Genomic DNA, 112,532 nt, shown 5'->3' with positions numbered 1-112,532 from the left:
CGAGCCGCTGTCGACGGTGACCCTGAACCGAGCCGTCGTTCTGGTGCTGCAGGCCAAGGCCGTCGTGGAGCAGGCCCACCCCGAACTGCGGATGCGGGGAGCCGCGGTGGACATACCCGCGCCGAGGGTCATCAGGCTGTGCAGATACGTACGGGTGCCATTCCGAAGACAAGCCCCGTGGTCGAGGCGGGGCGTTCTGGTGCGCGACCGGCACCGGTGCGCGTACTGCGGGCGGCGGGCGACGACCGTGGACCACGTGGTGCCGAGGTCGCGGGGCGGGCAGGACACCTGGCTGAACACGGTGGCCTCGTGCGCGGAGGACAATCGCCGCAAGGCGGACCGGACTCCGGAGCAGGCGGGCATGCCCCTGCTGCACGAGCCGTTCGAGCCGACGCCGGCGGACGCGATGCTGCTGGCTCTGGGGCACGAGGACTTCGAGGCGCTTCCGGACTGGCTGGCGCAGTCGGCCGCGTAGTGCGTACGACGGTGAGTGCGTACGAGGTGAGCGCGTACGACGGTGAGTGGTGCGTACGGCGCTGAGCCGACGGGGAGGGGCCCGTCTCCGCTGTGGAGACGGGCCCCTCCCCGCGTACGGTCGTCCGCCGGGGCCGTCAGTCGATGGACGGCTTCTCGCGGCGCTCCTGGCTGGGCACGCTGGGCGCCGTCGAGTTGCCGTTGCCGCCCGAACCGCCGCCCAGGGGGCCGAAGTTGCCCATGGCGCCGGACAGGCCCTTGAGGGCGTCGCCGATCTCGCTGGGGACGATCCAGAGCTTGTTGGCGTCGCCCTCGGCGATCTTCGGGAGCATCTGGAGGTACTGGTAGGACAGGAGCTTCTGGTCGGGGTCGCCGGCGTGGATGGCCTCGAAGACCGTACGGACGGCCTGGGCCTCGCCCTCGGCGCGCAGTGCGGCGGCCTTCGCCTCACCTTCGGCGCGCAGGATCTGGGACTGCTTCTCGCCCTCGGCGCGCAGGATCTCGGACTGCCGCACACCTTCGGCCTGGAGGATGGCGGCGCGCTTGTCGCGGTCGGCGCGCATCTGCTTCTCCATCGAGTCCTGGATGGAGGTCGGGGGCTCGATGGCCTTGAGCTCGACGCGGTTGACGCGGATGCCCCACTTGCCGGTGGCCTCGTCGAGGACGCCGCGCAGGGCCGCGTTGATCTCCTCGCGTGAGGTGAGGGTGCGCTCGAGGTCCATGCCGCCGATGATGTTGCGCAGGGTGGTGACGGTGAGCTGTTCGATGGCCTGGATGTAGCTGGCGACCTCGTAGGTGGCGGCGCGGGCGTCGGTCACCTGGTAGTAGATGACGGTGTCGATGTTGACGACCAGGTTGTCCTGGGTGATCACCGGCTGGGGCGGGAAGGGGACGACCTGCTCGCGCAGGTCGATGCGGTTGCGGATGGTGTCGATGAACGGGACGACGATGTTGAGGCCCGCGTTCAGCGTCCGTGTGTAGCGGCCGAAGCGCTCGACGATGGCGGCGCTGGCCTGCGGAATGACTTGGATCGTCTTGATCAGGGCGATGAAGACCAACACCACCAGGATGATCAGGACGATGATGACCGGTTCCATCGTCGGCTCCCCGTACCCCTTCTCCGCCTCGGCGCTTTCGGAAGATCTTATGGGCTCTTACCGCTGTTGAAGATCTTGCTGTCGAGTCTGACAGACCGTCGCTCACCCCGGAGGGTGTTCGGTTCCATTCGCGTCGGGCGTGTCAAGTCCCTGTCGTACGAGGTCACATGACGATGGCGGTGGCTCCCTCGATCTCGACGACGTCCACTTCCTGGCCCACTTCGTAGCTGAGGTCGCCGTTGAGCGCGCGGGCGGACCAGATCTCCCCGGCCAGCTTGATGCGGCCGCCGGAGCCGTCGACGCGTTCCAGGACGACGGCCTGTTTGCCCTTCAACGCGTCGATGCCGGTGGCCAGTTGGGGGTTCTGCCGACTGTGCCGGTAGGCGATGGGGCGGACGACGGCGATCAGGGCGACCGAGACCACGACGAAGGTGAGCACCTGTACGACGACGCCGAAGCCGAAGCCGGCCACGACGGCGGCCGCGACGGCGCCCACGGCGAACATGCCGAACTCCGGCATCGCGGTCACCACGAGCGGGATTCCGAGCGCGGCCGCGCCGACGAGCCACCACACCCATGCGTCGATGTCGTTCACATGGTCATGGTAGGACCGCGGGTCGTGCCACCGACAGGGCGCGAAGGGGTCGGTCAGGTGAGCGGCAGACCCTGGGCGGTCCAGCGGTCGCCGACCTGCTCGACGACGAGCGGGAGGCCGAAGCAGCGGGAGAGGTTGCGGGAGGTGAGTTCGAGCTCCAGGGGGCCGGCGGCGAGCACCTTGCCCTGACGGATCATCAGGACGTGGGTGAAGCCGGGGGCGATCTCCTCGACGTGGTGGGTGACCATGATCATGGAGGGCGCGATCGGGTCGCGGGCGAGCCGGCCGAGGCGGCGGACCAGGTCCTCGCGGCCGCCGAGGTCGAGGCCGGCGGCGGGCTCGTCGAGCAGGAGCAGCTCGGGGTCGGTCATCAGGGCGCGGGCGATCAGGGTCCGCTTGCGCTCGCCCTCGGAGAGGGTGCCGAACCTGCGGTCGAGGTAGTCGCTCATGCCGAGGCGGTCGAGGAAGGCGCGGGCGCGCTGCTCGTCGACGTCCTCGTACTCCTCCTGCCAGCCGGCGGTCATGCCGTAGGCGGCGGTGAGCACGGTCTGGAGGACGGTCTGGCGCTTGGGGAGCTTCTCGGCCAGGGCGATGCCGGCGACGCCGATCCGGGGGCGGAGCTCGAAGACGTCGGTGCCGGGGCGGCCGAGGGTCTCGCCGAGGATGGTGGCGGTGCCGTTGCTGGGGAAGAGGTAGCTGGAAGCGACGTTCAGGAGGGTGGTCTTGCCGGCGCCGTTCGGGCCGAGGATGACCCAGCGCTCGCCCTCCTTGACCGACCAGGAGACCTGGTCCACCAGAGCCCGGCCCTCGCGGACCACGGATACGTCCTGAAGCTCCAGAACATCGCTCATGAGCGCGTTGTCTCCCCTTGCAGTGTGCCGCCGGTCTCGGCTGTCGCGTACGCCTGTGGCTCGGTCCGCCACGCCGGTGGGCGCAGCCCTCAACGAATCTACGCCAAGAGATGGGCGGGCCGTTCCATCGGTCCGGTCCTTAGGGTGGGGGGCATGTTCTCGGAACCGCGCTCTGGACGCCTCGCCGCTTGGGGAAACGCCCTTTTGTCCGGACTCGTCTCACCGGACGACGCCGTGCTCGCCATCGTGGGTGACGACGCCGTCCATCGGGTGCAGGGCCTGCCCGGCGAGTCCGGCCCGGTCGGGCTGACGCTCGCGCTCGGGCGGCTGCGGGCGCTCGGGGTGGGCGCGCTGCGGGTGGCGCTGCCCGCGCCGGGCCATCCGCTGGGGCTGAGCGGCCCGCCGGAGTTCAACGCGCGTGCGCTGCAGGCCGAGGAGGCGGTGGTGTGCCACGGGGCGGCCCTCGGGCTGGTGCCCGAGGTGTACGAGGCCGGGCCGGAGGGCGATGTGCACGCCGAGGTGGTGTGGCACGTGCTGCCGGTACGGGAGGCGCCGCCCGCCGACGTGCCGTCGCTCGGTGAGGCCGAGCGGGAGCTGGCGGAGGCGCTGCGGGAGGCCACGCAGGTGCTGTCCCGGCTCGATGTGGCGGGGTCGGGGCCGGTGGCGGAGGCGGCGATCGACGCCTACCGGGCGCGGGCGGAGCGCGGGCGCGCGCAGGACGTCCTGGCGCCGGGGTATCCGCCGCGGGCGGCCCGGGTGCTCGAGATGGCGCAGCGGGTGGGACTGCTGGTGTCGCTGGCGTACGAGGGCGGGCACGGGGGTGCGGTGAGCGCGTCCGAGATGGCGGCGCGGGGGGCCGCGCTGCGGCCGGTGGAGCGGACGGCTCGGCGGGCGCAGGTCGCGGCGTACAACTCCGTTGTGGAGGAGCGGGAGAAAGGGGTGCGGTGATCTCCCGGGTGCCCCGGGTTCGCCGGGTACCCGCCCCGGGTCTCCGGGCCGCCCCGGCCTCCGGGCCTTCCCGTCCCCCCACGTCTCCGGGCCTTCCCGGTTCCCTCCGGCCTCTCGGGTCTCCCGGCCTCGCCGGTCTCCCGGATCTCCGGGTCTCCCGGATCTCCGGGTCTCCCGGATCTCCGGGTCTCCCTGGTCTCCGGGCCTTCCTGGCCTCCCCGGTCTCCCGGGCCTCCTGGCCTTCCCGGTTCTCTCCGGCCTCTCGGGTCTCCGGGTCTCCCCGGCCTCCCGGGCCTCCGGGCCTTCCCGGGCCTCCCCGGTCTCCCGGGCCTCCGGGTCTCCCCGGCCTCCCGGGCCTCCGGGCCTTCCCGGGCCTCCCCGGTCTCCCGGGCCTTCCCGGTTCTCTCCGGCCTCTCGGGTCTCCGGGTCTCCCCGGCCGCCTCCCGGGCCTCCGGGCCTTCCCGACCTCCCGCGTCGCCCCCTGAAATGGTGTGGGCGTTCCGGGGGCTGCTGCCCCCAGACCCCCGCTTCGGCCTTGACGGCCTCGTCCTCAAGCGCCGGACGGGCTGCGTCTGCCTCCCCGGGGGTCCGGGGCGGGGGCGTCAGTTGTTGAGGCCCAGGTTGCCGAAGGCGGGGTTCAGGACGCCGATGACGTTGACGCTGTTGCCGACGGCGTTGACCGGGATGTCGACGGGGGCCTGGACGACGTTGCCCGAGGCGACGCCCGGGGAGCCCTGGGCGGCGCCGCCGGCCCAGGCGCCGTCGGTGGCGGAGGCCATCGAGGCGGCGGCGGCCACGAGCCCGCCGGCCACCATCGTCACGGCCGCTGCCTTCTTGAGGTTCTTCACTTCTCAGCCTTCCTGGTGGATCACCGCGGCAGTCGCCGCGGCACGCACTGGAGAACGGCCGGCTGCGGCGGAGGATGCGCCATCCGGGTGACATTCCCACGACGGTATGAATCTCGGTCCGGAGCGGGACGTTCCGTGTTGCCGTGGGTCCTCACGAGTGGCGCCGCGTGGTGGATCAGCCGGTCACGCCGTGGCGTACGGCCCACAGGGCGGCCTGGGTGCGGTCCGCGAGGTCGAGCTTCATGAGGATGTTCGACACGTGCGTCTTGACGGTCTTCTCGGAGAGCACCAGGGCGCGGGCGATCTCGCGGTTGGAGCGGCCGTCCGCTATCAGGCCGAGCACCTCGCGCTCCCGCTCGGTGAGCGAAGTGCCCCGGCCCTGCCCGGAGTTGGTCTCCTCCTGGGACAGCAGGGCGCCCGCTACCTCCGCCTGGAGCAGGATGTGTCCGGCGTGGACGGAACGGATGGCGCCGGCGAGGGCGTCGGGGTCGACGTCCTTGTAGACGTACCCGGCGGCGCCCGCGCGCAGGGCCGGGACCACCGTGCGCTGCTCGGTGAAGCTGGTGACGATCAGCACGCGCGCGGGGTTGTCGAGTTCGCGGAGCCTGCGCAGCGCCTCGACGCCGTCCATGACGGGCATCTTGACGTCCATGAGGACGACGTCGGGCCGCAGCTCCTCGGCCCGCTCGACGCCCTCGGCGCCGTCCGCGGCCTCGCCGACGACCTCGATGTCGTCCTGTACCTCCAGGAAGGTGCGCAGACCCCGGCGGACGACCTGGTGGTCGTCGACGAGCAGCACCCTGATCGCGTCAGCCACCGGGGACCTCCATCTCGATCGCGGTGCCCTTGCCGGGCGCCGATTCCACCGTGAGCCGGCCGCCGACCCCGCTCGCCCGGTCGCGCATGGAGACCAGGCCGAGGTGGCGTCCCGCGCGTCGTACCGTCCTCGGGTCGAAGCCGGTGCCGTCGTCGGTGACGCGCAGGACGGCGCCGCAGCCGCGACGGTCCAGTGCGACGTCGACGTGCCGCGCGTCCGCGTGCCGCAGGGCGTTGTGCAGGGCCTCCTGGGCGACGCGGAGCAGGGCCTCCTCCTGGGCGGCCGGCAGGGCCCGGAAGCCGTGGGCGGCGAAGGTGACGCGCGCGGTGTGGGCGCGGTCGAGGACCTGGATCTGGGTGCGCAGGGTGGCGACGAGGCCGTCCTCGTCGAGTGCGGCGGGGCGGAGCTCGACGACGGCGGCGCGCAGTTCGTCGGCGGCCTCGGCGGCGAGGGCGGCGACCTGCTGGAGCTCGACCTTGGCGCGCGCGGGGTCGCGGTCGACGAGGGCCGCGGCGGCCTGGGCGGTCAGGCGCAGGGAGAACAGCTTCTGGCTCACCGCGTCGTGCAGTTCGTGGGCGAGGCGGGAGCGCTCCTCGGCGATGGTGAGCTCGCGGCTGCGCTCGTAGAGGCGGGCGTTGGTGAGGGCGATCGCGGCGTGCTGCGCGAGGATCGCGAGCAGTTCCTCGTCCTCCTCGGTGAAGCCGCAGGTGCCCTCCGGTTTGGCGCAGGCCTTGTTCGCGAGGAAGAGGGCGCCGATGACCTCGTCGCCGTCGCGGATGGGCAGGCCCAGGAAGTCGGAGAGCTCGGGGTGGGCGGAGGGCCAGCCCTCGAAGCGGGGGTCGGTGCGCACGTCGGCGAGGCGCTCGGCCCGGGCCTCGCGCAGCATCGCGGCGAGGATGCCGTGCTGGCGCGGGAGGGGGCCGATGGCCCGCCACTGCTCGTCGCTGACCCCGTCGACCACGAACTGGGCGAAGCCGCCGTGGTCGTCCGGGACGCCGAGGGCGGCGTACTGCGCGCCGAGCAGCTCACGGGCCGAGGCGACGATCGTCTTGAGGACGTCGCGCACCTCGAGGTGTCTGCTCATGGCCAGCAGCGCGGAGCTCACCGCGGCGAGGCCGGACCGGGGGCCGTGACTCATGCCCTCACGGTACCGGCGGGGTGTGACAGTGCGGATCGGACCTGTGGGGGGGCCGGCCAGGGCTGTGGTCCTAGGCCGGTGGTCCCGGCCGGGTGGCCTACGGCCCGCGGCCCCGGCCGGTCGTCCTAGGGCGAAGGACCGCGCGGTTCCGGGGCCGGCGACCGAGGTGGCGCGGGGCGCCGCGTTCCTACGGTGGCGGCACGCCGATCACGAGGCGGAACGCGACGGCCCGGCCCAAGGGGGGCGGGCGTCATGACGAGGGAAACGGGTGTCATGCCGGTAGCGATCATCACGGGGGCTTCGAAGGGGCTGGGGCGGGCGCTGGCCGAGGCCCTGGCCGGGCGGGGTTGGGATCTGGTGCTCGACGCGAGGGGCGGGCGGGCGCTGGCGGAGGCGGCGCGTGCGGTGGCCGGGTACGGGGCGCGGGTGGAGGCGCTGCCCGGGGACGTGACGGACGCCGGGCACCGGGCCGCCCTGGTGCGGGCGGCGCGCGGGTTCGGGGGTGTGGACCTGGTGGTGCACAACGCGAGCGCGCTGGGCGCGGAGCCGCTGCGGCGGCTGGCGGAGCTGCCGCTGGAGGGGCTGCGCCGGGCGCTGGAGGTGAACACGGTGGCCGCGCTGGGTCTGGTGCGGGAGGCGCTGCCGTGGCTGCGCGGGTCGGCCGAGGGCACGGTGATCACGCTGAGTTCGGACGCGGCCGAGGAGGCGTACGAGACGTGGGGCGGCTACGGGGCGTCCAAGGCGGCCCTGGACCAGCTGGCGGCGGTGCTGGCCGTGGAGGAGCCGTGGCTGCGGGTGTGGGCGGTGGACCCCGGGGACATGGCCACCGACCTGTACGCGGCGGCCGTACCGGAGGACGACTCGCCGCGTCCCGCGCCCGCGGACGTGGTGCCGGCGTTCGTGCGGCTGCTGGACGAGCGGCCGGCGAGCGGCCGCTACAGCGCGCCGTCCCTGCTGGAGGCGCGATGAAGCCGGCGGTGCGGGTGCCGCAGGAGCTGTCGGCGCGGGTGCCGGTGGAGCAGCGCGGGCCGGGTCTGGACCGGGGTGACGTACGGCTGCTGGTGTCGCGCGGGACGGAGGTGTCGCACCACGCCTTCGCACAGCTGCCGGGGCTGCTGCGGGCCGGGGACGTGCTGGTGGTCAACACCTCCCCCACGCTGGCCGCGGCGGTGGACGGGCGGATCGGGCACGCGCGCGTGGTGGTGCACTTCTCCTCGCCGGGGGACGACGGGCGGTGGGCGGTCGAGCTGCGCGATCCGGACGGGCGGGGGACCACGCGCGCGCGTGATCCGGGCAGGGCGCGAAGCGCTCCTCGGAAGGACGGTGGCGGGCGAGGAGCGGGCGGGCCCGCGGGTACTGAGGTGCGGCTGCCGGGGGGTGTGCGGCTGGTGCTCGAGGAGCCGCTGAGCGAGGGTGGCGCGCGGTTGTGGTGGGCCCGGGTCTCGGGGCCGGGGGGCGGGGTCCTGGGGATGCTGCGCGAGCACGGCAGGCCGATCCGCTACTCCTATACGGAGCGGGACCAGCCGCTGTCCGTGTACCAGACGGTGTTCGCGGTGCCGCCGGCCGACGGGTCGGGCAGCGCGGAGATGCCGAGTGCGGCGCGGCCCTTCACCGCGCGGCTGGTGGTGGAGCTGGTGAGCCGGGGGGTGCAGTTCGCTCCCATCACCCTGCACACGGGGGTCGCCTCGGCGGAGGCGCACGAGCCGCCGTATCCGGAGCGGTTCTCGGTGCCGGAGGCGTCCGCGCGGCTGATCGGGGCGGCCCGGGCGGGCGGCGGACGGGTGGTGGCCGTGGGCACGACGGCGGTGCGGGCGGTGGAGTCCGCGGCCGGGCCGGACGGGGTGGTGCGGGCGGCCGCGGGGTGGACGGACCTGGTGGTGACGCCCGAGCGCGGGGTGCGTGTGGTCGACGGGCTGCTGACGGGGCTGCACGAGCCGGAGGCCTCGCATCTGCTGATGCTGGAGGCGGTGGCGGGGCGGGCGGCGGTCGACCGCGGTTACGAGGAGGCCCGGGCCGGGCGGTACCTGTGGCACGAGTTCGGGGACGTGCACCTCCTCCTTCCGGAAACCACTCACACAGAGCGTTGCGACGGCAACTGGCCGTGAGGAAACCTCTCAGTCGATGTGAGGACGCACATAGGGCGCACATCACTTACGAAGGGGCATAGGAGACACACCATCCCTTGATGAACGGGGCAGACATCCCTGTCTGTCCCGTTTTGTCAGTTACCGATCCACTATCCGGCTTCGTACGTCACACCTTTGCCCTCGGATTTTGCGGCCGCTAAGAATTGCTCTCGTCGCTCAGCGCCGCGGGTTTCCGCCCCCGGCACTTGTGTGGGAAGGACCCCCTCCCGCAGTCCGGAGAGCGACCTCCGCGCTACTCGAAGAGGTCCATTTCGCCATGCCCGCAAACTTCCGCTTCCCCCGCTCCAGTCGTGACCTGACCAAGACCCACAAGATCGCCGTCGCCGGTGTCGCCGCCCTCGGCGCCGCCTCCCTCGCCTTCACCGCCGTCCCCGGCCAGGCGCAGACGACGACCACGGCCGACGCCGTCTCCGCCGCCCCGGCGCAGATAGCCTCCGCGCCCGTCAAGGAGGTCAAGGCCAGCGTCACCGACCAGCTCGCCGGCGCCAGCGTCAAGATCCAGCAGATCGATGTCAGGAAGCAGGCCGTAGCCAAGGAGAAGGCCCAGGCCGCGGCGAAGGAGAAGGCCGCCGCCCAGCACAAGGCCGAGGCCGCCCGCCACGCCAAGCAGGCCGCGAGCCGCTCCGCGCAGCGTCCGCAGATGCAGACCGTCGCCGTCTCCACCAGCTACGGCAACAACCTGGACGGCTGGATCCGCCAGGCGCTGGGCATCATGAAGCAGCACAACATCCCCGGCTCCTACAGCGGCCTGCACCGCAACATCATGCGGGAGTCCTCGGGCAACCCGATGGCCATCAACAACTGGGACATCAACGCGGTCAACGGCATCCCGTCCAAGGGCCTGCTGCAGGTCATCGACCCGACCTTCAACACGTACCACGTCCCCGGCACGTCGAAGAACATCTACGACCCGGTCGCCAACATCACGGCCGCGGCGAACTACGCCGCGCACCGCTACGGCTCGATCGACAACGTCAACAGCGCGTACTGAGGCCGGCGCGGGCCTTCGAGACACGCGGAAGGGCGGCACCCCGGTGGGGTGCCGCCCTTCGCGTGCGCGGGTCCGTGACCGGCGACGCCGCCCGCTACTTGCGCATGACCTCCGGCTCGTGGCGGCGCAGGAAGCGGGCCACGAGGAAGCCGCAGATCACGCCGAGCGCTATCAGCGCGAGCATGTCGACGGTCCAGGCCGTGGCCGTGTGGTTCCACAGCGGGTCGGTCTTGCCCGGGTCGTCGGTGTTCGGGGCGATGTTGTTGAAGTCCAGCGTGGCGCCCGCCACACCCACCGCCCAGCGCGAGGGCATCAGGTACGAGAACTGGTTGACGCCCACCGTGCCGTTCAGCGTGAACAGGCAGCCGGTGAAGACGACCTGGATGATCGCGAACATCACCAGCAGGGGCATGGTCTTCTCGGCGGTCTTCACCAGCGAGGAGATGACCAGGCCGACCATCATCGAGGTGAAGCCCAGCGCCATGATCGGCAGGCACAGCTCGACCAGCGTCGCGTTGCCCAGGACCACTCCCTTGTCGGGGATCTCGCGGCTGGAGAAGCCGATCAGGCCGACCATCAGGCCCTGGAGCACCGTGACCGCGCCGAGCACGACCACCTTGGACATCAGGTACGCCGAGCGGGACAGGCCGGTCGCACGCTCGCGCTCGTAGATGACCCGTTCCTTGATCAGCTCACGGACGGAGTTGGCCGCGCCCGCGAAGCACGCGCCGACCGCGAGGATCAGCAGCACCGTGGTCGCCGTGCCGTTGGGCACGTGGATGCCGGTGCGCGGGTTGACCGGGTTGACCAGCAGGCCCCTGTTGTGGTCGATCAGCAGGCTGACCGCGCCGAGCACCGCCGGCAGGATCACCGTCAGCGCCAGGAAGCCCTTGTCGGAGGCGATCACCGAGACGTACCGCCGGATCAGGGTCAGCAGCTGCGACCCCCAGCCCTGCGGCTTGGGCGGCTTCATCGCCTGCGGCGGAGGCATGTGTACGGACTGCGGGGCGACGGCGTCGATGTCCGCGGCGTACATCTGGTAGTGCTGCGAGCCCTTCCAGCGGCCCGCCCAGTCGTAGTCGCGGTAGTTCTCGAAGGCGGAGAAGACGTCGGCCCAGCTGTCGTAGCCGAAGAAGTTCAGCGCCTCCTCCGGCGGCCCGAAGTAGGCGACGGCGCCGCCGGGCGCCATCACCAGCAGCTTGTCGCAGATCGCCAGTTCGGCCACGGAGTGGGTGACGACCAGGACCGTGCGGCCGTCGTCGGCCAGGCCGCGCAGCAGCTGCATCACGTCGCGGTCCATGCCCGGGTCCAGGCCCGAGGTGGGCTCGTCCAGGAAGATCAGCGACGGCTTGGTGAGCAGCTCCAGGGCCACCGAGACGCGCTTGCGCTGGCCGCCGGAGAGGGAGGTGACCTTCTTCTCCTTGTGGATGTCCAGCTTCAGTTCGCGCAGCACCTCGTCGATGCGGGCCTCGCGCTCGGCAGCCGTGGTGTCGGCCGGGAAGCGCAGCTTGGCCGCGTACTTGAGGGCCTTCTTGACGGTCAGCTCCTTGTGCAGGATGTCGTCCTGCGGGACCAGACCGATGCGCTGGCGCAGCTCGGCGAACTGCTTGTAGAGGTTGCGGTTGTCGTAGAGGACCTCGCCCTGGTCGGCCGGGCGGTAGCCGGTGAGCGCCTTGAGCAGGGTCGACTTGCCTGAGCCGGACGGGCCGATGACCGCGATCAGCGACTTCTCCGGGACGCCGAAGGACACGTCCTTGAGGATCTGCTTGCCGCCGTCGACCGTGACGGTCAGGTGGCGGGCGGAGAAGGACACCTCACCGGTGTCGACGAACTCCTCGAGCCGGTCGCCGACGATGCGGAACGTCGAGTGGCCGACGCCGACGATGTCGGTCGGGCCGAGCGTCGCCGAGCCGCCCTTGGGGATCGGCTGGCCGTTGACGTACGTGCCGTTGTGCGAGCCGAGGTCGCGGATCTCGAAGCGGCCGTCGGGGGTCGCGTGGAACTCCGCGTGGTTGCGGGAGACCTGGAGGTCGGAGACGACCAGGTCGTTCTCCAGGGCGCGGCCGATGCGCATGACGCGGCCGAGCGAGAACTGGTGGAACGTGGTCGGGCTGCGGTCGCCGTAGACCGGCGGCGCCCCCGCCGCGCCACCGGGGCCCTGCTGCTGGGGGATCGACGGCGCCTGCCGCGGCTCCTGCTGCCAGCCGGCCTGCTGGGCCTGCCGCTGAGCCTGCTGGGCCCAGCCGGGGCCGGCGCCCTGGGCTGCGTACGGCTGCTGCTGAGGCTGTGCCTGCGGTGCGGCGACCGCGGCGGAGAGGTTCAGGCGCGGCCCGTCGGTGGCGTTGCCCAGGTGGACGGCCGAGCCGGGGCCGATCTCCACCTGCTGGATCCTCTGGCCCCCCACGAACGTGCCGTTGGTGCTGCCGTGGTCCTCGATGACCCAACCGCGGCCGTTGAAGCTGACCGTGGCGTGCCGCCAGGAGACCCTGGCGTCGTCGAACACGATGTCCCCCTGCGGATCGCGTCCGAGGGTGTATGGCCGGGACGCATCGAGCGTCCAGGTCCGTCCGTTTGTTTCCAGTACGAGTTCCGGCACTCCATGCCCCACTGAGTTGTCCCCCGAGTTACCCCCATCACAGGGAGTCTAGGGATGTCGAACATCGTGGGGAACTATTTCAGGCTCCGCCCTCTGACCGAAAGCCGGGCCTTGTCATGAGTACGTAACGCACGCTTCGACAGTTTGCGTTGACGGGGTTGAAACCGGGCCGGAGAGTGGTATTCCACGCGAGGGGGACATGTGCGGCCGCGTCGCCGCACCGCGGATCGGGGGGTCTGCCATGAGTGCTGCCGAGCGAGTCGGGACCACCGCCGGTCACGGCGTCCGTCCGCCGTGGCCGGACGTGCTGTTGTCCGCGATCGCCTGCGTGAGCTGGGCGTTGGTGGGGATGGCCGGCACGGCCGCGCTGGGTCTGCATCTGCTGGGCGCCGACTCGGCGGCCTCGCTCGGGCCGATGACCGCGGCGGTGGTGGCACTTGGGGCGGGTGGTGCGGTCAAGCCGTCCGGGGACGTGTCGGCGTTCGGCCTCAAGGGGGCCGAGGCGCACACCGCCATCCAGATCACGCCACTGGGGGTAGGGCTGGCCGGTGCGCTGCTGCTGTCGTACTTCTTCCTGCGGTCCCTCCGCTCGGCGGGAGTTGTGATCGCGCCGGCCGAACTGCTGGCGCGGGCGGGGGCGGTGGTGGCGCTGTTCGTGGCGATGATGGGCGGCCTGGCCTGGGCCGGTCACGACGTCGTCACGATCGACGGCGGCTCGCTCGGGCTCGACCGGCTGCCGGGCGGCGGGAGTTCGGGGGGCGTGAGCATTCCCGGGCTCGGCGACCTCGGGGACATCGGGGGGCTGCTGCCGGACAACGTCGGCAAGCTGATCGACGCCAAGGCGGCCGTGGGGTTCACCGTTGACACCGCGCCGACCCTGTTCGGCGGGCTCTGCTGGTCGGCGGGGATCCTGTTCGTCGCCCTGCTCGCCTCGCGCCGCGCCCCGCTGCCGCGCGGCTGGCAGGCCGTGCACCGCATCGTGCGGCCGGCCGTATCGGCGCTGGTGAGCGTGTTACTGGTGGCGGTCGTCGCGGGTCTGGCGGCGGCCGGGTACGCGGCGATCGGGGACGCCCATCCCCGGCGCATCGCGGGCGCCGCGCTGCTCGGAGCGCCGAACGGGGTGTGGCTCGGCATCCCGCTCGGCCTGTTCGTGCCGTGGGACGGCAAGGCCACGGGCGAACTGGCCAAGTTGCTGCCCCATCCGCTGGACCAGTTGCTGAGCGTGCACTCGGACCAGCCGGTCACGCTGGGGCGGCTGGCCCAACTGGACGGCCGGGTATGGCTGCTGGGGGTCGCGGCGGCGCTGATGATGCTGCTGGCGGGAGTGCTGACGGCGGTACGGACTCCCGTGCCCGCCGGTGAGGGCGGCCGGGGCGCCCTCGGGTTCGCGGGACGGTGCGCGCTGCGGCTGGGCGTCGTGACCGCGCTCGCCCTCCCGCTGCTCGCCTGGCTGACGGAGGTGTCCGTGGACGCCTCGCTGTCGGTACTGGGCTTCGACGCGTTCGGCGCGGGGATCGAGCTGCACGGGCACATGGGTACGGCGCTGCTGCTGGGCGCCGCGTGGGGCGCCGGCGCGGGTGCCGCGGGCGCCCTCCTGGCGACCGCGACGGGAGCAGCGGGCCGCCGGGCGGCGCCCATGGCACTGGCCGCCGCGGTACCGGGCCCGGCGGCGGGTACCGCGGTACCCGGCCCGGGCATCCCCGCGGGGAGCCCGGCGGGCGGTGCCGGACGGTGGGGGGAAGCGGGGCCGGGTGGTCGGGACGCCACCCGGCGGTGGGAGGAAACGGGACCGGGGGGTTGGGACGCCACCCGGCGGTGGGGCGGGCAGGCGGAGTCGTATGGGCCCGGTCAAGGACCAGAGGGAGCCGCTGCTCCCGGAGCCCCGGACGGGCAAGCCGCATCCCCGGCCACCGGGGCCCGGGACGGGCGGGCGGAACCGTACGGTCCCGGGTACGGACGAGGGGAAGCCGCTGCTCCCGGTGGCCGGGGTGGGCGAGTTGGGAACCCTGCTTCCGGGGCCCGCGACGCGTGGACCGGGGCTGCTGCTCCGCCGACCGGGGACGGGCGGAGGGGAAGCGGCGAGGACGGGCGGAGGGGAAGCGGCGAGGCGTGGCGGACCGGCAGCGGCGGGGACGGGCAGACCGGAAGCCGCGAGGGCGGCCGGAGCGGACGTGGCGGGGACGGCCGGAGCGGACGTGGCGGGGACGGGGGCGGAGCAGGCGGCCTTGGGGGCCGGGACGGGCAGGCCGGGCCCTACGTGCCGCAGGTGCCGTATCGGCCGCCGAACCCCGACACCAATCCCTACCTGCGGTTGCCCGACCCCGACCACGGCTCCAAGCCGGACGGGGACGGCGATGTCGCCGGGGCTCCGACGATGATCGGGCCGGTGCCGCCCCCGCCCCCGCGTCCGCCGGAGCGGCGGACGCGGCCCCGCGCGGGCGAGTGGCCGCCGCCCCCGCCCGACGACGTTCCCCCGCCGCCGAGGCCTCCCCGGCCGCCGAAGAAGTGACGACCCGAATACCTGTCCGCCAGGCGGACCTGAGGGGCGTGAGGCACTGGGTGCCGGATACGGTGGAAACACCATGAGCGCATCGCAGACTGCCGACGAACCCACCCTTCTCGTCAAGATCTTCGGGAAGGACAGGCCGGGCATCACGGCCGGACTCTTCGACACCCTCGCGGCCTACTCCGTCGACGTGGTCGACATCGAGCAGGTCGTCACCCGTGGCCGGATGGTGCTGTGCGCGCTCGTCACCCAGCCGCCCGCCGGGCTGGAGGGCGACCTGCGGGCCACCGTGCACAGCTGGGCCGAGTCGATGAAGATGCAGGCGGAGATCATCTCCGGCCGGGGCGACAACCGGCCGCGCGGCTCGGGGCGCTCCCTGGTCACCGTCCTCGGCCACCCGCTCACCGCCGAGGCGACCGCCCAGATCGCGGCGCGCATCACCAAGGCCGGCGGCAACATCGACCGTATCTTCCGGCTCGCCAAGTACCCGGTCACGGCAGTGGAGTTCGCGGTGTCCGGCGTAGAGACCGAGCCGCTGCGCACCGCGCTGGCCACGGACGCGGCGGCACTGGGTGTCGATGTCGCGGTGGTCGCGGCGGGCCTGCACCGGCGGGCGCAGCGCCTGGTGGTGATGGACGTGGACTCCACGCTCATCCAGGACGAGGTGATCGAGCTCTTCGCCGCCCACGCCGGCTGCGAGGACAAGGTCGCCGAGGTGACGGCGGCCGCGATGCGCGGCGAGCTGGACTTCGAGCAGTCGCTGCACGCGCGCGTGGCGCTGCTCGAGGGGCTGGACGCCTCGGTGGTGGACAAGGTCCGCAGCGAGGTCCGGCTCACGCCGGGCGCGCGCACCCTGATCCGTACGCTCAAGCGGCTCGGCTACCAGGTGGGTGTCGTCTCGGGCGGGTTCACCCAGGTCACCGACGACCTCAAGGAGCGGCTGGGCCTGGACTTCGCGCAGGCCAACACCCTGGAGATCGTCGACGGCAGGCTCACGGGGCGGGTCACCGGCGAGATCGTCGACCGGGCGGGCAAGGCGCGGCTGCTGCGCCGGTTCGCCGCGCAGGCGGGCGTGCCGCTGTCGCAGACGGTGGCGATCGGGGACGGCGCCAACGATCTGGACATGCTCAACGCGGCCGGTCTCGGCGTCGCCTTCAACGCCAAGCCGGTGGTCCGCGAGGCGGCGCACACCGCGGTGAACGTGCCGTTCCTGGACACCGTCCTGTACCTCCTCGGGGTCACCCGCGAGGAGGTCGAGGCGGCCGACGCGCACGAGGAGCACTGAGCCCCCAGTACGCCATGAGGCCCGGCGCCCCCAGGGCTGCCGGGCCTCCCGCGCGGGGCACTCGTCCCGCGCGGGCCGCCGGGGCGGGCCCCCCGCGGACCGGCACGGGGGTGCGGTCAGTCCGAGGGCGCCCAGTAGTCGAGCAGCGTGGCCACGCCCGGCTCCAGGCTCTTCCAGGAGCCGTCGAAGGAGACGACGGCGAAGGCGGCGGCGGGGAATCCGCGGCGGCTCATCCGCTCGCGGGCCTCTGGGTCGGCGGAACCGGACAGCACCTCGGCCAGGCCCTGGACGCCGGGGTTGTGGCCGATCAGGACGAGGTTCTGCACGTCGTCCGGCGTCTCGTTGAGGACGGTGATCAGCTCGCCGGGCGAAGCCTCGTAGACCCGCTCCTCATAGACGGTTTTCGGCCGGTGCGGCAGTTCGTGGACCGCGAGCTTCCAGGTCTCGCGGGTGCGGGCCGCGGTCGAGCACAGGGCCAGGTCGATGGGGATGCCGGTGTCGGCCAGCTTGCGTCCGGCGACTGCGGCGTCCGTGCGGCCACGCTCGGCGAGCGGTCGCTCGTGGTCGGTCACCTGGGGCCAGTCGGCTTTCGCATGCCGGAAGAGGACGATCCTGCGGGGTTCTGCGACGCTCATGGCTCCCAGCTTCGCATGAAACAGGCCACGCGGCGCAGGGAGTTGACATGCGGCTTTCCTCAGCGGGCCAGCAGTTCCTGCGCGCGCTGGAGCAGCTGGGTGACCGCCGGGTCGCCGCTTGCCGCATGCGCGTTCGACGGGTCCAGTATCAGGGCGAGCAGCGTGACGAAGGCGAGGGCCGGGAGGGCCAGGGCCCACCACGGCAGCCGGTTGGCGGCGCCGCCCCGGGACGCCGGGTGGGGCCGGGTGTGCGTAGGGGCCGACATGATCGCCTCCGCTGGTCTTCGAGTGGTCCTGGGACCGCCGCCCGCGGTCACATCTCGAAGTTACGCAGCGGGCGCCCCGCGGCCCATCCGGTGATCCACCCACTTGACCCTGACCCTGGCCCCCTAGGGGATGGTGGTGCCAGCCCTACCACGGGCCGGTGCGGCGCGATGAGGATCAGGGCGAGGCGATCGTCGCGACGATGGCGATGATCACGAAGATGGCGAAGAACGAGCCGAAGACGAGCAGCATCTTCTTCTGGCCGTTCGGCGGGTTGGGATCGAGCACAGGCTGCATGCGCCCAGTGTCGCACCCTTTGCCCGCGCCCCCGCTCCCGGGGCCCTCAGCGCGTCGCCTCCTCCTCCACCGTGCGGTCGCGCCCCGCGAAGCAGCCCACCACCATCTGCGGGACCATCAGCCCGGCCATGAGCGCGATCGGCAGCCCCCAGCCGCCGCTGCTCTGGTACAGCACGCCGACCAGCAGGGGCCCCGGAATGGAGATCAGGTAGCCGGTGCTCTGCGCGAACGCCGAGAGCTGGGCCACGCCCGCGCCGGTGCGGGCCCGCATGCCGACCATGGTGAGCGCGAGCGGGAAGGCGCAGTTGGACACGCCGAGGAGCAGGGCCCACGCCCAGGCGCCGGCGGCCGGCGCGAGGTACAGGCCGGCGTAGCCGGCGAGGCCGCAGACGCCGAGCACCAGCACGATCGGGCCCTGGCGGGGCAGCCGGGTGGCCACGCGCGGGATGACGAAGGCGAGCGGCACGCCCATGACCATGGTGACGGCGAGCAGCAGTCCGGCCGTCCCGGCGGGCACGCCGGCGTCGCGGAAGATCTGGGCCATCCAGCCCATGGTGATGTAGGCGGCGGTGGACTGGAGGCCGAAGAACACGGCCAGCGCCCAGGCGGTACGGCTCCGGGTGATCCGCAGCACCGGCGGCTGCGCCTCCCGCGCGGGAGCCCGGTGCTCGCCGGCGCCGGACGCGTCGTCCCGCGCGGGCTCACGGTCCGGCCGGGCCTGCGCCCGACCGGAGGAGGCCGTCCCCCGGCTCCCGTCCGCCGGGCCCCGCCCCCGTAGGAGCGCGAGCCACGGCAGTACGGCGACCGCGGCGAGTGCCGCCCACGCGGCGAGCCCCGCCTGCCAGCCGCCGCCGAGCGCGCCGGTCAGCGGCACGGTCGCCGCGGCGGCGGCCGAGGTGCCGAGCGCGAGGGCCATCGAGTACAGGCCGGTCATGGACCCGACCCGGTCGGGGAACCAGCGCTTGACTATGACCGGCATGAGGACGTTGCTGACGGCGATGCCCATGAGGGCGAGCGCGCTGGCGGCCAGGAACGCGGCCGTGCCGCCGGCGTACGGCCGGATCAGCAGGCCGGCGGTGATGGCGGCCATGCCCGCGCACACCACGGCCGCCAGGCCGAAGCGGCGGGCGAGGCGGGGCGCCATGACGCCGAAGACGGCGAAGCAGAGTGGGGGCACCGAGGTGAGCACGCCGGCCACGCTGCCGCTCATGCCGAGCCCGCCGCGGACCTCCTCCAGGAGGGCGCCCAGGCTGGTGATGGCGGGGCGCAGGTTCAGCGCCGCCAGCACTATGCCGACGATGATCAGACGCGTCGTCCACGCGCGCGTGGAACCCGCCGTGCCGGGCTCGGGGGGCATGGACGCCTCCCGGTGCTCGCCCGGCTCGCCGGACTTCCCGGTGGCGGCGGTCGCGGCCGGTGCGGGGTCGGTCGTTGACGTCGTCCGGGTTGTTTCCTCGCATGCCATGCGGCCCATCATAGAATGATGGGATGATTGGCCGTCCCTGCTCCGGGACCCGCTCCCGGTGCCCCGCGTGCGAAGGTGTGCCATGCCCCTGAGCCATCCGCGCCGCTCGGCGCTGTCCGAGCAGGTCATCGCGGCGTTGCGGAACCAGATCACCTCGGGCGAGTGGCCGGTGGGCTCCCGCATCCCCACCGAGCCCGAGCTGGTGGAGCAGCTGGGGGTGGCCCGCAACACCGTCCGCGAGGCGGTCCGCGCGCTCGCGCACAACGGCCTGCTCGACATCCGCCAGGGCTCGGGCACGTACGTCGTGGCCACCAGCGAACTGGCGGGCGTGATGCACCGCCGCTTCGCCGGCGCCGACCCGCGGCACATCGCCGAACTGCGCTCCGCCCTGGAGTCGGCCGCGGCGAGACTGGCCGCCGAGCGGCGCACCGAGAAGGACCTCAAGCAGCTGCACGCGCAGTTGCTGCGCCGCGAGGAGGCCTGGGAGTCCGGCGACGCGGAAGCGTTCGTGACCGCGGACTCCACCTTCCACCTGGCGGTCGTGGCCGCCTCCCACAACGACGTGATCACCGCGATGTACGCGGACCTCGGCGAGGTGCTGCGGGACTGGCTGCGCGCGGACGTCGGCGCCGAGCTGACGCCGGACACGTACATGGACCACACGCGGCTGCTCGACGCGCTCCGCGCGGGCGACGCCGAGGCCGCCGGGGCGGAGGCGGCGAGCTATCCGTTCCTGTGCCGTCCGGGCCGCCTCCGGGAGATGCCCTAGGCGCGCTCGTGGCTGACCCAGGCCGAGCGGACCTCCATCCAGCAGCGGCCGGTCAGCCGCACGGTCTGCGCGGGTCCCACGTCCACCGGTGAGCCGTCGCTGTCCAGGTCCCACCAGCGGGCGCACTCGATGTGCAGGCCGACCCGGTCGGTACCGGGGTACGGGTTGTGGCAGTAGGCGGTCACCCGGGACCCCGAGACGCTGGTGCGGCAGGTGGCGCCGAAGGGTTCGGCCGCCGTGGGCGGGCCGGTCCGCACGCGCGCGTGCGGCATCGCCTCGTACGGCAGGGACAGTACGAGCGCGACGGCCACGGTCACCGAGGCCACGCTGCGGGACAGGCGCACAGGGACCTCCTCGGCCGGGCTGGGGAGGAAACGCCAGGTGAGGGGCGTACTCCAAGCGTCGGCCCGAAGGCCGCGCCCCGCCCGGCCGGATACTCCGACCGGGTGAACGGAGCGGCTGCCGCCGCCGGACGCCCCGGAACACGCATGGGCCCGCACCCCCGAAGGGGCGCGGGCCCATGCGCCGTGTGCCGCCTGAGGCGGCGGGCGTCACGCGCCGATGGCGTGCAGACCGCCGTCCACGTGGACGATCTCGCCGGTGGTCTTCGGGAACCAGTCGCTCAGCAGCGCCACGACACCCCGGCCGGCCGGCTCGGGGTTCTTGAGGTCCCACTCCAGCGGCGAACGGGTGTCCCAGACCGAGGCCAGCTCGTCGAAGCCCGGGATGGACTTGGCGGCCATCGAGCCGAGCGGACCGGCCGAGATCAGGTTGCAGCGGATGTTCTGCTTGCCCAGGTCCCGGGCGAGGTAACGGCTGGTGGCCTCCAGCGCCGCCTTGGCGGGGCCCATCCAGTCGTACTGCGGCCAGGCGAAGGAGGCGTCGAAGGTGAGGCCGACGACCGAGCCGCCGTTCTGCATCAGCGGCAGGCAGGCCATGGTCAGCGACTTCAGGGAGAACGCCGAGACGTGCATGGCGGTGGACACCGACTCGAAGGGCGTGTTGAGGAAGTTGCCGCCGAGCGCGTCCTGCGGCGCGAAGCCGATGGAGTGCACCACGCCGTCGAGCCCGCCGAGCTCCTCGGCGACCAGGTCGGCCAGGCGCCCGAGGTGCTCGTCGTTGGTGACGTCGAGCTCGATGACCTTGGTGGGCCTGGGGAGCTTCTTGGCGATGCGCTCGGTCAGGGTGGGCCGCGGGAAGGCGGTGAGGATGATCTCCGCGCCCTGTTCCTGGGCCAGCTTGGCGGTGTGGAAGGCGATGGAGGACTCCATCAGCACACCGGTGATCAGGACGCGCTTGCCCTCGAGGATTCCGCTCATGGTGATCAGTGACCCATTCCCAGTCCGCCGTCAACCGGGATGACGGCTCCAGTGATGTACGAGGCCTCGTCCGAGGCGAGGAACCGCACGGCCGCGGCGACTTCCTCCGGCTGCGCGTAACGGCCGAGCGGCACCTGCGACATGATCGCCTCGCGCTGCTCGTCGTTGAGCGTGCGGGTCATGTCGGTGTCGACGAACCCGGGGGCGACGACGTTGAAGGTGATGTTGCGCGAGCCCAGCTCACGGGCGAGGGAGCGCGCGAAGCCGACGAGACCGGCCTTGGAGGCCGCGTAGTTGGCCTGGCCGGCCGAGCCGAGCAGACCGACCACGGAGGAGACCAGGACGACGCGGCCCTTCTTGGCGCGCAGCATGCCCCGGTTGGCGCGCTTGACGACGCGGAAGGTGCCGGTGAGGTTGGTGTCGATGACCGAGACGAAGTCCTCCTCGCTCATCCGCATCAGCAACTGGTCCTTGGTGACGCCGGCGTTGGCGATCAGCACCTCGACCGGACCCTGCTCGGCCTCGATCTCCTTGTAGGCCTGCTCCACCTGCTCGGGGTCGGTGATGTCGCACTTGACGGCGAGGAAGCCGGCCGGCGGCTCCCCCGAGCGGTACGTGATCGCGACCTGGTCGCCGGCGTCGGCGAACGCGCGGGCGATGGCGAGGCCGATGCCCCGGTTGCCTCCGGTGACGAGAACCGAGCGGCTCAACGGATCACCCTTTCGTAGCGGTCTCTCTCAGCGTTCCGCCTGCTCACCCGGAACACGTGGACGGCAGGCGGCTTCACCGAAAACCTATCGGTACCACCGCGACGGCGGACAAGCGGGCACCGACAGTGACGTGCGGGACTCACTGTCGAGTCCCTACAGAAAACGGCGGACTCGGCGCGCGGACATGTGGTCCCGGCCGCCGCCCGCGCGACATGATCGGAGCGACAGGCGACGACAGCAGGGAGACCCCCGGTGCCACATACGATCGACGAGGCCTTCACGGCCCTTCCCCTACGCGCCCTCGCCGACGCGGCGCTCGCGCGGGCGCGGGCGCTGGGCGCCCAGCACGCGGACTTCCGGTTCGAGCGGGTGCGCGGCGCGTCCTGGCGGCTGAGGGACGCGCGGCTGTCGGGGTCGTCGGACACCACCGACCTCGGGTACGCGGTGCGGGTCGTGCACGGCGGTACGTGGGGCTTCGCCTCGGGTGTGGACCTGACCATGGACGCGGCGGCGCGGGTGGCCGCGCAGGCCGTGGCGATGGCGAAGCTGTCCGCGCAGGTCATCCGGGCGGCCGGGTCGAAGGAGCGAGTCGAGCTGGCCGAGGAGCCGGTGCACGCGGAGAAGACCTGGGTGTCGTCGTACGAGATCGACCCCTTCTCCGTGCCGGACGAGGAGAAGGCGGCGCTGCTCGCCGAGTGGAGTTCGCGGCTGCTGGCGGCCGACGGCGTCGACCATGTCGACGCCTCGCTGCTGACCGTGCACGAGAACAAGTTCTACGCCGACACCGCCGGGACCGTGACCACCCAGCAGCGGGTGCGGCTGCATCCGCAGCTGACCGCCGTGTCGGTGGACGAGTCCAGCGGGGAGTTCGACTCCATGCGCACGCTGGCGCCGCCCGCCGGGCGCGGCTGGGAGTACCTGACCGGGACCGGCTGGGACTGGGAGGGCGAGCTGGAGCGGATCCCCGGACTGCTCGCGGAGAAGATGCGCGCGCCGAGCGTCGAGGCGGGTGTCTACGACCTCGTGGTCGACCCCTCCAACCTGTGGCTGACCATCCACGAGTCGGTCGGGCACGCCACCGAGCTGGACCGCGCGCTCGGCTACGAGGCCGCCTACGCCGGCACCTCCTTCGCCACCTTCGACCAGCTCGGCAAGCTCAGGTACGGCTCCGAGCTGATGAACGTCACCGGTGACCGCACCGCCGAGCACGGCCTGGCCACGGTCGGCTACGACGACGAGGGCGTCGAGGCGCAGTCCTGGGACCTGGTGAAGGACGGGACACTGGTCGGCTACCAGCTGGACCGCAGGATCGCGCGGCTGACCGGGTTCGAGCGGTCCAACGGCTGCGCCTTCGCCGACTCCCCCGGACATGTGCCCGTACAGCGCATGGCGAACGTGTCGCTGCGGCCGGACCCGGCCGGGATGTCCACCGAGGACCTGATCGGCGGGGTCGACCGGGGCATCTACGTGGTCGGCGACCGGTCGTGGTCCATCGACATGCAGCGCTACAACTTCCAGTTCACCGGGCAGCGGTTCTTCCGCATCGAGAACGGGCGGCTGACCGGGCAGCTGCGGGACGTCGCCTACCAGGCGACCACCACCGACTTCTGGGGCTCCATGGCGGCGGTCGGCGGCCCGCAGACGTACGTCCTGGGCGGCGCCTTCAACTGCGGCAAGGCCCAGCCGGGCCAGATCGCGGCCGTCTCGCACGGCTGCCCCTCGGCCCTGTTCCGGGGCGTCAACATTCTGAACACCACCCAGGAGGCCGGTCGATGAGCCCGCGCACCAGCAAGCCGCACGAGGTCGTCGAGCGGGCCCTTTCCCTGTCCCGCGCCGACGGCTGTGTCGTGATCGCCGACGAGCACTCCACCGCCAACCTGCGCTGGGCGGGCAACGCGCTGACCACGAACGGCGTCACGCGCGGGCGCACGCTCACCGTCATCGCGACCGTCGACGGCAAGGAGGGCACCGCCTCCGGCGTCGTGTCCCGGTCGGCGGTGACCGACGACGAGCTGGAGCCGCTGGTGCGGGCCGCCGAGGCCGCCGCGCACGGCGCGGGGCCCGCCGAGGACGCCCAGCCGCTGGTCACGGACGTACCGCAGTCCCCCGACTTCACCGACGCGCCCGCCGAGACCTCCTCGGCGGTGTTCGCCGACTTCGCGCCGGCGCTCGGCGAGTCCTTCGCCCGCGCGCGTGCCGGCGGGCGCGAGCTGTACGGCTTCGCCAACCACGAGCTGGTGTCGACCTACCTCGGCACGTCGACGGGGCTGCGCCTCAGGCACGACCAGCCCAACGGCACGCTGGAGCTGAACGCCAAGTCCCCGGACCGTACGCGCTCGGCGTGGGCGGGCCGGGCCACGCGGGACTTCAGGGACGTCGACCCGGCGGCGCTGGACGCGGAACTCGCCGTACGGCTCGGCTGGGCCGAGCGGCGGATCGAACTGCCCGCGGGCCGCTACGAGACGCTGCTGCCGCCCACCGCGGTCGCGGACCTGCTCATCTACCAGATGTGGTCGGCCTCGGGCCGGGACGCGGCCGAGGGACGCACCGTGTTCTCCCGCCCCGGCGGCGGCACCCGTGTCGGCGACCGGCTCAGCGAGCTGCCGCTGAGCCTGCGCAGCGACCCGCACGAGCCGGGCCTGGAGTGCGCGCCGTTCGTGGTCGCGCACTCCTCCGGGGACGACCGGTCGGTGTTCGACAACGGGCTGCCGGTGCGGGCCACCGAGTGGATCGGCGGCGGGAAGCTGCGGCACCTGCTGACCACCCGGCACAGCGCGGGCCTGACGGGGCTGCCCCTCGCGCCCTCGGCCGGGAACCTCATCCTCGACGGCGGCGACGACCGCTCGGCCGAGGAGATGGTGGCCGGCACCGGGCGAGGGCTGCTGCTGACCTGCCTGTGGTACATCCGCGAGGTGGACCCGGCGACCCTGTTGCTCACGGGCCTGACCCGGGACGGCGTGTACCTGGTGGAGAACGGCGAGGTGACCGGCCAGGTCAACAACTTCCGGTTCAACGAGTCGCCGGTGGACCTGCTGGGCCGGGCGGCCGAGGCGGGGCGCACCGAGCGGACGCTGCCCAGGGAGTGGAGCGACTACTTCACCAGGGCGGCGATGCCCATGCTGCGCGTCCCCGATTTCAACATGAGCTCTGTCAGTCAGGGCGTATAACCTCGTAGTCGGCTGTCACCCGACTGCCCCGTGATCACCGAGGAGACAAGAGAACCGTGACGGACATCGTCGACGAGCTGAAGTGGCGGGGGCTGTTCGCCCTGTCCACTGACGAGGACGCTTTGCGCAAGGCGCTCGCGGACGGTCCCGTCACGTTCTATTGCGGCTTCGACCCGACGGCGCCGTCCCTGCACGTCGGGCACCTGGTCCAGGTGCTCACCGTGCGCCGGCTCCAGCAGGCCGGGCACCGGCCGCTGGCGCTGGTCGGCGGTGCCACGGGCCTGATCGGCGACCCCCGCCCCACCGCGGAGCGCACGCTCAACGATCCGGAGACGGTGGCCGGCTGGGTGGGCAGGCTGCGGGGCCAGATCGAGCCGTTCCTGTCCTTCGAGGGCGAGAACGCCGCGGTCATGGTGAACAACCTCGACTGGACGCAGGGCCTGTCCGCGATCGAGTTCCTGCGGGACATCGGCAAGCACTTCCGCGTCAACAAGATGCTGACGAAGGACTCCGTGGCCCGGCGTCTGGAGTCCGACCAGGGCATCAGCTACACCGAGTTCAGCTACCAGATCCTCCAGGGCATGGACTTCCTCCAGCTCTACCGGCGGTACGGCTGCACGCTCCAGCAGGGCGGCAGCGACCAGTGGGGCAACCTGACGGCGGGGCTCGACCTGATCCACCGGCTGGAGCCCGAGGCCGAGGTGCACGCGCTGGCGACGCCGCTGATGACCAAGGCGGACGGCACCAAGTTCGGCAAGACCGAGAGCGGCGCCGTCTGGCTCGACCCGGAGATGACGACGCCGTACGCGTTCTACCAGTTCTGGCTGAACGTGGACGACCGGGACATCTCCCGCTACATGCGCATCCTGTCCTTCAAGTCCCGCGAGGAGCTGGAGGAGCTGGAGCGGCAGACCGAGGAGCGCCCGCAGGCCCGGGCCGCGCAGCGCGCGCTGGCCGAGGAGCTGACCACGCTGGTGCACGGCGCGGACCAGACGGCCGCCGTGATCGCCGCGTCCAGGGCGCTGTTCGGTCAGGGCGAGCTGGCGGAGCTGGACGCGCGGACGCTGGCCGCGGCGCTGTCCGAGGTGCCGCACGTGCGGGTGGCCGAGCCCGGCCCGGTCGTCGACCTGTTCGCCGAGGTCGGCCTGGTGGCCAGCAAGTCGGCCGCCCGCCGCACGGTGAAGGAGGGCGGCGCCTATGTGAACAACGTCAAGGTCACCGCCGAGGACGCGGTCCCCGCCAAGGAGGACCTGCTGCACGGGCGCTGGCTGGTGCTGCGCCGGGGCAAGAAGAACCTGGCGGCGGTCGAGGTCACCGGCGGCTGAGACGCCGTACGCCCGCCGCCCGGTGGCCGGTGTCCGTGCGGACGCCGGCTACCGGGCGGACCTCTGGAGCTTCTTGTTGCCCCACAGCGACATGTAGGCGGCGTCGCCCAGGGCGACGATGATGATCGCGGCCACCAGCTGGAAGATGTGGCGGATCCAGTCGATGCCGGACGTCTCGCCGACGCCCGCCGCGGCGGCGACCGCGTTGCCGACGATCGCGCCGAGCATGCCGAAGATGGTGGTCAGCCAGAGCGGGCTGTGCTGTTTGCCGGGGATGACCGCCTTGGCGATCAGGCCCAGCACAAAGCCCACGATGATCGCCCATACCCAGCCCATGGCCGCCTCCTCGTCCGTTTCGGCGTGAACGTCACACCCAGTGTCGGCGCCCGGCCACACCCCGCCCACCCGGCGCGGCCGTACGGAGGACCGTGCGGGGCCGCCGGGTGGGGCGGCGGCCGTTCGCGCTGGCAGGAGGGTGCCCCGCTCTCGATGGAGCCATTCGCGCGGCGTACCGTGGAGATGTGCGTGCCGGTGTCCCGACCGGTCACGGACCGGGCACGGGACGGGGAACTGTCCGATACGGACGATCCGATGCGGACGGATGGTGGAAAGTGATGCGGAAACAGCACGGCGACGGCAACGCCCAGGTTTTCCGGATCACGGGAGCCCGGACGGGCCTCCAGGACGACGTACGCGGCCGGCAGCGGCGCTACGTCATCTCGATGACGGTCCGCACCCTGTCGGTGATCCTCGCCGTGGCGCTGTGGAACGTCGAGCGGTACGTGGCGATCGCGGCCCTGGTACTCGGCCTGATCCTGCCCTACATCGCCGTGGTGATCGCCAACGCGGGCCGGGAGAACGCGCCGGATCTGCCGACGACGTTCGTGGCCATGCCGACGCGGCCGATGATCACACCGCCGCGCGCGGACGACGCGTTCGCCAAGTCCGCCCCCGAGGACGGCACCGCGGCCGGCGCGAAGGGCGAGGCGCCCCGGCATCAGCGTGCCGACGCGGACGGGCTGTGACCAGGACGCCCTGGCGTGGCCCGAGGACCGGACGTGCCGCACGGGCGCGTGAAGCTCAGGAAAACCTCAGATCAATCATGTTGTTCCGGTGCCGGGCGGCGGGTGACCCGTGACATACTGCGTACGCGCTCCGCATCCCCCGTCGGAGCGACAGACCGACGCCGGGCAGCTCCCCCCGTGGCTGCTCGGCGTCGCCTTGTTGTGCGTGGCTGCGAGAGACCTGTGACTGACGACACCCCGATCTGCTCCGCCAAGGGCTGCCGTGCCGCCGCCGTGTGGGTGCTGGCGTGGAACAACCCGAAGATCCACACGCCGGAGCGCCGCAAGACGTGGCTGGCGTGCGAGGAGCACCGCGAGCACCTGTCGCAGTTCCTCGGGGTGCGCGGCTTCCTGAAGGACGTGGTCCCCTTCGCCGAGTGGTCCACGGCCGCGGACGACTGACCCGCGACCGCCGGACGGCCGGTCCCGTGACGCCGGGCAGGCCCTGGCCCTAGCCGCCGATCGCGGACATCGGCCGGTCCGGCTGGACGAAGGACGGGTCGTCCAGGCCCGCGCCGGCCTTCTTGCCCCACATGGCCAGCCGCCACAGGCGGGCGATCTCCTCGTCCGGCGCGCCGGAGCGCAGGGCGCCGCGCAGGTCGGTCTCCTCGGTGGCGAACAGGCAGGTGCGTATCTGGCCGTCGGCCGTCAGGCGTGTGCGGTCGCAGGCCGCGCAGAACGGGCGGGTGACGGAGGCGATGACGCCGACGCGGTGCGGTCCGCCGTCGACGATCCAGCGCTCGGCGGGGGCCGAGCCGCGCTCCTCGGCGCCCTCGGGGGTGAGTTCGAAGCGGGTGCGCAGGGAGGCGAGGATGTCGCCCGCGGTGACCATGCCCTCGCGCTTCCAGCCGTGCTGGGCGTCCAGGGGCATCTGCTCGATGAACCGCAGCTCGTAGTCGTGCTCGACGGCCCAGGCGAGCAGGTCGGGGGCCTCGTCCTCGTTGAGCCCCGGCATCAGGACGGTGTTGACCTTGACCGGGGTCAGGCCGGCGGCGCCGGCGGCGCGCAGTCCCTCGACGACGTCCTTGTGGCGGTCGCGGCGGGTGAGGGTCTTGAAGACGTCCGGGCGGAGGGTGTCCAGGGAGACGTTGACCCGGTCCAGGCCGGCCGCCTTCAGGGCGGCGGCGGTGCGTCCGAGGCCGATGCCGTTGGTGGTGAGGGAGGTCTGGGGGCGGGGCTGGAGGGCCGCGACGCGCTCGACGATGCCGACCAGGCCAGGGCGCAGCAGGGGCTCGCCGCCGGTGAAGCGGACCTCCTTGACACCCAGGGAGGTGACCGCGATGCCGATCAGCCGGACGATCTCGTCGTCCGTGAGGAGGTCGGGCTTGGCCAGCCACTGCAGGCCCTCCTCGGGCATGCAGTACGTGCACCGCAGGTTGCACCGGTCGGTCAGGGAGACCCTCAGATCGGTGGCCACCCGGCCGTAGGTGTCGATGAGCACGTGGCCCCCTCCCTCGTCGAGGATCGCTGTGCCTGCCGGATCACTGTCACGGATCACTCAATTGTGCGTCATCTGCGAGCCTACGTGACAGCACCGACAACGTCGGCGTCCCGATCCCACGAGGTACGGCGCGGCCGCGTCGTAGGACCGTACGACTGGGCCGTACGGTCCTCGCCGGCGCGGCCGCGTGGGCCTCGCGCTCAGTGTGCTCCGGTGCCGGTCAGGGACCGCACCTCCAGTTCCGCGTACTTGCCGGCGTCCGGTGTCTCCTTGGACAGCAGGGTGCCCACCACGCCGAGCAGGAAGCCGACCGGGATGGAGATGAGGCCGGGGTTCTCCAGCGGGAACCAGTGGAAGTCGACGTCCGGGAACATCGAGGTGGGCTTGCCGGAGACCACCGGCGAGAACAGCACCAGGCCGACCGCGGTGACCAGGCCGCCGTAGATCGACCACAGGGCGCCGGAGGTGGTGAACCGCTTCCAGAACAGGCTGTAGAGGATGGTCGGCAGGTTCGCGGAGGCGGCGACCGCGAAGGCGAGCGCGACCAGACCGGCCACGTTGAGATCGCGGGCCAGGGCGCCGAGCACGATGGAGACCGCGCCGATGCCGACGGTCGCCCAGCGGGCCGCGCCGAGCTCCTGCTTCTCGGTGGCGGTGCCCTTCTTGATGACGTTGGCGTAGATGTCGTGGGCGAAGGACGACGACGAGGCCAGCGTCAGGCCCGCGACGACGGCGAGGATGGTGGCGAAGGCGACCGCCGAGATGGTGGCGAGCAGGATGGCGCCCCAGTTGGAGTCGACGCCGCCGAGGTGCAGGGCGAGCAGCGGGGCGGCGGTGTTGCCGGCCTTGTTGGAGGCGATGATCTCGCCGGGTTTGATGAGCGCGGCGGCGCCGAAGCCGAGCGCGAGGGTCATCAGGTAGAAGGCGCCGATCAGGCCGATCGCCCAGATCACGGACTTGCGGGCGGCCTTGGCGGTCGGCACGGTGTAGAAGCGGATCAGGATGTGCGGCAGGCCCGCGGTGCCGAGCACCAGCGCGACGCCGAGCGAGATGAAGTCCAGCTTGGTGGTGCCGGTCGCGCCGTACTTCAGGCCCGGTTCCAGGAAGGCCGTGCCCTTGCCGCTGTTGTCGGCGGCACGGCCGAGCAGGTCGGAGATGTTGAAGTCGAACTTCATCAGCACCAGGAAGGTCAGCAGGACGGCGCCGGCGATCAGCAGTACCGCCTTGACCATCTGCACCCAGGTGGTGCCCTTCATGCCGCCGATGGTGACGTAGACGATCATCAGTACGCCGACGAGGGCGACGATGCCGATCTTGCCGCCGTCGCTGGTGATGCCGAGCAGCAGCGAGACCAGGACGCCGGCGCCGGCCATCTGGGCGAGCAGGTAGAAGATCGACACGACGATGGTGGAGGCGCCGGCGGCGGTGCGGACCGGGCGCTGGCGCATGCGGTAGGCCAGGACGTCGCCCATGGTGTAGCGGCCGGAGTTGCGCAGCGGCTCGGCGACCAGGAGCAGGGCGACCAGCCAGGCCACCAGGAAGCCGATGGAGTACAGGAAGCCGTCGTAGCCGAAGAGGGCGATGGCGCCGGCGATGCCGAGGAAGGACGCGGCGGACATGTAGTCGCCGGAGACGGCGAGTCCGTTCTGGAAGCCGGTGAACTGCCGTCCGCCGGCGTAGAAGTCGGCGGCGTCCTTGGTCTGCCGGCCCGCCCAGACGGTGATGACGAGGGTCGCGGCGACGAACACCGCGAACAGGGTGATGATCAGCGGCCGGTGCTGGCTCGCCTCGCCGGCAGCCAGGGTGATCGCGGGGCTCATGCGCCGCCCTCCATCCGGGACTTGATGGCCTGCGCCTTGGGGTCGAGCTTCGCGGCGGCGTGCCGCGCGTACCACCAGGCGATGAGGAACGTGGTGAGGAACTGGGCGAGGCCCAGGACGAGGGCGACGTTGACGTTGCCGAACAGCTCGGTGCCCATGAAGTCGCCCGCGTAGATGGAGAGCAGGACGTACAGCAGGTACCAGGCGGCGAAGGCGACGGTCAGCGGGAAGGCGAAGGAGCGGTGGGAGCGGCGCAGTTCGGCGAACTCCGCGCTCTGCTGCACCTCGCTGAACTCCTCGGTGGTGGGGAGGGTGACCTGCGTCTTCGAGGGTGGCGGTGTCTCGGTTGCCACGTCTGTCTCCTCGCGTTGCGGACGGGGGTTTGCGGCGGGGCTCGATGGTGCTCGGGCTCCCTGCCCAAGGTCCACGGCGCCACGCGAGGAGCGGTTCAAGTCCTATGAGTTCTTTCGCAAGTGACCTGGGCAAGTCATTGCCGACTCATTGCTGTTCAGTGGGAACGGGAGATAGCTTCGCCCTGCACCACCCGTCATGTCCCTGCCCGGGCCGTACCTGCCGCTCGGGCGGTTCTGTATCCGGATGATGTGGAGACCCCATGGCTCATCTGCGTTCCAGACGCAGGCTGGCGCTCGCCGTACCGGTCGTGCTGTCGCTGACCGCCTCGCTCGGCTTCCTGCCGACGGCGGCCTCGGCGGCGCCGGCGGTGCCCGACGCGCAGGCGGCGGCGACCGCGGCCGACGCGCCCGTGCTCGCGTACGTCGTCAACACCAGGACCGACCGTCACACCATCGCGAGCGTGCAGCGGGCGATCACCGCGGCCGGCGGCAGCATCGTGGCGACGTACGACCAGATCGGCGTGATCGTCGTCCACTCCGCGGACCCCGGCTTCGCCGGTCGGATGCGCGCGGTGCCCGGAGTGCAGTCGGCGGGAGCCACCCGGACCGCGCCGCTGAGCGCGTCCGGCACGACCGACGAGGGCGCGGTGCAGTACCTGAGCAAGGCCGAGGCCGCGCGGGCGGCGAAGGCGGCGGACGGCGGCGCCGAGCCCCTCGAGGCGGACCAGTGGGACCTGCGGGCGATCGGCGCCGACCGGGCCGCCAGGGTCAACCCGGGCAGCAGAAACGTCACGGTCGCCGTGATCGACACCGGCGTCGACGACACCCACCCGGACATCGCGCCCAACTTCTCCCCGGGCCAGTCCGCGAACTGCGTCAGCGGCAAGGCCGACACCACCTACGGCTCCTGGCGGCCGGTGGACGCGGACCACTACCACGGCACGCATGTGGCGGGCGAGATAGCCGCGGCCCGCAACGGCATCGGTGTCGCGGGCGTGGCGCCCGGCGTGAAGGTCGCCGGCATCACGGTCGCCCAGCCGGACGCGGGCCAGCTGTTCTTCCCCGAGAGCGTCGTGTGCGCCTTCGTGTTCGCCGCCGACCACGGGGTGGAGATCACCAACAACAGCTACTACGTGGACCCCTGGCAGTACAACTGCATGGACGACCCGGACCAGAAGGCCATCGTCGACGCCGTGAACCGCGCTCAGCTCTACGCGCGCGGAAAGGGTGTGCTGAACGTCGCCGCGGCCGGCAACGCCAACAACGACCTCGACGCCGACGCCCTCGTCGACGCCTCCAGCCCCGACGACTCGACCCCGGTCAGCCGCACCGTGGACCCGCACAAGTGCTTCGACATCCCGACCCAGTTGCCGGGCGTCGTCACGGTGAGCGCGGTCGGCGTCAAGGGCGCCAAGTCCTACTACTCCAGCTACGGCGACGGCGTCATCGACGTCGCGGCGCCGGGCGGCGACAAGTACCAGATCCCGGACACCCCGTCGAAGAACGGCCGCATCCTGTCGACGCTGCCGAACAACCAGTACGGCTTCCTCCAGGGCACGTCCATGGCCACCCCGCACGTCGCCGCGGTGGCCGCGCTGCTGAAGTCCGCCCATCCGCACGCCACGCCCGCCCAGTTGCAGGCTCTGCTCAAGGCGCAGGCGAACAACCCCGGTTGCCCGGCCGGCCCGTACGACGGGAACGGCGACGGGGTCGTGGACGCCACCTGCGTGGGCGGCAAGCGCGTCAACGGCTTCTACGGGTTCGGCATCGTCGACGCGCTGCGCGCGGTCCAGTAGACGCCACGGACGACATGCACGGACGAGATTCTCAAGGGAGACACGGATTCATGACAGCGCACCACCCGCGCTACCGCCGCACGCTGGCCCTGCCGCTGGGGATGGCCATGGCCTCGGCCCTCGCGTTCCTGCCGAACGCCACCGCGTCGGCGGCTCCGGTGGCCCCCGCGGCCGCCTCGGCCACCGGGGCCACCGGGGCCACCGCGGACAACCCGGCATCGCTGAGCTACGTCGTCAACGTGCCCGCGGGGCACGGCGTCTCGGCCCACGTGAAGAAGGCCGTCGCGCAGGCCGGCGGCACGATCGTGACCTCGTACGACCGGATCGGCGTCATCGTCGTCCACTCCGCGAACCCGGACTTCGCCGTGGCGATGCGCAAGGTGCCCGGTGTGGACTCGGCGGGCGCCACCCGCACCGCGCCGCTGCCCGCGCAGTCCACCACCGACCTCGGCGCCCCGCGGCCGCTCACCGCTGCGCAGGCCGCGCAGGCCGGGTCCGAGGCGGCCGCCGGGCAGGACCCGCTGGAGCCGCTCCAGTGGGACCTGCCGGCCATCAAGGCGGACAAGGCGCACGAGAAGACGCTGGGCAGCCCGAACGTCACCGTGGCCGTGATCGACACCGGCGTCGACGACACCCACCCGGACATCGCGCCCAACTTCGACCGCGCGGCGTCGGTCAACTGCGTCTCGGGCAAGCCGGACACCACCGACGGCGCGTGGCGGCCCAGCGCCTCGGAGAGCCCGCACGGCACGCATGTCGCCGGTGAGATCGCGGGCGCGAAGAACGGCGTGGGCATGACGGGTGTGGCGCCGGGCGTGAAGGTGGCCGGCATCAAGGTGTCCAGCCCGGACGGGTTCTTCTACACGGAGGCCGTGGTGTGCGGCTTCGTGTGGGCGGCGGAGCACGGCGTCGACGTGACCAACAACAGCTATTACACCGACCCGTGGTACTTCAACTGCACGAACGACCCGGACCAGAAGGCGCTCGTGGAAGCCGTCGCCCGGGCCTCGCGGTACGCGGAGAAGAAGGGCACGGTCAACGTCGCGGCGGCGGGCAACGAGAACTACGACCTGGCGTCCCACTCGATCACCGACCCGTCGTCCCCGAACGACTCCACACCCTCGGACCGGGTGATCGACCCGCACAAGTGCTTCGACATACCCACCCAGCTTCCGGGTGTGGTGACCGTCGCGGCGACCGGCGCCAAGGGCCTGAAGTCGTCCTTCTCCAACCACGGCCTCGGCGTGATCGACATCGCGGCGCCGGGCGGCGACTCGACGGCGTACCAGAAGCCGGAGCCCCCGGCGACCAGCGGCCTGATCCTCGGACCGCTGCCGGGCGGCAGGTGGGGCTACATGGCCGGTACGTCGATGGCGTCCCCGCATGTGGCCGGTGTGGCCGCATTGATCAAGTCAACGCATCCGCACGCCTCGGCCGCCGAGGTCAAGGCGCTGCTGTACGCGGAGGCGGACGCCACGCCGTGCACCGACCCGTACGACATCAACGGTGACGGCAAGGTCGACGCGGTGTGCCAGGGCCCCAAGAACCACAACGGTTTCTACGGCTGGGGCATGGCGAACGCCCTGAAGGCGGTCACCTGGTAAGTCAGGAACGTATTGATTCAGTCAATACTACATAGTTCAGTCATGACTGATATCGAGTACGCATGGTCCGCGCTGGGGGGCGACCCCGCTCTCCCGGCGCGGATCACCACCGTGGAACGGGAGGGCGCGCTGACGGCCCGCCTTCCCGTACGGCGGCTGGCACGCGCGTGCGTGGGCGCCTGCGCGCTGGCCGCCGCGGAACTGGGCGCGGTGCGCGCCGGGCTCGACCGGGTGCCGGCGGTGCGCGTGGACGACGGCGCCGTGGCCACGGCGTTCGCCAGCGAACGGCACCTGCTGATCGACGGCCGGGCGCCGGTCTCCTTCGCACCGCTGTCGCGCCTGTGGCGGACCGCCGACGGGTGGGTGCGCACGCACGCCAACTACCCGCACCACCGGGCGCGGCTGCTGACCGCCCTGCGGCTCGGGGAGGACGCCGGCGCGGAGGAGGTGGCCGCCGCCCTCGCCGGGCGGTCCGCGCTCGAGGTGGAGGACACGGTGTACGCGGCCGGCGGCCTGGCCGTGGCCCTGCGCTCTGACGAGGAGTGGGCCGCGCACCCGCAGGGCGCCGGGTCGGCCGCCCTGCCCCTGGTCGAGCGGGAGCGGCCGGACACGGCACGCGCGCGCGTGTTCACGCCCTTGGAGGGCGCTCCCCTGCTGCCCGCCGCCGGACTGCGCGTCCTGGACCTCACCCGGGTCCTCGCGGGTCCGGTCGCCACCCGCACCCTCGCGCTGCTCGGCGCGGACGTGCTGCGCCTGGACGCCCCGCACCTGCCCGAACTGGCCGACCAGCACGCGGACACGGGCTTCGGCAAGCGCTCGGCCACCCTCGACCTCGCCGCCGACCGGGCCCGCTTCGAGGAGCTGCTCGCCTCCGCTGACGTCGTGGTGACGGGGTACCGGCCCGGTGCGCTGGACCGGTTCGGGCTCTCGGCGCGGGCGCTGACCGAGCGGCGGCCCGGGCTGGTCGTCGCCGAGCTGTCGGCGTGGGGCCGCCGCGGCCCGTGGGCCGGCCGGCGGGGCTTCGACAGCCTCGTCCAGGTGGCCACCGGCATCGCGGTGACCGAGGGCTCCGCGCGGGAGCCCGGCGCGCTGCCCGCGCAGGCCCTGGACCACGGCACGGGCTACCTGCTGGCGGCGGCGGTGCTGCGGGCGCTGACCGAGCAGTCGTACGAGGGCGGCAGCCGCGTCGTACGGCTGGCGCTGGCGCGGACGGCGGCGTGGCTGACCGGTGCGGACGGCCGGGCAGTGCCGGGCCGGGCGGTGCCGAGCCGGGCAGTGCCGGGCGAGCGGGACGCGGCGCCGGGCGAGCGCGATGCCGCGGCCGCGTACGAGGGGCCCGGGCCCTGGCTCGGTGGGACCGGCGGCCGGATCGGGCGGCTGCGGTACGCCCTGCCGCCCGTCGCCTTCGCCGGCGGCCCCGGCGACTGGGCACGGCCGCCCGTGCCCTGGGGATCGGACGAGGCCCGCTGGACGTGAGAGCGGCGCCCCGCGCGGGACGGCGGGTGCCCGGGTGCGGAACGCCGATCCCCCGGTTGCCGCCGCCCACTTGCCCCGATTCTGGCGGTTGGTGAAGATCCTTGGGTGACGCTGATACGACCGGACACCGAGGCGTCGGACGCGGGCGGGAGGGGCCGCCGTGGGGCACTGGTCCGGGCCGTCGCCGTCCTCGTCCTGGTGACCCTCGGCGCGCTCGTCCCGCTGCTCGGTCCGTCCGCCGCGCTGCACGGCACCGGGGAGGCCGCCGCCCCCGGCGCCGGCGGTACGGCCCTGCTGCGCGCGGTGCTCTTCGCGGCGGTCTGCGTCCCCCTCGGCGAACTGCTCGTACTGCGGCTCGCCGCCCGCCTTCCCGAAGTGCCCGCGCCGCCGCCCCGCAGCTGGTCCCTGTGCGCGGCCGCCGCCGGCTTCCTCGCCGCCCTGGGCCTCGCCTCCGTGGTGGCCTGCGGCAACCTGGTGCCGCACAGCCCGGCCCAGATCGACCTCGGCGGCCTGTACCGGACGCGGGACGGATCGCTGGCCCTGCTGGAGGTCGACGCGTTCCTCGTCGCGGGGCTGTGCGTCCTCTCCCGGCGCCCCGCGCTCCAGGTGTGGCCGCTCGCCGCGGTGATCGTGGCCGAGGCCCTGCGCGCCCATCCGGAGACCGAGCACAGCCCGCTGACCGGGTCCGCCCTCACGCTGGTGCACCTGACGTGCGCGGCCCTGTGGGCGGGCGGCCTGCTGCACACCCTGCGCACGCTACGGCCGTGGCACGGCACCGGGCCGGCCGCGACGCTGCTGGGCTCCTACGCGCGCGTGGCGGCCGTCTCACTGGCCGGTGTCACCGCGACGGGCGTGCTCAGCGCCCTGCGCCGGATGCCGCCGGACACGGTGCTGCACCAGCTGACGTCGACGGCCTACGGCCGCGCCCTGCTCGCCAAGGTGATCCTCGTGGCCGGGGTGGCCCTGCTCGCCCTGTGGGCCCGCGTCCGGCTGCGCCGGGCGCCCGACCCGCTGTCCGCGTGCGCTCCCGCGCGGGCGGAGGTCGCCGTCCTGGGGCTGGTCGTCGCGGTGTCGGGACTGCTCACGGCGCTGCCGCTGCCGATCCGCTGGTGACCGGGCCCCGGCCCCGTGCCGCCCCACGCGGGCCCGGACCGTCGCCCCACACGGCACGGACCGTCGCCCCACGGCCCCGGCCCTACGCCCCCACCGCGCCCAGCAGCGCTCCGGCCGCGTAGGTGACCGCCATGGCGAGCGCGCCGCCGGCGACGTTGCGCAGGACCGCGCGGCCGGGCCGGGCCGCGCCCAGCCGGGCGCTGGACCAGCCGGTGAGGACGAGGGCGGCCAGGACCGACGCGACGGTGATCCACAGGCGTACGGCCGGCGGCGGCAGCACGATCGCGAGCAGCGGCAGCAGCGCGCCCACCGTGAAGGCCAGGAAACTGGCCCAGGCCGCGTGCCAGGGGTTGGTCAGCTCGTCGGGGTCGATGCCGAGTTCCACCCTTGCGTGCGCCCTGAGCGCGTCCCGCGCGGTCAGCTGCTCGGCCGCCTCCCTGGCCACCTCGCGCGACAGGCCGCGCGCGTGCAGCATGTCGGTCAGCTCCCGCAGTTCGGCCTCGGGCTGCTCGCGCAGCTCCAGCTTCTCCTGGGCCAGCGCGGCCATCTCCGAGTCGCGCTGGGTCGACACCGACACGTACTCCCCCGCCGCCATCGACATGGACCCGGCGAGCAGTCCGGCCAGTCCGGCGGTCAGCAGCGCGGAGCGCGAGTCCGTCGCGCCGGCGACGCCGACGACGAGGCCCGCGGTGGACACGATGCCGTCGTTGGCGCCGAGGACGGCGGCCCGCAGCCAGTTGAGCCGGGCGCCGAGGGCGCCGCCGTGGGACTCTTCATGCGTTGGTTGCATCACAGCACGGAGGATCGCACGCCCGCGGCCCCGTGAAGGCCCACCCCCGGCCGGGCCGCCCGCCGGGCCCACGCCCGTCGCCCGTCACCAGACCCGCAGCGAGGCCCCCCGGGCGAACACCGGGCTGGTCGCGTCCGCCGGCGGCTCGGCGAGCGGTTCGGCCACCTCCGCGACCGTCGGGCCCACCGTGGCGGCGACGGCGTCCAGGAGGTCCAGGTCGAAGCCGTAGAGGCGGGCGGCGTTCCCGCCGACCATCGCCGCCACCTCTTCGGCGGGCACGCCCGCGAAGGAGTGGCGCAGGGCCTCGCGGGTGTAGGGGTGGGTGCCCTCGTCGTGCGGGTAGTCGCTGCCCCACATGATCTTGCCGATGCCGATGCGGTGCCGCAGCGGCACCTCGTGCGGGCGCATGAAGCTGGCGCCGACATGGCAGTTGTCGCGCCATGCCTCGGAGGGCGGGGCGCCCATCCGCTCGGCGAGGCCCGCGCCGAACCTGGACTCGGCGGTCGTGGCCCGAGTCGCCGCTGCGACCAGGCGGCCGTGGTAGTAGTCCAGCATGTCGAGCACGCCCGGGATCCAGCCCGAACCCTGCTCGGTCAGCACCAGGTTCAGGCCCGGGTGGCGGCGGAAGGCGCCGCCGAACACGAGGTGCCACAGGGCGCGGTGGGAGAACCAGGTGGTCTCCACCATGAACACCGCCCGGGCCGCCGGTTCGTCGCCGAGCGGCGGCGAGGCCGAGCCCGCGTGGTGGTTGACGGGGACGCCCAGTTCGGCGCAGACGGCCCAGACCGGGTCGTAGGACATGGAGTGCAGTTCCGGCAGGCCCGAGCCCGGAGGGGTGCCGGGCAGCAGCACGCCCCCGGTCAGTTGGGCCCCAGCCGCCCACCTGATCTCCCGTACGGCCTCCTCGACGTCGTTGAGGAGGATCTGGCAGACGCCCGCGCGGCGGCCCGGCGCGGCCGCGCAGAAGTCGGCCAGCCAGCGGTTGTGGGCGCGCAGTCCGGCCCAGCGCAGCTCGAACTCGGCGGCGGTGGGCGCCGGCGCCATGAGGGCGCCGGAGGGGAAGAACGGCGGGATGGTGTTGGGGAACACCACCTCCGCGACGATCCCGTCCTCCTCCAGCTCCGCGAGCCGGCGCCCCGAGTCCCAGTTGCGGTCGGCGCCGTCGGCGAGCAGGTCCTCGTGCGGGTTCACGTACGCCGCCGCCCACGCGTCGAACGCGTCGTGGTACCGGCGTTCCAGGTACGGCCGGTAGTCGTACAGGTCGGCGCCCGCGTGGCAGTCGGCCGAGATCACCGTGTAGCGGTCCCGCGCGTTCACCGGTCCGCCCCCAGGACCGGGAAGTCCCCGCCGGTCAGCCAGTGCCGGCCGCTCTCGCGCGAACGCGCCCAGGAGGCCTCCACCGCCGCCTGGTCCTCGGGCTGGCCGAGGCCGGCCGGGGTGGGCCCGATCCGGCGGGCCAGCGGGGCGAGCCGCTCCACGTCGAAGCCGAACACCTCGGCGGCGGCCAGTCCGAGCATGGTCCGGGTCTCGGCGACCGGGATGTCGTGGAAGGTGCGGCGCAGCCACGCGCGCGTGTCCGGCCAGGTGCCCTCGGGGTGCGGGAAGTCGCTGCCCCAGAGGATGTTGCCGACGCCGATCTCGTAGCGCTGGGCGAGTTCGCGGCGCTTGGTGTTGGTGGCGCACACGAACACCTGCCGGTCCAGGTACTCGTGCGGCGGCCGCTTCAGCTCCTCGAAGGGGGAGAGCTTCTTGCCGCCGTGGGCGCCGAGGTAGAGGCGGTCCATGAACCACAGCAGGTTGGGCAGCCACCAGCAGCCCGACTCCGCGACGCCGAAGCGCAGGCCCGGGTGGCGTTCGAAGACGCCGGACCAGAGCAGGAACCACAGCGGCCGGGCGGGCCACCAGGTGACCTCGGAGACGTAGATGCCGAGGTGGTCGCCGTACTCGTGGCGCGGGGCGGCGCCGGAGTGGGTGAGGACCGGCATGCCGCACTCGGCGGCGGCCGCCCACACGGGGTCGTAACGCCGGTCGTGGTAAGGCTCCTTGCCGCCCCACATGGCGGGGATCATCAGGGCGCCGAGGCCCGACGCGCGGGCGCGGTGGATCTCGGCGACCACCTCGGACACCTCGGCGGTGACGGGCAGCAGGGCGACACCGCAGTGCCGTTCGGGGGCGGCGGAGACGAAGTCGGCGAGCCAGCGGTTGTGGGCGCGGGCTCCCGCCAGGCCCAGTTCGGGGTCCTGGTCGCCGGAGAGGCCGAGGCCGACGCCGAAGGGCGCCGCGGTGCGGCTGTCGACGGCGTCCGCGTCCGGGAAGACGACCTCGGCGGCCACGCCGTCGCCGTCGAGTTCCTTGAGCCGCCGCGCGCTGTCCCAGCCGCCGCGCAGGCCCTCCTCGTTGTCCTGGAACCACTTGCTCGCGAAGGCCTCGTTGCGGACGCCGAGCCGGGTCATCTCCTCGCGGCGCCGGTCGCGGCCGGCGAGGAACTCGTCGAAGTCCCGGTGGAACCGGCGGTCCAGATAGGGCCGGTACTCCTCGGTGGGCAGTCCGGCGTGGCAGTCGGAAGAGATGATCAGGTAGGGCTCCTGGTCGGTCATCACGGCCCCTCAGTCCAGGACGAAGGTCTCGAGGTACGACGGGTTCGCGCGCTCCAGCATCGAGCGCGCCCTGGCCCGGATCCGCCGGTCGCTGTCCTCGCTCGGCGGCAGCAGCCAGAAGCGGCCGGCGCGGATGCCGTCCACGACGAGCGCGGCGACCTCCTCGACGGGCGTGAAGCGCACCTCGCGGCCCGCCGCGCGCATCGCCGTCTCCCACTGCGCCAGGCTGCGGTACGGGGTCCTGCGGGGCCGCCGCTTGGCGTAGCGGGCCGGGCGGTTGCGGTACGACTCCCACAGCCCGGTGCGCAGCATGTGCGGCCCGGGGAAGAGCACCGAGGCGCCCACGCGCGCGTGCTCCGCACTCAGCTGGGCGTACAGCGACTCGGTCAGGGTGACGACGGCCGCCTTGGTGACGGCGTACACGGACGCGGTGGGCAGGGGCGCGATGCCGCCGTCGCCGGACGAGGTGTTGACCACGTGTCCGGGTTCCCCGGAGGCGAGCATCCGGGGCACGAAGGCCTGGACGCCGTGGAAGACGCCCCACACGTTGACGGCGAAGGCCCACGCCCAGTCGTTCGGGTCGTGCTCCCACACGGGGCCCTCGGCGCCCGAGCCGACGCCCGCGTTGTTGCAGAGCACGTGCACGGCGCCGTACGCGCGGTACGCCGACTCGGCGAGGTCCGTCACCTGGTCGCGTTCGCCGACGTCGGTCACGCGCGCGTGCACGTCGGCGCCCTGTGCGCGCAGGGCCGCCGCGGCCTTGTCCAGGGCGGCCTCCTCCACGTCCGCGAGGACCACCTTCAGGCCCTCGGCCGCGAAGCGCCGGGCCATGGCAAGCCCGATCCCGCTCGCCGCGCCGGTGACGACGGCGACCTGCCCTTCCTCCAGCCGCATCACAGGCTCCCTTCCGGCGGCCCGTCGTGGACGTGCAGCGGGTCGTCGTAGCGCTGGTGGACGTACGGCAACAGGGCCCGCGGGTCGACCCGTTCGACGACGCGGCCGCGCTGGTCGCCGGTCTTCTCGCCGAGGGTGATGCCGAGGAGGCGGCGCACGGGCAGGTCCACGACCGGGTCGTACGGCGACTCGCGCAGCACGACCTCCCCGGTGACCCGCTGGAGCCGGCGCACCCTCTCGTGGCGCACGCAGTGCACGAGCACCGGTTCCGCGTCGAAGCCGCAACCGTCCACCGCGGGCAGGAACTTGACGTAGAAGTCGGTCTTCGGCGCGGGCTCCGGTGCCGGCAGTTCGCCGCTCACGGCGCCGCGCACCTCGACGAACGCGATGCCGTGCCGTGACAGGACGGCCCTGACGAGGTCGCCGTCGCGTTCGAGGGTCACCTCGCCGAGCTTCTTGGGCTCCCCGAAGACCTCCCGGCCGCCGGTCAGGGCCCGCTCGTGGGTCATCGGCATGACCAGCGGGTACCAGCCCTCGACGCCGTCGTGGGCGGCGGCGACGGCGAACGAACCGGCGCCGAGCGGATATCCCGGCATGTCGACGCGGCTGACGTTCACCCGGACGAGCGGGCTGCCGGTGGGCTTCAGGGGCGGCGGCAGGACCGCCGCGACCGCCTCCGGGTCGGTCTCCCACAGGGCTGCCACGCCGGTGGACCAGATGTCGGGGAGCCGTGAGCGCGCGGTGCGCGCGGCGGCGATCTCCGCCTCGGTCCGCGCGCCGTAACGTACGCGTGCCATGTGCCGTACCGCCCTTCTTCTGACGGGGCGTCAGTCACCAGTGACAGGCTTACAGCAGTCGGCGCGAGGGGTAAACAGCCGCGCGGGCACCGGGCGGGCGCGGGAGTGTCAGTCGCGGCCCGTATCCTCAGGAACCATGCTCGAAGACCGCACGATCGCAGCGTCCTCCCCCACACCGTGGCCGGCCGCGTATCCGAAGGGATACGCGGTCGTTGACGTGGAGACCACCGGCCTGGCCCGGGACGACCGCATCATCTCCGCGGCGGTCTACCGGTTGGACGCGCGCGGCGAGGTCGAGGACCACTGGTACACGCTGGTCAACCCCGAGCGCGACCCGGGCCCGGTGTGGATCCACGGGCTGACGAGCGAGGCGCTGGAGGGCGCGCCCCTCTTCGCGGACATCGCCGAGGAGTTCTCGTCCCGGCTGGCGGACCGGGTGCTCGTCGCGCACAACGCGGTCTTCGACTGGCAGATGATCGCCCGGGAGTACGCGCGTGCGCGGTGCGAGGCCCCGGTGCGGCAGCGGCTGTGCACCATCGCGCTGTCCAAGGAGCTCGGCCTGCCGCTGCCCAACCACAAGCTGGAGTCGCTGGCGGCGCACTTCGGCGTGGTGCAGCGGCGGGCGCACCACGCGCTGGACGACGCGCGCGTGCTGGCGGAGGCGTTCCGGCCGAGCCTCGCGGCCGCGGCGGCGGGCGGGGTGCGGCTGCCGCTGCTGGAGTGCCGGCCGCTGACGGAGTGGTCGGACCGGCCGGTGCCCCGGCAGCCCTCGGAGGGGTACGGCGGCTACGGCGGCTATCGCCCGGGGAGTTGGCGGCCCTCCCGCAAAAGGCCCGCTTGCCCCTACCCCAACCCGGGCCGCTACGAAGCGGGCAAACGCCTCAAACAGGGCATGCGGATCGCCTTCTCGGGTGACACCTCGGTCGACCGGGAACTGCTGGAGGACCGCGCGACCGAGGCCGGGCTGCACGTCGCCACCAGCCTGTCCCGGCTGACCAGCCTGCTCGTCACCAACGACCCGGACTCGGGCACGTCGAAGGTGGTCAAGGCGCGGCAGTTCGGCACGCCCGTGGTGGACGAGGCGGCCTTCGGGCAACTCCTCGCGGACGTGGAACCGGCGGACGGCGGCTGACGGACGCACAGGGACCCCGGGGCGGGGCACGGCGCGTGATTGACCGACGTACGGGTGATGACCGGCGTGCAGGTGATTGACCGACGTACGGGTGATTGACGGGCGACTCGCCCGCCACCCGCTCGCCCGCGCGGGGAGCACGGCTCACGCTGTAGCGCATGGCGAGATGCGAAGTATGCGGCAATGACTACGGAATGACCTTCGAGGTGCACGCGCAGGGCTCGGTGCACGTCTTCGACTGCTTCGCCTGCGCGATCCACCGCATGGCGCCGATCTGCGAGCACTGCCGCGTGCAGATCCTCGGGCAGGGCGTGGACGTCGACGGCCACTGGTACTGCGGCGCGCACTGCGCCCGCGCGGAGGGGAGGGTCGGAATCGTCGACCGTGTGTGAGCCGGCCGCGTCCGGCAACGCCTCCGGCGCACCGGACACCGGCGGCGTCCGGGGACACCCCTGGCGAAACACCCCACGGCCCAGGAGGTACCGTCGTGGGGTGTACCGCTTCCTGTTGACCCGCCAGTGGGTGATCCTCACCCTCATGGCCCTGCTGCTCATCCCCACGATGATCTGGCTGGGTTTCTGGCAGCTGCACCGCCACGACCACCGGCAGGCGCTGAACAAGGTGATCAACGCCTCGCTGGCCGCCAAGCCGGTGCCCGCCGAGTCGCTCACCTCGGTCGGCGGGTCGGTCGCGCACAACGACATCTACCGCCGGGTGACCGCCAAGGGCCACTTCGACACGGCGCACGAGATGGTGGTGCGCCGCCGCACCAACGCGGACGACCAGGTCGGCTACCACGTCCTGACCCCGTTCGTGCTGGACGACGGCAGGACGCTCCTGGTCAACCGGGGCTGGATCCCCTCCCCCGCCTCGCAGACCGCCTTCCCCGACGTGCCCGCGCCCGCGGCCGGCGAGATCACCGTGACCGGCCGGCTGATGCAGGACGAGACGACGGCCGCGAGCGGCATCAAGAACGTCAAGGGGCTGCCCGACCGTCAGGTCCTGCTGATCAACAGCGAGCAGATCGGCGCCCAACTGCGCGACGCGGGCGCCGCGTCCGCCAAGCAGGTGCTCGCCGGTTACGTCGAGCTCACCTCCCCCGCCCCCAAGGGCGGCAGCCCCGAGCTGATCCCCTCCCCCAAGGAGGACGCCAGCTGGATCGGCGTCGGCGACATCAACCTGCCGTACGCGGTCCAGTGGTGGGTCTTCGCCGCGGGCGTTCCCCTCGGCTGGGCGGTCCTCGCCCGCCGCGAGGCCCGCGAGCGCGCCAAGGCGGCGACGGAGTCGCCCGCGGCCGAGGAAAAGTCGCCGGCCCCCGCGGGCCGGCAGTCCGCCTGACGGACCCCGGACCGCGGCCCCGACGCGTCACCCGCGCGGGGTGCCGGCCGATTGCGGGGCGGGTCCGCCGGGAATCCGGACATCCGTGCATCAGCGGATCGAGGACTACGCGCTCATCGGTGACGAACAGACCGCCGCCCTGGTCGGCCGGGACGGCTCAGTCGACTGGCTGTGCCTGCCCCGCTTCGACTCGGGCGCCTGCTTCGCCAGACTGCTCGGCGACGAGGACAACGGCCACTGGCGCATCGCCCCCAAGGGCGCCACGGCCCCCTGCACCCGGCGCGCCTACCGCCCCGGCACCCTCGTCCTGGACACCGAGTGGGACACGCCCGAGGGCTCCGTACGCGTCACGGACCTGATGCCCCAGCGCGACCGCGCCCCCGACCTCGTACGCGTCGTCGAGGGCCTGAGCGGCCGGGTGACCATGCGCGGCACCCTGCGGCTGCGCTTCGACTACGGCTCGATCGTCCCCTGGATGCGCAGGTCCGGCGGTCACCGGGTGGCCGTGGCCGGACCGGACTCGGTGTGGCTGCGCAGCGAGCCCGGGGTGCGCACCTGGGGCGAGGACTTCGGCACGCACGCGGAGTTCACCGTCGCCGAGGGCGAGAAGGTGGCGTTCGTCCTCACCTGGCATCCCTCGCACGACCCGCGCCCGCCGCTGATCGACCCGTACGAGGCCCTGGAGCACAGCGTCGCGGACTGGAGGGCCTGGACGGCGCGCTGCCGCTACGACGGCCCGCACCGGGACGCCGTCGTACGCTCCCTGATCACCCTCAAGGCGCTCACCTACGCGCCCACCGGCGGCATCGTCGCGGCCCCCACCACCTCCCTGCCCGAGGAGCTGGGCGGCGTGCGCAACTGGGACTACCGCTACTGCTGGCTGCGCGACTCCACGCTCACCCTGGGCGCGCTGCTGTCGGCGGGCTACCAGGAGGAGGCCGAGGCCTGGCGGAACTGGCTGTTGCGCGCGGTCGCGGGCAACCCGGCGGACCTGCAGATCATGTACGGGCTCGCGGGCGAGCGCCGGCTGCCGGAGTACGAGCTGGCGTGGCTGTCCGGCTTCGCCGGGTCGGCGCCCGTGCGCGTGGGCAACGACGCCGTCAAGCAGCTCCAGCTGGACGTGTACGGCGAGGTCATGGACTCGCTGTCGCTGGCCCGGCGCTCGGGCCTGTCCGCCAAGCCGCACATGTGGTCGATGCAGTGCGCCCTGCTGGACTTCCTGCGCGGGGCGTGGCGGCGGCCCGACGAGGGGCTGTGGGAGGTGCGCGGCGGCCGGCGCCACTTCGTGCACTCCAAGGTGATGGTGTGGGTGGCCGCCGACCGGGCGGTGCGCACGCTGCAGGACGACCCGTCGCTGCGCGGGGACCTGGACGGCTGGCGTGCGCTGCGCGACGAGGTGCACCGGGAGGTGTGCGAGAAGGGCTACGACCGCGAACGCAACACGTTCACCCAGTACTACGGCTCGCGCGAGCTGGACGCCGCGCTGCTGCTCATCCCGCGCGTGGGCTTCCTGCCGCCCGAGGACCCACGGGTGGTCGGCACCATCGACGCGGTGCGCGCGGAGCTCGGCGAGGGCGGCCTCGTACGCCGCTACAGCACCGACCGGACGGCCGTGGACGGGCTGCCCGGGAGCGAGGGCACGTTCCTGGTGTGCTCCTTCTGGCTCGCCGACGCGCTGCACATGACCGGCCGTACGAAGGAGGCGCGGGAGCTGTTCGAACGGCTGGTGGGGCTCGGCAACGACGTGGGGCTGCTGTCCGAGGAGTACGACGCCGCGCTGGGGCGGCAGCTCGGCAACTTCCCGCAGGCGTTCAGCCACATCGGCCTGGTGAACACCGCCCTCGCCCTCTACGGGGACGAAGAGGCAGGATAGGGGCCATGGATCTTGGACTGAAGGACCGGGTGTACGTCGTCACCGGGGCGACGCGCGGGCTGGGCAACGCCGCCGCGCGCGAACTGGTCGCGGACGGGGCGAAGGTGGTCATCACCGGGCGCGACGGGAAGCGGGTCGCCGACGCGGCCGCCGAACTGGGCCCGGACGCCCTCGGGGTGGCCGTGGACAACGCGGACGCCGGCGCCGCGGAGCGGCTGATCGCGGCGGCACGCGACCACTTCGGCCGCTTCGACGGAGTCCTCGTCAGCGTGGGCGGACCGCCGCCCGGCTTCGTCGCCGACAACACCGACGAGCAGTGGCAGGCGGCGTTCGAGTCGGTGTTCCTCGGGGCGGTGCGGCTCGCGCGGGCGGCGGCCGCGGAGCTGGAGGAGGGCGGCGTCATCGGCTTCGTGCTGTCCGGCTCCGTGCACGAGCCGATCCCCGGGCTGACCATCTCCAACGGTCTGCGGCCCGGTCTCGCCGGGTTCGCCAAGTCCCTCGCGGACGAGCTGGGGCCGCGCGGCATCCGGGTCGTGGGGCTGCTGCCGGCCCGGATCGACACCGACCGGGTGCGCGAGCTGGACGGCCTGTCGGCGGACCCGGAGGCCACCCGCGCGGCCAACGAGTCCCGCATCCCGCTACGGCGCTACGGCACCCCCCAGGAGTTCGGCCGTGCCGCCGCCTTCCTGCTGTCCCCCGCGGCCTCCTACCTCACCGGCATCATGCTCCCGGTCGACGGCGGCATGCGCCACGGCTTCTGACGCCCCGGACCTGCGGGCCCGGCCGACCGCGGCGGCCGGTCGCGGGCGCGGGCGCGGGCCACGCAACGGGCGGCGAGCCTGCGCAGGGTGTCGGCTGGGGACCGGGCGGCGAGCCTGCGCAGGGTGCCGGCTGGGGACCGGGGCCGGCTGCCGGGCGGCGGCCGCAAGCCGGCGCGCCGGGGCAGATGCCCGCGACTGCCGGACGGTGGCCGGTCCGTGGGGCCTGGCCGCGCGGCAGGCCGTACGACGGCTCGGCGTCCGCCGCCCGCACGCCGGCCGACGTCCGCCCGCGCGGGTGTCACGGCACAACGGCCCCTGGGTTCCACGGCACCGCGCGGACGGCGATGTCTTGGGGACGCTGCCGGGCGGCCGGGCCGCAGGCCGCGATGCGGTCGCCCAGGCCGGCCAGGTCACGCAGGCGGCGGGCCTGGGACGCGCGTTCGGCGGTGCGCTGTTCCTCCGGCGAGCGGCTCTGGGCCGCGCGTTGGGCGACGTGCCGTTTCCCGCCGGGCCGCGCGGCGCCGACCGCCGACGCGTCCGCCGCACTGCCCCGCGCGGGCATGAGGGCTCACCCCGCGCGGGAGGGGCGGTGGTGTCCGGCGGCCGAGGCGCGGGTCAGTCGCTGAGGCCGGCCAGGTCACGCAGACGGCGGGCCTGGGACGCGCGTTCGGCGGTGCGCTGTTCCTCCAGCGAGCGGCTCTGGGCGCCCTGGAGCAGGGCCTTGGTCTCGATCACGGCGTCCCGTGGTGCGGCGAGGATCGCCGAGGCGAGGTCCCGTACGGCGCCGTCGAGCTGGCCGGCGGGGACGGCGAGGTTCGCGAGCCCCGTCTGCACCGACTCCTCGGCGGTGACGAACCGCCCGGTCACGCAGATCTCCAGCGCGCGGGCGTAGCCGACCAGCCCCACCAGCGGATGCGTACCGGTGAGGTCGGGGACCAGCCCGAGACTGGTCTCGCGCATGGCGAACTGCACGTCGTCCGCCACGACCCGCAGGTCGCAGGCGAGCGCCAGCTGGAAGCCCGCCCCGATGGCGTGGCCCTGGACGGCGGCGATGGACACCAGGTCGCTGCGCCGCCACCAGGTGAAGGCCTCCTGGTACTCGGCGATGGTCGCGTCCAGCTCGGCGTCGGCGCCGCGCGCGAGGTCGACGAAGGACGGCTCGCCGTCGAAGCCCTCGGGCGTGAACGCCTGCCGGTCCAGCCCCGCGGAGAAGGACTTGCCCTCACCGCGCAGCACGACGACCCGGACGGAGCCCGGCAGCGACCGGCCGGCCTCGGTGAGCGCGCGCCACAGAGCGGGGCTCTGCGCGTTGCGCTTGGCCGGGTTGGTCAGCGTCACCGTGGCGATCGCGTCGTCGACGGTGAGCCGTACGCCGTCCTTGTCGAGTACCGGCTCGGGTACTGGGTCGATTACCGGATCGGTGTCGTGTTCGGGCGAAGCCATGGGGCGCCTCCGGTGGGTGCGGTCGTCCTCGATACCCTGCGGGGCATCGTAAGTGACTGCACAGTAACCACCCGGCCGATCGGTGGACCGACCGGGTGGCCACCATCGAAGCCGATGGGCCGCCCGGGGCCGGTCAGGCCGACGCGGCCTTCTTGCCCCGCGTCGCCCCGCCACGCCCACGGAGCGTGACGCCCGACTCGCTGAGCATCCGGTGGACGAAGCCATACGAGCGGCCGGTTTCCTCGGCCAACGCCCGAATGCTCGCACCGGCGTCGTACTTCTTCTTCAGGTCTGCCGCGAGCTTGTCGCGCGCGGCGCCGGTCACCCGGCTGCCCTTCTTCAGAGTCTCGGCCACCCGTGCCTCCTCATGGGAAGTGCGCTCTGGTCTCCTCATGATCACCCCTCCGGGGCGCGATGGCCACCCATTCGGCAAGGTCCGTGAGACCCGCTTGTGACGACAGGAGTGCGTCCCCACAAGCGGAATTGCCGCTTCCGCACGTCGGCGTCCGTACCGCCGAACGGGTTCTTCCGCGAACTGCCAGGTCACAGACGCGCGACGGCCGAGCCCTTGGGGGATAAGGGCTCGGCCGCGAAATCCGTGTACGACACACCTCGATACGAGGAGATCTCACACAGATGGTGGATCACCGATGGGCCGAATGATCCATAGGCAGTTGATCAGTGGTTGACCGGTCGTTGGATCACGCCAGGGCGACGAGATCCGCGTAGTCCGAGCCCCACAGGTCCTCGACCCCGTCGGGCAGCAGGATGATCCGCTCCGGCTGGAGCGCCTCCACGGCGCCCTCGTCGTGCGTGACGAGGACGACGGCGCCCTTGTAGGTGCGCAGCGCGCCGAGGATCTCCTCGCGGCTGGCCGGGTCGAGGTTGTTGGTGGGCTCGTCGAGCAGCAGGACGTTGGCGGAGGAGACGACCAGGGTGGCGAGCGCGAGACGGGTCTTCTCACCGCCGGAGAGCACCCCGGCCGGCTTGTCGACGTCGTCGCCGGAGAACAGGAAGGAGCCCAGCACCTTGCGGACCTCGACGAGGTCCATGTCCGGGGCCGCCGAGCGCATGTTCTCCAGGACGGTGCGGCCGGGGTCCAGGGTCTCGTGCTCCTGCGCGTAGTAGCCCAGCTTGAGGCCGTGTCCGGGCACGACGGCACCGGTGTCCGGCTGCTCGACGCCCGCGAGCAGCCGCAGCAGGGTGGTCTTGCCGGCGCCGTTGAGGCCGAGGATGACGACCCTGGAGCCCTTGTCGATGGCCAGGTCGACGTCGGTGAAGATCTCCAGCGAGCCGTAGGACTTCGACAGGCCCTCGGCCATCAGCGGGGTCCTGCCGCAGGGCGCGGGCTTCGGGAAGCGCAGCTTGGCGACCTTGTCGGACTGGCGGACGGCCTCCAGGCCGGCGAGGAGCTTGTCCGCGCGTCGGGCCATGTTCTGCGCGGCGACCGTCTTGGTGGCCTTGGCGCGCATCTTGTCGGCCTGCGAATGCAGCGCGGCGGCCTTCTTCTCGGCGTTGGCGCGCTCGCGCTTGCGGCGCTTCTCGTCGGCCTCGCGCTGCTGCTGGTAGAGCTTCCAGCCCATGTTGTAGATGTCGATCTGGGAGCGGTTGGCGTCCAGGTAGAACACCTTGTTGACGACCGTCTCGACCAGGTCGACGTCGTGGGAGATGACGATGAAGCCGCCGCGGTAGGTCTTCAGGTAGTCGCGCAGCCAGATGATCGAGTCGGCGTCGAGGTGGTTGGTCGGCTCGTCCAGCAGCAGGGTGTCCGCGTCGGAGAAAAGGATGCGGGCCAGTTCGATGCGGCGGCGCTGACCGCCGGAGAGCGTGTGCAGGGGCTGGCCGAGCACGCGGTCGGGCAGGTTGAGCGCGGCGGCGATGGTGGCGGCCTCGGCCTCGGCGGCGTAACCGCCCTTGGTGAGGAACTCGGTCTCCTGCCGCTCGTACTGCCTGAGGGCCTTCTCGCGGGTGGCGCCCGTGCCGGTGGCGATGCGCTGCTCGTTCTCGCGCATCTTGCGGATCAGGGTGTCCAGGCCGCGCGCGGACAGGACGCGGTCGCGGGCGAGCACGTCGAGGTCGCCGGTGCGGGGGTCCTGCGGCAGGTAGCCGACCTCGCCGGAGCGGGTGATGGTGCCGCCGGCGGGGATGCCCTCGCCGGCCAGGCACTTGGTGAGGGTGGTCTTGCCGGCGCCGTTGCGGCCGACCAGGCCGATGCGGTCGCCCTTGGCGACGCGGAAGGTGGCGTTCTCGATGAGGACGCGGGCACCGGCGCGCAGCTCGATGCCGGAAGCGGAGATCACGGACAGACTCCTGGGCGGGGTGGGTGGCGGACGGGCGGCTGGGGACGTTCCCGCCGTCTAATGCGCGAGGAGAATGGCCATGGGGGCCAGTCTAACGGGGGTGTGCAAGCGCTTTTTCCGTACGCGGCTGTTCCGTTCGTCTCCCGGGGCGGGGCCGGCGCACGGGCGGCGCGGGCCGCGCGGCGCCGTCGGGGCGTTGTCAGTGGCGGGTGCCAGACTGATCGGCGAACCGGAATTTCCGGTCCGTACCGGCTCACAAGGGAGTGATCGGCATGGCAGGCACCGCGGGACGCCCGAGCATTTACCCGACGCTGCTGTACGCGGACGCCAAGGCGGCGGTCAAGCAGCTCACCGAGGCCCTCGGCTTCACGGAACTCGCTGTCTACGAGGGGGAGGACGGCCTGGTCCAGCACGCCGAGCTGGTGCAGGGCAACGGCGCGGTGATGCTCGGCTCCAAGGGCCGCGGCGGCCGCTTCGACGAGGCCATGCGCGGCGCGGGCCCCGTGGGGGTGTACGTCGTGGTGGACGACGTGGACGGCCACTACCAGCGCGCGGTGGACCACGGCGTGGAGATCCTGATGCCCCCGACCGACCAGGACCACGGCTCACGGGACTACATGGCCCGGGACACCGAGGGCAACATCTGGAGCTTCGGCACGTACGCGCCGCGCATAGAAGGCTAGGGCGGGCCGGGGCCGGCCTGTCACGGACCTGGTCCGCCGGACGGGCCCCCGGCGCCCCGCGCGGGTCCGTTCAGCTGCCGCCGGTGTGCACCTGGAAGGCGGCCCGGCGGACGGCCTTGGCGAGGGCCGGGTCGGGGTGCGCGGCGGCGAGCGCGACCAGCACCTGCACGGTCCGCGGATGGCCCACGGCCCGCACCTCGTCGAGCAGGGCGGGCACGGTGGGCTGTACCGCGGACTCCAGGTGGCGCACGAGCATCGGGGCCTCGCCGTGGTCGGCGACGGCGGCGGCGGTGTCCACCCACAGCCAGGTGGCCTCGTCCCGGGTGAGGACCTCGTGGGCGTCCTCGGGGTCGATCCCGTCGTGCTCGGCCAGCCACAGCAGGGCGTAAGGCCGCAGGGCGGGCTCGTCGAGCACGGACCGCACATCGGGCTCGGCGGGGGCGCCGACGACCCGCAGCGCCTCGAAGGCGAGGCCGCGCAGGAGGGCGTCCTCGCCGCGGGCGGCGCTGAGCAGCTCGGTGACCGCGCTGCCGACGGGGCGGGCGGCGAGCCAGGCGCGGTACTCGGCGCGGGCGGCGTTGGGGCGCAGCTGGGCGCAGCCGCGGAGCATGTCCTCGGCCCCCTGCTCGATGTTCCCCGCCGGGCTCTGCGCGGCCACGCAGATCTGCTCCAGCTTGACCCACACGGCCCAGCTGCCGAGCGGCGTGAGCGTGGCCTGCCCACCGCCGTAGGTCAGCGCCCCGACGGAGGCGAGCGCCCGCAGGGCCCACTCCAGCAGCGGCGCGAGCGAGGCTCCGTCGGCGGGCCCGGCCTCGTCGGCGGGGGCCGCCTCCCGGCCGGGGCCGGGCAGCGGGGCCGCGGGGACGTCGGCAGGGGCCGGGGCGGGGCCGGTGGTCGCGGTGGCGGACGGGGCGGGGGCCGCCACCGCGGACGGGGAAGGCGGCGTCCAAGCGGCCGTGGGCAGAGCCGGCCCCCGCTCGCTCGCGGGGAGCGCGGAGTCCGGCCCGGCGCCGTGGGGAGCCGCGGCCCCGGGGGCCCCGGGGTCCGGCTCGGGGCCGTAGGGGACCTCGCAGCGTTCTGTGCGCAGTTCCGTGACCCGCTGGCGCAGGAGGTCGAGGAGCTGGTCCTCGGGGACCGGGCCGGCCGAGAGCTGGAGGAAGGAGAGGACCTGGGGCATCGCCGAGACGACCTCGGCGACGGCGGCGGCCTCGTGCCCCTCGGGCTCGGGGCAGGCGAGCGACCAGGCGTCGAAGAGGGCGACCCAGCCGCGCAGCACGGCGCTGTCGTCGCGGTCCCAGGCGCGCAGCCGCCAGCCGGGGCGGGCGTTGTCGCCGTGCACCTCGACGAGGCCGGCGAGGCGGGCGGTGTCCCAGTCGGCGCGGACCTGGGCGACGCTCAGGCCGAGGTCGGCCGCCGCCCGCTCGGCGGTGGCGGCCGACAGGGTGGCCTTGCCGTCGCCGGCCGCCCCCGCGCGGCCGGGACCGAGGGCCGCGTCGGCCCAGCGGGCGACGCGGGCCGCGCCGGCCAGTCGGGTGCGCGCCATTCCGGCCAGCTCCGCGGGCGCCGGAGTGCCCTCCGGGGGACGCGGTGCGGCGCGGCGCGGGCGCCGCTGGTTCACTGCTCGCGGGGCGGCGGCCAGGGGTCGCGGGCGGACGAGTCGAAGCCTGGAGTCGCGCGGGATACGGGACGTCACGGGTGCAGTCTTCCGGTTGACGGTCCGAAAACCCAAACGGAATGTCACCGCGGGCGACGGGGATGGCCAACGCAGGGGTCCCGAGGGGCGGCGAAGGGGCACGAACAGGCCATGTCCGGGGCCGCAAGCGGAACCGCGGCCCACGGTGCCCCGCCCCGGTGCGCCGGGATCACATGAGCGGAGTGAGGAAGCGCCGCAGCGCCTCCTCGTAGCCCTCGGGGTCGGCGTTCCACATGGCGCCGTGCGGGGCCTTCTCCACGGTGTGCAGGGCGACCAGGTTGGGGCGGCGGTCGGCCATCCGGCGCGAGAGCGCCCAGGGGGCGACCTCGTCGTCCGGGCCGTGGAAGATCAGCGTGGGCACGGTGAGCCGCGACGGGTCGGTCGCCTCGGCGAGACGGTCGCCGTACAGGCCCGTGCGCCCCTGCGCGGCCCGCACCGCGAGCGGCAGCAGCGCGTCCGGGGTGTGTCTGGCCCTGGCCAGGGCGCGCAGGGTCGTCTCCCAGCTGAGCACCGGCGAGTCCAGGATCAGCCCGGAGATGCGGTCGCGCAGCCCCGAGTGCAGGGCCGCGCGCAGCGCCATGGTGGCGCCGGTGGACCAGCCGTGCAGGACGACCCGTTCGGCGCCGTAGCGGACCGCGTAGCGGATCGCCGCGTCGAGGTCGCGCCACTCGGTCTGGCCGAGGTGGTTCAGGCCGTCCGGGGAGCGGGGCGCGCCGAGGTCGCCGCGGTAGGCGAGGTCCAGCACGGGGAAGTGCCGGCGGTTGAGGAACCCCATGATGTTCAGGGGGAGTTCGCGGGTGGTGCCGAGGCCGTGCACCGTGATGATCCAGGTCTCGCGGACCCCGGGCACGAACCAGGCGGGCAGCGCGCCGAGTTCGCCGGGCACGTCCACGTCGGCGTGGTCCAGGCCGAGGGCCGCGCCGGGGTTGCCGACGTGCACGTTCGGCGTGAGCCAGACCCGGTCGCGGGGGCCGAGGGCGCCGTGGGTGACGCGTTCGAGCCGGCGTACGACGGTGTCCGGGCGGTGCGGGGCGTTCGGCAGGACGGGGCCGACGACCGCGTGGGAGCCGTTGCCGGCCAGGCCGTAGGTGCCGGGGCGCAGGGAGGCCAGGTCCCGGCTGAGCATGATCTGCCCGGCGGCCGTGCCGTGCACGACGAGCCGGGGTTCGGTGGGCAGCGGCCGGCCCGGGGCCGTCTTGAGCGCGGCGTCACTGGCCAGCCGGCCCGCGGCGACACTCGCCACGCCGGCCGCCAGGACGGCGGTGACGGCCGCGGCCGTCGCTTTGAGTGGGCGCACGGGACCAGTGTCCCGGCGCACCGGTCCACCGGCCAGCGGGGGAAGGGGTCGGAGTGACATGACCCTGTGAGTTCCAGGAAGAGCCGCGTTCACGCCTTCACGGCGCCGGCCGCCGCGCTTTCACCGCCTCGTCCCCGTCCGCCGCCCGCAACCCCGTCTCGTCCCCATCCGCTGCCCGCAACCCCGCTCCCCTCCTTCCGCTGCCCGTGCCCCCGGCTTCACCCCGTCCGCTGCCCGTACCCCAGCAGTCGCTCCTGGGCGTCGGCGAGCTGGTCCGGGGTCAGGAGGTTCGGGGACAGCCCCGGGACCGAGGACGCGGTCAGCCACAGCCTGCACATCCACTCCAGCTGGGCCGTGCGGTCGTAGGCCTCGTCGAGGGAGGTGCCGTAGGTGACGGTGCCGTGGTTCTGGAGCAGGCACCCGGAGCGGTCCTCGAGGGCGCGGAGCATGTTCGCGGCGAGTTCGTCCGTGCCGTAGGCGGCGTACGGGGCGACCCGGACGGGGCCGCCGAGCGCGCCCGCCATGTAGTGGATCACCGGGAGCTCGGGGACGAGCGTGGAGACGGCCGTCGCGTGCACGGCGTGGGTGTGCACGACGGCGGTCGCGCCCGTGGTGCGGTAGATCGCCAGGTGCATGGGCAGCTCACTGGTCGGCACCAGCGTGCCGAGCACCTGCCGGCCGTCGAGGGCGACGCCGGTGACGTCACCGGGCGTGAGCCGGTCGTAGGGCATGCCCGAGGGGGTGACCAGTACGGTTTCGCCGACGCGCACCGAGACGTTGCCGGAGGTGCCCACGACCAGGCCGTCGGCCACCGTGCGGCGGGCGGTCTCGACGAGCCGGTGCCAGGCGCGCGCCTCCGCCTCACCGGGGTCCCTTATGTCTCGTTCGTCACATCGCGTCTCGGTCATGCGGTGATCCTTTCAGGCCGCGGGGCCCGTACGGGCGCGACCGGGGCCGGAATCCGGCCGGAATCCGGCCTCCGGGAAGGTCCGTGATCCACGGGAACGGACACCACGACGTCCGCCCCAGTTCATCTTCCGTTCACCCGGGTTACGTACGTTCGACGCGCCAATGACCTCGAACGATTGCCTGGGTAAATGGAAAGCTTCTCGCTGATCCTCGCGATTGTGGTGATAACCGCACTTGCGTTCGATTTCACGAACGGTTTCCACGACACCGCCAACGCGATGGCCACGACCATCTCGACCGGCGCGCTCAAGCCCAAGGTCGCGGTGGCCATGTCCGCCGCGCTCAACCTGGTGGGCGCCTTCCTCTCCGTGGAGGTCGCCAACACGATCTCCAAGGGTCTCGTCGACGAGACCGGCATCCGTCCCGAGGTCATCTTCGCCGCACTGGTCGGCGCGATCCTCTGGAACCTGGTGACCTGGCTGGTCGGACTGCCGTCCAGCTCCTCGCACGCCCTGATGGGCGGTCTGATCGGCGCGGCCATCGCCTCCGCCGGATTCGGCGCCGTGCACGGCGGCGTGCTCGTCACCAAGGTGCTGCTGCCCGCCGTGGCCGCACCGGTCGTCGCGGGCCTCGCGGCGATGGTCTCCACCCGGCTGTCGTACACGATCGGCCGGAAGTCGGACGGCAAGGCGGCCGAGAAGGGCCACCGCGCCGGCCAGATCGCCTCCGCCGGCCTGGTCTCGCTGGCCCACGGCACCAACGACGCGCAGAAGACGATGGGCGTCATCACCCTCGCCCTGATCGCCGGCGGCGCCATCGCCCCCGGCTCCAACCCTCCCACCTGGGTCATCCTCTCCGCCGGCCTGGCCATCGCGCTCGGCACCTACATCGGCGGCTGGCGCATCATCCGCACCATGGGCAAGGGCCTGACCGACCTCCAGCCGCAGCAGGGCTTCGCCGCCCAGACCAGCGCGGCCACGGCCATCCTGGCCTCCTCCCACCTCGGCTTCTCGCTGTCCACCACGCACGTCGTCTCCGGTTCGGTGATGGGCGCGGGCCTGGGCCGCAAGGGCGGTGTCGTCCGCTGGTCCACCGCGACCCGGATGGCCGTCGCCTGGGTGCTCACGCTGCCGGCCGCGGCCCTGGTGGGCGCCGGCGCCGAGCTGGTGACCGGCCTCGGCGACTGGGGCACCGCGCTCGTCGCCGCGTTCCTGGTGGCCTCCAGCGCGGTGATCTACAAGCTCTCCCGCCGCGAGGTCGTCGACCACACCAACGTCAACGGCGACGAGGAGCCGGCCGGTGTGGTCACCCAGGCCATCGCCGCCGTGACCCCGCCCCCGGCCTCCCCGGTGGCGGCCGAGCCCGCGGCGGCTCCCGAGCCCTTCGCGGCGCAGGCGGCCGAGTCCCCCGCCGTCCCGGCGGCCGAGGATCTCGCGGCCGCGTTCCCCGCCCAGGCGACCGCCCCGGCCGTCCCCGCCGCCCCGGCCGTCCCCGCCGTCCAGGCCGCCGATCCGGCGCCCACGGCCGCGCAGGCGGTCCCGCCGGCCGCGACCGTCTGAGCCCGCAGAGCACCCGGTTACCGGAGGAAGCATCACCATGAAGATCGACTGGGCGGCCCTCGGATCCGTCATCGGCGTCAGCCTCGCCGTCACCGTGGGCCTGGTGGCCCTGTTCACCCTGGGCATCGCCGGCCTCTCCCGCCGGGAGCGCGCCGTGGCCGAGGGCCACGGCGGCGGTGCCCTGGCCGTCACGGGCGCGTACGTCTGCTTCGCCGCGTGCGCGGCGGCGGTGGCGTACGGCATCCACCTGATCATGGCCAAGGGCTGAGCCCCCCGAGCCACCTCGAGTTACACCCCCGCCGGCCCCGCCGGTCCCTCCCGCCTCACCGCCCGTCCTGCCGCACCGCCGCCACGGTGGCCCCGGCAGGGCGGGCTTTTCACACCCGCTTCTCACACCGGCGGTGTGGGCCTCATCTCAGTACCCCTGTGCAGGTCAACGGCAAGTTGACGGGCGTTCGCGGGGCGTGGTGGACTTCCGGGGCCATGTACGGCGGCAGGAGAGGAAGCCGGTGCGAATCCGGCGCGGTCCCGCCACTGTCACCGGGGTAGAACCCCCGGGAGCCAGGAACTCTCACCGCCGGTCTCGTCGAACCAGGGCGTGGACACCCTGAGTGAGGACATATCGCCATGCGCGGCTGCCGACCGAGGTTCACCAGCGACACCCTGACCGGCCCCGAAGCCGGCTGACCCGATGGGTGCCGATCGCGTCTTCGCGTACGGCGCCGCCGCCGGCCTCCTCGGTGACCTGCTCCTCGGCGACCCCCGCCGCGGGCACCCGGTCGCCGTGTTCGGGCGGGCCGCCGGCGCCGTGGAACGCGTGCTGTGGCGGGACCACCGCGGATGGGGCGCGCTGCACACCGCCCTGTGCGCCGGTGGCGCCGTCGCGCTCGGCGCGGCCGCCTCACGCGCCGCCCGCGCCCTCTCCGCCTCCCCCGGCGCCGTCCGCTCCCTCCAAGCCTCCACCGCCCGGGCCCTCCCCGCCTCCGCCGCCCCCTCCTCGCCGGCCTCCCCGGCGAACTCCTCCCCCGCCCTCCCGGTCGCCTCGGTCGCCCTGACCGCCGTCGCCACCTGGGCCGTGGTCGGCGGGACCTCCCTGGCGCGCGAGGCCCGCGCGATCGGGCGGGCGCTGGAGGCCGGTGACGTCGAGGCGGCCCGCGCCCGCCTGCCGCACCTGTGCGGACGGGACCCGCAGGCCCTGGACGCGGACGGGATCGCCCGGGCCGTCGTGGAGTCGGTCGCCGAGAACACGTCCGACGCGGTGGTGGGCGCGCTGGTGTGGGGAGCGGTCGCCGGGGTGCCCGGGCTCCTCGGGTTCCGGGCCGTCAACACCCTCGACGCCATGGTCGGGCACAAGTCCCCGCGCCACCGCCGCTACGGCTGGGCCTCCGCCCGGCTCGACGACCTCGCCGGCTGGCCCGGGGCGCGGCTGACCGCCCTCGCGGCGGCCGTCGCGGGTCCCGATCCGCGGGGCGCGGTACGGGCCTGGCGTGCCGACGCGGCCAAGCACCCGAGCCCCAACGCCGGTCCGGTGGAGGCGTCCTTCGCGGGTGCCCTCGGTGTGCGGCTGGGCGGCACGTTGTCCTACGGGGGGCGGGTGGAGCACCGGCCGGTGCTCAACGCCGCCGGGCGCGCGGTCCGCGTGGGTGACGTCGAACGGGCCGTACGGCTCTCGCGGCGCGTGAGCTGGCTCGCGCTCGGCGCGTGCGCCGCCGTCAGCCTCCTGTGCGACCGCGGCCGCGACCGCCAGCGCAACCTCGACCTCGGCCGCGACCGCGACCGACGTACGAAGGGACGTGACTCATGAGCGGCGGACTGCTCGTCGCCGGAACCACCTCCGACGCCGGCAAGAGCGTCGTGACGGCCGGGATCTGCCGGTGGCTGGTGCGCCGGGGCGTCAAGGTGGCGCCCTTCAAGGCGCAGAACATGTCCCTCAACTCCTTCGTCACGCGCGAGGGAGCCGAGATCGGGCGGGCCCAGGCCATGCAGGCGCAGGCGTGCCGGATCGAGCCGACCGCGCTGATGAACCCGGTCCTGCTCAAGCCGGGCGGCGAGCAGAGCAGCCAGGTGGTGCTGATGGGCAGGCCCGTGGGCGAACTGAGCGCCCGGGGCTACCACGGCGGCCGGCAGCGGCAGTTGCTCGGGACCGTGCTGGACTGCCTGGCCGAGCTGCGGGGCACGTACGACGCGGTGATCTGTGAGGGGGCGGGCAGTCCGGCGGAGATCAATCTGCGGCGGACGGACATCGTCAACATGGGGATCGCGCGGGGTGCGCGGCTGCCGGTGCTGGTGGTGGGCGACATCGACCGCGGGGGCGTCTTCGCCTCCTTCTTCGGCACGGTCGCGCTGCTCTCGCCGCAGGACCAGGAGCTCGTCGCGGGGTTCCTCGTCAACAAGTTCCGGGGGGACGTCTCGCTGCTGGAGCCCGGGCTGGACATGCTGGAGGGGCTCACCGGGCGGCGGACGTACGGCGTCCTGCCCTTCCGGCACGGGCTCGGGATCGACGAGGAGGACGGACTGCGCGTCTCCCTGCGCGGCACCGTCCGCGAGTCGCGGGTCGCCCCGCCGGTCGGCGAGGACGTGCTGCGGGTCGCCGTCTGCGCGGTCCCGCTGATGTCCAACTTCACGGACGTGGACGCGCTGGCCGCCGAACCCGGCGTCGTGGTGCGGTTCGTGGACCGGCCCGAGGAACTGGCCGACGCCGACCTCGTGGTGGTCCCGGGTACGCGCGGGACGGTCCGCGCCCTGGAGTGGCTGCGCGAGCGGGGCCTCGCGGACGCGCTGCGCCGGCGGGCGGCCGAAGGGCGGCCCGTGCTCGGTGTGTGCGGCGGCTTCCAGATCCTCGGCGAGCGCATCGAGGACGAGGTCGAGTCGCGCGCCGGCACGGTGGACGGTCTCGGGGTGCTGCCCGTGCGCGTGCGGTTCGCCCGGGAGAAGACGCTCACCCGGCCTGCCGGGCGGGCCCTCGGCGAGCCGGTCGAGGGCTACGAGATCCATCACGGCGTCGCCGAGGTCACCGGCGGCGAGGCATTCCTCGACGGGTGCCGGGTCGGGCAGACCTGGGGCACCCACTGGCACGGCTCGCTGGAGTCGGACGGCTTCCGGCGTGCCTTCCTGCGCGAGGTGGCGGCCGCCGCGGGCCGCCGCTTCGTGCCGGCGCCGGACACCTCGTTCGCCGCGCTGCGCGAGGAGCAGCTGGACCGGCTCGGCGACCTGATCGAACAGCACGCGGACACGGACGCGCTGTGGCGGCTCATCGAGTCGGGCGCGCCGCAAGGACTGCCCTTCATCCCACCGGGAGCGCCCGCATGAGCACAGTTTTGTTGTTGTCGACCGCCGACACCGATCTGCTGGCGGCCCGGGCCGCCACCGGTGCCTCGTACCGGATCGGCAACCCGGCCCGCGTGGACGTGGCCGGCGAGCTGCCCGCGCTGCTCGACGGCGCGGACATCGCGGTCGTACGGCTGCTCGGCGGCAAGCGCGCCTGGGAGGACGGGCTCGCCGCGCTGAAGGCGTCCGGGATCCCGGCCGTGCTGCTGGGCGGCGAGACCGTGCCGGACGCGGAGCTGATGGCCGAGTCGTCGGTGCCCGCCGGGGTGGTCGCCGAGGCGCTGCGCTACCTCGTCGAGGGCGGCCCCGCCAACCTGACCGAACTCGCCCGGTTCCTGTCCGACACCGTGCTGCTCACCGGCGAGGGCTTCGAGGAGCCGCGGCGGATGCCGGAGTACGGCGTCCACGGCGACCGCGCGGCCGAGGACGGCCGCCCGACCGTCGGCGTGCTCTTCTACCGCGCCCACGAACTGAGCGGGAACACCGCCTTCGTGGACACCCTGTGCGACGCGATCGAGGCGCACGGCGCCAACGCGCTGCCGGTGTACTGCGGTTCGCTGCGTGGGGCGGACGCCGGGCTGTACGAGATCCTGGGCCGCGCGGACGCCCTGGTGGCCACCGTGCTCGCGGCCGGCGGCACGCACGCCTCCCACGCCTCGGCCGGGGGCGACGAGGAGGCCTGGGACATCGGCGCGCTCGCCGACCTGAACGTGCCGGTCCTGCAAGGGCTGTGCCTGACTTCCTCGCGCTCCGCCTGGGAGGCCTCCGACGCGGCCCTGTCCCCCATGGACGCGGCGATGCAGGTGGCGATCCCGGAGTTCGACGGGCGGCTGGTGACGGTCCCGTTCTCCTTCAAGGAGCAGGGGCCGGACGAGGTGCCGGTGTACGTCGCCGACCCGGAGCGGGCCGCCCGGGTCGCCGGGATCGCGGTGCGGCACGCCCGGCTGCGGCACAAGCCGAACGCCGAGAAGAGGATCGCGCTCGTCTTCACCGCCTACCCGACCAAGCACTCGCGGGTCGGCAACGCGGTCGGCCTGGACACGCCCGCCTCGGCGGTGCGGGTGCTGGACGCGCTGCGGGACGCGGGCTACTCGCTGACCGAATACCCCGACGGCGGCGACGAGTTGATCCACCGGCTCATCGAGGCCGGCGGCCACGACGTGGAGTGGCTGACCGAGGAGCAGCTGGCCGCCGCGCCCGCGCGCGTCCCGCTCGCCGACTACCGGGCCTGGTTCGCACAGCTGGATCCGGGGCTGCGGGAGGCGATGACCGGGGCGTGGGGCGAGCCGCCGGGCGGCCTGTACGTGGACGGCGAGGACATCGTGCTGGCGTCCCTCAGGTTCGGGAACGTCGTGGTCATGATCCAGCCGCCGCGCGGCTTCGGCGAGAACCCCATCGCCATCTACCACGACCCCGACATGCCGCCCTCCCACCACTACATGGCCGCCTACCGCTGGCTGGAGCACAGCTTCGGCGCGGACGCCGTCGTGCACATGGGCAAGCACGGCACCATGGAGTGGCTGCCGGGCAAGGGGCTCGGCCTGAGCCGCGGCTGCGCCCCCGACGCGGTGCTGGGCGACCTGCCGCTCGTCTACCCCTTCATCGTCAACGACCCCGGCGAGGGCACCCAGGCCAAGCGGCGCGGCCACGCCACGGTCGTCGACCACCTCGTCCCGCCGATGGCCCGCGCGGACACCTACGGCGACCTGGCCAAGCTGGAGCAGCTGCTCGACGAGTACGCGCTCGTCTCCGACCTGGACCCGGCCAAGGCCCCGGCCGTGCGCGCCCAGATCTGGACGCTGGTCAAGGCCGCCGAGCTCCACCACGACCTGCGGGTGGACGAGCAGCCGGACGACGACGAGTTCGACGAGTTCGTCATGCACATCGACGGCTATCTGTGCGAGATCAAGGACGTGCAGATCAGGGACGGCCTGCACATCCTCGGCGGCGGCCCGGTCGGCGAGCCGCGGGTGAACCTCGTCCTGGCCGTGCTGCGCGCCTCCCAGGTGTGGGGCGGGCAGGCCAACGCCCTGCCGGGGCTGCGGGCCACGCTCGCCGCGCACTTCGGACTGGTGGAGAAGGAGTTGCTGGCCGAGCCGGGCGCGCCGGTGAAGGTGCCGGCGGAGCTGACCGACCTGGTCGAGGGGCCCGCCCGTTCGGCCGCCGACGCGATCGACCTGCTGGAGCAGCTGTGCCGGCGGATCGCGGAGGGGATGGAGGCGCGGGACTGGGCGGTCGCCGAGAGCGCGCCCCTGGTGCGCGAGGTGCTGGGCGCCGAACTCCCGGACGCCGTGGCCGTGCTGGAGTTCGCCTGCGCCGAGGTCGTGCCGCGGCTCGCCCGGACCACGGACGAGATCGGGCACATCCTGCGCGCCCTGGACGGCGGTTACGTCCCGGCCGGGCCCTCCGGATCGCCGACCCGCGGCCTGGTCAACGTCCTGCCGACCGGCCGCAACTTCTACTCCGTCGACCCCAAGGCCATTCCCTCCCGGCTGAGCTGGGAGGTCGGCCAGTCGCTCGCCGACTCGCTCGTGCAGCGGTACCTGCAGGACACCGGCGAGTACCCGAAGTCGGTGGGCCTGACGGTGTGGGGCACGTCCGCGATGCGCACCCAGGGCGACGACATCGCCGAGATCCTCGCGCTGCTGGGCTGCCGCCCCGTCTGGGACGACGCGTCCAGGCGCGTCACCGGCTTCGAGGTGGTCCCGCCCGAGGAACTGGGCCGGCCGCGCATCGACGTGACGGTGCGCATCTCGGGCTTCTTCCGGGACGCGTTCCCGCACGTGGTGGGGCTGATCGACGACGCGGTGCGGGCGGTGGCCGAGCTGGACGAGCCGGCCGGGCAGAACTACGTGCGCGCCCACGCCGACGAGGACACCGCCCGGCACGGCGACCGGCGGCGCGCCACGGCCCGCGTCTTCGGCTCCAAGCCGGGCGCGTACGGCGCCGGCCTGCTGCCGCTGATCGACGCCCGCAACTGGCGCTCGGACGCCGACCTCGCCGAGGTGTACGCGGTGTGGGGCGGCTACGCCTACGGGCGCGGGCTCGACGGGCGGGCGGCGCGCGGGGACATGGAGACCGCGTTCCGGCGGATCGCGGTCGCCGCGAAGAACGTGGACACCCGCGAGCACGACCTCGTCGACGCGGACGACTACTTCCAGTACCACGGCGGCATGGTCGCCATGGTGCGGCACCTGACGGGCGCGAGCCCCGAGGCCTACGTCGGCGACAGCGCCGTGCCCGACCAGGTGAGGACGCGCACGCTCGGCGAGGAGACCCACCGCGTCTTCCGGGCCCGGGTGGTCAACCCGCGCTGGATGGCGGCCATGCGCCGGCACGGCTACAAGGGCGCCTTCGAGATGGCGGCGACCGTGGACTACCTGTTCGGCTACGACGCCACGGCCGGCGTGGTCGACGACTGGATGTACGAGAAGCTCAGCGCCGAGTACGTCTTCGACGCGGAGAACCAGGACTTCATGAAGAAGTCCAACCCCTGGGCGCTGCGCGGCATCACGGAACGGCTCCTGGAGGCCGCCGAGCGCGGTCTGTGGGCGGAGCCGGACGCGGACACGCTGGAGCGGCTGCGCGCCACCTATCTGGAACTCGAGGGCGACTTGGAGGGCGACGAGAAGTGAGCACCCCGTTCCCGTTCACGGCCGTCGTCGGCCAGGACGACCTGCGCCTGGCCCTGCTTTTGAACGCGGTGAGCCCCGCGGTCGGTGGAGTGCTGGTGCGCGGCGAGAAGGGCACCGCCAAGTCGACGGCGGTACGGGCCCTTTCGGCGCTGATGCCGGAGCTGGACGTCGTGCCCGGCTGCCGTTTCTCCTGCGACCCCGCCGCTCCCGACCCGGCCTGCCCGGACGGCCCGCACGAGCCGGGGGCGTCCCGGACGCGGGCCGCGCGGATGGTCGAGCTGCCCGTCGGCGCCTCCGAGGACCGGCTGGTGGGCGCGCTCGACATCGAGCGGGCGCTCGCCGAGGGCGTCAAGGCCTTCGAGCCGGGGCTCCTCGCGGACGCCCACCGCGGGATCCTGTACGTCGACGAGGTCAACCTCCTCCACGACCACCTGGTCGACCTGCTCCTCGACGCGGCCGCGATGGGGGCGTCGTACGTGGAGCGCGAGGGCGTGTCCGTGCGCCACGCGGCCCGCTTCCTCCTCGTCGGCACCATGAACCCCGAAGAGGGCGAGCTGCGGCCGCAGTTGCTCGACCGGTTCGGGCTGACCGTGGAGGTCGCCGCCTCGCGGGAGCCCGACCAGCGGGTGGAGGTCGTACGGCGGCGGCTCGCCTACGACGACGATCCGGCCGGATTCGCGGCCCGTTGGGCGGGCGAGGAGGCCGCCGTGCGCCAGCGCATCGTGGCGGCACGCCGGTTGCTGCCCCAGGTGCGGCTGGGCGACGGGGCGCTGCGGCAGATCGCGGCGACCTGTGCCGCCTTCGAGGTGGACGGCATGCGCGCCGACATCGTGATGGCCCGTACCGCGACCGCGCTGGCCGCCTGGGCGGGGCGGACGGACGTGCTCGCCGAGGACGTGCGGCAGGCCGCGCTGCTCGCGCTGCCGCACCGGCGCCGCCGCAACCCCTTCGACGCGCCCGGACTCGACGAGGACAAGCTCGACGAGACCCTCCAGGAGTTCGGGGACCCGCAGGACGACGATCCCGACCAGGGCCCGGACGACCCCGACCCCGGCCCGGACGGGCCCGGCGGTGGCGGCGGGCAGCCGTCACCGGAGGACGGCGGCCCGCAGGACGCGGGTTCCCAGGACGCCGACGGCGGGGCCGGCCCCGAGCAGGGCGAGGGCGCCGGGGAGCCGCGGCCGTCCGGGGCGGGCGCCGGCGAGCAGTCCGCCGTACGGGCCTCGGAACCGTTCCGCACCAAGGTGCTCAGTGTGCCGGGCATCGGCCAGGGCGCCGCCGGCCGGCGCTCGCGGGCACGCACCGAGCACGGGCGCACCACCGGGGCGCGGCGGCCGCGGGGCGCGCTGACCAAGCTGCACCTGGCGGCGACCGTGCAGGCGGCCGCGCCGCACCAGCGGGCGCGCGGGCGGTCCGGGCCGGGGCTCGTGGTGCGGCGGGACGATCTGCGGCAGGCGGCGCGGGAGGGGCGCGAGGGCAACCTCGTGCTGTTCGTGGTCGACGCCTCCGGGTCGATGGCGGCGCGGCAGCGGATGAGCGCCGTCAAGGGCGCGGTGCTGTCGCTGCTCCTCGACGCCTACCAGCGGCGGGACAAGGTGGGCCTGGTGACGTTCCGCGGGACGGCCGCCGAGGTGGCGCTGCCGCCGACCTCGTCGGTGGACGCGGCGGCGGCCCGGCTGGAGTCGCTGCCCACCGGCGGCCGGACGCCGCTGGCGGCGGGGCTGCTGCGCGCGCACGAGGTGCTGCGGGTGGAGCGGCTGCGGGATCCGGCGCGGCGGGCGCTCGTCGTGGTCGTGACCGACGGGCGGGCCACCGGCGGCCCCGAGCCGGTCGCGCTGGCGGGGCGTGCGGCCCGGCTGTTCGCCGCCGAGGGTGTCGCCTGCGTGGTCGTGGACTGCGAGTCGGGTCCGGTGCGGCTGGGGCTCGCCGGGAGGCTCGCGGGTGAGCTCGGCGGTACGGCGGTGACGCTCGACGAGCTGCGGGCCGACTCGATCGCCGGTCTGGTCAAGGACGTTCAGGGCAACAGGAGGGCCGCGTAATGCCGCAGGGGCAGCCGAGTGTCGTACCCGAGGACGGGCTGACGACGCGTCAGCGGCGCAACCGGCCGCTGGTGGTCGTGCACACCGGGGTCGGCAAGGGCAAGTCCACCGCCGCCTTCGGGCTGGCGCTGCGCGCCTGGAACCAGGGCTGGCCGATCGGGGTCTTCCAGTTCGTCAAGTCGGCGAAGTGGAAGGTCGGCGAGGAGAACGCGCTGCGCGTGCTCGGCGCCTCCGGCGAGGGCGGCAGCGTCGACTGGCACAAGATGGGCGAGGGCTGGTCCTGGGTCCAGCGGGACGCCCAGATGGACAACGAGGCCAAGGCCCGCGAGGGCTGGGAGCAGGTCAAGCGGGACCTGGCCGCCGAGACGTACCGGCTGTACGTGCTCGACGAGTTCGCGTACCCCATGCACTGGGGATGGGTCGACACCGACGAGGTCGTCGAGGTGCTGCGGAACCGGCCGGGGACCCAGCACGTGGTGATCACCGGGCGGAACGCGCCGGAGAAGCTGGTCGCCCTCGCGGACCTCGTGACCGACATGTCCAAGGTCAAGCACCCGATGGACGTGGGCCAGAAGGGCCAGAGGGGCATCGAGTGGTGACGGGTTCCGTCCCCCGGCTGGTCATCGCCGCGCCGTCCTCCGGCAGCGGCAAGACCACCGTCGCCACCGGGCTGATGGCCGCGCTCGCCGCGCGCGGGCTCGCCGTGTCCCCGCACAAGGTGGGGCCGGACTACATCGACCCCGGCTACCACGCGCTCGCGACCGGGCGGGTGGGGCGCAACCTCGACGCCTATCTGTGCGGGCCCGAGCTGATCGGGCCGCTGTTCCTGCACGGGGCGCGCGGCTGCGACATCGCCGTCGTCGAGGGCGTGATGGGGCTGTACGACGGGGCCGCCGGGGAGGGTGAACTGGCGTCCACCGCCCATGTGGCCAAGCTGCTGCGGGCGCCGGTGGTGCTGGTCGTCGACGCCTCGTCGCAGTCGCGGTCGGTGGCGGCGCTGGTGCACGGGTTCACCACGTGGGATCCGCAGGTGCGGGTCGGGGGCGTGATCCTCAACAAGGTGGCCTCGGCCCGGCACGAGGCGCTGCTGCGGGAGGCGCTGGAGACGGTGGGGGTGCCCGTGCTGGGGGTTTTGCGGCGGGTGGCCCAGATCGATACGCCGTCGCGGCATCTGGGGCTGGTGCCGGTCGCCGAGCGGCGGGCTTCGGCGGTGGAGGCCGTTGCCGCGATGGCGGCGCAGGTCTCCGACGGGTGTGATCTGGAGGCGTTGGTCGGGCTGGCGCGCGGTGCGGGGGCGTTGTCGGGTGCGGCCTGGGATGCGGCTGAGGCCCTGCGGGTTGCGCCCCCGCCGCCCCTGCCCTTCCCGTCCCTGAGGGCTGCCGCCCCCAGACCCCCGCTTCGGCCTGAACGGCCTCGTCCTCAAGCGCCGGACGGGCTGGTTGTGGCTGTTGCCGGTGGAGAAGCGTTCACGTTCTCCTACGCGGAGCACAGCGAGCTGCTCACCGCCGCCGGAGCCGAGGTCGTTCCCTTCGATCCCCTCCGTGATGAGCAACTGCCGCATGGCACGCGCGGGCTGGTCGTCGGGGGCGGGTTCCCCGAGGTGTACGCGGCCGAGCTGTCCGCAAACTCGCCGTTGCGGGAGGCCGTCGCCGCCTTCGCGCTCGGTGGGGGCCCGGTCGCCGCCGAGTGTGCGGGGCTGCTCTACCTGTGCCGGGAGCTGGACGGGCTGCCGATGTGCGGGGTGCTGGACGCCGGCGCGCGCATGAGCGAGCGGCTCACGCTCGGCTACCGGGACGCGGTGGCCGTGAGCGACAGCGTGCTCGCCGGCGCCGGGGAGCGCAGGCGCGGCCACGAGTTCCACCGAACCGTGGTCGAGCCGGGCGCGGGCAGCGGAAGGGCGGCCCCCGCCTGGGGCGTGCACGTCCCCGACCGGCGGGTCGAAGGGTTCGTACGCGGGAATCTGCACGCGAGTTATCTCCACACGCACTGGGCGGCCGCGCCCGGTGCCGCCCGTCGGTTCGTCGAGAGGTGCCGGACGTCATGAGCAGCAGGCTGGTCGGGGTCGGGGTCGGGCCGGGTGACCCGGAACTGGTGACCGTCAAGGGCGTGGGCGCGCTGCGCGCCGCGGACGTCGTCGTGGTGCCCGTGATGGACGGCGGGGAGCGCGGGCGGGCGGAGTCGACCGTGCTGCACTACGTGCCCGCGGAGAAGGTCGTGCGGGTGGTGTTCGCGCTCAACGAGCGGTCCGACCGGGCGCGGCGCGAGGCCGCCTGGGACGCGGCCGGGGGGCGGGTCGCCGAACTGCTGCGCGCGCACGCTTCCGTCGCGTTCGCCACCATCGGCGACCCCAACGTGTACTCCACCTTCACCTACCTCGCGCAGACCGTCACCGCCCTGGTGCCGGGGACCGTGGTGGAGACCGTGCCGGGCATCACCGCCATGCAGGATCTGGCGGCGCGCTCGGGTGCGGTGCTCACCGAGGGGACCGAGCCGCTGACGCTGGTCCCGGTGACCGCCGGGGCCGCCGTGCTGAAGGACGCGCTGAACGGTCCCGGGACCGTGGTGGCGTACAAGTTCGGGCGGCAGGCCCGGGAGGTCGCCGAGGCGCTGCGCGAGAGCGGGCGGATCGGCGACGCGGTGTGGGGTTCGGCGCTGGGGCTGCCGGAGGAGTCGATCCGGCCGGCCGCCGATCTCGACGGCGCCCCGCTGCCGTACCTGTCGACGCTCATCGCGCCCGCGCGGCGCGAGGGCGGGCGGGGCGGCAAGCTGTGACCCGTGTTCCCGCGGGCGGTGCGCGGGCGGGCTCAGGCCGCCAGCCCCACCACCACCCAGATGAAGACCACGCCCATGACGGTGCACAGCAGGGTGGAGCGGGCCGGGTGCTCGTGGTGGGCCTCGGGCAGGATCTCGGCCGCGGCGAGGTAGAGCAGCACGCCGGCGAAGAGGCCGAGATAGCCGCCGAGGAACCACTCGGGGATCGCGATGAACGCAGTCGAGGCCGCGCCCACCACCGGCGCCAGCGCGTCCGCGACGAGCATGGCGACCGCCTTGCGGCGCTCGTTGCCGTACAGGCTGGTGATGGTGAAGGTGTTGAAACCGTCCGCGAAGTCGTGCGCGATGACGGCCAGCGCCACCGCCGCGCCCATGCCGCCGCCCACCTGGAAGGCCGCGCCGATCGCCACGCCGTCCATGGCGCTGTGGCCGACCATCGCGGCCGCCGCCGTCAGGCCCACCTCGGGCGCCCGGTGGTGGTCGTGCTCGCCGCCGCCGTGCGCGGCCTGGCGGGCGGCCAGCAGCCGCTCCACCAGGTGGGCCACCAGGAAGCCGGCCACGAACAGCAGCAGGGCCGCCGGTACGCCGAAGATCTCCCTGGAGGCCGCGTGCAGCGCCTCCGGGAGCAGGTCGAGGCCGACGACGCCCAGCATCAGGCCGCCGGCCAGTCCGAGGACCAGATGGCGGCGGTCGGTCACCCGCTGTGCCGTCCAGCCGCCGGCCAGCGTCATCAGGAACGCGCCGAGCGCGACGAAGACCGCCATGTGCCCTTGCTATCCGATCAACCCCTGTTCGCGCACATCCGGCCCCTGCACGACCGCCACACACCATGACATTCCGTACGGAAGGATCCGACCCCATGGCCCCCACGGCCGATGCCCCCACCGGCAAGGTGACCTTCGTCGGCGCCGGCCCCGGCGCCGCCGACCTGCTGACGTTCCGCGCCGCGCGAGCGATCGCCGAGGCCGACGTCGTGATCTGGGCGGCCAGCCTGGTCCAGGCGGACGTGCTCGAACACGCGCGCGAGGGCGCGGAGATCCTGGACTCGGCGGCCATGTCCCTGGAGGACGTCGTCGCCGTCTACGAGCGGGCCCGCCGGGAAGGGCTGAAGGTCGCCCGGATCCACTCCGGCGACCCGGCGCTGTGGGGCGGTACGCAGGAGCAGCTCGACCGGTGCGCCGAGCTCGGCGTCGACACCGAGGTCGTGCCCGGCGTGTCGGCGTTCTCGGCGGTGGCCGCGCTGGCCCGGCGCGAGCTGACCATCCCGGAGGTCGCGCAGTCGGTGGTGCTGACCCGGCTCGGCGGCGGCAAGACGCCGATGCCGCCCGGCGAGGAGGTGCGCGAGTTCGCCCGGCACGGCACCACCATGGCGATCTTCCTGTCGGCGGCGCGCAGCGGCCAGCTGGTGCGGGAACTGCTGGAGGGCGGCTACCCGACGTCCACGCCGGTCGTGGTGGCGTACCAGGCGACCTGGCCGGAGGAGCTCGTCGTGCGGTGCACGGTGGGCACGCTGGAGGAGACGGTCAAGGAGCACAAGCTCTGGAAGCACACGCTGTTCCTGGTCGGCCCGGCCCTGGACGCGCACGGCACCCGCTCGCACCTGTACCACCCGGGCCACTTCCACGGGTACCGCAAGGCGGACCCCGAGGCCCGCAGGGCCCTGCGCGCGCGGGGTGCGAGCACGTGATCACGGTCGTCGGCACGGGCACCGGGGCGGCGCCGCCGGAGCGTGAGCTGCTCGCCGGGGCCGGGCTCGTCGTCGGCGGGCGGCGCCATCTGGAGGCCGCCGGGGTGCCGGAGGGGGCCGAGCGGGTGGTCCTCGGCCCGCTGGCGCCCGCCCTGGACGTCGTCGAGCGGTACCTCGACCAGGGGCGGCGCGTGGTCGTGCTCGCCTCCGGGGACCCCGGGTTCTTCGGGATCGTACGGGCGCTTGCCGAGCGGTTCGGGCCGCGGCGGCTGGACGTGCGGCCCGGGGTCTCCTCCGTCGCCGCCGCCTTCGCGCGGCTCGCGCTGCCCTGGGACGACGCGGTGGTGGTGAGCGCGCACGGGCGCGAGCTGCGCACGGCCGTCAACGTGTGCCGGGCCCACCCCAAGGTCGCCGTGCTGACCGGTCCGGGGGCCGGCCCGGCCGAGCTGGGGGCCGCGCTGGCGCGCACCTCGCCCGGCCGTGAGCTGGTCGTCGCGTCCTCGCTCGGCGATCCGGGCCGTGAGCGCGTCGAGCGGGTCACGCCCGCGGAGGCCGCCGCCCGCGACTGGGGCGCCGCCGTCAGCGTCGTGCTGTGCCTGGATCCGGCGCGCGCCCTCGGAGCCGTACGGACACTCGCCGGGCCCGAGCCCGCGCCCGCCTCCGGGTGGGCGCTGGAGGAGGGCGCGTTCGCGCACCGGGACTCGATGATCACCAAGTTCGAGGTGCGCGCCCTGGCACTGGCCCGGCTCGGCCCGCGAACCGGCGATCTGGTCTGGGACGTCGGCGCCGGGTCCGGCGCGGTGGCCGTGGAGTGCGCGCGGCTCGGCGCGGCCGTCGTCGCCGTGGAGAAGACCGCGGACGGCGCCGGGCGGGTGCGCGCCAACGCGGACGCCCACGGGGTCGACGTGACCGTGGTGCACGGCACGGCGCCCGACGCGCTGGACGCGCTGGAGGACGACCCGGACGCCGTGTTCGTCGGCGGCGGGGGGCGCGAGCTGCCCGCGATCGTCACCGCGTGCGCGCGGCGGGCCCGGCGGACCGTGGTCGTCGCGATGGCCGCGCTGGACCGGGTGCCGGCCGCGCGCGGGGCGCTCACCGCCGCCGGGTTCGCCTGCGACGGCGTGCTGCTGCAGTCGTCCCGGCTCGCGCCGCTGCCGGGGGACGTGACCCGGCTGGCGGCGGCCAATCCCGTTTTCCTGCTGTGGGGCGTACGGCCCCCGGCACGCACAGAAGGAGTTGCCCAGTGATCGGCCTCATTTCCGCCACCGCGGCGGGGGCGGCTGCGCGAAGCCGGCTGGCGGCCGCCTGGCCGGACCGTACGCGGGTGTACGAGGGTCCCGTGGGGGACGCCGTACGGGCCGCGTTCGCCGAGTGCGAGCAGCTCGTGTGCTTCCTGGCCACGGGAGCGGTGGTGCGGCTGGTCGCGCCGCTGCTGGAGGGCAAGGCGGCCGACCCGGGCGTGGTGTGCGTCGACGAGGGCGGCCGGTTCGCGGTGTCGCTGCTCGGCGGGCACGGCGGCGGCGCCAACGAACTCGCCGCCGAGGTCGGCCGGTTGCTCGACGCCGAGCCGGTGGTGACCACGGCGACGGACTCCGCCGGCCTGGCCGGCCTCGACACGCTCGGGCTGCCCGTGGAGGGGGACGTGGCCGGGGTGTCGCGGGCGCTGCTGGACGGCGGGCCGGTCGTCCTGGACGCGGATGTGGCGTGGCCGCTGCCCGCACTGCCTGTGCTGCCGTCGGCGGGGCGGGAGGCGGCGCAGGGCGCTCCCGTGGTCCGCGTGACCGACCGTGCCGTCGAGCCCGGTGCGCGCGAGGTCGTGCTGCGGCCGCCGTCCCTCGTCGTCGGCGTCGGCGCCTCCCGCGGGGTCGCCGCCGAGGAGGTGCTCGGGCTGGTCGAGGGCGCGCTGCGGGGGGCGGGGCTGTCGGCGCGTTCCGTGGCCCGGCTGGCCACCGTCGACGCCAAGTCCGGTGAGCCCGGCCTGATCGCGGCCGCCGAGCGGCTCGGCGTGCCCCTGGTGACGTACTCCGCCCGGGAACTGGCCGCGGTGACCGTGCCCAACCCGTCCCGGGCGCCGCTCGACGCCGTCGGCACGCCGTCGGTCGCCGAGGCCGCCGCGCTGGCCGGCGGCGGCGAACTCCTCGTGCCGAAGCGGAAGTCGGAGCGCGCCGACGGCGCGCCCGCCATGGCCACCTGCGCGGTCGTACGGCGGCCGGTGCGCGGACGGCTCGCCGTGGTCGGGCTCGGGCCGGGCGCCCGCGACCTCCTGACCCCGCGCGCGGAGGCCGAACTGCGGCGCGCTTCCGTGCTGGTGGGGCTCGATCAGTACGTCGACCAGATCCGCGACCTGCTGCGCCCCGGCACCCGGATCCTCGAGTCCGGGCTGGGCGCCGAGGAGGAGCGGGCCCGCACGGCGGTCGCCGAGGCGCGCGCGGGGCACGCGGTCGCGCTGATCGGCAGCGGGGACGCCGGCGTGTACGCCATGGCCTCCCCCGCGCTCGCCGAGGCCTCCGACGACATCGACGTGGTCGGGGTGCCGGGGGTGACGGCGGCGCTCGCTGCCGGGGCGGTCCTCGGCGCGCCGCTCGGGCACGACCACGTGTCCATCAGCCTCTCCGACCTGCACACGCCGTGGGAGGTCATCGAGCGGCGGGTGCGGGCGGCGGCCGAGGCGGACCTCGTCGTGACCTTCTACAACCCCCGCTCGCGCGGCCGCGACTGGCAGCTGCCCAAGGCGCTGGCGATCCTCGCCGGGCACCGGGAGCCGGCCACGCCGGTCGGGGTGGTGCGCAACGCCTCGCGCCGGGACGAGACCAGCCGGCTCACCACGCTGGCCGGGCTCGACCCGGCGACGGTCGACATGATGACGGTCGTCACCGTGGGCAACACGGCGACCCGTGAGATCGCGGGGCGCATGGTGACGCCCCGCGGCTACCGCTGGCAGGACACCCGTCCGGAGGAGGCCCGGTGAACCGTGTGGTCCATCCCATCGAGCAGGAGTCGTTCCGGCGGCTGCGCGCCCGCCTGGACACCTCGCACTTCCCGCCGCTGACCCGGGCGGTGGTGGAGCGGGTGATCCACTCCTCCGCCGACCTCTCCTACGCCGGCGACCTCGTGATGGACGAGGCCGAACTGGTCGAGGCGCACGCCCAGTTGCATGCCGGGGCGCCGGTCGTCGTGGACGTGGAGATGGTCGCGGCCGGGATCACCCGGCGCGAGAGCGTCTGCCGGCTGCGGGACGCCAGGTCCGGGCCCGGGCTGACGCGTTCGGCGCACGCGATCCGGCTCGCCTACGAGGACGTGGGCCCCGGAGCCCTGTGGGTGATCGGCTGCGCCCCGACCGCCCTGGAGGAGCTGCTGCGGCTGGACGCCGCCCCCGCGCTCGTCGTCGGCCTGCCCGTCGGCTTCGTCGGGGCGGCCGAGTCCAAGGCCGCGCTGCGCGAGAGCGGACTGCCCGCAGTGAGCAACGTGTCCGAGAAGGGCGGTTCGGCGGTCGCCGCCGCCGCGCTCAACGCCCTGCTGTACCACCCCACTTCGCACAACGACCCGTCCGAGGAGACCCTGTGACCACCCCGCCGCCGCCCGCCCTGCTCATCGCCGGCCACGGCACCCGCGACGACGCCGGGGCCGAGGCGTTCCGCGACTTCGTACGGGAGCTGGGGCGCCGCCACCCCGAACTGCCCGTCGCGGGCGGCTTCATCGAGCTGTCCCCGCCGCCGCTCGGCGAGGCGGTCGCCGAACTGGTCGAGCGGGGCGTGCGGCGCTTCGCGGCGGTTCCGCTGATGCTGGTGTCCGCCGGGCACGCCAAGGGCGACATCCCGGCGGCGCTGGCCCGCGAGAAGGAACGGCACCCGGGGATCTCGTACGCCTACGGCCGTCCGCTCGGCCCGCACCCCGCGCTGCTGCGGGTGCTGGAGCGGCGACTGGAGGAGGCGCTGCGGGGCACGGACGCGGAGCGGTCCGACGTGACCGTGCTGCTGGTCGGGCGCGGTTCGACCGACCCGGACGCCAACGCCGAGGTGTTCAAGGCGGCGCGGCTGCTGTGGGAGGGACGCGGGTACGCGGGCGTGGAGACGGCGTTCGTGTCGCTGGCCGCGCCGGACGTGCCGAGCGGTCTCGACCGGTGCGCGCGGCTCGGGGCGCGGCGGATCGTCGTACTGCCGTACTTCCTGTTCACGGGGATACTCCCCGACCGGGTGCGGCGGCAGACCGGGGAGTGGGCGGCCGCGCACCCGGAGACCGAGGTGCGCTCGGCGGACGTCATCGGCCCGGAGCCGGAGCTGCTCGACCTGGTGATGGAGCGGTACGCGGAGGCGGTCAAGGGCGACCTGCGGATGAACTGCGACTCGTGCGTGTACCGCGTCGCGCTGCCCGGCTTCGAGGACAAGGTGGGGCTGCCGCAGCAGCCGCACTTCCACCCGGACGACGACGGGCACGGCGATCACCACGGGGAGCACGGGGAGCACGGAGGCCACGGGGGCCATCACCACGGGCACCACCAGCACGGCGGGCACACCCACTCGCATGCGCACTGAGGACGCCGGCGCGGACGGGCACGACCTGCGCCATCACGGGGACGCCGAGGTGCGCGGCGGCGGGTCGGCGCTGGTCGACCTCGCGGTGAACGTACGGGCGGGCACTCCCCCGGCGTGGCTGCGGGAGGTGATCGCCGGGTCGCTGGACTCGCTGGCCGCCTACCCCGACGGGCGGGCCGCGCGGGCGGCGGTCGCGGCGCGGCACGGGCTGCCGGTGGAGCGGGTGCTGCTGACGGCGGGTGCGGCGGAGGCGTTCGTGCTGCTGGCGCGGGCGCTGAAGGTGCGGCGGCCGGTGGTGGTGCATCCGCAGTTCACCGAGCCGGAGGCGGCGCTGCGGGACGCCGGGCACACGGTGGACCGGGTGCTGCTGCGCGAGGAGGACGGCTTCCGCCTCGATCCTTCGGCGGTGCCCGAGGACGCGGACCTGGTGGTGATCGGCAACCCGACGAACCCGACGTCGGTGCTGCATCCCGCGGAGGCGGTCGCGGGGCTGGCCCGTCCCGGGCGGGTGCTGGTCGTGGACGAGGCCTTCATGGACGCGGTGCCCGGTGAGCGGGAGGCGCTGGCCGGGCGGACGGACGTGCCCGGGCTGGTCGTGCTGCGCAGCCTCACCAAGACGTGGGGGCTCGCGGGGCTGCGGATCGGGTACGTGCTGGCCGCGCCGGAGGTGATCGCCGAGCTGGAGCGTGCGCAGCCGTTGTGGCCGGTGTCCACGCCGGCGCTGGCGGCAGCGCGGGCGTGTGTGTCGCCCCGGGCGCTGGCGGAGGCGGAGGAGGCCGCGCGGCGGGTCGCGGTGGAGCGGGCCCACCTGGTGTCGGCGCTGTCCGCTTTCGCGGGGCAGGGGTTGCGGGTGGTCGAGCCGCCCGAGGGCCCGTTCGTCCTCGTCCGCGTCCCCGAGGCGACGGCGGTACGGCACCGCCTGCGCGCCCTCGGCCACGCGGTGCGGCGGGGGGACACGTTCCCCGGGCTGGGGGCGGAGTGGCTGCGTCTGGCGGTGCGGGGGCCGGAGGTGGTGACCGCGTTCGCGACGGCTTTGCGGTCGGCGCTACGTCCTTGCCCACCCACCCGCCCGTCTCGGTAACCCGGGAGGAACCCCCTGGGGGCTGCGCCCCCAGACCCCCCAGGGGTTTACCCACCCACCCGCCTCGGTAGGCGACCAGTCCTCCCCGGGGGCTGCGCCCCCAGCCCCCCGCGCAGGCTACGCCCCCAGGTCCCCGGGGCTGTGCCCCTAAACCCCCGCGGGGGCTACGCCCCCTGCACCCCCGGGGCTGTGCCCTCAGACCCCCGCGGGGACTACGCCCCTGCACCCCCAACCACCAGGCCCCACGACCTGCAGCCCCAACCACCACGCCCCACGGCCCACGACCTGTGCCCCAGCCCCCCAACGGCCACAGCACCCGTCCCCGCGACCCAACCCCAGGCCGTTCATCCGGCGAGGTGGGTGGGAAGGTCAGCCCCGCCTGCGGCGGGCTACCGCTGCTGCTGCTCCTCCTGCGGTAAGGAGGACTGCCGAGCCTCCGGCGAGGTAGGGCGTCAGAGAACTGCCGCCTGTTTCGGCGAGGTCGGACTTGGCGGCCGGGGCGCCCTGGGGCCTCACGTCCGTCGTGGAAGCGGCCGTCGTGGGGGCGGCCGTTGCCGGGGCCGTGGGCGTCGGGGACGGCGTCTCGCATGTGGCGTTCGCGAGGGTCAGGGTGCCCTCGACCTGCGCCACGTTCAGCTTCAGCGGGTTCACGCTGACCGTGAGCTGCAGGGCCGTCGCCGCCGCCGTGCGGGACGTGGTCTCCCGCTTGGACAGGTCGAGGCGGACCTCGCCGACCCCCGGCACCCGCACATGCGTCGGCCCGCCCGCGCTCAGCGTGACCTTCTTGCCGAGCACGGTCACCGCGCCCGGCACGTCGGCCACCGCGACCGGGGCCTTGCCCGCCTCGCAGGTGGCCCGCGCGGTGACCTGGTCGAGTTCGATGACGGACAGCAGGGGCAGCCCGGGCAGGTGGACTCGCGCGTGCGTGAGGTTCACCGTGCCCTCGGACCGGCCCGCCGTCACCGTCGCGTCGGCCTTCGCCACGTCCGCGCGCAGCACGCTGAACGGCTGCCCGCCGTTCACGCCGTCCAGGCGCGCGCTCAGCGCCGTCCGCCCGGCGCTGCGCGGCGCCCGCACCTCGTCGAGGGTGACGGTCAGCGGGACGTCGACCTCCCTGTTCAGCAGGGACACGTCGAGCCCGGTGCGCAGCACGGTGGCGCTCGCGCGGCCGTGGTCCGCGCTCGCGTGCCCGGAATGCGCGATGGCCGGCGTCACCGGCCCGGCGGCCAGGACGGTGGCCGCGGCGACGGTCGCGCAACGGCGCGCGGGCATACGGAAGTTGTGGCCGTTCAAGGTATGGGACCCCCAGGAGTGAATGCTCGGGACCCGGCAAGGATTACGCACTGTGGGTGAACGGTCAGCGATCCTCGGTTACTTCACTCCATCGGGGGGTTTCCGGCCTGGCTTTCGATTTGGTCCGACGTGACCGGTACGGGTGTTCCCCCTCAGCCGGTGATCCGCCCGTTCAGCACCACCCGCCGCGGCGCCGCCAGCACCCGTACGTCCGCCCTCGGGTCCTCCTCGTAGACCACCAGGTCGGCCGGGGCGCCCTCGTCCAGGCCGGGCCGGCCGAGCCAGGCGCGGGCGGCCCAGGTCGTCGCCGACAGGGCCTCCAGGGGCGGGATGCCGGCCTTGACCAGTTCCGCGACCTCCCCCGCCACCAGCCCGTGCGGCAGCGTGCCGCCGGCGTCGGTGCCGACGTACACCGGGATGCCGGCGTCGTACGCGGCGCGCACGGTGTCGTAGCGCCGTTCGTACAGCCTGCGCATGTGCGCCGACCAGCGCGGGTACTTGGCCTCGCCGCCGTCCGCGAGCCGCGGGAACAGCGCGATGTTGACGAGCGTGGGCACGATCGCGACCCCCCGCTCGGCGAAGAGCGGGATCAGCTCCTCGGTCAGCCCGGTGGCGTGCTCGACGCAGTCGATGCCCGCCTCGACCAGATCCCGCAGCGAGTCCTCGGCGAAGCAGTGGGCGGTCACCCGCGCGCCCAGACGGTGCGCCTCGGCGATCGCCTCCTGCACCGCCCCGCGCGGCCAGCAGGCCGACAGGTCCCCGAGGTCGCGGTCTATCCAGTCGCCGACCAGCTTGACCCAGCCGTCGCCGCGCCGGGCCTCCCGGGCGACGCAGGAGGCGAGGTCGGCGGGCTCGACCTCGTGGGCGTAGCCGCGGATGTAGCGGCGGGTGCGGGCGATGTGCCGCCCCGCCCTGATGATCTTCGGCAGGTCCTCGCGGTCGTCGATCCAGCGGGTGTCCGAGGGCGATCCGGCGTCGCGGATCAGCAGGGTGCCGGCGTCCCGGTCGGTGAGCGCCTGCTTCTCGCTGACGTCGTCCGGAACGGGTCCGTGGGCGTCGAGCCCGACGTGGCAGTGCGCGTCGACGAGGCCGGGCAGCGCCCAGCCCTCGACGGTCGCCACGTCCCGGGCGCCGGGCGGACGCTCGTAGGAGATCCGGCCGCCGACCACCCACAACTCGTCGTGGACCCGGTCCTCGTCCGGCCCGGCGAGGACCCGCCCCTTCACGTGCAGCACCTGATCGCTCATGGACCGCACCCTAGGCGCCCGGCCTCCCCTCCGGAAAGCAAGGCCCCTGGTGAGCTACCCCTCGCCCTGGGACGGGCGGTCCCCGGCGCCCTCCTCCACCTCGGCCATCGCCGGGTCGAGGAGGCGGGAGAGGAAGTGGCGGGTGCGCTCGTGGCGCGGGGCGCCGATGACCTGCTCCGGGGCGCCGTCCTCGACGACGACTCCGCCGTCCATGAAGACGACCCGGTCGGCGACCTCGCGGGCGAAGGTCATCTCGTGGGTGACGACCATCATCGTCATGCCCTCGCGGGCCAGCATCCGCATCACGGCGAGGACGTCGCCGACCAGTTCGGGGTCGAGCGCGGAGGTCGGCTCGTCGAAGAGCATCACCTCCGGGCCCATGGCGAGCGCCCGGGCGATCGCCACCCGCTGCTGCTGTCCGCCGGAGAGGGAGGAGGGGTGGGCGTCCGCCTTCTCCGCGAGGCCGACGCGCTCCAGGTTCTCGGCGGCGACACGGGCCGCGCTCGCCTTGTCCCGGCGCAGCACCCGGCGCTGCGGCAGCGTGAGGTTCTCGGTGACGGTCAGATGCGGGAAGAGGTTGAACTGCTGGAAGACCATGCCGATACGGCGGCGCACGGCGTCGATGTCGACGTCCGGGTCGGTGAGTTCGGTGCCGCCGACGAAGACCTGGCCCTTGGTGGGTTCCTCGAGCAGGTTCACGCAGCGCAGGAGCGTGGACTTGCCGGAGCCGGAGGGGCCGATCACGCAGACCACCTCGCCCTGGCCGATCTCCAGGTCGATGCCGCGCAGCACCTCGTTGTCGCCGAAGGACTTGTGCAGGTCCCGGATCACGATCTCGGGGCGGCTCATCGGATCGCCTCCTGCGACCTGGACTCCATGCGGCGCACGACGAAGCCGAGCGGGATCGTGACCAGCAGGTAGCACAGGCCGGCGACGAGGATCGGCGTGGAGTTGGCGGTGGTGCTGGCCAGGTCGTTGCCGTACTTGGACAGTTCGCGCTCCTGGAGCGTCACGCCGAGGAACAGCACCAGCGAGGAGTCCTTGAAGAGCAGGACGAGTTCGTTGGTGAGCGGCGGGAGGATGATCCGGAACGCCTGCGGGACGATGATGGAGACCATGGCCCGCGCGGGCGAGAAGCCCAGTGAACGGGCGGCCTCCATCTGGCCCTTGGGCACGGCCTGGATGCCCGCGCGGATGGTCTCGGCCATGTACGCGGCGGAGACCAGGCCGAGGGCGAGGGCGACCTTGCCGTAGGTGCCGCCGACGATCTGGGTGCCGGGGAAGGCCAGCGGCACGGCCACGCCGACGAAGATGAAGATCAGCAGCGCGGGCAGGCCGCGGAAGATCTCGATGTAGACCCCGGCGAGCCAGCGGTAGGGGCCGACGGAGGACAGCCGCATCAGCGCGACGACCATGCCGAGCACCAGGCCGAAGACGAACCCCGACAGGGTGTAGAGCACGGTGTTCTTCAGCGCCAGTGTGATCACTTCGGGGAACATCCGCTGGGCGATGTCCACCTGGGCGAACTGGTTCTGCAGCCGTCCCCAGTCCGCCGAGAGCGCGAAGGCGATCACGGCGGCGGCGAAGACGGCGTACTGCGCGCCGCGCGACAGCCTGCGCTTCTGACGGCGCGTCAGGCCCTTCTTCCGGGGCTGGAGCTGTACGTCGGTGTCGGTCATGAGGCGGAGGGCGAGGCCGCGGCGGGCGAGGCCGCGGCGGCGTCGTAGGGGCCGATCCACCGCTCGTACAGCTTCTTGTACGTGCCGTCGGCCTTGGCGTCCGCAATCGCCTTGTTGATGGCGGCGAGCAGCTTGGTGTTGCCCTTCTTGACCGTGAAGCCGTACTGCTCACCGGTGTTGATGTTGGCGGCGATCTGGAAGGCGGCGGCGTTGGCCTTGTCCTTCAGCCAGCCCTGGACGACCGGGTAGTCGATGACGACGGCCTGGACCTGGCCGGTGCGCAGGCCGTTGAGCACGGCGTCGGAGGAGTGGAAGGAGACCGGGTCGTAGCCCTTGCTCTTCGCGTAGTCCTCGCCGGTGGTCTGCGCCTGGGCGCCGAGCTTCTTGCCCTTGGCCTTGACGTCGGCGAGCGAGGTGATGCCGCTGCTCTTGGCGACGAGCAGGGCCTGGGTGGCGTTGAAGTACGGGTCGGAGAAGTCGACGTGCTTCTTGCGCTCGGGGGTGATCGTCATGCCGGCCGCGGCCAGGTCGCACTCGCCGGAGTTGAGGAAGGCGCCGGTCTTGAAGTTCTCGAACGGCGTGTCGAGGATCTGCTGCTTCACGCCGAGGTTCTTGGCGACCAGGTCGATCATCGAGACGTCGAAGCCCTGGACCTTGCCGTCGATCTCCGACTGGAAGGGCGGGTACGGCAGGTGGGTGCAGGTGGTGAGCTGGCCGGCCTTGGCTAGTTCGACCCCGCCGGCGGCCGTCTTGGTGCCGCCGTTGCCGCTCGACGTGCAGCCGGCCACGACGACCAGGGCGGCCGCGGCGGTGGTGGCGGCCAGAATGCGGGCCCGGCGGCCGGAGAGCGTGATCACGGGGCGACCTCTCTGTGGGGGACGGGGGTGGTGCTATGGGGACGCACGGTCGTGCGCGGCTTCCGATTATAAGGATATGTTTGAGTGTCTCAAACCATTCCGATGGTCGGACGAGCGGCCGGCCTAAGAAGTTGCCCGTGGAGGGGGTGGGTCCGCCGCCGACTACTCTCGGAGGGTCTACCCACGACCGCAGGAGAGAGCACCGCCGTGACCCACCCCTTCCTGGACCTCGCCCCGCTGAGCGCCGCCCGCTTCGCCTCGATCGAGGACCGGGTGGCGCGGCTGCTGGGCACCGAGCAGGACGTCGTGATCATGCAGGGTGAGGCGCTGCTGCCACTGGAGAGCGCGATCCGCGGCACGGCGGGCCCGGGCACGACGGCGCTGAACGTGATCACGGGACCGTACGGCCAGACCTTCGGGGACTGGCTGCGGGACTGCGGTGCGACGGTGGTCGACCTGGCGGTGCCCTACCACACGGCGGTGACGGCGGAGCAGGTGCGGGAGGCGTTCGCCGCACACCCGGAGATCGACTTCGTGTCGCTGGTGCACGCGGAGGCGGCGACCGGCAACACCAACCCGGTCGGGGAGATCGGCGAGGTGGCGCGGGAGCGGGGCGCCCTGTTCTACCTGGACGCCGTCGCCTCGGTCGGCGCAGAGCCGGTGCTACCGGACGCGTGGGGCGTGGACCTGTGCGTGATCGGGGCGCAGAAGGCGATGGGGGGTCCCGCCGGGGTGTCGGCGGTGTCGGTGAGCGAGCGGGCCTGGGCCCGGATGGCGGCCAATCCGCGCGCCCCGCGCCGCTCCTACCTGTCCCTGCTGGACTGGAAGGAGCGCTGGACGGACGCCGGCCGGCGCGCGCTGCCGCACGCTCCGGCCCAGCTGGAGATGCTGGCGCTCGAGGCGTGCCTGGAGCGCATCGAGTCGGTGGGCGCCGAGGCCGTCATGGCCCGCCACCGGTCCGCGGCGGCGGCGACCCGGGCGGGCGTACGGGCGCTGGGCGGCGGGCTGGAGCCGTACGTGCACGACGACCGCGAGGCGGCCCCCGTCGCCACCACCCTGCGCACCCCGCCGCACATCACGGCCTCGGAGCTGGTGGCCCGCGCCCTGGAGACCGACCCGTCCCTCCCCCTGGCGGCGGGCGGCGGCGCCCTCGCCAAGGAGATGGTCCGCGTCAACCACTACGGCCCCGCCGCCACCCGCGAAACGGTCGACGCCTGCCTGACGGCCCTGTCCAGTGCCCTGACCGCCCTGGGTACCGGGACGGACCTCCGGTCCGCCCTCGAGGCCGGCGCGACCGTCTGGCCCTGAGTACGCCCGCCCCCATGGGCACGGCGGCATTCTTCGGAAACGGATCGACGGGTTACCGGGGCTTGAACAACGGGTAATTCCAGAATTCAGTTCGGGTAGCTGCCCGTATTCTTCTGCCCCGTTTCCGAATGACTAAACACGGAGATTTCGCAAACGCCTGGCGGGGTGATTCGGGAAGGTTCCGTGAGGGTTATGTCGTTGTGACGCACTCCACAAAGCCATCCTTTTTGCCCAGTAATTAACGGGCAAACCCCCACATCACAGCGGTGCTCGCGCGACCGCGCGCCCGCGCGATAACACAGACACCGCGTTCTCGTAAGGCCCGAGCGCGATGCATTTTTCAATTCAGCTCGGTAAGTTCAATTCGCATGACTGCCGCACAAGCAGACCTGCAAACCCCTCACACCGAATTGCCGGAGGCCCCCCGTATCGAGCGCCCCGCGGTCGCCGACGGCGCCGCGCTGTGGCGGCTCGCGAAGGACTCCGGGACGCTGGACGTGAACTCCTCGTACAGCTATCTGCTGTGGTGCCGCGACTTCGCCGCGACCTCCGTCGTGGCGCGCGGCGCCGGCGGAGAGCCGGTCGGCTTCGTCACCGGCTACGTGCGGCCCGACCGCCCGCGCACCCTCCTCGTGTGGCAGGTCGCCGTCGACGCCGCCCACCGCGGCCGGGGCCTGGCCGCCAGGATGCTGGACGCCCTCGCCGAGCGGGTCGCCGCCGAGCACGGGCTGACCTCCCTGGAGACCACGATCACCCCGGGCAACACCGCCTCCGAGCGCCTCTTCGCCTCCTTCGCCGCCCGCCACGGCGCCGGCGTCGAGCGCGAGGTGCTGTTCGCCGGCGAGCAGTTCCCGGACGGGCCGCACGACGCCGAGGTCCTCCACCGCATCGGCCCGGTCGCCCTCTGAAGGCCGGCCCGCCCCGGCCGAACCCCAAGCTTCAGCCCACTTCCCCTCCCTCCCCACCCGAGGAGCGATTCGCCGTGACCATCACCCAGCCCGACCTGAGCGTCTTCGAGACCCTGGAGTCCGAGGTGCGCAGCTACTGCCGCGGCTGGCCCACCGTCTTCGACCGCGCGCGCGGCAGCCGCATGTACGACGAGGACGGCCACGAGTACCTCGACTTCTTCGCGGGCGCCGGCTCCCTCAACTACGGCCACAACAACCCCGTACTGAAACGGGCCCTGATCGACTACCTGGAGCGCGACGGCGTCACCCACGGGCTCGACATGTCGACCACCGCCAAGCGCACGTTCCTGCAGACCTTCCAGGACCTGGTGCTGCGCCCCCGCGACCTGCCGTACAAGGTGATGTTCCCGGGCCCGACCGGGACCAACGCCGTCGAGTCGGCGCTGAAGCTGGCCCGGAAGGTGAAGGGCCGCGAGGCGATCGTGTCGTTCACCAACGCCTTCCACGGCATGTCGCTCGGCTCCCTCGCCGTCACCGGCAACGCCTTCAAGCGGGCCGGCGCCGGTATCCCGCTGGTGCACGGCACGCCCATGCCGTTCGACAACTACTTCGACGGCCGGGTCCCGGACTTCCTGTGGTTCGAGCGGCTGCTGGAGGACCAGGGCTCCGGGCTCAACAAGCCGGCCGCGGTGATCGTCGAGACGGTGCAGGGCGAGGGCGGCATCAACGTGGCCCGCGCCGAGTGGCTGCGCGCCCTGGCGGACCTGTGCGAACGCCAGGACATGCTGCTGATCGTCGACGACATCCAGATGGGCTGCGGCCGCACCGGCGCCTTCTTCTCGTTCGAGGAGGCGGGCATCACCCCGGACATCGTCACCGTGTCGAAGTCCATCAGCGGTTACGGCCTGCCGATGTCGCTGTGCCTGTTCAAGCCGGAGCTCGACGTGTGGGAGCCGGGCGAGCACAACGGCACCTTCCGCGGCAACAACCCCGCCTTCGTCACCGCCACCGCCGCCCTGGAGGCGTACTGGACCGACGGGTCGGCGATGGAGAAGCAGACCCGCGCCCGCGGCGAACTCGTCGAGCAGTGGCTGATCTCGATCACCGAGGAGAACCTCGCCGACGTCAAGGAGTACCGGGGCCGGGGCCTTGTGTGGGGCATGGAGTTCCACGACAAGGGCCGCGCCGAGAAGGTCGCCCGGCGCGCCTTCGAACTCGGGCTGCTGATCGAGACGTCCGGCCCGGAGAGCGAGGTCGTCAAGCTGCTGCCGGCCCTGACCATCACCCACGAGGAGCTGGACGAGGGCCTGAGCACCCTGGCGCGCGCCGTCCGCGAGACCGCCTGACCACGAGTTCCACCCAGCTAGGAGGAAGTACAGCACCGTGATCGTCCGATCGTTCAAGGACATCGAAGGCACCGACCGGCACATCAAGTCGAAGTCCGGCACGTGGGAGAGCAAGCGCATCGTCCTCGCCAAGGAGCGGGTCGGCTTCTCCGTGCACGAGACCATCCTGTACGCCGGGACCGAGACGCAGATGTGGTACGCGAACCACATCGAGGCCGTCGTCTGCACCCGGGGCGAGGCCGAACTGACCGACCGGGAGACCGGGAAGACGTACACGATCACGCCCGGCACCATGTACCTCCTCGACGGCCACGAGCGGCACACGCTCAAGGTCAAGGAGGACTTCCACTGCATCTGCGTGTTCAACCCGCCCGTCACCGGACGGGAGGACCACGACGAGAACGGCGTCTACCCCCTGCTGACCGAGCCCGAGGAGGTGTGATCCGCATGACCGGCACCGTCACCGATCTCTACCCCACCCGCGGCACCACCGAGGTGACCGTTCCGCGCCAGGACCCGGTCGTGTGGGGCTCCCCCGACACGCCCGGTCCGATCGGGGCCGTGGACCTCCAGGCCTTCGAGCGCGACGGCTTCCTCGCCGTCGACCAGCTGATCGACGACGACGAGGTCGCCGTCTGCCGGCAGGAGCTGGACCGGCTGGTGACCGACCCGGCGATCCGGGCCGACGAGCGGTCGATCGTCGAGCCCAAGTCCAAGGAGATCCGCTCGGTCTTCGAGGTGCACAAGCTCAGCGAGGTGTTCGCGCGGCTGGTGCGCGACGAGCGGGTCGTCGGGCGGGCCCGGCAGATCCTCGGCTCGGACGTGTACGTCCACCAGTCCCGGATCAACGTCAAGCCGGGCTTCGGGGCCAGCGGTTTCTACTGGCACTCCGACTTCGAGACCTGGCACGCCGAGGACGGCCTGCCCCACATGCGCACGGTGTCCGTCTCGATCGCGCTGACCGAGAACCTCGACACCAACGGCGGCCTGATGATCGTGCCGGGTTCGCACCGGACGTTCCTCGGCTGCGCGGGGGCGACCCCCGAGGACAACTACAAGAAGTCGCTGCAGATGCAGGACGCGGGCACCCCGTCCGACGAGGCGCTGACCTCGCTGGCGGACGAGCACGGCATCCGGCTGTTCACCGGGAGGGCCGGCTCGGCGACCTGGTTCGACTGCAACTGCATGCACGGCTCCGGCGACAACATCACGCCGTATCCGCGCAGCAACGTCTTCATCGTGTTCAACAGCGTGGAGAACACGGCCGTGGAGCCCTTCGCGGCGCCGGTACGGCGGCCGGAGTTCATAGGGGCGCGGGACTTCACTCCGGTGAGGTGAGCCCTCTGCCGGGGGTCCCGGGGGTCGCCCCCCGGAGGACACAGCATCGGGGCGCGGGACTTCACTCCGGTGAGGTGAGCGGCGGGTGACGACCGGGCAGGGGGCCTCCTCGTGTGGGCCGGGAGGCCCGGAGGCCCCTCCCCCGCTCGGTTCGCTCATCCGGCGAGCGCGTCCAGCAGGCGGTCCACGTCGTCCTCGGTGTTGTAGAGGTGGAAGGCGGCGCGCAGATTGCCCGCCCGGTTCGACACCTCGATGCCCGCCTGGCTCAACTCGCCCTGACGGCCGCCGAGTCCGGGTACGGAGACGATCGGCGAGCCGGGCGCGGGCAGCGGCTCGCGGCCGAGTGAGGCCAGGCCGGCGCGGAACCGGTCGGCCAGCGCGAGGTCATGGGCGCGTACGGCGGACACGCCGAGTTCCTCGAGGAGTTCCAGGGAGCGGCGGGCGCCGGCGTAGGAGAAGAGGGCGGGGCTTTCGTCGAACCGCCGTGCGGAGTGGGCGAGTTCCTCGACCGGGCCGTAGCAGCTGTCCCAGGGGTGCTCGCCCGCCACCCACCCGGCGAACAGCGGCGTCAGGCCGCCGAGGTCTTCGGGCACGACGAGGAAGGCGACGCCGCGCGGGCAGAACAGCCACTTGAAGGCGACGGCGCAGACGTAGTCGTGGGCGCCCGCGTCGAGGTCGAGCCAGCCGGCGGCCTGGGAGGCGTCGACGTAGGTGCGCGCGCCGTGCTCGCGGGCGGCGGCGCGGACGGCGGACAGGTCGGCGACCCGGCCGTCCGCCGACTGTGCGGCGCTGACGGCGACCAGCGCGGTGCCGGGGCGTACGGCGTCGGCGATCTGTTCCAGCGGCACGCTGCGGACCTTCAGGTCCCGGCGTACGTGGAAGGGGTTCACCACGGAGCTGAAGTCGCCCTCCGCGGCAAGGACTTCGGCACCCTCGGGCAGGGACGCCGCGATGAGCCCGGTGTAGACGGCGACCGAGGCCCCGGCCGCCACCCGGCGGGCGGAAACATGGGTGAGCCGGGCGAAGGCGGCGCGGGCCGCCTCCACGTCGGCGAACATGTCGGTCGGTCGTCCGGCGGCGGCCGCCTCGACGGCGGTGCGCAGCGCCTGGACGGTACGGGCCGGCAGCAGTCCGGTGCTCGCGGTGTTCAGGTAGGTGTTCTTCGGGGCGAACTCGGTGCGGACGAGGGTCTCGAAGGTCTCCATAGGACCACTGTGCGGCCCCGCGAAGTCATAGTCCATCGCGAATTCTCACGCGGTATCGCAAAGCCCTGCTTATGGATGGGCCCTGACCTGCGGCGCCGCACCGCTGGTCACGTCCGGGGCACCGCGCATCCGTCCGGTCCGCAGGCGTCCGCGTCGCCGTCGGCGTCCTGGACCAGGGTGAGGGACGGGCGCTGACCCCAGGCCTGGGCGAGGGCGCGGGAGAAGACCTCGGCGGGCTGGGCCCCGGAGACGCCGTAGGTGCGGTCCAGGACGAAGAAGGGCACGCCGGTGGCGCCGAGCTGTGCGGCCTCCTGCTCGTCGGCGCGGACCTCGGCGGCGTAGGCGTCGGGGTCGGCGAGCACCGCGCGTACCGCGTCGGCGTCCAGGCCCGCGGCGACGGCCAGTTCGACGAGGCGTTCGTCGCCCTCGGTGAAGACGGACCGCTCCTCGGCGAAGTTCGCCGCGTAGAACGCGTCCAGCAGCTCGCTCTGCCTGCCGTGCTCCTTGGCGAGGTGCAGCAGGCGGTGCATGTCGAAGGTGTTGCCGTGGTCGCGGCCCCGGGTGCGGTAGGCGAGGCCCTCGGCGGCGGCCTGCCGGCCCAGGTTGTCCTCACCGGCCTGCGCCTGCGCCTCGCTCATGCCGTACTTGGCGGTGAGCATGGTGATCACGGGCTGCGCGTCGCCCTTGGCCCGGTGCGGGTCCAGCTCGAAGGACCGGTGCACCACCTCGACCCGGTCCCGGTGCTCGAACCCGGCCAGGGCCTTCTCGAAGCGCGCCTTCCCGACGTAGCACCAGGGGCATGCGATGTCCGACCAGATCTCGACGCGCATCTTCTCGTTCACTCCAGTTCACACGACTCGGGCGGAGGCACCCCTCCACCAAGTCCGTGAACCTTCAACCAGCCCGCTTCATTCCCCACCCGGGGCGTACCGCAGACACAGGTCCGCGTCGGCCTCCGCCTCGGCGGGCAGCGGGGTGCGGATCACCGGAGCACAGCCCCGGTTCCTCAGCTGCCGTCGCGCAGGTCTGCCGGCCAGGTGGGGCGGTATTCGATGTGGTCGTAGGTGACCACGCAGCCCTCGCCCAGGGGGGACTGGGTCATGAAGCCGACGAGGGCCGCGCCCGTCTCCTTCTCGGTGCCGAGGGTGAACAGGCGGACGAAGGTCCAGTGGCTGCCGTCGCGGGAGGCGTGGAAGGCGAAGGCACGCCCGGTGCGGCTCACCCGCAGCCACACCGAACTGCCTTCCACCGTGAAGGAGTTCGCGTCGTCGGAGTGGCCCCGGGTGACCACCGTGCAGACGGTGGGCACGTCCGGGGAGTACTCCAGGCAGAGCTTGGCCCACGCCCGCTCGCCGACGTGGACGTAGAGCGCGCCGGCGTCGAAGGAGGCGCTGAAGCCGACCGTCACCCGGGCGATCAGCTGGAAGTCGCCCTCCGGCGCCCCGAGCAGGCGGGGCGCGTCGGAGGCCGGGTCCAGCGCCTCGCCGGCGGGCGGCACGAACCGGTCCTGCCGGGGACCGGCCCATCCGGACAGCATGCCGTCCTCGTGCTCCCAGTGCCCGTCAGGGCCGTAGGTGCGAAGGGCGAAGGGAAGTTCGGGCAGCTCCACGTCCATGCCCGCAGTCTCCCAGCCGCCGCACCCGGACCCGTCGGGGCCCCCGGGATCTCAGCGTTCCAGGCGGCCGTCGAACCGGCGGGGCAGCCCGAGGGGGTTGTCGTCGCGCAGCTCCGGCGGGAGGAGGGCCTCGGGGGTGTTCTGGTAAGCGACCGGGCGCATCCAGCGTTCGATCGCCGTACCGCCCACCGACGTGGACGTGGAGGTGGTGGCCGGGTAGGGGCCCCCGTGGTGCTGGGCGGGGGCGACCGCCACGCCCGTCGGCCAGGCGTTGACGAGCACGCGCCCGGCGAGCGGGGTCAGTTCGGCGAGCAGTTCCGCGCCGCGCCCCTCGCCGGCCGCCTCGGCGTCGGACAGGTGCACGGTCGCGCTGAGGTTGCCCGGCAGCCGGGACAGTACGGCGGTCGCCTCGCTCTCGTCCTCGTAGCGCGCCACCACCGTCACCGGCCCGAAGCACTCCTCAAGGAGCAGGTCGTGGGCGCCCTCGGCCGCCAGCCGGCGCGCCGGGACCATGAGGAAGCCCGCGCTCACGGTGTGTTCGCCGTCCGCGCCCGGGGTGACCGGCGACTCGACGTCCTCCAGGCCGGCGCGCTCGGCGACCCCGGCGACGAAGTTGTCCCGCATCCGGTGGTCGAGCAGCACACCGGGGCGGGTGTCGCCGACCGCGTCCGTCAGTGACTTGACCAGCCGGTCGCCCGCCGCGCCCGCCGGCGCCAGGACGAGGCCGGGCTTGACGCAGAACTGCCCGACACCCAGGGTCACCGACCCGGCGAGCCCGGCCCCGATGGCCTCGGCCCGCTCGGCCGCGGCCGCCTCGGTCACCAGGACCGGGTTGAGCGATCCCAGCTCGCCGTGGAAGGGGATCGGCACGGGCCGCGCGGCCGCCGCGTCGAACAGCGCCCGCCCGCCGCGCACCGAGCCGGTGAACCCGGCCGCGGCGACCAGCGGGTGCCTGATGAGTTCGAGGCCCGCCTCGAAGCCGTGCACCAGACCGACGACGCCACGAGGTATGCCGTGCTCGTCCGCCGCGTCCCGCAGCACCCGCGCGACCAGTTCGGACAGCGCCGGGTGGTCCGGGTGGGCCTTGACGACGACCGGGCACCCCGCGCCCAGCGCGCTCGCGGTGTCGCCGCCGGCGACCGAGAAGGCGAAGGGGAAGTTGGAGGCGGAGTACACGGCGACGACGCCGAGCGGCACCTTGTAGCGGCGCAGGTCCGGGACCGGCGGGGTGGCGGTGTCGTCGGGGTGGTCGATGATCACGTCGAGGAAGGCGCCCTCGTCGACGATGTCCGCGAAGGCCCGCAGCTGGTAGCAGGTCCGGGCCAGTTCCCCGGTGAGCCGGACCGGACCGAGCGCGGTCTCGGCGTCGGCGGCCTCGACGAGCTGGTCCCGGGCGGCCTCCAGACGGTCCGCGGCGGTGCGCAGGAAGGCCGCCCGCACGGCGCGGTCGGCCAGCGCGCCGCGCGCCGCGTGGGCGGCCCGGACGGCGGCGTCCACCTCTTGGGCTGTGGCCTCCACCGCAACCTGTTCCCGCTGCTTCCCGGTACGGGGATCGACACTCCAGACTGGTGCTGCTGCCACCGCGGGTCCCTCCACATGTCTTGCCGCAGTACGTACGTCATCCTCAGGGGTGTTCGATATACTGAACGCTGTCTCTGATGATGAATATGGTGTCCGAGACTATATCTCCGAAGTTCTCGTCCAACGAAGGGGTCAAGGGCGATGTCGGCAGCCGATACAGGCGGCGGGGCGCAGGTCAAGTCCGCGGTGCGGACCGTGGAATTGCTCGAGTACTTCGCCGGCCGGCCCGGTATGCACTCCCTGGCCGCGGTCCAGGAGGCCGTCGGCTATCCCAAGTCCAGCCTGTACATGCTGCTGCGCACCCTGGTCGAGCTCGGCTGGGTGGAGACCGACGCGACCGGCACCCGGTACGGCATCGGGGTGCGGGCGCTGCTGGTGGGCACCTCCTACATCGACGGCGACGAGGTCGTCGCGGCGGCCCGGCCGACCCTGGACCGCCTCTCCGACGACACCACCGAGACGATCCACCTCGCGCGCCTGGACGGCACCAACGTCGTCTACCTCGCCACCCGGCAGTCGCAGCACTACCTGCGCCCCTTCACCCGCGTCGGCCGCCGCCTGCCCGCCCACTCCACCTCCCTGGGCAAGGCGCTGCTGAGCACGTACTCCGACGAGCAGGTCCGCAAGATGCTCCCGGAGACCCTGCCCGCGCTGACCGAGCACACCATCACCGACCGCGAGAAGCTGATCGCGGAACTGCACCAGATCCGCGAGCAGGGGTACGCGGTGGACCGCGAGGAGAACACCCTGGGCCTGCGCTGCTTCGGCGTGGCGATCCCGTACCGCACCCCGGCGCGGGACGCGATCAGCTGCTCGATCCCGGTCGCCAGGCTGACGCCGGCGCACGAGCAGACGGTCAAGGACGCCCTCTTCGACGCACGTGACCGCCTGACCCTCGCCACCCGGAGGCTGTGAGACATGAACGTCGTGCTCCGCGAGGTCCACGACAGCGATCTGCCGGTGTTCTTCCGGCAGATGAACGACCCGGAGGCGCTGCGGATGGCGGCCTTCACCCCGAAGGACCCGGCCGACCGCGACGCCTTCGACGCGCACTGGCGGAAGATCCGCGCCTCCTCGGACGTGCCCCGCACGATCCTGGCGGACGGTGACGTGGTCGGCACCGCCGCGGTGTACGGCGAGCCGGGCGAGCGCGAGGTCACCTATTGGATCGACCGCGCCTACTGGGGCCGGGGCATCGCCACGGCCGCGCTCGCCGCGCTGCTGGCCGAGGTCCCCGAGCGCCCGCTGTACGCCCGCGCGGCGGCGGACAACGCGGGCTCGCTGCGGGTGCTGGGCAAGTGCGGCTTCCGGCGGACCGCCACGGCCCGGGGGTTCGCCGAGGCGCGCGGCGAGGAGATCGACGAGGTGGTCCTGACGCTGCGCGACTGAGCCGCGCGACCGGGACGTCCCCGTCCTCGCCGTCGCCCTCGCCGTCGCCCTCGCCCTCGCCCTCGCCCTCGCATGAACGTCCGATGAGAAACCGGGGCGGAAGGGAACGATTCCCTCCCGTTCGTTCGTCCCTCTGTGCGGGATGAACAAGACGATCAGGCGGGCATCCGTCTTCACGCTGCTGCTCGTGTTCGCTCTGCTGGTCAGGGCGACCTGGGTGCAGTTCTACGACGGCAAGGCCCTCGCGGACGACAAGGCCAACCGGCGCAAGGCGATCGAGACGTACTCGCAGCCGCTGGGGAACATCGTCGTGGGCGGCAGCGCGGTCACCGGATCCGCGCAGACCACCAGCGGCGACCTCAAGTACAAGCGCACGTACAAGAAGGGCGAGCTGTACGCCGCGGTGACGGGCTACAGCTCCCAGGTGTACGGGGCGACCCAACTGGAGGGCGTCTACCAGGACCTCCTGGACGGCACCGACAGCCGGCTGAGGAACCCGCTCGACACCATCACCGGCAAGCGCGCCACCCCGGGCGACGTGATCACCACGATCGACCCGGACGTGCAGAAGGCGGCCTACGACGCGCTCGGCGGCAAGAAGGGCGCGGCCGTCGCCATCGACCCGGCCACCGGCAGGATCCTCGCGGTCGTCTCCACGCCCTCCTACGACCCGGGCGTGCTCAGCACGGGCGGCAAGAGCGCCTGGCAGCGGCTGACCGAGGACCCCGACAAGCCCATGACCAACCGCGCGCTGCGCCAGCCGCTGCCGCCGGGTTCGACGTTCAAGCTGGTCGTGGCGGCGGCCGCGCTGGAGGACGGGCTGTACCCGTCGGTGGACGCGAAGACCGACAGCCCGGACCCGTACCGCCTGCCGGGCACCACCCGCGACCTGTCCAACGAGAACCCGAACGCGCCCTGCAAGAACGCCACGATCCGCACCGCCCTGCAGTACTCCTGCAACAACGTCTTCGCCAAGATGGCCGTCGACCTCGGCCAGGACAAGGTGCGGGCGATGGCGGAGCGCTTCGGCTTCGACGACCGCTCGCAGGACGTGCCCGTGCGGGCGTACACGAGCGTCTACCCCAAGGACATGGACAAGGCGCAGACCGGGCTGACCGGCATCGGGCAGTTCGACGTCACCGCCACCCCGCTGCAGATGGCGATGGTGTCGGCGGCCATCGCCCACGGCGGCGAGCTGGTCTCCCCGCACATGGTGTCGCGGACCACCGACGGCGGCGGCAACGTGCTGGAGAACTACGACGACCACCCCGGCAGCAAGCGGATCGTCAGCTCCTCCACCGCCGCCCAGCTGCGGTCGGCGATGCGGACGGTCGTCGAGCAGGGCACGGGCACCAACGCCCGCCTGTCCGGGGTGACCGTGGGCGGCAAGACGGGCACCGCCCAGCACGGCGAGAACAACAGCCAGGTGCCCTACGCCTGGTTCACCTCCTACGGCACCTCCGACTCGACCGGCAAGCAGGTGGCGGTCGCGGTGCTCGTGGAACAGTCCGACGCGGCCCGCTCCGAGGTCAGCGGCAACGGGCTGGCCGCGCCGGTGGCCAAGGCGGTGATGCGGGCCGCGCTGAAGAACTGAGCCCGGACCCGGTGGGGCCGGCAGGTCACTTCACGCCGAGCACCTGCTCCACCGGGTCGATCGCGAAGTAGACGAGGAACAGCGCCGAGACGCCCCACAGCAGCCAGTTGACCTCGCGGGCCTTGCCGAGCACCGCCTTGATGACGACGTACGACAGGAAGCCGGCGCCGATGCCGTCGGTGATGGAGTACGTGAACGGCATCGCGGCGATGGTGAGGAAGGCCGGGATGGCGATCTCGTAGCGGTCCCAGTCGATGTGCTTGACGTGGGTCATCATCAGGAAGCCCACCGCGATCAGCGCGGGCGCGGCGGCCTGGAGCGGGACGATGGTCAGCAGCGGGGTGAGGAAGAGCGCCAGGCCGAACAGGCCGCCGGTGACCAGGTTGGCGAAGCCGGTGCGGGCGCCCTCGCCGACGCCCGCGGCGGACTCGATGTAGGCGGTGTTGGAGGAGGCGGAGCCGACGCCGCCCGCGATCGCGGCGGCGCCGTCGATGAACAGCACCCGCCCGATGCCGGGCACCTGGCCCCGCTCGTCGAGCAGTCCGGCCTCGGCGCTGATGCCGACGATGGTGCCCATGGCGTCGAAGAAGTCCGACAGGATGAGGGTGAAGACCAGCAGGACCACGGTGAGCGCGCCGGCCTTGCCGAAGCCGCCGAACAGGCTGAAGTGACCCACCAGCCCGAAGTCGGGGGCGGCCACGGCCTTGTCGGGGACCTTGGGCGTGGTCAGGCCCCAGCTCTTCACGTCGGCGACGGCGTTGACGACGATCGCGACCACCGTCATCGTGACGATGCTGATCAGGATCGCGCCCTTCACCTTCCGCGCCAGCAGCGCGATGGTCAGCAGCACCCCGAGGCAGAAGACCAGCACGGGCCAGCCGGTCAGCCGGCCCACGGCGCCGAGCTGCACGGGCACGGTGGTGCCGGCGGCGTCCGGGATGCGGCTGACGAAGCCGGCGTCGACGAAGCCGATGAAGGCGATGAACAGGCCGATGCCGACGCCGATGGCCTGCTTGAGCTGCTGCGGGATGGCGTTCATGATCGCCTCGCGCAGTCCGGTGAGCACCAGCACACAGATCAGGACGCCCTCGATCACCACCAGGCCCATCGCGTCCGCCCAGCTCATCAGCGGGGCGATCTGGAAGGCGACGACGGCGTTGAGGCCGAGGCCGGCGGCGATGGCGAGCGGCAGGTTGCCGCCGACGCCCATGATGAGCGTCATGACACAGGCCACCAGGGCGGTGGCGGTGACCAGTTGGCCGGTGTCCAGCTGGTGGCCGAACTTGTCCTTGGCACTCCCCAGGATGATCGGGTTCAGGACGAGGATGTAGGCCATGGTGAAGAACGTGGCGAGACCGCCGCGTATCTCCCGGCCGAGGGTGGAGCCGCGTTCGGTGATTCTGAAGAAGCGGTCTACGCCGCCCGCTGCCTGCGGCGCGGCACTTGGCCGGCCGACCGCCTTCTGCGTGTCCGACATGCCTGGACTCCTCGGGGTGCCTGAGTGATCGGTGCGCGGATGCTGGCTGGATTGTTCCCCCGGCGGACCGGTTTCAGGTTGAGCCCGTGTTACGGAATCGCCGTCACTCGGCATCGGCGCGAACGCCCCCGCCCGGGCGTGAGGGCCGGACGGGGGCGTTGGCGAAGGCGTGCGGACGGCGCGCGCTAGCTGACGAAGTACGTCGGGTTGGGCAGCTTGTACGTGCGGTCGGCGTGGCCGCCGTCGAGGTCGGAGTACTGGTCGCCGAAGTTGGCGACGATGTCGTACCCGAGGTCCTCGATGTGCTTGCGGGTGCCGGACTTGTACTGGACGGTGGTGCACTTCCAGGCGCCCGGGGTGGCGCAGTCGGCCAGGTAGGCGGGCGGGTTGGCCGCGTCCTTGAGGAACATGTGGGCGGCGTCGAGGTTGACGTCGGCGCCGACCTTCTTGAGGTTGTCCACGGCGGCGGTGCGCTGGGCCTCGCTCAGGCCCGAGTTGTAGAACACCTCGACGCCCTTGCTCGCCGCGTACCGCACGAGCTCGGGGCTGCCGAAGACCTCCGGCCGGTCGGCGCGGTTGACGTAGGCGGCCCAGCTGGCCGAGTTGTAGGTGTAGTTGTAGCGCTTCTCGTAGTCGAGGCTGAGCAGCAGGGTGTCGTCGATGTCGAAGACGACGGCCGGCTTCTCGCCCCGGTGGTGCGCCTTGCGGGCGGCCTTGTCGATGTACCGCTTGGCGTCGGCGTCGATGCGCGCCAGGTCCTTGGCGTACGGGCTGTCCGGGGACGCCTGGTAGACGCCGTTGGCGTCGGGCGCGGTGCCGTAGTAGGTGTCGATGTCCTTCACCAGGAGCCCGATGTTGTACGGCTCGCGGGTGGAGTTGGCCGTCGACTGCCCGGCTCCGGCGGCACCGGCGCCGTAGAGCGCACCGCCGGCGAGAGCGCAACTGGCAACGAGAGCCGCCGCTCCGAGGGACTTCCGCATGAAATCTCCGCGTCAGATGGGTTGGTTGATGCACCAGGTCACGCACTGTCTACGCGCATCACACACCCTCGCGCGAGGGGAGTTACCCGATCGATACACAACCCACCCGAACAGCGGATTTCCCCCCTTGGGCGCTCCATGACCGCCTTTGACCCACCTCACCTCCAGATCGCGGTGGCCATGGCCAGGACGCGCTGGGCGACGCGGATCTCCCGGTACGAAGAGGCTTCGGCCTTGATGCCTCAGTCGGCGGTGGACTGCCGGGCAGCCTGGAGCAGGCGGTCGAGGTTGCCGAACGCGACAGCGCTGCCAAGGGGGTTGGCGTAGTCGCGGGAGTGCACGTCGCGTCAATCCGTAACGAAACCCGCGAGGGCTTCTGCCCTGTGTGCGGCAGCCCTCTGCCGGCCGCGGCAACCGGGCGTCCCCGCCGGTACTGCGGCGACGCCTGCCGCCAGAAGGCCCATCGGCTGCGCGCTCGCTGGACGGGACCCGGCCACGAAGACGTACGTCGCCCGCGGAGTCGCCGAGGGCAAGACCTCCCGTGAGGCCCAGCGGTGCCTCAGGCGTGCCATCCGGGACGGGCCGGGGTCAGCCCGTGTACGGGTCGGGGACGTTGCCGGGGCGGGACAGGAACTCGAAGTCGCAGCCGGTGTCGGCCTGGGTGATCTGGTCGGTGTACAGCGCGCCGTAGCCGCGCTCGTAGCGCACGGGCGGCGGGGTCCACTCGGCCCGGCGCCGCGCCAGTTCCTCGTCGTCCACGTCGAGCCGGAGGGTGCGCGCCGGCACGTCGAGGGTGACCGGGTCGCCGGTGCGCACCAGCGCGAGCGGCCCGCCGACGTACGACTCGGGCGCCACGTGCAGCACACACGCGCCGTAACTGGTGCCGCTCATGCGCGCGTCGGAGATCCGCACCATGTCGCGCACACCCTGCCTGAGCAGGTGGTCCGGGATGGGCAGCATGCCGTACTCGGGCATGCCCGGGCCGCCCTTGGGGCCGGCGTTGCGCAGCACGAGCACGCTGTCGGCGGTGATGCCGAGCGCGGGGTCGTCGATGGTGCGCTGCATGGTCCGGTAGTCGTCGAAGACGACCGCCGGGCCGGTGTGCCGAAGCAGGCGCGGCTCGGCGGCGATGTGCTTGATGACGGCGCCGTCCGGGCACAGGTTGCCGCGCAGCACGGCGACCCCGCCCTCGGCCGCGACCGGGTTGTCACGCGGGCGGATCACGTCGTCGTCGTGCACACGGGCGCCCGCGATCTGCTCGCGCAGGGTGTCGTGCGCGACGGTCGGGCGGTCCAGGTGGAGCAGGTCGGGGATGCGGGAGAGGAAGCCGGGCAGGCCACCGGCGAAGTGGAAGTCCTCCATGAGGTACTTCCGGCCGCCGGGGCGGACGTTGGCGAGGACCGGGACCGTGCGGGCGATCCGGTCGAAGTCGTCGAGAGTGAGCCGCACGCCCGCGCGGCCCGCCATGGCGATCAGGTGGATCACGGCGTTGGTGGAGCCGCCGAGGCCGAGGACGGTGGTGACCGCGTCCTCGAAGGCCTCGCGGGTGAGGATGCCCGACAGCCTGCGGTCCCGGTGGACCAGTTCGACGGCCGTCGTCCCGGCCTTCGCCGCCATCCGCTCGTGCCCGGAGTCCACGGCCGGGATGCTGGAGGCGCCCGGCACGGTGACGCCGAGCACCTCGGCGGCGGCGGTCAGGGTGGAGGCGGTGCCCATGGTCATGCAGTGGCCCGGCGAGCGGGCCAGTCCGCTCTCCAGGCCGGCCATCTCGCAGTCGCCGATGAGACCGGCCCGCCGGTCGTCCCAGTACTTCCACATGTCGGTGCCGGAGCCGAGCACCTCGCCCCGCCAGTGGCCCGGCAGCATGGGACCGGCGGGCACGAACACGGTGGGCAGGCCGACGCTGGCCGCGCCCATGAGCAGCGCGGGCGTGGACTTGTCGCAGCCGCCCATCAGGACCGCCCCGTCGACCGGGTAGGAGCGCAGCAGCTCCTCGGTCTCCATGGCGAGCATGTTGCGGTACAGCATCGGGGTGGGCTTCTGGAAGGTCTCGCTGAGCGTGGCGACGGGGAACTCCAGCGGGAAGCCGCCCGCCTGCCACACCCCGCGCTTGACCGCCTGGGCGCGCCCGCGCAGGTGGACGTGGCAGGGGTTGATGTCGGACCACGTGTTGAGGATCGCGACGACCGGCTTGCCCAGGTGCTCCTCGGGCAGGTAGCCGAGCTGACGGGTGCGGGCGCGGTGGCTGAAGGAGCGCAGGCCGTCGGTGCCGTACCACTGGTGGCTGCGCAGCTCCTCGGGGCGCCTGCGGTGCGCGGGGGCGCTCATGCCGGCCACGCGGCCACGATGGCGGCGACCCGGGCGCGCTCGCCCGGCGGGAGCGTCCTGCCCGGGGGGCGTACGTCCCTGCGGCACAGGCCGAGCGAGGCGAGGGCCTCCTTGACCACGGTGACGTTGCCGGCGGAGCCGTCGGCGGCGCGCAGCTCCTCGAAGCGGCGGATCCGCTCCCACACCTTCATCGCGGCCGGGTAGTCGCCGGCCCGCAGCGCCTCGATCATGTCGCGGGAGACGGACGGGGCGACGTTGACCAGTCCGGAGGTGAAGCCGGTGGCGCCGGCGGAGAAGTAGGAGGGGGCGTAGGGCTCGGCGAGGCCGGCCACCCACACGAAGCGCTCCAGGCCCGCGTCCCGGGCGAAGGCGGCGAAGCGGGCCGCGTCCGGGACCGCGTACTTGACGCCGATCACGTTGGGGCAGGAGTCGGCGAGTTCGGCGAGGCGGGCGCCGGGCAGCCGGGCGTCGCGGATGTAGGGCACGACGCCGAGGGCGGGCACGGCCTCGGCGATGGTGCGGTGGTAGTCGACCCAGCCGCCCTGGGAGACGTAGGGGTGGACGGGCTGGTGGACCATCACCATCGTGGCGCCCAGGTCGCGGGCGTGCCGGGCGGAGGCGACCGCCGTGGGCAGGTCGTGGCCGACGCCGGCCAGGACGCTCGCCCGGTCGCCGGCCTCCTCGACGGTCAGCTCGGTGACCAGCCGCCGTTCCTCGGGGGTCAGGGCGTAGAACTCGCCGGTGTTGCCGTTGGGGGTGAGGGTGGTGACGCCGCCCTCAAGCAGCCGGCGCAGCAGCGCCCGGTGGGTCTCCCGGTCGACGCCGCCGTCCTCGCCGAACGGGGTCACCGGGATCGCCACCACGTCGGCCAGGGCCGCCCGCTGGGTCTCGAACGTCGCGCTGGTCATACCCGCCCTCCCGGCACGGGGACTTCGGGGGCTGCGGAGACATCGGGCGCTCCGGGGCCCGCGGGGACCTCGGGGGTTCCGAGAGCGTCGGCGGTTTCGGGGGCCTCCGGGAAGGCCCGCCGTACGAAGGACGCGATGTGGGCGTGCAGGGCGCGGGCCGCGCCGTCGGCGTCCCCCTCCGCGGCGAGCCGCAGGATCCCGCGGTGCTCGGCGGCCTCCCGCTCCCAGGAGGGGTCGGCGGACCAGGCGACCGTGGAGACCAGCGCCGCCTGGTCGCGGAGCTCGTCGAGCATCCTGCCGAGCAGCGGGTTGCCGCAGGGCAGGTACAGGGCTCGGTGGAACTCCCGGTTGGCGAGGGAGCGTTCGGCGGTGTCGGCGGCCTCGTCGGCGCGCTCGAGCGCGTCGCGGGCGGCGTCCAGGGGCGCGCCGCGCCGCACCGAGCGCCGGAGGGCCTCCGGTTCCAGCAGCAGCCGTACGTCGTAGACCTCGCGCGCCATGGCGGCGTCCACTTCGCGCACCGTCACGCCCTTGTACTGGCTCATCACCACCAGTCCGGTGCCGGCCAGGGTCTTCAGCGCCTCGCGCACCGGGGTCTTGGAGACCCCGAACAGCGCGGCGAGCTCGGTCTCGACCAGGGCCTGACCGGGCGTCAGCCGGCCTGTGAGGATGCGGCGTTTGATCCCTTCCAGCACGACCTGCGTGCGGGAGGGGATCGGCGTGGGCACAGAGGTCATGCGCGCCTCCCGGTGTCGCGTGCGGCGAACTGGCGTATGGCGTCTCATATATGACGTACGAAGTACGACGCGTCGAAGGTAGGAGGGGCAAGCGGTTTCGTCAACGCCTCCGGCAGGACGGGCGCAGGGACGGCGAACCGTCCGCTCGTCAGGAACCGAGGACGTCAGAAGGTGAGGACGTCGCCCTCGCGGGCGGCGGCCACCCGGTCGCCGAAGACGGCGGCGGCGCGCTCGGCGGCCGACTCGCGGGAGAGAGCGGGACCCACGTGGGTGAGGAGGAGTTCGCGCGCGCCCTTGCCCCAGGCGGCCGCGTCCTCGGGCGTCAGATGGACCTGGTGTTCGCCTTCGCGATGGATGTCGAGGTCGGCCTCGCACAGGAACACGTCGGCGCGGCGGGCGAGTTCGGCGAGCGCGTCGCAGGGGCCGCTGTCGCCGGAGTAGGCCAGGACGCTGCCCTGGCATTCGGCGCGCAGCCCGTAGGCCTCGACGTCGTGGACGACGGCGCGGGCGGACAGGCGCAGGTTCCAGTGGCGTGCCTCGTGCCCGTCGTGCAGCGGCCGGAAGTCCAGGATGCCGCGCAGGAATCCGGCGTCGGGGCGGCCGAAGAAGCCCGCGAGGCGCCGGGGCAGGTCGGCGGGCGCGTAGACGGGGACGGGCGCCGGCGGGGTCATGCCGCCGAAGGCGAAGGCGTAGACGGCGGCCAGCAGGTCGGCGGTGTGGTCCGCGTGGACGTGGGAGATCCAGATCGCCGTGAGCCGCGCCGGGTCGGTGTGCCGCTGCAACTGGGCGAAGGTGCCGGGCCCGGCGTCCACCCACACCTCGGCGCCGCCCCCGCGCAGCAGATAGCCGGAGCAGGGGCGGCCGGGGCCCGGGTGCGGGGATGCGGTGCCGAGGACGGTGAGGCTCAGGGGCATGGTGGGGAGCGTACGGTCAGGGCGTCCCGCCTGCTCCTCTTTCCGCCCGTTCGGCCGGTCCTGGCCGGTTCACGGCTTCCAGCCCGGATCCCGTCCGCTGAGCCCGACCGTCCGGTCCAGCAGCGGGGCGCCGTCGGGGACGGGCACGGCCGGTCCGAACGGGCCCTCGCCCTGCCGCAGGTCGCCGGGGGCCGCCCGGAGGAAGCCGTACGACGCCTCGAGCGCGACCGGGTCGGGCGCGTACTCCAGGCCGGTGGCCCGCGCCAGGTCCCAGCCGTGGATCACCAGTTCGTCGGCCGCCACGGCAGCGGCGACCGCGCCCGGCAGGTCGACGCCGCCGGCCCGGGTCATGCCGGTCCAGGCGGCGGGGTCGCGCCAGGCGTCGGCGAGGTCGTCCAGCGCCTTGGGCAGATCCCCGCGCCAGCCGGGCCCGATGTCGGGGAGGGCCGTGTTCGCTCGGGTGTCGGTGGTGGCGCCCAGGTCCTTGCGGGCGGCGTCGCGGAAGGCGACCGACAGTCCCAGCAGGTGCCCGAGCAGGTTGCGCACCGCGAAATCCGGGCACGGCGTCGGCGCGGCGAGCTGGTCGTCGCGCACCCTTTCGGCCAGGCGGGCGACGGCACGGGCCTGCGGCCCGAGATCGAAAGCGGTGTCACTCATGGTCTGCTCCTCGAGTCCTCGCGTTCCCTATGAAGGACAGACCCCCGTTCCGCCGGAAACTCATCGACGGGCCCCCGGCGAAGCACCACGCCGCGATCACCGGATCGCACAGGGCGCAGCCGAAGGAGGAGTCGTGGGCGAAGGGGACGATCGGGTTGCCCTTGAGGTGGTGCACGACGTCCCAAGCGGTGTGCAGCAGCCAGCCGGCGCCGATGAAGGCCCAGGAGTCCAGGCCCCGGTAGGCGACGTAGGTGAGCAGCGCCGTGAAGACGAACTCCCAGCCGCCGAGCCCGCCGCCGCTGAGGTAGGCGGCGCCCGCGCCCGCCACCATGATCGCGTTGATACGGCGGCGGTGCGGTTCGCGCGGGAGGGACAGGACGAGGACGTAGAGGGCGCCGATGACGACCGGCATGACGTAGCGCAGCATGCGGCCGACGCTAGGCCGCCGTCCGCACCGGGCACAGCGGGATCAGTGACAGGTTCCGACGGATGTCCGCCTGGCCGGGGCCCGCGCTGCGGCACCTGCCCCATCCGCGCGGCGGGGCCTTAGGGCCACGATCGGCAGGCATGACGAGGACGCGATCGACGACGGGACGGGCGAAGGAGCCGCCGGGGGAATGGGCTCTGGCGCGGGTGGTGCGCGACCGGGAGGCGGGGCTGTGTCTGGCGGCGGTGGTGGTCTCCGGGTTCGGCACGTCCGCGCTGTGGCTGGTTTCGGGCGTGTGGGTCAGGGACCTCACCGGCTCGGACGGCCTGGCCGCGCTGTGCCTGCTCGCCCTGTGGGCGCCCGCCCCGGCCGGGCCGCTGTTCGGCACGCTCGCCGACCGCGTGCGCCGCGGGCCGCTGCTGATCGGCGCGAACCTCCTGCTCGCGGTCCTTGTGCTCACCCTCCTCACCGTCCACTCCCCCGCCCGGCTGTGGGTGGTCTACGCGGTCCTGTTCGCCTACGGCGCGATCGGCGTCGTGCACGACGCGGCGAAGTCGGCGCTGGTCGCCACCGCCGTGGATCCCGCGCTGCTCGGCGACTTCAACGGGCTGCGCACCAGTGCCAGCGAGGGCATGAAGCTGCTGGCGCCGCTCGCGGGCGCGGGTCTGTACGCGGCGTACGGCGGACCCTGCGTGGCCCTGCTGGACGCGGCCACGTTCGCGGTCGCCGCCGGGCTGTACGCGCTGCTGCGGGTGCGCGAGGGCGGACCGGCGCCGTTGCCCGGTTCGTGGCGCGAGCGCACCCGCGCGGGTGTGCGGAGCCTGCGGGAGCACGCGGGTCTGCGGGCGCTGGTGACGGCCGGGGGCGCCACGATGCTGTGCGCGGGCGTGAACGGCGCGCTGGTCTGGGCGGTCGTGGACGGCCTCGGGCACGCCCCCGCCTACGCGGGGCTGCTGTACGCGGTCCAGGGGGCCGGCTCGGTCGTGACCGGGCTCCTCTCGGGGTCCGCGCTGCGCCGCCTCGGCGGCCCCCGCTTCGCGGCGTACGGCATCGCCCTGACCGGGGCGGCGGTGGCCCTGCGGGCGGTGCCGTCCGACGCGGTGGTCCTCGGCTGCTCGGCGGCGATCGGAGCGGGGCTGCCCTGCGTGCTGATCGCGGTGTTCACCGCCGTGCAGCGCGAGACCCCGCCCGAGCTGCTCGGCCGGGTGGCCGCCACCGCCGACACCCTGGTCTTCGTGCCGAACGTGGCCGGGCTCGCGCTGGGAGCCGGTGCGGTGGAGGCGGCCGGCCACCGCCTGCCGCTGGTCCTCGCGGGCGCGGGACTGCTGCTGACGGCGGCCCTGCTGCGTCAGAGTTCCGCGAGAGCCGCGCGCACCGCCGCCAGGTCCTCGTCCGATGCCAGCCCCGCGTGATACAGCCGCAGTTCGGTCGCACCGAGGTCCCGCGCGCGGCGGGCGTCCCGGGCGAGTGCGGCGGGCCGGCCGCCCATGCCCGAGACGATGGTGAAGTTGGCGGCCAGCACCGAGTCCGGCCGCGCCCGTTCGGCGAACGGGGTCAGCGGTCCGGCTCCGTCCGTGCAGGGCACGACCACGCCGTCCGCGACGGAGAGGATGTGCGCGGGGTCCACTCCGGCGTTGGCGCCGCAGTGGTACGACACGGGGTCGGCGTGCAGCAGTACCCGGAAGCCCTCGGGGGCCGCCGCCCGTACGGCGGCCACCGCCGTCTCCTGGAGGGTGCGGGCGGTGTCGTCGCGCCAGGCGCGGGTGAGGGCCGCGCTCCGCTCGCCGAGCAGCTTCTCCACCCCGGCCCAGCCGCCGCCGGACGGCACGGCCTGTCGCCACACCGGCTCCAGCGCGGCGCGCACGGCCCCGGCCAGCCCGTCGGGGTCGAGGCCGAGTCCGGCGTACCCGGCACGACAGTCCGGGCAGAAGCACAGGGACATCAGGTACTGCCCCGCGTCGCCGAGGACCACCCCGGCGGTCTTGTCGTGGCCGTGCGGATGGGCGAGCCCGTACCAGCCGAGCGACTCCAGCTCGGTGCCCCGCGCCCCGGGCCGCACGGCGGCCTCGGCGGCGAGGTCCGTCAGGTACGCGCGCGTGGCGGGCCGGGCGATGCAGGGTGCCCACGGGTAGCGGTCGCCGTAGGCGTTGACGACGGAGGTGTCCGGGTGCTCCGCGCCCAGGCGGGAGTTGTGCGCGAGCACGACCCAGGTGTGGGCCTCGAGGCCGGCCGCGGCGAGCGCGTCGGCCGCCCGGCCGTAGGCGTCGCCGGGCGCCCAGTCGCCTGCCGGGTACGGCCGCGGGGCGCGGCCCGTCCAGCGGTCGCCGGGCGGGTAGAGCACGGCCGCGTGCTCGGCGGTGACGATCCGGTGGCGCGGGTGGCGGGGGGTCAGGGCGCGGGTGGAGTGGTAGGCGGAGGCGAGCGTGACCTGCCGGACGCCGAGGGCGGCGATCCGGTCCGGGGCGGCGGGGTCGCCGTCGACGTCCCAGGGGTAGGCGAACGCGGAGGCCCTCACGCCGGGTCACCCGCCTCCTCGATCAGCGCCTGCCCGTGCTCGATCAGCCGGGCGAGCCGCTTGACGTGCTCCTCGGCCGGTTCCTCCAGCGGCGGCCGCACCTCGCCCACGTCCAGGCCGCACAGCCGCACCCCGGCCTTGACCAGGGAGACGGCGTATCCCCGCCGCTGGGCGCGCAGTTCGACGAAGGGCCGGTAGAAGCCGTCCAGGAGCCGGGCGGCGGTGGTGTCGTCGCCGTCGCGCAGCGCGCGGTGGAAGGCGAGGGCGATCTCGGGAGCGAAGCAGAAGACGGCGGAGGAGTAGAGGGTGATGCCGATGCCGCGGTAGGCGAGCTGGGTCAGCTCGGCGGTGGGCAGGCCGTTGAAGTACAGGAATCCGCCGGGCACTTCGCCGCGCACCGCGCTGACGATCCGCTGCATGAGGTCGAGGTCGCCGACGCCGTCCTTGAAGCCGATGATGCCGTCCGTGCGGGCGAGTTCGGCCACGGTGCGGGGGTCGAAGACGGCGTTGTCGCGCTGGTAGACGACGACGGGCAGGTCGGTGGCCGCGGCCAGTTCGCGGTAGTGGCGCAGCAGCCCTTCCTGCCCGGCGACGACCAGGTAGGGCGGCATGGCGAGCAGCCCGTCCGCGCCCGCCTCCCGCGCCAGGCGGGCGTACCGCACGGCGAGCGCGGTGCCGTAGCCGGCGCCCGCGACGACGGGTACGCGTCCGGCGGTCTCCTCCACGGCGGCGCGGACGCAGTCCTGGAACTCCTCGGGGGTGAGCGCGTGGAACTCACCGGTGCCGCAGCAGGCGAACACGGCGGCGGCGCCGGCCTCGACCCCGTGGCGCACATGCTCGCGGTAGACGTCGAGGCGAACCGAGCCGTCGGGGCCGAAGGCGGTGACGGGGAAGAACAGCGGCCCGCTGGGGTTGCTGAGGCGTTCGGCGAGGGGTGCTGACGGCACGGGTTCTCCCTGGGAGACGGGTCGCTCATGTTTCTGATCGGCGTCCATATTCATGAACGCACCCACGCTAAGACGCCCCCGCGGGGCCGGTCAAGCGCGCACACGGGCAACGCGCAGGCGGATTCCGCGACTCCGGGACACGCGCGAAGGAGCCTTGACGGCGCACGGTCGCCCTCCCTAGCGTGTCCACGAATGTGAATGGCGTCCATGCACGCGGCCTTCACCGTGCTGACGGCCGAGGCTCCCGACACGCCGGCGACCCAAGGAGATCCGAGGATGCCCGCTCCCCGCACCGTTCTGCTCACCGGCGCCGCCGGCGGGCTCGGCACCCTCATGCGGGGCCTGCTGCCCGAGTACGGCTACGCACTGCGCCTCCTCGACATGCGGCCCGTCGAGGGCGAGCCGGACGCGATCACCGCCGACCTCGCCGACCGGGCCGCCCTGCGCGAGGCGGTCAGGGGCGTCGACGCGGTCATCCACCTCGCGGGCATCTCCCTGGAAGCCCCGTTCGAGAAGATCCTCAAGGCCAACATCGAGGGCACGTACCACCTGTACGAGGCGGCCCGCGAGGAAGGCGTCGGCCGGATCGTGTTCGCCTCCTCCAACCACGCGGTGGGCTACACGCCCCGCCCGGGGGGCGACGACCCGCTGATCCCGGTCGGCACCCCGCGCCGCCCGGACACCTTCTACGGCCTGTCCAAGTCCTTCGGCGAGGACCTGGCCCAGCTCTACTGGGACAAGCACGGCATCGAGACCGTCTCCGTGCGCATCGGGTCCTGCTTCCCCGAGCCGACCAGCGTGCGCATGCTGTCGATCTGGATGAGCCCGGCCGACGGCGCCCGCCTCTTCCACGCGGCCCTGACCGCCGAACACGTCGGCCACACCGTCGTGTACGGCTCCTCCGCCAACACCCGCCTGTGGTGGGACCTGAGCAGCGCGCGGGCGCTCGGCTACGAACCGCGGGACGACTCCGAGCCGTACGCCGCGGAACTGATCGCCGAGCAGGGCGAGCCAGCCCCCGACGACCCGGCGCAGGCGTGCCTGGGCGGCCACTTCGTGACGGACCCGCCGATCTGGCCCCACTGACCGGGCGGCACCCGGGCACAGCGGGGGCACCACAGGGCGGGCGGGCAGCGAACGGGCCCGCCCGCCGCGCCGTTCGGGCACGGAGGCTGCCCGATCCCACCGGCCGGTCCCCTCGTCCCCAGGTCCGCGACGGGCCCGCCCCGGAGCCGAACGGGCAGGATCGGGCACACTCGGGCGGGCAACAGGCCTGGTCACCGCCGCACACCCGCTGTAGAACTTCCCCCAAGGCCCCAGCGGGCCCGAACGGGCACGTCCGGTACGGCCGCCGCGAGGCGGGCCGGGCCGGGCCGGGAACACAGCACGGAAGGCAGGTGGCGGCGATGACGGCGAGAACCGCTGAGGAACGGCAGCGCGAGATCGTCCAGGCCGCCCGCCGCACGGGTTCGGTCGACGTCACCACGCTCGCCGCCGAACTGGGCGTGGCCAAGGAGACCGTACGCCGGGACCTGCGGGCCCTGGAGGACCACGGGCTCGTCCGCCGCACGCACGGCGGCGCCTACCCCGTGGAGAGCGCCGGATTCGAGACGACCCTCGCCTTCCGCGCCACCAGCCACGTGCCGGAGAAGCGGCGGATCGCCGCCGCAGCGGCCGAACTGCTCGGGGACGCCGAGACCGTCTTCGTCGACGAGGGCTTCACCCCGCAGCTCATCGCCGAGGCCCTGCCCCGGGACCGGCCGCTGACCGTGGTCACCGCCTCCCTCGCCTGCGCCGGCGCACTGGCGGAGGCGGGGAACACCACCGTCCTGCTGCTCGGCGGCCGGGTAAGGCCCGGCACGCTCGCCACCGTGGACCACTGGACCACCAGGATGCTGGCCGGATTCGTCATCGACCTGGCGTACATCGGGGCCAACGGCATCTCCCGCGAGCACGGGCTGACCACGCCCGACCCGGCGGTCAGCGAGGTCAAGGCCCAGGCCCTGCGCGCCTCGCGCCGCACGGTCTTCGTGGGCGTGCACACCAAGTTCGGGGCGGTCAGCTTCTGCCGCTTCGCCGAGGTCGGCGACCTCGAGGCGATCGTCACGAGCACCCTGCTGCCCGCCTCCGAAGCCCACCGCTACTCACTCCAGGGCCCGCAGGTCATCCGCGTCTGAGGGCCCCGGCCGGCCGCCTGGGCCCCCGCCGCACCAGGACTTCGCACATCCCGCCGACACCCGTTGTCACCTCGTACTTCCAGTAATTCCCCACAAGTCCGCGACTCCCCGCACCTCCAGGAGCAACCCATGCGAACCCAGAACAGAAGAGCGCCCCGCGCGCTCTGCGCCGTGGCCGCCGCAGGAACGCTGATCACCCCCCTCCTCGCCGGCTGCTCGGGGGCCGGCGGCGCCGGGGGCGGTTCCTCCGCCCACTCCATCAACGTCCTGATGGTGAACAACCCGCAGATGGTGGAGCTCCAGAAGCTCACCGCGGCGCACTTCACCAAGGACACCGGAATCAAGGTGAACTTCACCGTGCTGCCGGAGAACGACGTCCGCGACAAGATCAGCCAGGACTTCGCCAACCAGGCCGGCCAGTACGACGTCGCCACCCTCAGCAACTACGAGATACCGATCTACGCCAAGAACAACTGGCTGCACCCGCTGGACTCCTACGTGGCGAACGACAAGGGCTTCGACCAGCAGGACATCCTCGCGCCCATGCGCACCGCCCTCACCGCGGCGGACGGCAAGCTCTACGGCGAGCCGTTCTACGGGGAGTCGTCCTTCCTGATGTACCGCAAGGACGTGTTCGCCAAGAAGGGGCTCAAGATGCCCGCGCACCCCACCTGGCAGCAGGTGGCGGACCTCGCGGCCAAGGCGGACGGCGCCGAGTCCGGGATGAGGGGCATCTGCCTGCGCGGCCTGCCCGGCTGGGGCGAGGTCATCGCCCCGCTGACCACCGTGGTCAACACCTTCGGCGGCACCTGGTTCGACAAGGACTGGACACCGCGCCTGGACTCCAAGGAGTTCAAGCAGGCCACCCGGTTCTACGTCGACCTGGTCCGCAAGCACGGCGAGTCGGGCGCCGCGCAGTCCGGCTTCGCGGAGTGCCTGAACAACATGACCCAGGGCAAGACCGCCATGTGGTACGACGCCACCTCCGGCGCCGGCTCCCTGGAGGCGGCCGGCTCACCGGTCAAGGGCAAGATCGGTTACGTGCCGGCGCCGGTGGAGAAGACCAAGAGCTCCGGCTGGCTCTACACGTGGGCCTGGGGCGTCCAGAAGGCCTCCAAGCACTCCGACGACGCCTGGAAGTTCATCTCCTGGGCCTCCGGCAAGGACTACGAGCAGCTGGTCGGCAAGACCGACGGCTGGGCCAACGTCCCGGCGGGCAAGCGCACTTCGACGTACGACATCCCCGAGTACCGCAAGGAGGCCGCGGCCTTCGCGGACGTGACGCGGGACGCCATCTCCTCGGCGCAGCCGGGCAACCCCGGGGTCCAGCCGCGGCCCGCGCCGGGCATCCAGTTCGTCGGCATCCCCGAGTTCACCGACCTGGGCACCAAGGTCTCCCAGGAGATCAGCTCCGCCATCGCCGGACGCGAGTCCGTCGACAGCGCCCTGAGCAAGTCCCAGTCGCTCGCCGAGACGGTCGCGAAGAAGTACCGGTGATGACCGCCACCACCACCGCCCGGGTCGCCGCGGTCCAGCCGCGGACGGCCCGGCCGCCGAGCCGGCTCCGTGCCTGGGCCACCCGCGCCCCGCTGCTGCCCGCCCTGATCTTCATGATCGCCGTGACCCAGCTGCCGTTCGTGGCGACGCTGGTGATCTCCTTCCTCGACTGGAACGCCCTGTACCCGAAGGAGCGCCACTTCACCGGGTTCGGCAACTACTCGCAGGTCCTGAGCACGCCCGAACTGCGCAAGTCGGTGTGGACGACGATCCTGCTGACCGTCACCGTGGTGCTCGTCAGCCTGCTGCTCGGGCTGCTGCTCGCGCTGCTCCTCGACCGCCGCTTCCGCGGCCGGGCGGCGGTGCGCACCATGCTCATCGCGCCCTTCCTGCTGGTGCCGGTCGCGTCCGCCCTGCTGTGGAAGCACGTGCTGTTCAACCCGGAGTACGGCCTGTTCAACGGCGTGCTGCACTGGATCGGGGGCGACGGCGCGCCGCAGCCGGACTGGATCTCCCAGATGCCGCTCGCGGCGGTCGAGGCCTCGCTGGTGTGGCAGTGGACGCCGTTCATGATGCTGATCCTGCTGGCCGGGCTCCAGAGCCGCGACCCCCAGCTGATCGAGGCGGCCCGGATGGACGGCGCCGGCGACTGGCAGGTGTTCGTCCACATCACCCTGCCGCACCTGCGCCGCTACCTCGAACTGGGCGTGCTGCTCGGCTCGATCTACATCGTGCAGAACTTCGACGCGGTGTTCACCATCACCTCCGGCGGCCTGGGCACCGCGAACCTGCCGTACACCGTCTACCAGACCTTCTACCAGGCGCACGAGAACGGGCTCGCCTCGGCGGCCGGCGTCCTGGTCGTCATCGGCTCGATCGTCATCGCGACCTTCGCCCTGCGCGTGGTGTCGTCCCTGTTCCGCGAGGAGGTGTCCGGCGCATGAGCGGCATCGCCACAGCCGCAGGCGGCCCCCGCCGGCCGGGCTGGAAGGGCACGGGGCTCGGCCTGGTGGCCTGGCTGGCCGGCATCGTGTTCGTCCTGCCCATCGCCTGGATGGCCCTGACGTCCTTCCACTCGGAGGCGGACGCGGCGACCAACCCGCCGTCCCTGACCGCCTCGCTCACCTTCGCCAGCTACCGCGAGTTCTTCGGCCTGGACGGCGGCGCGAGCCCCTGGCCGGCGCTGATCAACTCCACCACGGCCTCGGTCGCCTCCACCGTACTGACCCTGCTGCTGGCGCTGCCCGCCGCGTACGCGCTGTCCGTGCGGCCCGTGAAGAAGTGGACCGACGTCCTGTTCTTCTTCCTGTCCACCAAGATGCTGCCGGCCGTGGCGGGCCTGCTGCCGATCTACCTCTTCGCCAAGAACGCCGGGCTGCTGGACAACATCTGGGCCCTGGTCGTGCTCTACACGGCCATGAACCTGCCGATCGCCGTCTGGATGATGCAGTCCTTCCTCTCCGAGGTGCCGGTCGCGATCATCGAGGCGGCGCAGATCGACGGCGCCCGGCTGCCCACGGTCCTCGGCCGTGTGGTCGCCCCGATCGCCCTGCCCGGCATCGCCGCGACCGCGCTGATCTGCTTCATCTTCAGCTGGAACGAGCTGCTGTTCGCCCGGGTGCTCACCGGCGTGGTCGCCGAGACCGCCCCCGTCTTCCTGACCGGCTTCATCACCAGCCAGGGCCTGTTCCTGGCCAAGGTGTGCGCCGCGTCGCTCGTCATCTCCCTGCCGGTGCTCGCCGCGGGGTTCGCCGCCCAGGACAAGCTGGTCCAGGGCCTGTCGTTGGGAGCCGTGAAATGAAGGCCGCCGTCATCGAGTCCGTGGGCCGCGCCGTCGTCACCGAGGTCCCCGACCCGGCGCCGGGGCCGCGGGAGGTGGTCGTGGAGGTCGCCGCCTGCGGCCTGTGCGGCACCGACCTGCACATCCTCCAGGGCGAGTTCGCGCCCGAGCTGCCGATCGTGCCGGGCCACGAGTTCGCCGGCACGGTCGTCGGCGTCGGCTCCCGGGTCACCGAGGTCGCGGCCGGCGACCGGGTGGCGGTCGACCCCTCGCTGTACTGCTACGAGTGCCGCTACTGCCGCGTCGGCCACAACAACATGTGCGAGCGGTGGGCGGCGATCGGGGTGACGACGGCCGGGGGCGCCGCGCAGTACGCGGTGGCGCCGGTGGCCAACTGCGTGAAGCTGCCCGAGCACGTGCGCACCGAGGACGCGGCGCTGGTCGAGCCGCTGTCCTGCGCGGTGCGCGGCTACGACGTGCTGCGCTCCCGCCTCGGCGCGCACGTGCTGATCTACGGCTCGGGGACCATGGGCCTGATGATGCTGGAGCTGGCCAAGCGCACCGGCGCGGCGAGCGTGGACGTCGTCGACATCAACCCGGCCCGGCTGGAGACGGCGCGCGGCCTCGGCGTGAGCTCGTCGGCGGCGAGCGCGGACGAGCTGGAGCGGCCGCAGGGCTGGGACGTGGTGGTGGACGCCACCGGCAACGCGGCGGCCATCCAGGACGGCCTGGACCGGGTGGCGAAGGCGGGCACCTTCCTGCAGTTCGGGGTGGCCGACTACGCGACGCGGGTGACGATCGACCCGTACCGGATCTACAACCAGGAGATCACCATCACCGGCTCGATGGCGGTGCTGCACAGCTTCGAGCGGGCCGCGGAGCTGTTCGCGAACGGGGTGCTGGACCCGGACGTCTTCATCAGCGACCGGATCCCGCTGGCCCGCTACCCGCAGGCGCTGGAGCAGTTCGCCGCGGGGGTCGGGCGGAAGATCGTGGTGGTGCCGTGAGGCACGCCCTGACCTGGCGTTCCGCTGTGGTTTCACCCGTTCGGCAGGTAAGGGAACGGTAAAGCACCCTCGTTCGTTAGCCCCCACATGACAGCTATGACCCCTGGCTCGAACATCCCTCTGTCCGCCGCGCGCGTCACGGTGGACGTGGCCGCCCCGGTGCGGCTGGACGTCTCGGGCCTGCTGCTCACGGGCGACGGCAAGGTGCGCTCGGACGACGACTTCATCTTCTACAACCAGCCCTCGGGCCCGGGCGTCACCTACCGCCCGGGCGGCGGTACGGCGCCGGACGCGATCACCGTGGACACGGCCGCCGTACCGCCGGGCATCGAGAAGATCGTCGTCACGGCGAGCCCGGACGCCGCCGGCCAGACGTTCCAGGGCATCGAGCCCACGGCCACCCTGCGCGACGCGGACGGCGGCGCGGTGCTGGCCACCTTCACCCCGCCCCGGCTCGGCGCGGAGACGGCGCTGGTGATCGTGGAGATCTACCGGCGCAACGGCCAGTGGAAGGCGCGCGCCGTCGGCCAGGGGTACGCCAACGGGCTCGCCGGCATCGCCACCGACTTCGGCGTCTCGGTCGAGGAGCCGGCCCCGGCCGTGGCGCCCCAGCCCGTGACCCCGCCGGCCCCGCCGCACCCGGGCGCCCCGCCGCAGCCCATGGCTCCGCCGCCCGCCATGCAGCCCCAGGTGACGCCGCCCGTTCCGCCCGCCCCGCCCGCTCCCCCGGCCCCGTCGGCGCCCGCCCCGGGCACCGGCAAGATCAACCTGGAC

At 73.2% G+C, this 112,532-nt stretch carries 104 protein-coding genes and 1 riboswitch (2 of these 105 only partly in view); of the genes, 54 read left to right on the top strand and 50 right to left on the bottom strand.

What is annotated here, in order from left to right:
- Nucleotides 1-475: the 3' portion of an HNH endonuclease gene (locus tag IE217_RS02810; protein WP_190176057.1), read on the top strand. 32 nt of this gene lie to the left of the window's left edge; only the last 475 of its 507 coding nucleotides appear in the window; the start codon falls outside the window, past its left edge; its stop codon occupies nucleotides 473-475.
- Between the two features lie 136 nt (nucleotides 476-611).
- On the opposite strand, the gene IE217_RS02805 is transcribed toward IE217_RS02810, so the two are convergent.
- From IE217_RS02805 to IE217_RS02795, 3 genes are all read right to left on the bottom strand, one after another.
- Nucleotides 612-1,571 carry an SPFH domain-containing protein gene (locus tag IE217_RS02805; RefSeq protein WP_190176056.1) on the bottom strand — a complete coding sequence of 320 codons (960 nt, stop codon included), beginning with the start codon at nucleotides 1,569-1,571 and terminating at the stop codon, nucleotides 612-614.
- A gap of 163 nt (nucleotides 1,572-1,734) precedes the next feature.
- Nucleotides 1,735-2,166: an NfeD family protein gene (locus IE217_RS02800; protein WP_190176055.1), complete on the bottom strand. Its 432-nt coding sequence runs from the start codon at nucleotides 2,164-2,166 to the stop codon at nucleotides 1,735-1,737.
- 53 nt (nucleotides 2,167-2,219) lie between these two features.
- A complete protein-coding gene (locus IE217_RS02795) occupies nucleotides 2,220-3,017 on the bottom strand; it encodes an ABC transporter ATP-binding protein (RefSeq protein WP_190176054.1) in 798 nt (265 codons plus the stop codon).
- A 153-nt stretch (nucleotides 3,018-3,170) separates the two neighbouring features.
- Here IE217_RS02795 and IE217_RS02790 point away from each other — a divergent pair, with 153 nt between their 5' ends.
- Entirely contained in the window at nucleotides 3,171-3,965 is a 795-nt protein-coding gene (locus IE217_RS02790) for an Rv1486c family protein (protein ID WP_190176053.1), read from the top strand.
- A gap of 602 nt (nucleotides 3,966-4,567) precedes the next feature.
- Here the strand turns inward: IE217_RS02790 and IE217_RS02785 are convergent.
- From IE217_RS02785 to IE217_RS02775, 3 genes are all read right to left on the bottom strand, one after another.
- The gene (locus IE217_RS02785) at nucleotides 4,568-4,813 is read right to left on the bottom strand and encodes a chaplin (RefSeq protein WP_190176052.1); all 246 of its coding nucleotides are present in this window, start codon (nucleotides 4,811-4,813) and stop codon (nucleotides 4,568-4,570) included.
- Nucleotides 4,814-4,988: 175 nt separating this feature from the next.
- On the bottom strand, nucleotides 4,989-5,630 hold the full coding sequence (locus IE217_RS02780) for a response regulator (protein WP_190176051.1): 642 nt from the start codon (nucleotides 5,628-5,630) through the stop codon (nucleotides 4,989-4,991).
- Nucleotides 5,623-6,768, bottom strand: coding sequence for a GAF domain-containing sensor histidine kinase (locus IE217_RS02775; protein WP_190176050.1), 1,146 nt, complete (start codon nucleotides 6,766-6,768; stop codon nucleotides 5,623-5,625). Before IE217_RS02775 ends, IE217_RS02780 begins: the two co-directional genes overlap by 8 nt.
- A gap of 273 nt (nucleotides 6,769-7,041) precedes the next feature.
- Between IE217_RS02775 and IE217_RS02770 the strand changes: the two genes are divergently transcribed.
- From IE217_RS02770 to IE217_RS02760, 3 genes are all read left to right on the top strand, one after another.
- Nucleotides 7,042-7,737, top strand: a complete 696-nt coding sequence (locus IE217_RS02770; RefSeq protein WP_190176049.1) for an SDR family NAD(P)-dependent oxidoreductase — start codon at nucleotides 7,042-7,044, stop codon at nucleotides 7,735-7,737.
- Nucleotides 7,734-8,873 carry an S-adenosylmethionine:tRNA ribosyltransferase-isomerase gene (locus IE217_RS02765; protein WP_190176048.1) on the top strand — a complete coding sequence of 380 codons (1,140 nt, stop codon included), beginning with the start codon at nucleotides 7,734-7,736 and terminating at the stop codon, nucleotides 8,871-8,873. The genes IE217_RS02770 and IE217_RS02765 overlap by 4 nt, the downstream gene beginning before the upstream one ends.
- A gap of 298 nt (nucleotides 8,874-9,171) precedes the next feature.
- Nucleotides 9,172-9,906 (top strand): transglycosylase SLT domain-containing protein, encoded by a 735-nt coding sequence (locus IE217_RS02760; RefSeq protein WP_190176047.1) that lies wholly within the window; start codon nucleotides 9,172-9,174, stop codon nucleotides 9,904-9,906.
- A gap of 94 nt (nucleotides 9,907-10,000) precedes the next feature.
- Here IE217_RS02760 and IE217_RS02755 read toward each other — a convergent pair whose 3' ends face one another.
- A complete protein-coding gene (locus IE217_RS02755; protein ID WP_190176046.1) occupies nucleotides 10,001-12,502 on the bottom strand; it encodes an ABC transporter ATP-binding protein/permease in 2,502 nt (833 codons plus the stop codon).
- 241 nt (nucleotides 12,503-12,743) lie between these two features.
- Between IE217_RS02755 and IE217_RS02750 the strand changes: the two genes are divergently transcribed.
- Nucleotides 12,744-15,011 (top strand): streptophobe family protein, encoded by a 2,268-nt coding sequence (locus IE217_RS02750; protein WP_190176045.1) that lies wholly within the window; start codon nucleotides 12,744-12,746, stop codon nucleotides 15,009-15,011.
- 73 nt (nucleotides 15,012-15,084) lie between these two features.
- Nucleotides 15,085-16,293, top strand: coding sequence for a phosphoserine phosphatase SerB (gene serB / locus IE217_RS02745; RefSeq protein ID WP_190176044.1), 1,209 nt, complete (start codon nucleotides 15,085-15,087; stop codon nucleotides 16,291-16,293).
- 116 nt (nucleotides 16,294-16,409) lie between these two features.
- Here the strand turns inward: serB and IE217_RS02740 are convergent, their stop codons facing one another.
- The 4 genes from IE217_RS02740 to IE217_RS02730 form a co-directional block, all read right to left on the bottom strand.
- Nucleotides 16,410-16,928: a SixA phosphatase family protein gene (locus IE217_RS02740; RefSeq protein ID WP_190176043.1), complete on the bottom strand. Its 519-nt coding sequence runs from the start codon at nucleotides 16,926-16,928 to the stop codon at nucleotides 16,410-16,412.
- 59 nt (nucleotides 16,929-16,987) lie between these two features.
- Nucleotides 16,988-17,194 (bottom strand): hypothetical protein, encoded by a 207-nt coding sequence (locus tag IE217_RS02735; protein WP_190176042.1) that lies wholly within the window; start codon nucleotides 17,192-17,194, stop codon nucleotides 16,988-16,990.
- A gap of 175 nt (nucleotides 17,195-17,369) precedes the next feature.
- Nucleotides 17,370-17,489 (bottom strand): SGM_5486 family transporter-associated protein, encoded by a 120-nt coding sequence (locus IE217_RS35040; protein ID WP_268249123.1) that lies wholly within the window; start codon nucleotides 17,487-17,489, stop codon nucleotides 17,370-17,372.
- A gap of 46 nt (nucleotides 17,490-17,535) precedes the next feature.
- A complete protein-coding gene (locus tag IE217_RS02730) occupies nucleotides 17,536-18,966 on the bottom strand; it encodes a CynX/NimT family MFS transporter (protein WP_373297944.1) in 1,431 nt (476 codons plus the stop codon).
- A gap of 70 nt (nucleotides 18,967-19,036) precedes the next feature.
- On the opposite strand from IE217_RS02730, the gene IE217_RS02725 reads away from it, so the two are divergent.
- Entirely contained in the window at nucleotides 19,037-19,723 is a 687-nt protein-coding gene (locus IE217_RS02725; RefSeq protein WP_190176040.1) for a FadR/GntR family transcriptional regulator, read from the top strand.
- Here the strand turns inward: IE217_RS02725 and IE217_RS02720 are convergent.
- The 3 genes from IE217_RS02720 to fabG all read right to left on the bottom strand — a co-directional run bounded on the left by IE217_RS02720 (nucleotide 19,720) and on the right by fabG (nucleotide 21,752).
- Nucleotides 19,720-20,067 carry a hypothetical protein gene (locus tag IE217_RS02720; RefSeq protein ID WP_190176039.1) on the bottom strand — a complete coding sequence of 116 codons (348 nt, stop codon included), beginning with the start codon at nucleotides 20,065-20,067 and terminating at the stop codon, nucleotides 19,720-19,722. The two genes, IE217_RS02725 and IE217_RS02720, sit on opposite strands and share 4 nt — an antisense overlap.
- 207 nt (nucleotides 20,068-20,274) lie before the next feature.
- Nucleotides 20,275-21,042, bottom strand: a complete 768-nt coding sequence (gene fabI, locus IE217_RS02715) for an enoyl-ACP reductase FabI (protein WP_190176038.1) — start codon at nucleotides 21,040-21,042, stop codon at nucleotides 20,275-20,277.
- 5 nt (nucleotides 21,043-21,047) lie between these two features.
- The gene (gene fabG, locus IE217_RS02710) at nucleotides 21,048-21,752 is read right to left on the bottom strand and encodes a 3-oxoacyl-[acyl-carrier-protein] reductase (protein ID WP_190176037.1); all 705 of its coding nucleotides are present in this window, start codon (nucleotides 21,750-21,752) and stop codon (nucleotides 21,048-21,050) included.
- A 252-nt stretch (nucleotides 21,753-22,004) separates the two neighbouring features.
- On the opposite strand from fabG, the gene IE217_RS02705 reads away from it, so the two are divergent.
- The 3 genes from IE217_RS02705 to tyrS are packed head-to-tail and all read left to right on the top strand — an operon-like array spanning nucleotide 22,005 to nucleotide 26,244.
- The gene (locus IE217_RS02705) at nucleotides 22,005-23,528 is read left to right on the top strand and encodes a TldD/PmbA family protein (protein WP_190176036.1); all 1,524 of its coding nucleotides are present in this window, start codon (nucleotides 22,005-22,007) and stop codon (nucleotides 23,526-23,528) included.
- Nucleotides 23,525-24,919, top strand: a complete 1,395-nt coding sequence (locus tag IE217_RS02700) for a TldD/PmbA family protein (protein ID WP_190176035.1) — start codon at nucleotides 23,525-23,527, stop codon at nucleotides 24,917-24,919. Before IE217_RS02705 ends, IE217_RS02700 begins: the two co-directional genes overlap by 4 nt.
- 56 nt (nucleotides 24,920-24,975) lie before the next feature.
- The gene (gene tyrS, locus IE217_RS02695) at nucleotides 24,976-26,244 is read left to right on the top strand and encodes a tyrosine--tRNA ligase (RefSeq protein ID WP_190176034.1); all 1,269 of its coding nucleotides are present in this window, start codon (nucleotides 24,976-24,978) and stop codon (nucleotides 26,242-26,244) included.
- Nucleotides 26,245-26,292: 48 nt separating this feature from the next.
- Here the strand turns inward: tyrS and IE217_RS02690 are convergent, their stop codons facing one another.
- A complete protein-coding gene (locus IE217_RS02690; protein WP_190176033.1) occupies nucleotides 26,293-26,580 on the bottom strand; it encodes a GlsB/YeaQ/YmgE family stress response membrane protein in 288 nt (95 codons plus the stop codon).
- A 278-nt stretch (nucleotides 26,581-26,858) separates the two neighbouring features.
- On the opposite strand from IE217_RS02690, the gene IE217_RS02685 reads away from it, so the two are divergent.
- Both IE217_RS02685 and IE217_RS02680 read left to right on the top strand, forming a co-directional pair.
- On the top strand, nucleotides 26,859-27,269 hold the full coding sequence (locus tag IE217_RS02685) for a DUF3099 domain-containing protein (RefSeq protein WP_190176032.1): 411 nt from the start codon (nucleotides 26,859-26,861) through the stop codon (nucleotides 27,267-27,269).
- 222 nt (nucleotides 27,270-27,491) lie between these two features.
- Nucleotides 27,492-27,710 (top strand): hypothetical protein, encoded by a 219-nt coding sequence (locus tag IE217_RS02680; protein ID WP_190176031.1) that lies wholly within the window; start codon nucleotides 27,492-27,494, stop codon nucleotides 27,708-27,710.
- Nucleotides 27,711-27,759: 49 nt separating this feature from the next.
- Here IE217_RS02680 and moaA read toward each other — a convergent pair whose 3' ends face one another.
- From moaA to IE217_RS02665, 3 genes are all read right to left on the bottom strand, one after another.
- A complete protein-coding gene (gene moaA, locus IE217_RS02675; protein WP_190176030.1) occupies nucleotides 27,760-28,749 on the bottom strand; it encodes a GTP 3',8-cyclase MoaA in 990 nt (329 codons plus the stop codon).
- Between the two features lie 200 nt (nucleotides 28,750-28,949).
- Entirely contained in the window at nucleotides 28,950-30,569 is a 1,620-nt protein-coding gene (locus IE217_RS02670; protein WP_190176029.1) for a monocarboxylic acid transporter, read from the bottom strand.
- Nucleotides 30,566-30,922 carry a DUF485 domain-containing protein gene (locus tag IE217_RS02665; RefSeq protein WP_190176028.1) on the bottom strand — a complete coding sequence of 119 codons (357 nt, stop codon included), beginning with the start codon at nucleotides 30,920-30,922 and terminating at the stop codon, nucleotides 30,566-30,568. The genes IE217_RS02670 and IE217_RS02665 overlap by 4 nt, the downstream gene beginning before the upstream one ends.
- Before the next feature lie 260 nt (nucleotides 30,923-31,182).
- Between IE217_RS02665 and IE217_RS02660 the strand changes: the two genes are divergently transcribed.
- The 4 genes from IE217_RS02660 to IE217_RS02645 all read left to right on the top strand — a co-directional run bounded on the left by IE217_RS02660 (nucleotide 31,183) and on the right by IE217_RS02645 (nucleotide 36,911).
- Complete coding sequence (locus IE217_RS02660) at nucleotides 31,183-32,718, top strand: S8 family peptidase (protein WP_190176027.1); 1,536 nt, start codon at nucleotides 31,183-31,185, stop codon at nucleotides 32,716-32,718.
- 50 nt (nucleotides 32,719-32,768) lie between these two features.
- Entirely contained in the window at nucleotides 32,769-34,322 is a 1,554-nt protein-coding gene (locus tag IE217_RS02655) for a S8 family peptidase (RefSeq protein ID WP_190176026.1), read from the top strand.
- Nucleotides 34,323-34,364: 42 nt separating this feature from the next.
- Entirely contained in the window at nucleotides 34,365-35,798 is a 1,434-nt protein-coding gene (locus tag IE217_RS02650; protein ID WP_190176025.1) for a CoA transferase, read from the top strand.
- 105 nt (nucleotides 35,799-35,903) lie between these two features.
- Complete coding sequence (locus IE217_RS02645; RefSeq protein ID WP_190176024.1) at nucleotides 35,904-36,911, top strand: CopD family protein; 1,008 nt, start codon at nucleotides 35,904-35,906, stop codon at nucleotides 36,909-36,911.
- 82 nt (nucleotides 36,912-36,993) lie between these two features.
- Here IE217_RS02645 and IE217_RS02640 read toward each other — a convergent pair whose 3' ends face one another.
- The 5 genes from IE217_RS02640 to IE217_RS02620 form a co-directional block, all read right to left on the bottom strand.
- Nucleotides 36,994-37,701, bottom strand: coding sequence for a VIT1/CCC1 transporter family protein (locus tag IE217_RS02640; protein WP_190176023.1), 708 nt, complete (start codon nucleotides 37,699-37,701; stop codon nucleotides 36,994-36,996).
- Between the two features lie 84 nt (nucleotides 37,702-37,785).
- The gene (locus IE217_RS02635; protein ID WP_229864980.1) at nucleotides 37,786-39,018 is read right to left on the bottom strand and encodes an amidohydrolase family protein; all 1,233 of its coding nucleotides are present in this window, start codon (nucleotides 39,016-39,018) and stop codon (nucleotides 37,786-37,788) included.
- Complete coding sequence (locus tag IE217_RS02630) at nucleotides 39,015-40,298, bottom strand: amidohydrolase family protein (RefSeq protein ID WP_190176022.1); 1,284 nt, start codon at nucleotides 40,296-40,298, stop codon at nucleotides 39,015-39,017. Before IE217_RS02630 ends, IE217_RS02635 begins: the two co-directional genes overlap by 4 nt.
- A gap of 9 nt (nucleotides 40,299-40,307) precedes the next feature.
- Nucleotides 40,308-41,192, bottom strand: a complete 885-nt coding sequence (locus tag IE217_RS02625; protein ID WP_190176021.1) for an SDR family NAD(P)-dependent oxidoreductase — start codon at nucleotides 41,190-41,192, stop codon at nucleotides 40,308-40,310.
- Nucleotides 41,192-41,989 (bottom strand): acetoacetate decarboxylase family protein, encoded by a 798-nt coding sequence (locus tag IE217_RS02620; RefSeq protein ID WP_190176020.1) that lies wholly within the window; start codon nucleotides 41,987-41,989, stop codon nucleotides 41,192-41,194. The genes IE217_RS02625 and IE217_RS02620 overlap by 1 nt, the downstream gene beginning before the upstream one ends.
- 136 nt (nucleotides 41,990-42,125) lie before the next feature.
- Between IE217_RS02620 and IE217_RS02615 the strand changes: the two genes are divergently transcribed.
- The 5 genes from IE217_RS02615 (at nucleotide 42,126) to IE217_RS02595 (ending at nucleotide 47,093) form a co-directional block, all read left to right on the top strand.
- Nucleotides 42,126-43,121, top strand: coding sequence for a DEDDh family exonuclease (locus IE217_RS02615; RefSeq protein WP_190176019.1), 996 nt, complete (start codon nucleotides 42,126-42,128; stop codon nucleotides 43,119-43,121).
- A gap of 158 nt (nucleotides 43,122-43,279) precedes the next feature.
- Nucleotides 43,280-43,513: a metallothionein gene (locus IE217_RS02610; RefSeq protein WP_190176018.1), complete on the top strand. Its 234-nt coding sequence runs from the start codon at nucleotides 43,280-43,282 to the stop codon at nucleotides 43,511-43,513.
- 100 nt (nucleotides 43,514-43,613) lie between these two features.
- Nucleotides 43,614-44,459, top strand: a complete 846-nt coding sequence (locus IE217_RS02605) for an SURF1 family cytochrome oxidase biogenesis protein (protein ID WP_190176017.1) — start codon at nucleotides 43,614-43,616, stop codon at nucleotides 44,457-44,459.
- Nucleotides 44,460-44,544: 85 nt separating this feature from the next.
- Complete coding sequence (locus IE217_RS02600; RefSeq protein WP_190176016.1) at nucleotides 44,545-46,332, top strand: glycoside hydrolase family 15 protein; 1,788 nt, start codon at nucleotides 44,545-44,547, stop codon at nucleotides 46,330-46,332.
- Nucleotides 46,333-46,337: 5 nt separating this feature from the next.
- Nucleotides 46,338-47,093, top strand: coding sequence for an SDR family oxidoreductase (locus IE217_RS02595; protein ID WP_190176015.1), 756 nt, complete (start codon nucleotides 46,338-46,340; stop codon nucleotides 47,091-47,093).
- 298 nt (nucleotides 47,094-47,391) lie between these two features.
- On the opposite strand, the gene IE217_RS35035 is transcribed toward IE217_RS02595, so the two are convergent.
- The 4 genes from IE217_RS35035 to IE217_RS02575 form a co-directional block, all read right to left on the bottom strand.
- Complete coding sequence (locus tag IE217_RS35035) at nucleotides 47,392-47,655, bottom strand: hypothetical protein (RefSeq protein ID WP_268249122.1); 264 nt, start codon at nucleotides 47,653-47,655, stop codon at nucleotides 47,392-47,394.
- Nucleotides 47,656-47,708: 53 nt separating this feature from the next.
- A complete protein-coding gene (locus IE217_RS02585; protein ID WP_190176014.1) occupies nucleotides 47,709-48,536 on the bottom strand; it encodes an enoyl-CoA hydratase/isomerase family protein in 828 nt (275 codons plus the stop codon).
- A gap of 133 nt (nucleotides 48,537-48,669) precedes the next feature.
- Nucleotides 48,670-48,891: a helix-turn-helix domain-containing protein gene (locus tag IE217_RS02580; protein ID WP_018567695.1), complete on the bottom strand. Its 222-nt coding sequence runs from the start codon at nucleotides 48,889-48,891 to the stop codon at nucleotides 48,670-48,672.
- 346 nt (nucleotides 48,892-49,237) lie between these two features.
- Nucleotides 49,238-50,836, bottom strand: a complete 1,599-nt coding sequence (locus tag IE217_RS02575) for an ABC-F family ATP-binding cassette domain-containing protein (protein ID WP_190176013.1) — start codon at nucleotides 50,834-50,836, stop codon at nucleotides 49,238-49,240.
- Between the two features lie 272 nt (nucleotides 50,837-51,108).
- Here IE217_RS02575 and IE217_RS02570 point away from each other — a divergent pair, with 272 nt between their 5' ends.
- Nucleotides 51,109-51,519, top strand: a complete 411-nt coding sequence (locus IE217_RS02570) for a VOC family protein (RefSeq protein WP_190176012.1) — start codon at nucleotides 51,109-51,111, stop codon at nucleotides 51,517-51,519.
- Nucleotides 51,520-51,589: 70 nt separating this feature from the next.
- On the opposite strand, the gene IE217_RS02565 is transcribed toward IE217_RS02570, so the two are convergent.
- From IE217_RS02565 to IE217_RS02555, 3 genes are all read right to left on the bottom strand, one after another.
- On the bottom strand, nucleotides 51,590-53,062 hold the full coding sequence (locus tag IE217_RS02565; RefSeq protein ID WP_229864978.1) for a hypothetical protein: 1,473 nt from the start codon (nucleotides 53,060-53,062) through the stop codon (nucleotides 51,590-51,592).
- Nucleotides 53,063-53,381: 319 nt separating this feature from the next.
- Complete coding sequence (locus tag IE217_RS02560) at nucleotides 53,382-54,509, bottom strand: alpha/beta hydrolase family protein (RefSeq protein WP_190176010.1); 1,128 nt, start codon at nucleotides 54,507-54,509, stop codon at nucleotides 53,382-53,384.
- Between the two features lie 218 nt (nucleotides 54,510-54,727).
- Nucleotides 54,728-55,417 carry a class II aldolase/adducin family protein gene (locus tag IE217_RS02555; RefSeq protein ID WP_190176009.1) on the bottom strand — a complete coding sequence of 230 codons (690 nt, stop codon included), beginning with the start codon at nucleotides 55,415-55,417 and terminating at the stop codon, nucleotides 54,728-54,730.
- A 189-nt stretch (nucleotides 55,418-55,606) separates the two neighbouring features.
- Here IE217_RS02555 and IE217_RS02550 point away from each other — a divergent pair, with 189 nt between their 5' ends.
- From IE217_RS02550 to cobI, 9 genes are all read left to right on the top strand, one after another.
- Nucleotides 55,607-56,977 (top strand): inorganic phosphate transporter, encoded by a 1,371-nt coding sequence (locus IE217_RS02550; RefSeq protein WP_190176008.1) that lies wholly within the window; start codon nucleotides 55,607-55,609, stop codon nucleotides 56,975-56,977.
- Between the two features lie 37 nt (nucleotides 56,978-57,014).
- A complete protein-coding gene (locus IE217_RS02545; RefSeq protein WP_190176007.1) occupies nucleotides 57,015-57,245 on the top strand; it encodes a hypothetical protein in 231 nt (76 codons plus the stop codon).
- Between the two features lie 231 nt (nucleotides 57,246-57,476).
- Nucleotides 57,477-57,548, top strand: a riboswitch (cobalamin riboswitch).
- 120 nt (nucleotides 57,549-57,668) lie between these two features.
- Nucleotides 57,669-58,781 (top strand): cobalamin biosynthesis protein, encoded by a 1,113-nt coding sequence (locus IE217_RS02540; protein WP_229864976.1) that lies wholly within the window; start codon nucleotides 57,669-57,671, stop codon nucleotides 58,779-58,781.
- Nucleotides 58,778-60,286: a cobyric acid synthase gene (locus IE217_RS02535; protein WP_190176006.1), complete on the top strand. Its 1,509-nt coding sequence runs from the start codon at nucleotides 58,778-58,780 to the stop codon at nucleotides 60,284-60,286. Before IE217_RS02540 ends, IE217_RS02535 begins: the two co-directional genes overlap by 4 nt.
- Complete coding sequence (gene cobN / locus IE217_RS02530) at nucleotides 60,283-63,939, top strand: cobaltochelatase subunit CobN (RefSeq protein ID WP_190176005.1); 3,657 nt, start codon at nucleotides 60,283-60,285, stop codon at nucleotides 63,937-63,939. Before IE217_RS02535 ends, cobN begins: the two co-directional genes overlap by 4 nt.
- Nucleotides 63,936-65,978 carry a putative cobaltochelatase gene (locus IE217_RS02525; RefSeq protein WP_190176004.1) on the top strand — a complete coding sequence of 681 codons (2,043 nt, stop codon included), beginning with the start codon at nucleotides 63,936-63,938 and terminating at the stop codon, nucleotides 65,976-65,978. Before cobN ends, IE217_RS02525 begins: the two co-directional genes overlap by 4 nt.
- Nucleotides 65,978-66,577, top strand: a complete 600-nt coding sequence (cobO, locus tag IE217_RS02520; RefSeq protein WP_190176003.1) for a cob(I)yrinic acid a,c-diamide adenosyltransferase — start codon at nucleotides 65,978-65,980, stop codon at nucleotides 66,575-66,577. The genes IE217_RS02525 and cobO overlap by 1 nt, the downstream gene beginning before the upstream one ends.
- Entirely contained in the window at nucleotides 66,574-68,022 is a 1,449-nt protein-coding gene (locus IE217_RS02515; RefSeq protein WP_373297942.1) for a cobyrinic acid a,c-diamide synthase CobB, read from the top strand. Before cobO ends, IE217_RS02515 begins: the two co-directional genes overlap by 4 nt.
- Nucleotides 68,019-68,750, top strand: coding sequence for a precorrin-2 C(20)-methyltransferase (gene cobI / locus IE217_RS02510; protein ID WP_190176001.1), 732 nt, complete (start codon nucleotides 68,019-68,021; stop codon nucleotides 68,748-68,750). The genes IE217_RS02515 and cobI overlap by 4 nt, the downstream gene beginning before the upstream one ends.
- A 32-nt stretch (nucleotides 68,751-68,782) precedes the next feature.
- Here cobI and IE217_RS02505 read toward each other — a convergent pair whose 3' ends face one another.
- Nucleotides 68,783-69,514 carry a ZIP family metal transporter gene (locus IE217_RS02505; RefSeq protein ID WP_190176000.1) on the bottom strand — a complete coding sequence of 244 codons (732 nt, stop codon included), beginning with the start codon at nucleotides 69,512-69,514 and terminating at the stop codon, nucleotides 68,783-68,785.
- A gap of 95 nt (nucleotides 69,515-69,609) precedes the next feature.
- On the opposite strand from IE217_RS02505, the gene cobM reads away from it, so the two are divergent.
- From cobM to cobC, 6 genes are read left to right on the top strand one after another with little or no spacing between them, the layout of a single operon-like run.
- The gene (gene cobM / locus IE217_RS02500; protein WP_190175999.1) at nucleotides 69,610-70,437 is read left to right on the top strand and encodes a precorrin-4 C(11)-methyltransferase; all 828 of its coding nucleotides are present in this window, start codon (nucleotides 69,610-69,612) and stop codon (nucleotides 70,435-70,437) included.
- Nucleotides 70,434-71,684, top strand: coding sequence for a precorrin-6y C5,15-methyltransferase (decarboxylating) subunit CbiE (cbiE, locus tag IE217_RS02495; RefSeq protein ID WP_190175998.1), 1,251 nt, complete (start codon nucleotides 70,434-70,436; stop codon nucleotides 71,682-71,684). Before cobM ends, cbiE begins: the two co-directional genes overlap by 4 nt.
- Nucleotides 71,681-73,405 (top strand): precorrin-3B C(17)-methyltransferase, encoded by a 1,725-nt coding sequence (gene cobJ, locus IE217_RS02490; RefSeq protein ID WP_190175997.1) that lies wholly within the window; start codon nucleotides 71,681-71,683, stop codon nucleotides 73,403-73,405. The genes cbiE and cobJ overlap by 4 nt, the downstream gene beginning before the upstream one ends.
- The gene (locus IE217_RS02485; RefSeq protein WP_190175996.1) at nucleotides 73,402-74,001 is read left to right on the top strand and encodes a precorrin-8X methylmutase; all 600 of its coding nucleotides are present in this window, start codon (nucleotides 73,402-73,404) and stop codon (nucleotides 73,999-74,001) included. The genes cobJ and IE217_RS02485 overlap by 4 nt, the downstream gene beginning before the upstream one ends.
- Nucleotides 73,998-74,969 (top strand): sirohydrochlorin chelatase, encoded by a 972-nt coding sequence (locus tag IE217_RS02480; RefSeq protein WP_190175995.1) that lies wholly within the window; start codon nucleotides 73,998-74,000, stop codon nucleotides 74,967-74,969. Before IE217_RS02485 ends, IE217_RS02480 begins: the two co-directional genes overlap by 4 nt.
- Nucleotides 74,959-76,050 (top strand): Rv2231c family histidinol phosphate aminotransferase CobC, encoded by a 1,092-nt coding sequence (gene cobC / locus IE217_RS02475; RefSeq protein WP_190175994.1) that lies wholly within the window; start codon nucleotides 74,959-74,961, stop codon nucleotides 76,048-76,050. Before IE217_RS02480 ends, cobC begins: the two co-directional genes overlap by 11 nt.
- A 369-nt stretch (nucleotides 76,051-76,419) precedes the next feature.
- Here cobC and IE217_RS02470 read toward each other — a convergent pair whose 3' ends face one another.
- From IE217_RS02470 to IE217_RS02450, 5 genes are all read right to left on the bottom strand, one after another.
- Complete coding sequence (locus IE217_RS02470) at nucleotides 76,420-77,343, bottom strand: SCO1860 family LAETG-anchored protein (RefSeq protein WP_190175993.1); 924 nt, start codon at nucleotides 77,341-77,343, stop codon at nucleotides 76,420-76,422.
- Between the two features lie 152 nt (nucleotides 77,344-77,495).
- The gene (locus IE217_RS02465; RefSeq protein WP_190175992.1) at nucleotides 77,496-78,590 is read right to left on the bottom strand and encodes an amidohydrolase family protein; all 1,095 of its coding nucleotides are present in this window, start codon (nucleotides 78,588-78,590) and stop codon (nucleotides 77,496-77,498) included.
- Nucleotides 78,591-78,644: 54 nt separating this feature from the next.
- The gene (locus IE217_RS02460) at nucleotides 78,645-79,439 is read right to left on the bottom strand and encodes an amino acid ABC transporter ATP-binding protein (RefSeq protein ID WP_190175991.1); all 795 of its coding nucleotides are present in this window, start codon (nucleotides 79,437-79,439) and stop codon (nucleotides 78,645-78,647) included.
- Nucleotides 79,436-80,269 carry an amino acid ABC transporter permease gene (locus IE217_RS02455; RefSeq protein WP_190175990.1) on the bottom strand — a complete coding sequence of 278 codons (834 nt, stop codon included), beginning with the start codon at nucleotides 80,267-80,269 and terminating at the stop codon, nucleotides 79,436-79,438. Before IE217_RS02455 ends, IE217_RS02460 begins: the two co-directional genes overlap by 4 nt.
- Nucleotides 80,266-81,126 carry an ABC transporter substrate-binding protein gene (locus IE217_RS02450; protein WP_190175989.1) on the bottom strand — a complete coding sequence of 287 codons (861 nt, stop codon included), beginning with the start codon at nucleotides 81,124-81,126 and terminating at the stop codon, nucleotides 80,266-80,268. Before IE217_RS02450 ends, IE217_RS02455 begins: the two co-directional genes overlap by 4 nt.
- Before the next feature lie 207 nt (nucleotides 81,127-81,333).
- On the opposite strand from IE217_RS02450, the gene IE217_RS02445 reads away from it, so the two are divergent.
- From IE217_RS02445 to thpD, 5 genes are all read left to right on the top strand, one after another.
- Nucleotides 81,334-82,434: a pyridoxal-phosphate-dependent aminotransferase family protein gene (locus IE217_RS02445; RefSeq protein ID WP_190175988.1), complete on the top strand. Its 1,101-nt coding sequence runs from the start codon at nucleotides 81,334-81,336 to the stop codon at nucleotides 82,432-82,434.
- 368 nt (nucleotides 82,435-82,802) lie between these two features.
- Nucleotides 82,803-83,342 carry a diaminobutyrate acetyltransferase gene (gene ectA, locus IE217_RS02440; protein ID WP_190175987.1) on the top strand — a complete coding sequence of 180 codons (540 nt, stop codon included), beginning with the start codon at nucleotides 82,803-82,805 and terminating at the stop codon, nucleotides 83,340-83,342.
- A 74-nt stretch (nucleotides 83,343-83,416) separates the two neighbouring features.
- Nucleotides 83,417-84,688 carry a diaminobutyrate--2-oxoglutarate transaminase gene (ectB, locus tag IE217_RS02435; protein ID WP_190175986.1) on the top strand — a complete coding sequence of 424 codons (1,272 nt, stop codon included), beginning with the start codon at nucleotides 83,417-83,419 and terminating at the stop codon, nucleotides 84,686-84,688.
- Nucleotides 84,689-84,725: 37 nt separating this feature from the next.
- Complete coding sequence (locus IE217_RS02430; RefSeq protein WP_190175985.1) at nucleotides 84,726-85,130, top strand: ectoine synthase; 405 nt, start codon at nucleotides 84,726-84,728, stop codon at nucleotides 85,128-85,130.
- Between the two features lie 5 nt (nucleotides 85,131-85,135).
- Entirely contained in the window at nucleotides 85,136-86,026 is an 891-nt protein-coding gene (thpD, locus tag IE217_RS02425) for an ectoine hydroxylase (RefSeq protein WP_190175984.1), read from the top strand.
- 155 nt (nucleotides 86,027-86,181) lie between these two features.
- On the opposite strand, the gene IE217_RS02420 is transcribed toward thpD, so the two are convergent.
- The 4 genes from IE217_RS02420 to IE217_RS02405 all read right to left on the bottom strand — a co-directional run bounded on the left by IE217_RS02420 (nucleotide 86,182) and on the right by IE217_RS02405 (nucleotide 90,427).
- A complete protein-coding gene (locus tag IE217_RS02420) occupies nucleotides 86,182-87,267 on the bottom strand; it encodes an aminotransferase class V-fold PLP-dependent enzyme (protein WP_190175983.1) in 1,086 nt (361 codons plus the stop codon).
- A gap of 71 nt (nucleotides 87,268-87,338) precedes the next feature.
- Nucleotides 87,339-88,061 carry a DsbA family oxidoreductase gene (locus IE217_RS02415; RefSeq protein ID WP_190175982.1) on the bottom strand — a complete coding sequence of 241 codons (723 nt, stop codon included), beginning with the start codon at nucleotides 88,059-88,061 and terminating at the stop codon, nucleotides 87,339-87,341.
- Nucleotides 88,062-88,237: 176 nt separating this feature from the next.
- Nucleotides 88,238-88,846, bottom strand: coding sequence for a DUF1349 domain-containing protein (locus tag IE217_RS02410; RefSeq protein ID WP_190175981.1), 609 nt, complete (start codon nucleotides 88,844-88,846; stop codon nucleotides 88,238-88,240).
- Between the two features lie 51 nt (nucleotides 88,847-88,897).
- A complete protein-coding gene (locus tag IE217_RS02405; protein ID WP_190175980.1) occupies nucleotides 88,898-90,427 on the bottom strand; it encodes an aldehyde dehydrogenase (NADP(+)) in 1,530 nt (509 codons plus the stop codon).
- A 141-nt stretch (nucleotides 90,428-90,568) separates the two neighbouring features.
- On the opposite strand from IE217_RS02405, the gene IE217_RS02400 reads away from it, so the two are divergent.
- The 3 genes from IE217_RS02400 to IE217_RS02390 all read left to right on the top strand — a co-directional run bounded on the left by IE217_RS02400 (nucleotide 90,569) and on the right by IE217_RS02390 (nucleotide 93,410).
- Complete coding sequence (locus IE217_RS02400) at nucleotides 90,569-91,342, top strand: IclR family transcriptional regulator (RefSeq protein WP_190175979.1); 774 nt, start codon at nucleotides 90,569-90,571, stop codon at nucleotides 91,340-91,342.
- Nucleotides 91,343-91,345: 3 nt separating this feature from the next.
- Nucleotides 91,346-91,816: a GNAT family N-acetyltransferase gene (locus tag IE217_RS02395; RefSeq protein WP_190175978.1), complete on the top strand. Its 471-nt coding sequence runs from the start codon at nucleotides 91,346-91,348 to the stop codon at nucleotides 91,814-91,816.
- 142 nt (nucleotides 91,817-91,958) lie between these two features.
- On the top strand, nucleotides 91,959-93,410 hold the full coding sequence (locus tag IE217_RS02390; protein WP_190175977.1) for a peptidoglycan D,D-transpeptidase FtsI family protein: 1,452 nt from the start codon (nucleotides 91,959-91,961) through the stop codon (nucleotides 93,408-93,410).
- A 25-nt stretch (nucleotides 93,411-93,435) separates the two neighbouring features.
- On the opposite strand, the gene IE217_RS02385 is transcribed toward IE217_RS02390, so the two are convergent.
- The 8 genes from IE217_RS02385 to IE217_RS02350 form a co-directional block, all read right to left on the bottom strand.
- Nucleotides 93,436-94,887 carry an NCS2 family permease gene (locus tag IE217_RS02385; RefSeq protein ID WP_190175976.1) on the bottom strand — a complete coding sequence of 484 codons (1,452 nt, stop codon included), beginning with the start codon at nucleotides 94,885-94,887 and terminating at the stop codon, nucleotides 93,436-93,438.
- A 185-nt stretch (nucleotides 94,888-95,072) separates the two neighbouring features.
- Entirely contained in the window at nucleotides 95,073-95,867 is a 795-nt protein-coding gene (locus tag IE217_RS02380; protein WP_190175975.1) for an HAD family acid phosphatase, read from the bottom strand.
- Between the two features lie 588 nt (nucleotides 95,868-96,455).
- Nucleotides 96,456-98,195: an L-arabinonate dehydratase gene (gene araD, locus IE217_RS02375; protein ID WP_190176093.1), complete on the bottom strand. Its 1,740-nt coding sequence runs from the start codon at nucleotides 98,193-98,195 to the stop codon at nucleotides 96,456-96,458.
- On the bottom strand, nucleotides 98,192-99,103 hold the full coding sequence (locus IE217_RS02370) for a dihydrodipicolinate synthase family protein (protein WP_190175974.1): 912 nt from the start codon (nucleotides 99,101-99,103) through the stop codon (nucleotides 98,192-98,194). The genes araD and IE217_RS02370 overlap by 4 nt, the downstream gene beginning before the upstream one ends.
- Entirely contained in the window at nucleotides 99,100-99,837 is a 738-nt protein-coding gene (locus IE217_RS02365) for a GntR family transcriptional regulator (RefSeq protein WP_229864973.1), read from the bottom strand. Before IE217_RS02365 ends, IE217_RS02370 begins: the two co-directional genes overlap by 4 nt.
- 164 nt (nucleotides 99,838-100,001) lie before the next feature.
- The gene (locus tag IE217_RS02360; protein WP_190175973.1) at nucleotides 100,002-100,751 is read right to left on the bottom strand and encodes an MBL fold metallo-hydrolase; all 750 of its coding nucleotides are present in this window, start codon (nucleotides 100,749-100,751) and stop codon (nucleotides 100,002-100,004) included.
- 69 nt (nucleotides 100,752-100,820) lie between these two features.
- The gene (locus IE217_RS02355) at nucleotides 100,821-101,408 is read right to left on the bottom strand and encodes a TIGR03086 family metal-binding protein (RefSeq protein WP_190175972.1); all 588 of its coding nucleotides are present in this window, start codon (nucleotides 101,406-101,408) and stop codon (nucleotides 100,821-100,823) included.
- The gene (locus IE217_RS02350) at nucleotides 101,401-101,832 is read right to left on the bottom strand and encodes a DUF6010 family protein (protein ID WP_190176092.1); all 432 of its coding nucleotides are present in this window, start codon (nucleotides 101,830-101,832) and stop codon (nucleotides 101,401-101,403) included. Before IE217_RS02350 ends, IE217_RS02355 begins: the two co-directional genes overlap by 8 nt.
- Nucleotides 101,833-101,975: 143 nt before the next feature.
- Here IE217_RS02350 and IE217_RS02345 point away from each other — a divergent pair, with 143 nt between their 5' ends.
- Complete coding sequence (locus tag IE217_RS02345; RefSeq protein WP_190175971.1) at nucleotides 101,976-103,247, top strand: MFS transporter; 1,272 nt, start codon at nucleotides 101,976-101,978, stop codon at nucleotides 103,245-103,247.
- Here the strand turns inward: IE217_RS02345 and IE217_RS02340 are convergent.
- Complete coding sequence (locus IE217_RS02340) at nucleotides 103,184-104,350, bottom strand: hypothetical protein (protein ID WP_190175970.1); 1,167 nt, start codon at nucleotides 104,348-104,350, stop codon at nucleotides 103,184-103,186. The two genes, IE217_RS02345 and IE217_RS02340, sit on opposite strands and share 64 nt — an antisense overlap.
- Nucleotides 104,347-105,297 (bottom strand): 5-dehydro-4-deoxyglucarate dehydratase, encoded by a 951-nt coding sequence (locus IE217_RS02335; RefSeq protein ID WP_190175969.1) that lies wholly within the window; start codon nucleotides 105,295-105,297, stop codon nucleotides 104,347-104,349. The genes IE217_RS02340 and IE217_RS02335 overlap by 4 nt, the downstream gene beginning before the upstream one ends.
- A 276-nt stretch (nucleotides 105,298-105,573) precedes the next feature.
- Between IE217_RS02335 and IE217_RS02330 the strand changes: the two genes are divergently transcribed.
- From IE217_RS02330 to IE217_RS02300, 7 genes are all read left to right on the top strand, one after another.
- The gene (locus tag IE217_RS02330; RefSeq protein WP_190175968.1) at nucleotides 105,574-106,383 is read left to right on the top strand and encodes an NAD-dependent epimerase/dehydratase family protein; all 810 of its coding nucleotides are present in this window, start codon (nucleotides 105,574-105,576) and stop codon (nucleotides 106,381-106,383) included.
- Nucleotides 106,384-106,703: 320 nt separating this feature from the next.
- Nucleotides 106,704-107,474: a DeoR/GlpR family DNA-binding transcription regulator gene (locus IE217_RS02325; RefSeq protein ID WP_190175967.1), complete on the top strand. Its 771-nt coding sequence runs from the start codon at nucleotides 106,704-106,706 to the stop codon at nucleotides 107,472-107,474.
- 129 nt (nucleotides 107,475-107,603) lie between these two features.
- On the top strand, nucleotides 107,604-108,971 hold the full coding sequence (locus IE217_RS02320) for an ABC transporter substrate-binding protein (RefSeq protein WP_190175966.1): 1,368 nt from the start codon (nucleotides 107,604-107,606) through the stop codon (nucleotides 108,969-108,971).
- Nucleotides 108,971-109,915, top strand: a complete 945-nt coding sequence (locus tag IE217_RS02315) for a carbohydrate ABC transporter permease (RefSeq protein ID WP_190175965.1) — start codon at nucleotides 108,971-108,973, stop codon at nucleotides 109,913-109,915. The genes IE217_RS02320 and IE217_RS02315 overlap by 1 nt, the downstream gene beginning before the upstream one ends.
- Complete coding sequence (locus IE217_RS02310; RefSeq protein WP_190175964.1) at nucleotides 109,912-110,772, top strand: carbohydrate ABC transporter permease; 861 nt, start codon at nucleotides 109,912-109,914, stop codon at nucleotides 110,770-110,772. Before IE217_RS02315 ends, IE217_RS02310 begins: the two co-directional genes overlap by 4 nt.
- On the top strand, nucleotides 110,769-111,758 hold the full coding sequence (locus IE217_RS02305) for a zinc-dependent alcohol dehydrogenase family protein (protein ID WP_190175963.1): 990 nt from the start codon (nucleotides 110,769-110,771) through the stop codon (nucleotides 111,756-111,758). Before IE217_RS02310 ends, IE217_RS02305 begins: the two co-directional genes overlap by 4 nt.
- 96 nt (nucleotides 111,759-111,854) lie before the next feature.
- Nucleotides 111,855-112,532, top strand: the 5' portion of a protein-coding gene (locus IE217_RS02300) for a TerD family protein (RefSeq protein ID WP_190175962.1). 561 nt of this gene lie beyond the right edge of the window; the window shows 678 of its 1,239 coding nt (coding positions 1-678); its start codon is at nucleotides 111,855-111,857; its stop codon lies off the right edge, out of view.

The organism is Streptomyces naganishii JCM 4654 (assembly GCF_014650575.1).
In the GTDB taxonomy this organism is placed as follows: domain Bacteria; phylum Actinomycetota; class Actinomycetes; order Streptomycetales; family Streptomycetaceae; genus Streptomyces; species Streptomyces naganishii.
Note: the sequence above shows the minus strand (reverse complement) of the source record. Positions and strands in the feature narration are given on the sequence as shown.

Bases quoted from the DNA above. Each gene is read 5' to 3' on its own strand.
- IE217_RS02550 (WP_190176008.1), top strand. From the start codon at position 55,607: ATGGAAAGCTTCTCGCTGATCCTCGCGATTGTGGTGATAACCGCACTT.
- IE217_RS02400 (WP_190175979.1), top strand. From the start codon at position 90,569: ATGTCGGCAGCCGATACAGGCGGCGGGGCGCAGGTCAAGTCCGCGGTG.
- cobN (WP_190176005.1), top strand. From the start codon at position 60,283: ATGAGCACAGTTTTGTTGTTGTCGACCGCCGACACCGATCTGCTGGCG.
- IE217_RS02805 (WP_190176056.1), bottom strand. From the start codon at position 1,571: ATGGAACCGGTCATCATCGTCCTGATCATCCTGGTGGTGTTGGTCTTC.
- IE217_RS02700 (WP_190176035.1), top strand. From the start codon at position 23,525: ATGAGCCCGCGCACCAGCAAGCCGCACGAGGTCGTCGAGCGGGCCCTT.
- IE217_RS02735 (WP_190176042.1), bottom strand. From the start codon at position 17,194: ATGTCGGCCCCTACGCACACCCGGCCCCACCCGGCGTCCCGGGGCGGC.
- IE217_RS02770 (WP_190176049.1), top strand. From the start codon at position 7,042: ATGCCGGTAGCGATCATCACGGGGGCTTCGAAGGGGCTGGGGCGGGCG.
- IE217_RS02355 (WP_190175972.1), bottom strand. From the start codon at position 101,408: ATGAGTGACACCGCTTTCGATCTCGGGCCGCAGGCCCGTGCCGTCGCC.
- IE217_RS02535 (WP_190176006.1), top strand. From the start codon at position 58,778: ATGAGCGGCGGACTGCTCGTCGCCGGAACCACCTCCGACGCCGGCAAG.
- IE217_RS02725 (WP_190176040.1), top strand. From the start codon at position 19,037: ATGCCCCTGAGCCATCCGCGCCGCTCGGCGCTGTCCGAGCAGGTCATC.
- IE217_RS02395 (WP_190175978.1), top strand. From the start codon at position 91,346: ATGAACGTCGTGCTCCGCGAGGTCCACGACAGCGATCTGCCGGTGTTC.
- IE217_RS02730 (WP_373297944.1), bottom strand. From the start codon at position 18,966: ATGATGGGCCGCATGGCATGCGAGGAAACAACCCGGACGACGTCAACG.
- IE217_RS02540 (WP_229864976.1), top strand. From the start codon at position 57,669: ATGGGTGCCGATCGCGTCTTCGCGTACGGCGCCGCCGCCGGCCTCCTC.
- IE217_RS02465 (WP_190175992.1), bottom strand. From the start codon at position 78,590: ATGAGCGATCAGGTGCTGCACGTGAAGGGGCGGGTCCTCGCCGGGCCG.
- IE217_RS02345 (WP_190175971.1), top strand. From the start codon at position 101,976: ATGACGAGGACGCGATCGACGACGGGACGGGCGAAGGAGCCGCCGGGG.
- IE217_RS02360 (WP_190175973.1), bottom strand. From the start codon at position 100,751: ATGCCCCTGAGCCTCACCGTCCTCGGCACCGCATCCCCGCACCCGGGC.
- IE217_RS02595 (WP_190176015.1), top strand. From the start codon at position 46,338: ATGGATCTTGGACTGAAGGACCGGGTGTACGTCGTCACCGGGGCGACG.
- IE217_RS02740 (WP_190176043.1), bottom strand. From the start codon at position 16,928: ATGAGCGTCGCAGAACCCCGCAGGATCGTCCTCTTCCGGCATGCGAAA.
- IE217_RS02750 (WP_190176045.1), top strand. From the start codon at position 12,744: ATGAGTGCTGCCGAGCGAGTCGGGACCACCGCCGGTCACGGCGTCCGT.
- IE217_RS02775 (WP_190176050.1), bottom strand. From the start codon at position 6,768: ATGAGTCACGGCCCCCGGTCCGGCCTCGCCGCGGTGAGCTCCGCGCTG.
- IE217_RS02625 (WP_190176021.1), bottom strand. From the start codon at position 41,192: ATGCGGCTGGAGGAAGGGCAGGTCGCCGTCGTCACCGGCGCGGCGAGC.
- IE217_RS02365 (WP_229864973.1), bottom strand. From the start codon at position 99,837: ATGACCTCTGTGCCCACGCCGATCCCCTCCCGCACGCAGGTCGTGCTG.
- IE217_RS02455 (WP_190175990.1), bottom strand. From the start codon at position 80,269: ATGACCGACACCGACGTACAGCTCCAGCCCCGGAAGAAGGGCCTGACG.
- IE217_RS02640 (WP_190176023.1), bottom strand. From the start codon at position 37,701: ATGCAACCAACGCATGAAGAGTCCCACGGCGGCGCCCTCGGCGCCCGG.
- IE217_RS02615 (WP_190176019.1), top strand. From the start codon at position 42,126: ATGCTCGAAGACCGCACGATCGCAGCGTCCTCCCCCACACCGTGGCCG.
- IE217_RS02315 (WP_190175965.1), top strand. From the start codon at position 108,971: ATGACCGCCACCACCACCGCCCGGGTCGCCGCGGTCCAGCCGCGGACG.
- cobC (WP_190175994.1), top strand. From the start codon at position 74,959: ATGCGCACTGAGGACGCCGGCGCGGACGGGCACGACCTGCGCCATCAC.
- cobM (WP_190175999.1), top strand. From the start codon at position 69,610: ATGGCCCCCACGGCCGATGCCCCCACCGGCAAGGTGACCTTCGTCGGC.
- IE217_RS02760 (WP_190176047.1), top strand. From the start codon at position 9,172: ATGCCCGCAAACTTCCGCTTCCCCCGCTCCAGTCGTGACCTGACCAAG.
- IE217_RS02570 (WP_190176012.1), top strand. From the start codon at position 51,109: ATGGCAGGCACCGCGGGACGCCCGAGCATTTACCCGACGCTGCTGTAC.
- IE217_RS02320 (WP_190175966.1), top strand. From the start codon at position 107,604: ATGCGAACCCAGAACAGAAGAGCGCCCCGCGCGCTCTGCGCCGTGGCC.
- thpD (WP_190175984.1), top strand. From the start codon at position 85,136: ATGACCGGCACCGTCACCGATCTCTACCCCACCCGCGGCACCACCGAG.
- IE217_RS02655 (WP_190176026.1), top strand. From the start codon at position 32,769: ATGACAGCGCACCACCCGCGCTACCGCCGCACGCTGGCCCTGCCGCTG.
- IE217_RS02765 (WP_190176048.1), top strand. From the start codon at position 7,734: ATGAAGCCGGCGGTGCGGGTGCCGCAGGAGCTGTCGGCGCGGGTGCCG.
- IE217_RS02420 (WP_190175983.1), bottom strand. From the start codon at position 87,267: ATGGACTATGACTTCGCGGGGCCGCACAGTGGTCCTATGGAGACCTTC.
- IE217_RS02555 (WP_190176009.1), bottom strand. From the start codon at position 55,417: ATGACCGAGACGCGATGTGACGAACGAGACATAAGGGACCCCGGTGAG.
- IE217_RS02460 (WP_190175991.1), bottom strand. From the start codon at position 79,439: ATGAGCCGCCCCGAGATCGTGATCCGGGACCTGCACAAGTCCTTCGGC.
- IE217_RS02305 (WP_190175963.1), top strand. From the start codon at position 110,769: ATGAAGGCCGCCGTCATCGAGTCCGTGGGCCGCGCCGTCGTCACCGAG.
- IE217_RS35035 (WP_268249122.1), bottom strand. From the start codon at position 47,655: ATGCCCGCGCGGGGCAGTGCGGCGGACGCGTCGGCGGTCGGCGCCGCG.
- fabI (WP_190176038.1), bottom strand. From the start codon at position 21,042: ATGAGCGGAATCCTCGAGGGCAAGCGCGTCCTGATCACCGGTGTGCTG.
- IE217_RS02330 (WP_190175968.1), top strand. From the start codon at position 105,574: ATGCCCGCTCCCCGCACCGTTCTGCTCACCGGCGCCGCCGGCGGGCTC.
- IE217_RS02585 (WP_190176014.1), bottom strand. From the start codon at position 48,536: ATGGCTTCGCCCGAACACGACACCGATCCGGTAATCGACCCAGTACCC.
- ectA (WP_190175987.1), top strand. From the start codon at position 82,803: ATGACTGCCGCACAAGCAGACCTGCAAACCCCTCACACCGAATTGCCG.
- IE217_RS02410 (WP_190175981.1), bottom strand. From the start codon at position 88,846: ATGGACGTGGAGCTGCCCGAACTTCCCTTCGCCCTTCGCACCTACGGC.
- cobI (WP_190176001.1), top strand. From the start codon at position 68,019: ATGAGCAGCAGGCTGGTCGGGGTCGGGGTCGGGCCGGGTGACCCGGAA.
- IE217_RS02795 (WP_190176054.1), bottom strand. From the start codon at position 3,017: ATGAGCGATGTTCTGGAGCTTCAGGACGTATCCGTGGTCCGCGAGGGC.
- IE217_RS02650 (WP_190176025.1), top strand. From the start codon at position 34,365: ATGACTGATATCGAGTACGCATGGTCCGCGCTGGGGGGCGACCCCGCT.
- IE217_RS02415 (WP_190175982.1), bottom strand. From the start codon at position 88,061: ATGCGCGTCGAGATCTGGTCGGACATCGCATGCCCCTGGTGCTACGTC.
- IE217_RS02310 (WP_190175964.1), top strand. From the start codon at position 109,912: ATGAGCGGCATCGCCACAGCCGCAGGCGGCCCCCGCCGGCCGGGCTGG.
- IE217_RS02370 (WP_190175974.1), bottom strand. From the start codon at position 99,103: ATGACCAGCGCGACGTTCGAGACCCAGCGGGCGGCCCTGGCCGACGTG.
- IE217_RS02685 (WP_190176032.1), top strand. From the start codon at position 26,859: ATGCGGAAACAGCACGGCGACGGCAACGCCCAGGTTTTCCGGATCACG.
- IE217_RS02630 (WP_190176022.1), bottom strand. From the start codon at position 40,298: ATGACCGACCAGGAGCCCTACCTGATCATCTCTTCCGACTGCCACGCC.
- IE217_RS02565 (WP_229864978.1), bottom strand. From the start codon at position 53,062: ATGGCGCGCACCCGACTGGCCGGCGCGGCCCGCGTCGCCCGCTGGGCC.
- IE217_RS02690 (WP_190176033.1), bottom strand. From the start codon at position 26,580: ATGGGCTGGGTATGGGCGATCATCGTGGGCTTTGTGCTGGGCCTGATC.
- IE217_RS02390 (WP_190175977.1), top strand. From the start codon at position 91,959: ATGAACAAGACGATCAGGCGGGCATCCGTCTTCACGCTGCTGCTCGTG.
- araD (WP_190176093.1), bottom strand. From the start codon at position 98,195: ATGAGCGCCCCCGCGCACCGCAGGCGCCCCGAGGAGCTGCGCAGCCAC.
- IE217_RS02620 (WP_190176020.1), bottom strand. From the start codon at position 41,989: ATGGCACGCGTACGTTACGGCGCGCGGACCGAGGCGGAGATCGCCGCC.
- IE217_RS02660 (WP_190176027.1), top strand. From the start codon at position 31,183: ATGGCTCATCTGCGTTCCAGACGCAGGCTGGCGCTCGCCGTACCGGTC.
- cobO (WP_190176003.1), top strand. From the start codon at position 65,978: ATGCCGCAGGGGCAGCCGAGTGTCGTACCCGAGGACGGGCTGACGACG.
- IE217_RS02545 (WP_190176007.1), top strand. From the start codon at position 57,015: ATGAAGATCGACTGGGCGGCCCTCGGATCCGTCATCGGCGTCAGCCTC.
- IE217_RS02385 (WP_190175976.1), bottom strand. From the start codon at position 94,887: ATGTCGGACACGCAGAAGGCGGTCGGCCGGCCAAGTGCCGCGCCGCAG.
- IE217_RS35040 (WP_268249123.1), bottom strand. From the start codon at position 17,489: ATGCAGCCTGTGCTCGATCCCAACCCGCCGAACGGCCAGAAGAAGATG.
- IE217_RS02790 (WP_190176053.1), top strand. From the start codon at position 3,171: ATGTTCTCGGAACCGCGCTCTGGACGCCTCGCCGCTTGGGGAAACGCC.
- IE217_RS02505 (WP_190176000.1), bottom strand. From the start codon at position 69,514: ATGGCGGTCTTCGTCGCGCTCGGCGCGTTCCTGATGACGCTGGCCGGC.
- IE217_RS02325 (WP_190175967.1), top strand. From the start codon at position 106,704: ATGACGGCGAGAACCGCTGAGGAACGGCAGCGCGAGATCGTCCAGGCC.
- IE217_RS02610 (WP_190176018.1), top strand. From the start codon at position 43,280: ATGGCGAGATGCGAAGTATGCGGCAATGACTACGGAATGACCTTCGAG.
- IE217_RS02380 (WP_190175975.1), bottom strand. From the start codon at position 95,867: ATGCGGAAGTCCCTCGGAGCGGCGGCTCTCGTTGCCAGTTGCGCTCTC.
- serB (WP_190176044.1), top strand. From the start codon at position 15,085: ATGAGCGCATCGCAGACTGCCGACGAACCCACCCTTCTCGTCAAGATC.
- IE217_RS02670 (WP_190176029.1), bottom strand. From the start codon at position 30,569: ATGAGCCCCGCGATCACCCTGGCTGCCGGCGAGGCGAGCCAGCACCGG.